We start from the raw sequence: 113823 nt of genomic DNA, 5'->3' as shown, positions 1-113823 counted from the left end.
GCAGCCGCATCGCCAGCTTCTGGTTCACGACGTTGTCCTCTGCCAGCAGGATGCGCAGCGGGTGGCGCTCGGCCAGGTTGCGCGTCGCCACCGGCTCGGCACGCTGGCGGCGCGGGCTGGGCAGCACGCCGGCCGCCACCGCCGCGCGCAGCGTGAAGCCGAAGCGCGAGCCGCGGCCGGGGCCCTCGCTCTCGGCCCACATGCGCCCACCCATCAGCTCGGCCATGCGCCGGCTGATGGCCAGGCCCAGGCCGGTGCCGCCGTATTTGCGCGAGGTGCTCGCGTCGGCCTGGCTGAAGCTCTGGAACAGCCGCGCCAGGCCCTGCGGGGTCAGCCCGATGCCGGTGTCGCGCACCAGGAAGCGCAGCTCCACGCCGCCTTCGGCCGATGTCACCGGCGTGGCGTCCACCTCGACGGTGATGCTGCCGGCCTCGGTGAACTTGACCGCGTTGGACAGCAGGTTCAGCAGGATCTGGCGCAGCTTGGTCACGTCGCCGACAACACCGGGCGGCACGCCGGGCGCGAGGTCCACGGCCAGGGCCAGGCCTTTCTCGCGGGCGCGCGGCGCGATCAAGTCGATGGCCGCATCCACGCAATCGCGCAGCGCGAACGGCGCGCTCTCCACGTCCATGCGGCCGGCCTCGATCTTCGAGAAGTCGAGGATGTCGTTGATGATGGTCAGCAGCGATTCGCCGGCCTCGCGGATGGTGGCCGCGTGGTCGCGCTGCTCGTCGCTGAGGGGCGAGTCCATCAGCAGGCCGCTCATGCCGATGACGGCGTTCATCGGCGTGCGGATCTCGTGGCTCATCGTCGCCAGGAAGGCGCTTTTGGCCGCGTTGGCCTGCTCGGCCGCGGCCTTGGCGGCCTGGGCTTCGCCGAACAGGCGCGAGTTCTCCATCGCCACCGAGGCCGCCAGGCTCAAGCCCACGAGGAAATCCAGCTCGCTGCTGCGAAACGCCTGGCCGCCCAGGCGCCAGACGGTCAGCGCACCCAGCACGCGCGGCCCGGCGTGCAGCGGCGCCACCATCATGCGTTCGTCGGGATCCTCGTCGGTGCCCTCCATCCGCATCGCGCGCGGGTCGTCGCGCGTGGCGTTGATGACGCCGGGCTCGCCCTTGGCGATCAGCGAGCCGATGATGCCCTCGCCGGCCGTGATGACGGCGTCGCGCAGCGGTTCCTCGTAGATGCCGATGGCGACGATGGCGCGGTAGCGCCGCGCTGCGCCCCCGCCCTCCTCTTCCTCGGGCACGAAGACGGCGCTGTTGTCGGCGTCCAGCAGCTCCTTGGCGTGCACGGCGATGCGGTTCATGACCGTCGGCAGGTCCAGCGTTGCCGAGATCTCACGGCCCACCTCGGCCAGGGCCGCGCTCTCCCGCGTGCGGCGCTGGATCTCGTCGAACAGGCGGGCGTTCTCCAGCGCCACGCCGACGCTGGCACCCACCGTGCTGAGGAAGCGCACGTCGGCCTCGCTGAAGGCGTCCTCGCGCTCGTAGTTCTCCACGAGGATGGCGCCCAGCACCTGGTCGCTGCCGATGATGGGCACGTTGGCGAAGCACAGCGCCTGGTCGGTGCCCGGCACGGCGAGCAGGCCGGCCGCGGCGATCTCGGCCAGGTTGCGGCAGACCAGCGGCTGGCGCGTGCGGCGCATCTGCTCGAAGGGCCCGTCCGGCGCCGGGCGCTCGGGCGGCAGCTGGATGGGCACGCCGTGTTCCAGCTCGTAGAGGTAGTGGTTGAGGCCCGTGACCGGGTCGAACCAGCGGATGCCGATGTCCTGGGTCTTGAGCAGCTCGCAGAGCCGGTCCCCCACGCGCTGGATGATGGCCTCGAAGCTGAGCTCCGGCGAGATGCTCTGCTGCAGGTTGTTCAGCATGGCCAGTTCACCGACGCGGCGCTCCACCTGGGCCTTGCTGGCCAGCAGCTCGGCCGTGCGCTCGGCAACACGCTGCTCCAGGCCCTCGCGCAGCCGCAGGTTGGCCAGCGCGACGGCGGCCTGCGCGGCCAGCATGACGAGCAGGTCGCGGTCGGCCTCGCGGAAGCGTCCGAAGGCGCCGTCCAGGTCGGCGTAGAGATAGCCCACCAGCTCGCGCTCGGCGATCAGCGGTGCGATCAGGCAGGAGCGCTGCTGCACGGCGGGCACGCCTTCGGGGCCGATGCGCAGGCTCGCCGCACGGCTGCCGCGCGCCTCTTCCAGCCAGGGCGTGATGGCGGCCAACAGGGCCGTCTCGCCACCGGCCTCGCCCTGGGGCAGCAGATGGCTGGCGACGTGGCGCAGGTTGCCGCCGTACTCCAGCACCAGCAGCACGCGCTCGGCCCCGCTGATCTCGGCCGACTCGTCGACGAGAAACTCGTGCAGCTCGGCCCCGGTGGCCAGCTCGGCCAGGCGCAGGCCGACGTCGACCTGGCGGGCGAAGCGTTCATCCAGATGCGCGGCGCCGTTGAGATGGCGCGGCCGGCCGCCCTCGGCCAGCCAGGCCTGCACGACGGCGCGCGCCACCGGGCGCTTGCTCAGCGAGTTGCGCTTCAGCCCCTCGTCGGACAGCCCCGCCAGCCGCAGGCACAGGAAGCGATATGCCCGCGCCAGCGCCACGCTGGCATCGCGATTGCGGCCCGCCGCGCGCAGCGCCTGGCAGCGCCGCCACCACAGCCCCGGCAGGTCCAGGTTCTCCAGCGGCGCCAGGCCCTGGGCCGCATGCAGGCGCGCAGCTGCGCCACTGGCCTCCAGCGCCGCCGGCAGCCGGCCGGCGCCCAGCTCGGCCCAGGCGATGAGGCCCAGGTCGGCCATGCGCTGGGCGGCCGAAGGTGAATGTTCGAGGGCCTGGCGGAACAGCGCCGCCGCCGCCGCTGCATCGCCCCCGGCCATGGCCAGCTCGCCGCGCAGCCGTGCGATCTCCGAGCGAAAGCCCGGGTTCTGGCGCGTCAGGCCCAAGGCGTCCGCCTCGTCGGCGTACCGGCATGCGCCGGCCAGCGCGCCGCCCTCCAGGTCCAGGCGGGCCAGCGCCGTCAGCGTGTAGGGCAGCAGGGCCGTGGCACCCGTGCGGCGCCAGATCGCCAAGGCCGCCAGGTAGTGGCGGCGCGCGCGCCGGTTCAGGCCCAGCGTGACGTAGAGGTTGCCGATGTTGTGGATGGCCGTGCCCTGGCGCTCGGCATAGCCGGCGGCGGCATAGGCCGCGAGCGCCAGCTTGCACAGGCGCAGGCAGTCGGCGAGGTCGGGGTTGTTGAAGGTCTGCGCGTTGTAGGCATTGCCCTGGCCGAGCAGGTCGCCACTGGCCAGCGCCAGGGCCAGCGCGCCCTCGGACGCCGCGCGCGCCTCGGCAACAAAGCCCAGCATGCCCAGCAACAGCGATTCGACGTAGCCGCAGCGCCCCTGGGGCACCGTCTTGCCGGCGGCAGCGAACAGCGCGGCCGCTTCGTGCACGCGGCCCAGCGCCATCTCGGGATCACGCTGGCAGCGGCACTGGGCCTCGGCCAGCAGGGCCAGCGCGTAGGCGCGGCTCAGTGGCTCGGCGCCGGTCTCTGCCAGTGCGGCCTCGGCGGTGGCGATGGCCGCCAGCAGCTCGCCGCGGCGCATCTGCACCAGGCCCAGCGCAAGGCGGGCGCGCAGCTGCCAGTCGGGCTCGCTCTCGGCCAGTGTGCCCAGCGCCTGGGCGGCTTCGGCCGCGGCGGCCAGGTCGCCGAGCGCGATGAAGCTCTCGGCCCGCAACTCCAGCACGCGGCCGTCGAAACACCAGCCCGCACTCGCGTCGATCAGGCGCTGATGCTGACCCGACCAGGCCAGATCGGCCAAATCCTCCAACACGACGGCATCAAGGCGCAGGGACATCGCGGGCGGAAGCGAAGCTGGGGCGCCGGCAGTCTAGGCCCTATTGACACCGTGGCAATGGGCCCTGCCCTAGCCTGCCTGGGGCAGGGTCAACCTCATGACCGTCCCCAAAGGGCCGGTGCGCAACAGTTCGGCGCTGCCGCCGTGCATGTCCATCACGCGGCGCACGATGTACAGGCCCAGGCCGTGGGCCGACTCCGTACCGCCGCTGCCGCGCGCACCGCGTGTGAACAGGCGCGGCAGCAGCTCGCGCGGGATGCCAGGGCCGGCGTCGGCCACCTCCAGCTGCAGGGCGGGCGGTTCGTCGAAGTCGATCACGTGCAGGGTCACGGGGCTGACCCCGGGCGCGTACTTCAGCGCGTTGGACAGCAGGTTGCGCAGCGCCAGGCGCATCAGGCTCATGTCCATCAACGCCGTGCGCGTGGCCGTGTGGCGGTGCACGACGACGCGGTCGCGCTGATCGCGGGGAAGGTCGGCGATGGTCACGGCGATCAGCGTGTCGATGTCCGCGTCCTCGCGTGCGATGCGGCCGCCGCCCGCCAGCAGGCTGGCCGCGGCCAGCGTGTTGTCCACGCCGGCCAGCACCTGGCCGAGCACGGCCTGGGCGCGCGTCAGCCGTTCCTGGGCCTGGCGCTCGCCGCGGCCGGCCAGGCTGGCGGCGGCGCTCTGCAGCGCGGCGCTGGCGTTGTTCAGCGGCTGGCGCACCTCGTGGGCCAGCACGTCCAGCATCTCGGAGCGCTCGTGCAGCAGCTGGTCCAGCTCCTGCACGTGGCGCTCGGTCTGGCGGCGCATGCGCTGCTCGTGAGCCAGCTCGGCGCGGCGCTGCAGGTCTTCGGTGATGTCGTCCACCAGGGCCAGCGCGCGCAGCGGCCGGCCCTCGGCGGTGTATTCGGCCACGGCCGAGACCAGCACGTCGCGCAGCCGGCCATCAGCGCAGATGAGTTGCACCGGGCAGTCGCCGACATGGCCGTCGCGCCACATCGCCGGGCGATAGACCTCGCGCACCTGCTGGCTGGACTCGGGCGTCATGAAGTCGTCCAGCGCCCGGCCGACGACCTGCTGGCGCTTGTAGCCCAGGTGCGCCAGCCAGCGGTCGGACACGCTGAGTACACGGCCGGCCGCATCGACCGAATGCATCAGCGCCGGCGTCGACTCGTACAGCGCGCGCAGGCGCTGGCGGTTGTGCTCCAGCTCGACGGCCGCGCGGTGATGCTCGGTGACGTCCTGGAAGGCGCCCACCAGCCGCACCGGCACGCCGTCCTGCCAGTCAACCTGGCCCTGGGACAGCACCCAGATCTCGCGGCCCTTGGCCGTCACCAGCGGCAGTTCCAGGCTCCAGGGCTCGCCATGCTGCATGCCCCGCTGCACGGCGGCCTGGATGACGGGCCGCGCCTCGGGCTTGTAGTAGCCGATCGCCTCCTCCAGCGAGGGAACGTAGCCGGGCTCGCGGTCGTGGATGCGGCAGGTCTGGTCGCTCCAGATGATCTCCTCGGTCTGCAGGTCCAGGCTCCAGCCGCCGATGCCGGCAACGCGGCCGGTGCGGTCCAGCAGCGCCTTGCTGTCGCGCAGCTCACGCTCGGCGCTGATGCGGTCGGTCACGTCCTCGACGATGCCGACAAACCCGCGCAGCTCGCCGTCCGGCGCCAGCAAGGGCGTGGCACGCGCCCAGACTTGGCGCAGGCTGCCGCTGCCCTGCCCTCCACGGCGGACCCGGTAGCGCATCTCGAAGGGCTGGCGCCGCTCGACGCAGCGCCGCCAGTGGTCCAGCACCGAGGCGCTGTCCTGGGGTGCCAGCGTGGCGGCCCAGCCCTCGCCCAGGCCGGCCTGGGCCGTGAGGCCGCAAAAGCGCTGCCAGTTCGCGTTCGTGTAGATGAAATGACCTGCCGCGTCGGTGCGGAAGATGCCCAGCGGCGCTGTATCGGCCAGCACGCCGAAGGGCTGCTCGGCGTCCGCCGCGTCAACGCGGTTGAGCGCCCGTTCACGCATCATCAACGCCTCGGCGGCGGCATCGGCCAGGCGGGTCAGCGCCTCGCGCTGGGCCTCGCTCAGCTCGCGCGGCCGGAAGTCGACGACGCACAGCGTGCCCGGGTGGCTGCCGTCGTCCAGGCGGATGGGCACGCCGGCGTAGAAGCGCAGCGGCGGGCTGGCCAGCACGTCGGGGTGGTCGACGAAGCGCGCGTCCAGGCGCGCGTCGCGCACCTCGAACAGGCCGTCGGCCAGCAGCGTGTGGGCGCAGAAGGTCAGCGCACGCGGCGTTTCGCTGCGGCCGAAGCCGACGGCGGCCTTGAACCACTGCCGGTGCTCATCCAGCAGGCCGAGCAGGGCCACCGGCGTGCCGCAGATCTGCGCGGCCAGGGCGGCCAGGTGGTCGAACAGCGGCTCGGGCTCGCTGTCCATGACGGCCAGCGCCGCCAGGCGGGCGAGGCGGCGGTCTTCGTCGGGCGGCGGGGGTGGAATCACCATGGCTGACAGCTTAGGGCCTGTTAACCCTAGGGCGTGTCCGGGCGGATGCGGCAAGATGCCGGCATGCACGAGAACGACGTCGACGCGCTGATCACCCGCGTCAATGCCGGCGAGGCCGGCGCCCAGGACGCGCTGTTCGCGACCGCCTACCCGGCGCTGCGCGAGCTGGCCAGCGCACGCCTGCGCGACGGTGGCGGCCATGCGGGCGGCCTGCACACCACCCAGCTCGTGCACGAGAGCTATCTGCGCCTGGCGAACAGCGCCCGCCTGCGGCCCGAGAGCCGGCGCGAGTTCTTCGCCTACGCGGCCCGCGTGATGCGCGAGTTCATCGTCGACACGCTGCGCCGTCCGCGCGCCGGCGACGCGCTGACGCTGGACACGGCCGTCGAGATCGCCCTGCCGTCCGATGCCGACGACGTGCTGCGCCTGCACGAGGCCCTGGCCGCGCTGCAGGCCGCCGAGCCGCGCCTGGCCCAGGTGGTGGAGATGCGCTACTTCGGCGGCTACACCGAGACCGAGATCGGCGAGGTGCTGGGCCTGACCGAACGCACCGTGCGGCGCGATTGGGACAAGGCCCGCCTGCTGCTGCTGGCCCTTCTGCGGTGAGCATGAGGCCCCCACGCTCGCTGCGCGCTCTGTCCCCCGAGGGGGCGTGTCAACGCCTTCGGGCGGCCGGGCGGCATTGACATGGCCAGCCTCACCGCCGCCGACCTCGCCGCCCTCAGCCCGCTGCTGGACGAGGCGCTGGCCCTGCCGGTGGGCGAGCGCGAGGCCTGGCTAGCCCGGCTGGACAACCCGCGCTGGCGCGAGGAGTTGGCCCGCATGCTGGCCGACCAGGCGGGCCTGGCCGACAGCGGCGCCTTCACGACCCTGCCGCACCTGGCCGATGCCGCGCCCGCCGCGCCGGGCGAGTTGATCGGCCCCTGGCGCCTCATGGAGGAGGTCGGCCGCGGCGGCATGGGCAGCGTCTGGCGCGCCGAGCGGGCCGACGGCGTCTACGAACGCGAGGTGGCGCTGAAGCTGCCGCGCCGCTCGCGCCGCGCCCACGCTGAGGACAGGACGCTGGCCGAACGCCTGGCCGCCGAGCTGCGCATCGTCGCGCGGCTGGAGCACCCCCACATCGCCCGCCTCTACGACGCCGGCATCGACGCCCAGGGCCGCCCTTATCTGGCCATGGAGTACGTGGCCGGACTGCCCATCCACCAGCACGTGAAGCACCGGCAGCTGGACGTGACCGCCACGCTGGCCCTACTGGCCCAGGTGGCGCGCGCCGTGGCGCATGCGCACGCTTGCGGCGTCATCCACCGCGACCTCAAGCCCGGCAACGTCCTCGTCGCCGCCGACGGCACGCCGCGGCTGCTGGATTTCGGCGTGGCGACGCTGCGCGCCGGGCCGGGTGCAACCCCGGCCTCGGGCGGCCTGACGCCGGCGCATGCGGCGCCCGAGCAGCTGGCCGGCGCCCCGGCCAGCGAGGCCGGCGACGTCTATTCCCTGGGCGTGCTGGCCTACGAGCTGCTGAGCGGCGAGCTGCCCGGCGCCAGCCCGCCACCGCCCAGCCAGCGCTGCGCCAACCCCGCACGCAGCCGCGCGCTGCGAGGCGGGCTGGATGCACTGGTGCTGCGCGCGCTGTCACCCGACCCCGCCCGCCGCCCGGCTAGTGCCGCCGCCTTCGCCACCGCACTGGAGGCTGAAGGCCAGCGCCTGGGCCCGGCCGGGCGCCGCCACCGCCGCGCCGTGACCGCCGCGGCCGGGGTGCTGGTGGCCCTGAGCCTGGGCGCGGGCGTTGCCGTCGTGGAGGCCCAGCGCGCTGCCGCCGCCAACGACCGTGAGCTGGCCGCACGTGCCTTCGTCGCGGAGGTCTTCAAGCTGCAGGCGCCGGCCTCGGCCTCGGGTTCGGATGCCAGGCAGACACCGGCCGAGCTGCTGGCGCGCAGCACTGCCCTCATCGAACCGCGCTTCGAGCCGGCCGCGCGGGCCGAGATGTACGCCGGCCTCAGCCATCTGCTGGCCGACATGGGCGCGCCGCGCCTGGCCGCCGACGTCGGCACACGCCGCCTCGCCGCACTGCACGACGCCAAGGCCGGCACGGCCGAGCACGCCAACGCCTGGCGCCAGCAGGCCGCCGCCCAGCTCGACGCCCGCGACCCCGAGGCTGCCGAAGCCAGCGCCCGGCAGGCCCTGGCGCTGCAGCCCGGCGATGCAGACGCCGAACTGCTGCTGGTGCGCAGCCTGGTCGCCCGCCATCGCTTTGCCGGCGCCGCGCCGCTTCTCACCGCCCTGGAAGCCCGCCTGCCCGCCAGCGGCCTGGCCACCGCCTGGGCGCAGTCGCTGCGCGGCCGCCTGCTGCTGGCGGAGAACCGCCGCGACGAGGCGCTGCCGCGGCTGCAGCGCGCCGCCTCCACCGCGCTGGCCGCGGCGGGACCGAACTCGCTGGACCTCGTTGCGCTGCGCCTGGCGGCGGCCGACGCACTGCTGGGCGCGGGCCAGTCGCGCGAACTGCAGGCGCAGCTCGACGGGGCGCTGGCCACGCTGGATCGCCTGGGCGGCGCCCACGCCGTGCGCGCCGCGCTCATCGCCGCGCGCATGGCCACGGCCCGCTACACCGGCTATTTCCAGATCAATGCCGACGAGGCGCTGGCCACCATCCGCGCCAGCCGCGCCCGGTTGGCAGCGCGCGGCGAGGCGCTGCCGGACGAGATCGCCGCGCCGCTGGATCTGTACGAGGCCAGCGTGCTGGCCCGCAGCGGCGACATCGGACTCGCCCTACCGCTGATCCAACGCAGCCGCGCCGCGCTGGAGGCCGACGCGCGCACGCCGCCCGAGCGCCTGCGCCTGGGCCACACGCTGGGCGAGATCTACGAGGCGCTGGGCCGGCATGCCGACGCCGACCGCTACTACCGCATCGCGCTGCAGGCCCGCATCGACGGTGGCTACGCCAGGCATCCCTTGACAGCCTTCCAGTACATGTCGGCGGCGACGAACCTGTCCGCCGGCGGCCGTACCGCTGAGGCGCTGGCCCTGCTGGCCCAGGCGCCGGACTTCCCCGCCGTGCGCGGCGAGGGCACGCCCAACCCGCTGCGCTACGCCCAGATGGTGCAGGCCGCCCGTGCCCGCGTGCTGCTGGATGCCGGCCGTGCGGCCGACGCCATCGCGGCGCTGCCTGCGGCGCTGCTGACGCCGGCCGCCGACGACCGCGTCAGCCTCTACGACACCCAGCTTGCGCTGGCCCTGCGCGGCGAGGCCCGCTGCGCGCTGCGCCAGAGCGCGGCCGGCCTGGCCGACCTGCAGGCCAGCCTGGCCCTGGCCGCGCGCACCCGCGACGACCCGCTGGACACCGACCTGGCGCGCCTGCACGCGCTGACCGGCGCCTGTGCACTGGCCCAGGGCGACAAGCCCCAAGCGCGGCTCGAAGCCGAGCTGGCACACCGCAGCTTCGCCGCCCGGCCCTGGGCCGCCGACTACCGCCAGGCGCCGCTGCGCCGGTTGGACATCGCGCTGGCTTCGCGCTGAACCGCATTGCGGCCGTCGCCCGCGGGGCGTAGCGTCGCCTCTTTGCGTCCAGGGAGAACCACATGTTCAAACTCAACGGATGGCTGCTGGCGTTGCTGATCGCGCCCGTGCATGCCGATGTCGTCAGCGACTGGGCCGAGGCCACGCCCAAGGTGCTGCTCAAGTCGCCACGCGCACAGGCGCCGCACGCAACGCTGCTGACCGACCTGGCGATGTTCAACGCGCTGAACGCGATCACGCCGCGCTACCAGGCCTATGGCACACCGCCGGAGCCCGTGCCCGATGCCTCGCCTGATGCCGCCGTCGCTTCCGCCGCGCGGGTCGTGCTGGGCAGCGTTCAGGGTGCGGACCAGGCGCTGATCGACAAGACCTACGAGGCCTCGCTGAAGGCGGCCACTGATCCAGCCGCACGCGCCAAGGGCGTGGCGCTGGGCCGGCGCGTTGCACTGGCGCTGCTGGCCGCGCGGGCCGACGACGCCTTCGCACGTGTCGAACCGCCCAAGGTGGAGCCGGCACCGGGCATCCATGTGCTGACGCCCGAGTACAAGCAGGAGTCGGGCATCGGCCTCTCCCGCATGAAGCCCTTCGGCATCAAGGGCGTGGCCGCGTACGACCCCGGCCCGCCGCCGGCCGTGGGCAGCGCCGTCGCGCTGCGCGACCTGGCCGAGGTGAAGGCCGTGGGCGGGCGCGTCAGCACGCAGCGCACGGGCGAGCAGTCGGTCATCGCGCTGTTCTGGAACTCCGGCGAGGGTGAGGATGCCGTGGCGATGCTGAAGACCCTGGCCGAGGCGCAGAAGGCCACGCCGCTGGAGTTCGCCCGCATGCTGGCGCTGATGGACATGGCCGACCTGGACTCGCGCATCGTCTACGTCGGGCTGAAGACCAAGTACCGCCACTGGCGGCCTTACAACGCGCTGCGTGGCGCCTTCGCCGATGCCAAGCTGCGCGATGCGGCCTGGGAGCCGCTGATCCACACGCCGCCCAACAGCGACTACCCGTCGGGAGGCGCCGTGGGCGGCGGCAATCTGCAGACGCTGATGGCGGCCTTCCGCGGCGACAGCAAGGCGCCGCTGGTGTGGGTCAACACCGCGCTGTCGATGACACGCAGTTGGGCCACGCCCGAGGCCATGGGCCAGGAACTGGCCAACTCACGCGTGTGGAGCGGCGTGCACTTCCGCAACTCGATCGACGTCGGCTACCGCCTCGGCCAGAAGGTGGCCGAAGAGGTGCTGGCGACGCAGTTGCGGCCGCTACCTTAGGGCGCTGCGCGACCCAGGTTGCGCACCCAGAAGGCTTCGTACTTGCGGTGCCAGCCGGCGGGCTTGACCACGCCACCCATGGCATGCACGCCGTCCGGGTCGAGGAAGAGCTCGACCAGCGACTCCTTGCCTGAGTCCAGCAGCTCGCGGTAGACGTTGACGGTGTCCTGGTAGAGCACGTTCGGGTCCTGCATGCCGTGCACCAGCATCAGCGGCTTCTTCAGGCCCTTGGCCAGCGGCAGCAGCGAGTACTTGCGCAGCACGGGCTTGGTGCGGTCGGTGGCCTTGCCGATGGTGCGGCCGCTGTACCAGCTGTTGTAGTTCTCCCATTCCGTCGGGCCAGCGCCGGCAATGCCGGCGGCGAACACATCGGGGTGGGTGTACATCGTGTACTGGGTCTGGAAGCCGCCGAAGCTCCAGCCGTTCAGGCCGACGCGGCTCGCGTCCACGCCGAACTGCGCAGGCAGCAGCTTGGCCAGGTCTTCCAGGTCCTCGGCCTGGGGCTCGCCGGCGCGCTCCCAGTTGGCGTCGGAGAACTTGCGGCCGTAGTTGCTGTGGCCGCGCGGGTCCACGGCGACGGTCACGTAGCCGTACTTGGCGGCCATGTACTGGCCGAACAGGTAGGCGGTGTTCTGGAAGCTGTCGACCTCGACGATGTGGCGGTCGTTCAGCGGGCCGCCGTAGACGTAGACGATGGCCGGGCGCTTGTCGCTCGCCTTCCAGCCGGCGGGCTTGAAAGCATAGGCCTCGATGCGGTCGCCGTGGCGGTTGGTGAAGTTGAAGCGCTCGGGCTGCAGCAGCTTGAGATCGGCCCAGGCCTTGTCGCTGCTGTCGGTCAGCGTGCGCGGCGCTGCTTTGCCATCGGTGGCCAGCAGCTTGAGCTCCGGGCGCTGGGCCCAGTTGCCGGCGTTGGCCGCCACCCAGCGGCCGTCTTCGGACGACGCCGCTGCGCGATGGAACTCGCCCGCCGCACCCACGGCCTGCATCGCGCCGCTGGCCAGGTCGACACGCAGCACATTCATCGCCGCCGTGTCGCCCTGGTTGGCCAGCACGAACATGGCCTTGCTGTCGGCCGTGAAACCGACGACCTGGTGGGCCTCGAACTCGCCCTTCACCAGCGGGCGCAGCGCCTTGGTGGCCACGTCGATGGCATGGGGCTGACGCCAGCCGGCTTCGTCCAGCGTCAGCACCAACGTCTTGCCGTCGGGCGTGAAGCGGGGCTTCAGCACGTTGACGACTTCGTGGCCGACGTCGCCGCGGCGCTCCAGCACCATCTCGGGCTTGGCACTCTCGTTGGCTGCACCCAGGTAGACCCGCAGCAGCTCCTTGTCGCGCTCCCAGGTCGTGAAGGCGTATCGGCTGCCGTCGCGTGCCCAGGCCACGTCGCTCATCTCGAACCAGACGTCACCGCCCGCGTTGGTGAACACCGGCTCGGCCTGCTTGCGCGGCGCGGCATCGCCAGCCGGCACCTGGCGGATGTAGAGGGCCAGCGGCTTCTCGTTGCGCTTGTCGTCGGACACCTCGCGGTTGACCTTCTTGGCCGTGGCCCAGCGCTCGCTGTAATTCATGATCTCGACCTGCTTGGGCGGCGGGGCCGGCTTGTCGTCGGCCGTCTTCAGCGGCGCCCTGGCCAGCAGCGACATCCAGCGGCCGTCCTCGCTGATGGCGGTCTGGTCGATGCGGTACTTCTTCTGCTCGTCGTCCGGGTGGATGAGCTCGCGGTTGACGATCTGCACGCCGGGCTGCTTGAAGCTGGCGCGCAGCACGCGGGTCTCGTCCATGAAGACGAAGCCGGCGTCGTCGGCCGTGTAGTCCACGATGCGCAGCTCACGCTGGGTCGCCACCAGTGGCGTGGGTGCCTTGTCGTCAGCGCGCCAGCGATAGAGCCCGCCGCGGTACTGCAAGATCAGCTCGTCGGCCTTGTGCGCCCAGACGAACTGGGCCGTGCCAGGGTAGAGGTCGGTGGGCTTGAGCTTGTCGCGGGCGAGCTTCTTCTTCAGCTCGTCGCGGAGTTCCCAGAGGTCCTTTTCCTTGTCGTCCTTCTTGTCCGGCGACGAGGCGGCGGACGCGGGCGCGGCTGCAACGGGCACCGGCTTGCCGGCACGCTTGGCGGCCAGTGCGGCGGCGGCCTGCTTCTCGGCATCGGCGTCGGCCTTGTCGGCGGCCTTCTGCGCGTCATCCTTGGCCTTCTTCTCGGCCAGTTCCTTCTTCAGCGTGGCGATCGCGGCGGCTTCCCACTGCGACAGGTCGACCTTGTCGCCGCGCAGGTAGGCCTGCTGCGCGACCTCCCGGGCCTGGCGCTCGGCGTACTCGTCCTGGCGCTGCTTGAGCTTCTTGTCGAAGCGCTCCATGTCCTCGGGCGCCTCGAAGGCGGCCATCAGCTGGGGCGAGGTGATGCGCTGGGTCTTGCCCGTCTTGGTGTCATGCACCCAAAGGTCGGTGCCGGGCTCGCCGAAGGGGCTCCACAGGTAGGCCAGGTAGCGGCCGCTGCGGCTGAACGCGGCGTCCTTGGCGTTCTCGCCGCGGTAGGGCTCGGCGCGGAAGATCTGTTCGAGATTCGGAACAGGCTTGGCAGCGACGGTCTGCGCCTGCAAGGGCACTGCCGCCGACATGGCCAGGGCAAGGGCCAGGCTGCCGAGGGCAGCGAAGGTCACGGGCTTCAAGGGGGTCTCCTGAACTTGCCCCCTAGGGTTAGGGGCCGCGCATTCTAGAAAGCCCCGGCGCCCGCCCCATTCGTCACGGCCTCAAAGCCAATGCGCCAACGCGGCGCCCAGGCCGGTTACGCCGCTGGACGCGCCGATCAGCAGGACGTCGCGCCGCTCGTTGCGCAGGCGCCAGGCATGCCAGGCAGACCAGCCGAGCACAGTGGCGAGAAGGGCGAGACAACCAGTCAGGGGTTCCATGATGCGTATGGGTTGGAGTGAAAGAAAGGGAGATCAGCGCAGCACTGCGACGGGCGGCGGCAACGAGGAGCGCTGGGACTTGCGCCACAGCGCAATCGCCACGTGCACCACCAGGCCGATGCCCAGCAGCAGCAAGGCGCCAAAGGCCCACACCACCCATGCCAGCACGGTGACGCCGCCGGACAGCGACGGCAGCCAGCCCGAGAGCGACTGCAACTGCGGCGTCAGCGTTTCAACTGCGGAGACCAACCACTCCGCCACCGGTACGGGCAGCCACGCGGTCAGCGACTCGGGCAGGCTCCAGTCACCGGTGCCCAGCGTGCCGGCGTGGGACAGCATGGCAACCAGCAACGCATGTGCTGCCGTGACGAGCCCGGACCACAGGGCCAACAGCAGCAACACCAGCACCCATCCCACAACGAACACCATGGCACGACCCTCGGTCAAAGAACCGCTGGAGTGTGTTCGTGCTGCTCGCGATGAGGAAGATGCTCAGCCCTCAGCCAAGCTTCTGCAAAACCGAAGTGAACGCGGCTCAAGCCACCCGAGAAAGCACCGGCTTCAGCGCCACGCCGGTATGGCTGCCGCTGGCCACCACCTGCTCCGGCGTGCCTTCGATGACCAGCCGGCCACCCGCATCGCCGCCCTCCGGCCCCAGGTCAAGCACCCAGTCCGCTTCGGCGATGACGTCCAGGTCATGCTCGATGACGACGACCGAGTGCCCACCCGACACCAGGCGATGCAACACGCGGATCAGCTTCTCGACGTCTGCCATGTGCAGGCCCACGGTCGGCTCGTCCAGCACGTAGAGCGTGTGCGGCGCCTTCTGGCCGCGGCGCGTAACGTCGTCACGCACCTTGACCAGCTCCGACACCAGCTTGATCCGCTGCGCCTCACCGCCCGACAGCGTGGGTGACGGCTGCCCCAGCGTCAGGTAGCCCAGGCCCACGTCCTTCAGCAACTGCAGCGGATGCGAAATCGACGGCATGGCCGCGAAGAACTCGACCGCCTCGTCCACTTCCATCGCCAGCACGTCGCCAATGCTCTTGCCGCGCCAGCTGACACCCAGCGTCTCGGGGTTGAAGCGCTGGCCGTGGCATTGGTCGCAGGGCACCTTCACATCGGGCAGGAAGCTCATCTCGATGGTCTTCATGCCCTGGCCTTCGCAGCCGGGGCAGCGGCCCGCGCCGGTGTTGAAGCTGAAGCGGGCCGGCGCATAGCCGCGCGCCTTGGACTCCAGCGTCTCGGCAAAGAGCTTGCGGATGGCATCCCAGAAGCCGATGTAGGTGGCCGGGCAGGAGCGCGGCGTCTTGCCGATGGGGGTCTGGTCGACCTCCAGCACACGGTCGACCTGTTCGTGGCCTTCGATGCCGTCGCAGCCCGTCCACTTGGCCGGCGCCTTGCGCAGCGGCACGACGACGGCCATGTTGGCCAGCAGCACGTCGCGAGCGAGCGTCGACTTGCCGGAGCCGGACACGCCTGTCACCGCCACCAACCGGTGCAACGGCACGTCGACCGTCACGGCCTTGAGGTTGTGCAGAGATGCGTTCAGCACGGTCAGCTTGGGCGCGTCGGGCTCGACCGGCCGGCGGGCCTGCAGCGGGTGGATCAGCGGGTGGGCCAGCATGCGGCCCGTCGTCGATTCAGGCTGCAGGGCCAGCTCGGCCGCCGTGCCCTGCGCAACGACACGGCCACCGCGTTTGCCGGCGCCGGGGCCGATGTCGATGATGTGGTCGGCGCGGCGGATGGTGTCCTCGTCGTGCTCGACGACCACCAGCGTGTTGCCCTTGTCGCCCAGCGTCGCCAGCGCCTTCAGCAGGATCTGGTTGTCGCGCGGGTGCAGGCCGATGGTGGGCTCGTCCAGCACGTAGCAGACGCCCTGCAGGTTGCTGCCGAGCTGCGCCGCCAGGCGGATGCGCTGGGCCTCGCCGCCCGACAACGTGGGCGCCGCGCGGTCCAGCGTCAGGTAGCCCAGGCCGACCTCCTGCAGGAACTCCAGGCGGCCGAGGATTTCGCTGACGACGTCGCGGGCGATGTCGGCGTCGCGGCCGTGCAGCGCCAGGCCTTTCACCCAGCCATGCGCCTCGCCCACGCTCCAGGCGGCCACGTCGCCAATGCCCTTGTGCTCGAACTCGACCGAGCGCGCCGTCGGGTTCAGCCGCGTGCCATGGCAATCGGGGCAGACGGCATCGGTCAGGCCTTCGACCTCGACTTCTTCCGAAGGGAAGCTCTGCTCGCGGCCGCGGTTGTCGTCGCTCTGCACGCTGTCGTCGAGCTCCTTGCGCTGCTCGCGCGTCAGCGCCAGGCCCGTGCCCACGCAGCCCTTGCACCAGCCGTGCTTGGAGTTGTACGAGAACAGGCGCGGGTCCAGCTCGGGGTAGCTGGTGCCACAGACGGGGCAGGCCCGCTTGGTGGAGAACACCTTGACCGTGCCGACGCCGGCGCCGGTCGCGCCCTCTTCCACGCTGAGGCCGTCCAGCGGCGCCAGCAGGTGCAGCACGCCCTTGCCCACGTCCAGCGCCTTGGCCAGCAGCTCGCGCAGCTCGGCTTCGCGTTCGGGGGCGATGACGAGATCGCCGACGGGCAGCTCCAGCGTGTGCTCCTTGAAGCGGTCGATGCGCGGCCAGGGCGACGTGGGCAGGAACTCGCCATCCACGCGCAGATGCGTGTGGCCGCGGCCCTTGGCCCATTTGGCGAGGTCGGTGTAGACGCCCTTGCGATTCACCACCAGCGGCGCAAGCAGCCCCACGTGCTGGCCGCGGTAGTCGCGCATCAGCTGCGCGGCGATGGACTCGACGCTCTGCGGCCGCACGGGCGCGCCGTCGTTGATGCAGTGCTGCACGCCCAGCTTCACGTAGAGCAGGCGCAGGAAATGCCAGACCTCGGTCGTCGTCGCGACCGTGCTCTTGCGGCCGCCGCGGCTCAGGCGCTGCTCGATGGCGACCGTGGGCGGGATGCCCCACACGGCATCCACCTCGGGCCGGCCGGCCGGTTGCACGATGGAGCGTGCGTAGGCGTTCAGCGATTCGAGGTAGCGGCGCTGGCCTTCGTTGAAGAGGATGTCGAAGGCCAGCGTGGATTTGCCCGAGCCGCTGACGCCGGTGACGACGTTGAACTTGCCGCGCGGGATGTCGACGCTCAGGCCCTTGAGGTTGTGCTCGCGGGCGTTGACGATCTTGATGGCCTCGTCGGTCTGGCGGCGTGCACGCACGATGGACTGCAGCGGCCGGCCTTCCTCGATCGCCATGGCCGGGCGGTCCATGTGCAGCGCGTAGTCGCGCAGCGCGGCGGCGGTGTGCGAGGTCGCGTGATGGGTCACCGCCTCGGGCGTGCCAACGCAGACGACCTCGCCACCCGCCTCGCCGCCTTCGGGGCCGAGGTCGATGAGCCAGTCGGCCGCGCGGATGACGTCGAGGTTGTGCTCGATGACGATCAGCGAGTGGCCGGCGCTCAACAGCTTGCGCAGCGCCCGCATCAGCTTGGCGATGTCGTCGAAGTGCAGGCCGGTCGTCGGCTCGTCGAACAGGAACAGCGTGCCCTTCTTGGCGACGCCGAAACGCGGCGCCGCGGCCGCCTCGGCCAGGAAGCCAGCGAGCTTGAGGCGCTGCGCCTCGCCGCCCGACAGCGTGGGCACCGGTTGGCCCAGGCGCACGTATTCCAGGCCCACGTCAACGATGGGCTGCAGCTTGGCAATGACGGCGCGGTGCTCGCTGAACAGGTTCACCGCCTCGGCGACGGTCAGCTCCAGCACGTCGGACACGCTCAGGTCGCGGTCCTTCAGCGCCAGCTTCACGTCCAGCATTTCGGCGCGGAAGCGCTTGCCGTCGCAGTCCGGGCAGCGCAGGTAGACGTCGCTGAGGAACTGCATCTCCACGTGCTCGAAGCCCGAACCGCCGCAGGTCGGGCAGCGGCCGTCGCCGGCGTTGAAGCTGAACATGCCGGCCGTGTAGCTGCGCTCGACGGCCAGCGGCGCGACGGCGAACAGCTTGCGGATCTCATCGAAAGCGCCCACGTAGCTGGCCGGGTTGGAGCGCGCCGTCTTGCCGATGGGCGACTGGTCGACGAACACCGCGTCGGCGAGGAAGTCTCCGCCCAGCAGTCGCTCGTGGGCGCCGGGCGTCTCGGTCGCCTTGCCGAACTGGCGGGCCAGCGCGGGGTAGAGCACGTCCTGCATCAGCGTGCTCTTGCCCGAGCCCGACACGCCGGTCACGACGACGAGACGTTGCAGCGGGAATTCGACCGACACATCCCTCAGGTTGTGCTCGCGCACGCCTTCGAGGATGAGCTTGGGCGTGGACTCGTCCACCAGCCGCTTCAGCCCCATGCCGACATGCTTGCGCCCGCCCAGGTAGGCGCCGGTCAGCGTGTCCGCGGCACGGATGTTGTCGGGCGTGCCGTCGTAGACGATCTCGCCACCGCGCTCGCCGGGGCCGGGGCCCATGTCGATGAGGCGGTCGGCCGCCAGCATGACGGCGGGGTCATGCTCCACGACGACCAGCGTGTTGCCCGCGTCGCGCAGCCGCTGCATGGCCTGCACGATGCGGCCCATGTCTCGCGGGTGCAGGCCGATGCTGGGCTCGTCCAGCACGAACAAGGTGTTGACCAGCGAGGTTCCCAGCGCCGTCGTCAGGTTGATGCGCTGCACCTCGCCGCCGGAGAGGGTGCGGCTCTGGCGGTCCAGCGTCAGATAGCCCAGGCCCACGTCGCAGAGGTAGCGGCTGCGGTGGCGGATTTCGTCCAGCAGCAGCTTCAGCGCTTCGTCCAGCATGGTGCTGGGCAGTTGCAGGCCGTCGACGAAATCGCGCAGGCGCTGGATGGGCAGTTGCATCAGGTCGTGCAGGCTCAGGCCCGGCAGCGCTTCGAGCTGCTCACGGCTCCAGTCCACCCCCACCGGCAGGAAGCGCTGCGCCGCCGGCAGCGCCGCATCGGCCAGCGGCTTGGCGCCGACGCGCCACAGCAAAGCCTCCGTCTTCAGCCGTGCACCCCGGCAGCTGGGGCATTCGGTGTAGCTGCGGTACTTGGACAAGAGCACGCGGATGTGCATCTTGTAGGCCTTGCTCTCCAGGTATTCAAAGAAGCGCTTGACCCCGTACCACTGCTTGTTCCAGTTGCCGTTCCAGTTCGGCGTGCCATTGATGACCCACTCCCGGTGGGCGGCAGACAAGTCCTTCCACGGCGTGTCACGCGGGATGCCGGCTTCGCCGGCGTACTTCAGCAGGTCGTCCTGGCAGTCCTTCCACGCGGGCGTCTGCATCGGCTTGATGGCACCGTTGCGCAGCGTCTTGCGGTCGTCGGGGATGACGAGGCCGAGATCCACGCCGATGACGCGGCCGAAGCCGCGGCAGCTATCGCAGGCGCCGAAGGCGGAATTGAAGGAAAACAGTGCCGGCTGCGGGTCAGCGTAGCGGAGGTCGCTGTCCGGGCAATGCAGGCCGGTGGAGAAGCGCCACAAAACGGCGCCTTCGTCGCCGACGTAGACGCTGAGCCGCCCCGCCCCCCGCTTGAGCGACAGCTCGATGGCCTCCATCGCGCGCTGCTTGTCCGCACCCTGGATGCGGAAACGGTCGGCGACGACGTCCAACACTTTTTTACCGTCCACCTCGCGCTCGGCCTGCACGCGGGTGAAGCCACTGGCCGACAACCACTGCTCGACCTGCTCGGCGCTCGTGTTCGCGGGCAGCTCGATGGGAAAAGTCAGCACCATCCTGGGGTCTTGCGCCGCTTCGGCGCGCACCATCAGCTCCGCATAAATGCTCTGCGCCGTGTCATGCCTGACCGGCTGCGCCGTCTTGCGGTCAAAAAGCTCGGCCGCCCGGGCGTAAAGCAGCTTCAGGTGGTCGTTCAGCTCCGTCATGGTGCCTACCGTGGAGCGGCTGGTGCGCACCGGGTTGGTCTGGTCGATGGCGATGGCCGGCGGCACGCCGTCCACCTTGTCGACGGCTGGGCGGTCCATGCGGTCCAGGAACTGCCGGGCGTAGGCCGAGAAGGTCTCCACGTAGCGGCGCTGGCCCTCGGCGTAGAGGGTGTCGAACACCAGGCTGGACTTGCCCGAGCCGCTGGGGCCGGTCACGACGGTCAACTCCGCGGTGCGCAGATCGAGATCGAGGTTCTTGAGGTTGTGCTGCCGAGCGCCTCGGATGCGGATCAGACCGTCGGACATGGGTGGGGAGGTGCCAAAACGACAAAGGCGAGCAGTGTAGGGAGACAGGTTGACGAAAACTGTCAGCACGCGCGAACGACAAGCGGTCGATTCAGGCGACATGAGCGGCCAAGCCTCACCGTATTTGTGGGGCATCGGGTTGCGCAGCGGCACCTGCTGAGGCAACAATGGCTTGCGCCCCTTTCGGGGCCAACATAAAAACAAACTGAACAAGGACACGGGGATGGACAAGTCGAGGTTGCCCGAACCAGGATTAGCGCTGGTTCCGTTCTGGCTGAACGCCGCCACCGATGGGGCGCGCGGCGGCGCGCCTCAGCTTGGCGGCGACGAAGCCTCCACGAGTCGACGCCTGGCCCAGGTCCTGCTCGTCGAGGACAACCACATCAATCAGGTCGTCGCGCTGGAGTTCCTGGCGCTGATGGGCGTTCAGGCCAGGCTCGCCAGGAACGGCATCGAAGCCCTGTCCGCCTGCGCGGAAGCCGCTCCGGACCTCGTGCTGATGGACATCCAGATGCCCGGCATGGACGGCCTGGAATGCGCCCGCCGCCTGCGCGCCCAGCAGCGCGATGGCAGCCTGCCCGCCTTCCCCATCCTTGCCCTGACCGCGCACGCGCTGGACGCCGACGTGGCCGCCAGCCTGGAGGCCGGCATGGACGAGCACCTGACCAAGCCGCTGGACTTCGTCGCGCTGCGCACCCGGCTGCAGCGCTGGCTCAAGCTGCCCGAGCCGAACTGACCCACCGGGTCAGGCGCCGCTGAAGGCGTGGCCCAGGCGGTCCGTCAGCGGCTTGAGCCACCAGCCCAGCAGCGAGCGCTCGCCCAGGCTCACCATCACATCCACCGGCAGGCCGGCGCGCAGTTCCACGCCGTGCAGCCGCGCACGCTCGCCGTCGGCCAAGGCCACGCGCACGCGCAGGTAGCCGGCACCGCTGCGGCCGTCCTCCAGCTTGTCGGCACTGACAGTCAGCACGCGGCCCCGCAGCGTCGGCGTCTGCGTGCGGTCCAGGCTGGTGAAGACGAGGTCGGCCGGCTGGCCGGCGTGCAGCTTCTCGCCCGCCACCAGCGGGAAACGGCTGTCGACGACCAGCTCGTCGTCGCTGGGCACCAGCTCCATCAGCGTCTGCCCACCCTGCACGATGCCACCCACCGTGTGCACCGCCAGGCCGACGACGACGCCGTCCACCGGCGCGACGAGGCGGCTCTGGGTGATCTGCTGGGCCAGCGTCGCAACGCGCGCGGCGAGTTGGGCGCCCTGGCGCTCGGCGTCGAGCAGCTCGGCCTGCCAATCGCGCTTCAGCTCCACGCCGCGCAGCGACTGCGTCGCATCCGCCTCGCGGGCGGCCTCGCGCAGGCGGGCCAGCTCGGCCGTGCCACGCGCCTCATCCTGCTGGGCGGCGTGCAGCTGGCGCTGGGCGTCGGCCAGCTTGAGTCGCGGGTAATAGCCCTGGCGGGCCAGGTCTTCGAGCTGGGCCGTCTGCTGCTGGACGATGGCACGCTGGGCGCGCTGCTCGGTCAGGCCCGCCTGCTGGCCCTCGGCCTCGCGGGCCAGCTGGGCACGGCGCGCAGCCAACTGGGTGCTGCCGTCGCGCTGGCCCTGGGCCAGGCTGCGGAACAGCGCGGCCTGCGTGTCGAGCAGCGTGGCGCCGTCGACCATGGCCGCCGCGTCGCGCTTCAACCCGGCCGAGAAGGCCAGCGCGCCCTGCCCTTGAAGCAAAGCCGTCAGGCGCTCGCGCGAGGCGGCCAGCAGCAGGGCCTGGCGGCGCGCGGCGGCCTGCTCCGCCTCGGCGGCGGTGCTGTCCAGCTCGACCAGCAACTGGCCGGCGCGCACACGGTCACCCTCGGCCACATGCAGGGCGCGCACGGCCGCGCCGAAGGCGGGCTGCACCACCTTGCGCTGGCTGGCCGCAGCGAGCGAGCCCTGGCCCGGCAGGGCCTGGTCCACCGGCGCCCAGGCCGCTGCGGCCAGGAAGCCGCCGAAGCCCAGCACCAGCAGCGCGAGGCCACGTCGAACGAGGGGGCGGAGATCGTCTTGGAGGTCTTGCATGATGTGCTTCCGGTTCAGGCGCTGCGCAGCGCGGGGCGGGGTTCGACAGCGGCGATGCGGCCGCCGCGCAGCAACAGCACGCGGTCGGCCACGGCCAACAGCGCGTTGCGGTGGGTGATGACGACGGCCGAGCGGCCGGCCTGCTTGTGCGCCTGCAGCGCGGCGCGCAGGGCCTGCTCGCCGGGTTCGTCGAGATGGGCGTTGGGTTCGTCCAGCACCAGCACGGCCGGGTCGCCGTACAACGCACGGGCCAGGCCCACACGCTGGCGCTGGCCGCCGGACAGCTGCAAGCCCTGCGGGCCCAGGCGGGTCTGGTAGCCCTGGGGCAGGCGCAGCACCAGCTCGTGCACGCCGGCGGCCTGGGCGGCGCGCACGACGGCGGCGCGGCCGGCCTCGTCGCCTTCCAGCGCGGCCAGGCGGGCGATGTTCTCGGCCACCGTGCCGTCGAAGAACTGCACGTCCTGCGGCAGCACGCCGATGGCGGCAGCGCGCTGGGCGGCCGGCCATTGCGGCAGCGTGGCGCCGTCCAGCCGCACGCAGCCGCGGCCGGGCTGCAGGCCGCCACACAGCAGCCGCGCCAGCGTCGACTTGCCGGCGCCACTCGGGCCGACGACAGCCACCACCTCGCCAGGCGCCACCTCGAAGTCCAGGCCCGCCAGCAGCTCGGCCTCGCCGTCCAGGCTCAGGCCCAGGCCTTCGACGCGCAGGGCGCCGCGCGGCGCGGGCAGTTCGATGGGCTCGGCCTCGGCCGGGCGGGCCAGCAACTCGCGCAGGCGCGGCCAGCTCTCGCGCAGCGCGGCCAGGCTGCGACCCTGCTGGATCAGGCCTTCCCAGGGCTGCAACGCGCGGCCCAGCAACAGGCTGGACGCCATCATCATTCCCGGGCTGATGCGCTGCTCCAGCACCAGCCAGGCGCCCAGGCCCAGGGCCAGCGACTGGGTGGCGAGGCGTGCCAGGCGCTGCAGCGCGCCGATGCGGCCCACCTCGGCCGCTGCGGCCAGTTGCTGGCCCGAGGCGCGGCCGTGCAGCACACCCCAGCGGGCGGCCAGGGACTGCTGCAGGCCCAGGGCGCGCACGGTCTCGCCCTGGCGGGCCACCTCGTGCAGGGCTTGCTGGGCCTGGGCGGCGTCCAGCTGGGCCTGCTGCAGCGGCGCACGCAGCCGGCGCTCCTGCCACAGCGCCAGGCCCACCAGCAGCGCGATGGACAGGGCCACGAAGGCTCCCAACCAAACGTCCACGATGGCCGCGACGAGCACGAAGACCAAGCCCAGCGGCAGGTCGAACAGCAGCGCCGGCAGTGGGCCGGCAACGGCCTGGCGCAGCGTGGCCAGGTCGGCCGCCAGCAGCTGCGGCGGCTGGCCGGTGGTGGGCTGCACGGCGGCCGCGAAGACGTGGGGCGCGATCAGCGCATCGGCCCGCGCCGCCAGCCGCGCGCAGACGGCCGAGCGCACCGCCTCCAGCGCCACCAGCAGGCCGTAGAGCCCGAGGGTGAGGCCGGTCAGCACCAGCAGCGTGGTCTCGTTGCGGCTGGACAGCACGCGGTCGTACACCTGCAGCATGTAGACCGTGGGCACCAGCAGCAGTGCCGTGATGGCCAGGCTGAAGAGACCGAAGGCCAGCGCATGGCGCTTGAGCAGCCGGGGCAGGTCGAGGGCGGAGGGGGTGGGGTTCATGGCGCGGCGAAAGGCTGAAATGACAATGGCCCGCAGTCTTGCGGGCCACCGTTTCAGCCCGGCTTCGCGCCGGGTTTCATTTGTTGTCAGGACGCGAGCGTTACAGGCCGAAGTCGCTGATCGACAGCGAGTAATGGCTGTTGCCGGTCAGCAGCACGTTCAGGTCAAGCTGGCCGTCACCGTTGGCGTCCACGTGCACCCAGGTCTCGTAGCTGCCGCTGCCCTGGTAGGGCGCCTTCTCAACGTAGAAGCTGCCCTGGCCGCCGCCAACGAAGCTGCCGTTGAAGGAGAACGCGAGCTGCTGGTCGCCGGCCAGCGCGGCGTTGCCGTCGATGGCGGAGAAGTCGATCTTGTCCTCGCCCTTGACGAAGTCGCGGACGGTCTGCACCTCGCCGACCACGGCCTGGCGGAAGACGAAGACGTCCTTGCCGGTGCCGCCGTACAGCGAATTGCTGCCGGTGCCGCCGTCCAGGCGGTCGTTGCCTTCCTCGCCGTACAACACGTCGTCGCCGGCCTTGCCGAACAGCTGGTCGTTGCCGACGTCGCCCACCATGAAGTTGTTGCCGTCGTTGCCAACGCCGATGCAGTTGGCGCTGGTCTCGAACCTCAGCACCTCGACGTTGCTGGTCAGGGTGTAGTTGTCCAGCAGGCTGGTGACGGTGTCGAAGCCCTCGCCGGCGTTCTCCACGACGGTGTCCCAGAGGCTGTCGACCACATAGCCGTCGTTGCCGGCACCGCCGCTCATGGTGTCGGCGCCCGTGCCGCCGTTCAGGCAGTCGTCCTGGCTGCCGCCCACCAGCTTGTCGTTGCCGGCATCGCCAAAGAGGGTGTTCTTCTGGCTGGCGCCACCGAAGATCTGGTTGTCGCCCGCGTTGCCATTGCCCTTGAAGGTACTGCCGCTGCCGATGAAGCGCAGGTCCTCCACGTTGGCGGCCAGCGTCGTCGTCGCGTCACGGGTCCAGACCACGTCGACGCCGCCGCCGGCCGCCTCGACGACGGTGTCCAGTTGGTCGTCGTTCAGCACATAGAGGTCGTTGCCAGCGCCGCCGATCAGCGTGTTGGCGCCGCTGCCGCCGTCCAGCCAGTCGTTGCCGTTGCCGCCGTCCAGCGTGTCGGCGCCGCCCAGGCCGTAGAGGGTGTCGTTGCCGTCGTTGCCGTACAGCGTGTCGTTCAGCTCCCAGCCGGTGATGCGGTTGTCGCCGGTGTTGCCGCGGCCGATGAAGCTGCTGGCACCCACGATCTGGCCGTTGACGACGCTGACGTAGAAGTCCAGGTTCTCGATGTTCTGCTGCAGGTAGAGGTCGGCGATGTTGCTGCGCACGCTGTCGTTGCCCTCGTTGGCGTTCTCCGTGATGAAGTCAAAGTCGCTGTCCATGACGTAGACGTCGTCGCCCGTGCCGCCGAACAGCTCGTCGAGGCCGTCGCCGCCGTCGATGTAGTCGTTGCCGCCGAAGCCGTACAGGGCGTCGCCGCCGTTGGCGCCGATGATCTTGTTGTCCAGCTCGTTGCCGTAGCCGATGAAGTTCTTGGCGTAGGGCGCGGTGTTCTCGAAGTACAGGTTCTCGACGTTCTGGTCCAGCGCCCAGTTCAGCGTCGCGGTGACGCTGTCCGTGCCCTCGCCGGCGTATTCGATGGTGCGGTCGCTGGCGTTCTCGACACGGTAGAAGTCATTGCCGGTGCCGCCGAACATGATGTCCACGCCGGCCTTGCCGTCGAGCTGGTCGTTGCCGGCGCCGCCGTAAAGGAAGTCGTTGCCGGCCGAGCCGCTGATGCGGTTGTTCAGCGCATTGCCGGTGAAGGTCACCGGCACGTTGGCCAGCGCCGGGTCGGCAATCAGGTTCTCGACGTTGGCGCCCAGCGTATAGCTGGCCAGGCGGCTCATGACGGTGTCGTTGCCCTGGCCCGCGTACTCGGTGACCACGTCACCCGCGTCCCAGACCATGAACAAGTCGTCACCCGTGCCGCCCAGCATGAAGTCGCTGCCCACGCCGCCAGACAGCACGTCGTTGCCGGCGTCGCCCTGCAGCCAGTCGCTGCCCGCGCCGCCAAAGAGGTGGTCGTTGCCGTCGCCACCGTAGAGGGTGTCCATGCCGGCGCCGCCGTCGATGTAGTCGTCACCGGCGCCGCCGTTGACCTTGTCGTCGCCGGCCTCGGCAAAGATGGCGTCGGCCTGCGCCGTGCCGAAGACCTCGTCGATGGAATCGCTGAGGTCGAAGGTAGTCATCGAACGCGCGGCCGTCACCGGCTGGCCGTCCACCGCGCTGGTGAACATGACCGTTTCGATCGTGGAGGAAAGGATGCCTTCATCGAGGAAACCGATGACGGGCTTGAGGGACTTTTGCATGACGTGCTCCTTGAGATGTGTTGGGTCGCCCCGGCTTGGGGGCTGACGTTTCACAGTCTCGAAAGCGCACGTATCAGCGCCGCTTCAAAAGCGGCGCTGCCCGGTTTCATTGGTTTCCGGCGGCAGGCACGTAGACATAGCCGACGTTGCGCACGGTCTTGATGACCTCCGGCTTGTCGGGGTTGCGCTCCACCTTGCGGCGCAGCCGCATGACGCGCAGGTCGATGCTGCGGTCGAACACGTCCCAGCCGCGGTTGTGGGCCTGCTCCATGATCTGGTCGCGGTTCAGCGGCCGGTTGGGGTGGCGGGCAAACAGGGCCAGCAGGTCGAACTCGGCGGCCGTGATGTCGATCTCGGCGCCGTCGGTGCCGAACAGCTTGCGCTGGGCCATGTCCAGCTCGCAAAGGCCGAAGGCGACGCGTTCGGGGTCGGGCTCGACAGGCGCCGGCGCGGCCGTGACCTGCAGGCGGCGCAGCACGGCGCGCACGCGGGCCAGCAGCTCGCGCAGCTCGAAGGGCTTGGCGATGTAGTCGTCCGCGCCCACTTCCAGGCCGACGATGCGGTCGATGGCCTCGCCGGCCGTCGTCAGCATCAGCACGGCCAGGCGCGGGTGGGCCTCGCGCAGCGCGCGGGCCAGGGACAGGCCGTTCTCGCCGGGCATGTTGATGTCGAGCACGGCCACGTCGGGCACGCGCTCGGCCACCTGGGCACGGGCAGCGGCGGCGTCCTCGGCCTGCATGACGTCGAAACCGTTGCGGCCGAAGTACTCGGCCAGCAGGGCACGCAGTTCGGGCTCGTCGTCGACGAGCATCACGGTGGGCTTGGTGTCTGGCATGGCGACGAATGATAGGCAGGCCGGCGTTGTTTCAGGGGTTGGCCGCGCGGGGCTGAAACAAACGCAACACAGAGGCCACGCCGTGAAGCGGTACTGAAACGGTGGCCGCCGACAGTACGTTCACCGACAAGGAGCAACCCCATGAACTACCGCAGCGACAACCCCGACACCGACTGGCCCGACACCATGTTCGTCACCTACCGCAGCGAGGCTTTCGCCGAAGACCTTGAGGGCCTTGACGACACCGCCCCGCCCGCCGCTGGCTGGCGCCCCCTGGAGATGCTGTTCGCGGCGCTGCCGCTGCTGTGCGTCTTCGCCCCCGTCGCCGACGCCTGGCGTCAACTCTGAAAGGCCCCCGCCATGACCCCGCAACAGATCGACCTGATCCGCAGCAGCTTCCAGCCGCTCAAGCCCCTGGCCGCCACGGTGGCCGAGGCCTTCTACGCCCAGCTCTTTGCCCGCGACCCGGCGCTGCGCGCGCTCTTCCGCGGCGGTGACATGGGCGAACAGGGCGCCCGGTTGATGCAGATGATGAGCGCCGCCATCGACCTGCTGGACCGCCCGGCCTCGCTGCGCCCCGTGCTGCTCAAGCTCGGCCAGCGCCACACCGGCTACGGCGTCGCCGAGGCCCACTACGCCAGCGTCGGCGCCGCACTGCTGGACACCCTGGCCGCCGGCCTGGGCGACGGCTTCACGGCCGAGGTGCGCGAGGCCTGGACGACGATGTACGGCCATGTCGCGCAGACCATGCAGGAAGGTGCCGCCACGCCCGCCGAGTCCATGGCCGCGTGAGCGTCTTTATCATCGGCCGCGCCAAAGGGAGGGCTCTGGAGAGCTCTGGAGAGCGCAGCGATGACCGATGACTTCCTGTTTCACCCCGCACCGGATGCCGGCGTCGGCGAGCTCAGCGGCGTGCTCAAGGCCACGCTGCCGCTGCTCGGCCAGCTGCTGGCGGCCGTGCCGGCCCGCGTCGTCGTCATCGACGTGAACGAGCGCCTCGTCTGGGCCAACCACGAGTTCTTCAAGTTCACCGGCCTGCACCCCAAGCAGGTGCTGACCCAGCCCATCGGCCGCATCCTGGGCGACATCGCCTACGCGGCCTACACGGCGGTGCGCCAGCGCCTGTCCACCGGCGAGACCGTCGCCTGGGAGGGCTGGACCCAGCTGGCCGGCGTCGGCCGGCGCTACATGCGCGAGCACCTGGTGCCGGTGGACTGCCGCGACGGCGTGCCCCAGGCCACCATCGCCATCAGCCTGGACCTGACCGAGCTCAAGCTGCGCGACGCCGAGCTGTCGGCCAAGGTTGACGAGCTGCAGGCAAGCGAGGCGCTGAAGTCCTCCATCTTCGACCACGCGATGGTGGCGCTGGTGTCCACGGACGAGACCGGCCGCATCGTCGAGTTCAACCCGGCGGCCGCGGCCATGTTCGGCCTGGCACGCGACGAGGCCGTGGGCCGCCTGGTGTCCGAGGTCATGATCCCGCCACGGCTGCGCGCCGCGCATGACGCCGGCATGGCCCGCGTCACGGCCGGCGGCGAGCGGCGCGTGATGGGCCAGCGCGTCGAGATGCCCGCCCTGCGCGCCGACGGCAGCGAGTTTCCGGTGGAGATGGTGCTGTGGCGCACCGACGTGGGCGGCCAGGCCTTCTACACGGCCTCGCTGTTCGACCTGTCCGAGCGCCAGACGGCGCAGAGCGAGATCGAGCGCCAGCGCGAGGCCCTGCGCCAGAGCGAGAAGCTGACGGCCATGGGCAGCCTGCTGGCGGGTGTGGCCCACGAGCTGAACAACCCGCTGTCCATCGTCATGGGCCGCGCGGCCCTGCTGGCCGAGAAGATGAGCGGCGACCCGCGTGCCACCGACGCCCAGCGCATCCACGAGGCCGCCGAGCGCTGCGGCCGCATCGTGCGCACCTTCTTGAACATGGCGCGCAGCCGGCCGGCCAACCGCAGCGAGGTGGCGCTGAACGACCTCGCCACGGCCGCCGTCGACATGCTGGGCTATGTGCTGCGCAGCCACGGCATCGCCGTCACGCTGGACCTGCTGCCGGGCCTGCCGCCCGTCAAGGCCGATGCCGACCAGGTCGGCCAGATCGTGCTCAACCTCATCGTCAATGCCCAGCAGGCCCTGGGAGCGCGCGACCATGGCCGCCGCCTCACCGTATCCACCGGCGTCGCCCCCATGACCGACGGCGACCGGCGCCGCACGCCGCGCGTCTGGATGCGCGTGCGCGACAACGGCTCCGGCATCGCGCCCGAGCTGCGCGAGCGCATCTTTGAGCCCTTCTTCACGACCAAGAGCGAAGGCGTGGGCACAGGCCTGGGCCTGGCCGTGTCGCGCTCCATCGCACGCGACCACGGCGGCGAACTCACGCTGCAGGACGACGGCAGCGGCGCCTGCTTCTGCCTGCAGCTGCCCGTCAGCGGCGAACCCGAAGTGAGCGAGACCGAGCCCGCACCCCTGCCCGAGACCGACGAGTGCAGCGCCCGGCTGCTCATCGTCGACGACGAGGCCGAGATCGCCGAGCTCATCGGCGAGATGCTGTCCGGCGCCGGCTACGAGGTCATGACGGCCGAGTCCGGCGCGGTTGCGCTGGCCATGCTGGCCGAGGCGCGCTTCGACGCCATCGTCAGCGACCTGCACATGCCCGACATCGACGGTGCCCAGCTCTGGCGCGAGGTCAAGGCACGCCACCCGGCGCTGGCCCGGCGCATGCTCTTCGTCACCGGCGACACGCTGTCGCCCATCGCCCGCCAGTTCCTGCAGGAGGCGCGCTGCGACAGCCTCAACAAGCCCTTTTCCAAGCCAGAACTGCTAGCCCGCATCACCGCGCTTCTACAGCCCTGAAGACACCGTTCAGCCGCCCATAATCGCCGGCACAAACTGACGGAGACAAGCCGATGAAGCGACGCACCCTGCTGCCTGCGCTGTTGAGCCCGTGGCTCGCAAAGGCCCAAGGCAACAAGCCCTACACCTGGATCGTGCCCTTCCCCGCCGGCGGCGGCACCGATGCCTTCGCCCGGCCGCTGACGGCCCTGCTGACCAAGCAGATGGGCCGTCAGGTCCTCATCGACAACAAGGGCGGCGCCGGCGGCACCGTGGGCGCCACCATCGCGGCCAAGCTGGCGCCGGACGGCAGCAACTTCTTCATGGGTGCGGTTCACCACACCATCGCGCCGTCCATGTACCCCAAGCTGGACTACCGGCTGGAGGACGACTTCATCCCCGTCGCGCTGCTGGCCAGCGTGCCCCAGGTCATCGTCGTGCACCCGGGCCAGGTGCCGGTGACCGACCTCAAGGGCCTGCTCGCCACCGTGCGCGCCAAGCCCGGCAAGCTCAACTACGGCTCGGCCGGCAACGGCACCTCCCACCACCTGGCCGGCGAGCTCTTCAAGCTGCAGACCAAGACCTTCATCACACACATCCCCTACCGCGGCGCCGGCCCGGCCCTGCAGGACCTGATCGCCGGCCAGGTGGACCTGATGTTCGACGGCCTGGGCTCCTCGGCCACCCACATCAAGAGCGGGCGCATCAGGGCGCTGGCCGTGGCCGGCAAGCAGCGCGCCGTCGGCTTCCCCGATGTGCCGACCGCGGCGGAAGCCGGCGTGCCGGGCTACGAGGTGTCGACCTGGTACGGCCTGTGGGCGCCCAAGGGCACGTCCAAGGAAGCCATCGCCGTGATGCAGGCCGAACTGCGCAAGGCCTATGCGACGGACGACATCCGCAACATCTGGCACGGCCTGGGCGCCGAGACGCCCAACCTCTACGGCGACGCCTTTGGTCAGTTCGTCAGCGCGGAGATCAAGCGCTGGGCGGAGGTGGTGAAGCGCTCTGGGGCCAAGCTGGACTGACGCCAAGATGAATCTGTACTCGGCTTTGCGCGCCGGCTTCCCGGCCGACCTGGGCACCACCGCCATCGACGCCGATGGCGCCCTCTATTCCTGGCGCGACCTGGAGCGCGGCAGCGCGATGCTGGCCAACTGGCTGGGCCAGCTCGCCCTGCCCGCCGGCAGCCGCGTCGCCGTGCACACGGACAAGAGCGTCGAGGGTCTGCTGCTGTATCTGGCCGTGCTGCGCGCCGGCCTCGTCTACCTGCCGCTGAACCCGGCCTACCAGGCCAGCGAGCTGGAGCATTTCATCCAGGACGCGGCGCCGGGCGTCGTCGTCTGCGCAGGCAAGAACTTCGGCTGGGTCAGCAAGCTGGCCTTCCAGCGCGGCGTGCGCTGGGTGTTCACGCTGAACGACGACCGCAGCGGCACGCTGCTGGACCGCGCCGTGCAGATGAGCGACGTGCACGAACCCGTGCCGCGCGAGGCGGGCGATCTCGCCGCCATCCTGTACACCAGCGGCACGACCGGGCGCAGCAAGGGCGCCATGCTCAGCCACGGCAATCTGCTGTCCAACGCCGAGACGTTGAAAATTCATTGGGACTGGCAGCCGAACGACGTGCTGCTGCACGCCCTGCCCATCTTCCACGTGCACGGCCTTTTCGTCGCCTCGCACGGCGCCCTGCTGAACGGCAGCAAGATGCTGTGGTTCAACAAGTTCGACGCCGCCGCGGTGGCGCGCCGCCTGCCCGAGGCCACCGTCTTCATGGGCGTGCCCACGCTCTACGTGCGGCTGCTGCAGGAAAAGCACCTGGACACCCGCCACATCCGCCTCTTCATCAGCGGCTCCGCGCCGCTGCTCATCGAGACCTGGCGCGACTGGCAGGCCCGCACCGGCCACCTGATCCTGGAGCGCTACGGCATGAGCGAGACGCTGATGCTGACCTCCAACCCCTGCAAGCCGCAGGATGGTGAACGCATCGGCGGCACCGTCGGCCCGGCCCTGCCCGGCGTGGGGCTGCGCATCGTCGATGACGCGGGCCAGCCCTGCGCGGTGGACGAGATCGGCCACGTGCAGGTGCGCGGGCCGAATGTGTTCAGCGGCTACTGGCAGATGCCGGAGAAGACGGCCGAGGAGTTCACGGCGGACGGCTGGTTCAAGACCGGTGACGTCGGCCGCGTGGATGCGGGCGGCTACCTGACGCTGATCGGCCGCAGCAAGGACCTCATCATCAGCGGCGGCTTCAACGTCTACCCTGCGGAGATCGAGGGCTTCCTGAACGAGTTGCCGGGCGTCGGCGAGTCGGCCGTCATCGGCGTGCCGCACCCGGACTTCGGCGAGGCCGTGGTCGCCGTCGTCACGCCACGTGGCGCCGACCTGCCGGACGCCGAAGCGCTGATCAAGGCGCTGAAGGCCCGCATCGCCGGCTTCAAGGTGCCCAAGCGCGTCATCGTCGCGGCGGAGCTGCCGCGCAATGCGATGGGCAAGGTGCAGAAGAAGCTGCTGCGCGAGCAGCAGGCCGGCCTGTTCACCCGTTGATTGGCGCCGGCGCCGACTGCCGAAAAACGTTCGCCGGCGACGCCTCGCGGCGCACAATGAACCGCAACCCCAGCCGCCGATGAGCGCCGCAATCCCGACCGCTGAACCGCCGCCCGAAGCCGAGCCCCTGCGCCTGGCGCGCCGCCGCCGCGGGCGCGAGCGCGCCTTGCTGCTGGCACCGGCGCTGGCTTTCGGCTCCGTCATCCTGACGATCTGGGCCCTGGTGGGTTGGTATGTCGTCGAGCAGCCGCGCGAGCTGCTGGCCCGGCAGCGCGAGGAACTCGCCTCCGGCGTGCGCGCCGTTGCGATGCAGACCGAGCCCGTGCTGCGCCAGGCGGAAAGCGCGCTGCGCGGCGTCGACCTCTGGGTGCTGAACCGGCGCGACGACCGGGCGCGAGACGACGCCGCGCTGGCCCAGTTCGCCGACACCGTGCGCAGCGGCTCTCGCAAGCTCGTCGACATCGTCCTCGTGTCGTCCAGCGGCAAGGTGCGCCGCCTGCAGTCGGCGCCCGGCGACGACGACGCCAGCATCGCCGGCACGGCCGCCTTCGACCAGTTCGCCGGCATCGTGCCCGAGGGCTTCGCCGTCGGCCTGCCGCTGCGCCTAGGTGGCCCAAACGACGACGGCCGGCTGCACCTGCCGATGCTGATGCGGCTGTCGCGGCCGCTCGACGACTACACCCTCGCCGTGGCCCTGGTCGACATGCAGCGGCTGCAGGATGCGCAGGGCCTGTTCGTGCCCATACCGCCGGCTTCCCTCGTCATGCTGCGCGGCGACGGCCTGGCCCTGTCGCGCCGGCCGGAGGCGCCGGGCTTCGTCGGCCGCAACCTCTTCGAGCAGTTCCCGGCCGCGCGCCGCGAGCTCAGCGATGCCGAGGGCTTCTTTGCCAGCAGCGGCGCGGCGAGCGACGGTCGCCCGCGCATCGGGGCCTTCGTCACGCTGCCCGACTTCAACGTCAAACTGATGCTGTCGGGCACCGAGGAGGCGGCCCTCGTCTCCCACTGGCGGCAGCGCACGCTGGTGCTGGTGTTGGCGGGCGCCGTCACGCTGGGCCTGATCCTGCTGGCCCGCTGGCTCCACCTGCTGCAGCGCGCCGCGCGGCTGCGCGAGGCCACGCTGCAGGCCACCAGCAACGCGATGCCGCTTGGCCTGTTCCGCACCGACGAGACCGGCCGCATCGTCTACGTCAACGACAGCTATCTGCGCGTGCATGGCCTCAGGCGCGAAGACATCGAGTGGGGCTGGACCACTCTCGTGCAGCCCGAGCAGCGCGACATGCTGATCCAGCGCTGGAAGCACCAGATGGCCCATGGCGAGCCCATCGACATGGTGCGCAAGATGAAGCGCGGCGACGACGGCCGCATTCGCTGGATCTCCGTGCGCACGGCGCCGCTGTTCTTCGACGGCAAGGTCGCCGGCCAGGCCGGCACCGTCGAGGACGTGACCGAGCGCGGCGAGCAGGAGAAGGCCCGACAGACGCTGACGGCCATCTTCGACATGACGCCCGACTTCGTCTGCCAGGCCAGCGAGCAGGGCCAGGTGACCTACCTGAACCCCGCGGCCAGGGTGCGGTTGGGCATGGCGGCGGATGCGCCGCTGGACGACTCCCATATCGCCGACTACTTCTCGGCCGAGCAGCTGGACCTCTACGAGAAGCTGGTGCTGCCCGAGGCCATGCGCGAGGGCCACTGGCGCGGCCGCATCGGCCTGGAGCTTGGCCGCACGCGGGTGCCGATGGACTGCCTCGTCATCATGCACCGCGACGTACGCGGCCGCATCGAGACCGTCTCGGTCATCCTGCGCGACATGTCCGAGCAACTGCGCGCCCAGCGCGAGCGCGAGCGCAGCGAAGCCATGCTGCTGGCCGTCGCCCACACGGCGCGCGCGCAGTTCCTTGTCGGCGACACCGAGGCGCGGGTCATCTTCTTCAACGCGGCTTTTGAGGAGCAACGCCGTGTCGAACTCAAGGACTGGGTCGGCCGGCCGCTGGCCGAGCTGTTCGGAACGCAGGACTACGCTGTGCGCGCGCCGCTGATCGCCAGCGCGCTGGCCGGCGACACGCAGCGCCTGGACATTGCCGACGGCAGCGAACGCGACAGCCGCAGCTTCGACGTGCAGTACGCGCCGCTGCGCGTGCAGAGCGGCAAGATCGAAGGCCTGATCGCCATCGAAGTGGACGTGACCGAGGCGCGCCGCGAGGAGGCGCGCTTGCGGCTGGCCTCGCAGACCGACGCACTGACCCAGTTGCTCAACCGCGCCGGCTTCGAGGAGGGCGCGCGCGGCGTGCTGGCCGCACCGCCGGGCCAGCGTCTGGGCCTGCTCTACCTCGACCTGGACCGGTTCAAGCCCGTCAACGACCTGCACGGCCACCCGACCGGTGACGCGCTGCTGAAGGCGGTTGCCCTGCGCCTGCGCCACGCGCTGCGCCCGGCCGACCTGGTGGCGCGCCTGGGTGGCGACGAGTTCGCCGTGCTGCTGCCGCACGTGCACGAGCCGAGCGACGCCGCGACCGTGTCGAACAAGCTGCTGCACGTGCTCAGCACGCCGTATCACATCGGCGAGCTGGAGCTGGAGATCGGCGTCAGCATCGGCTATTGCGTCGCGACGGCGGGCGCCGTGGAACTGGAGGCGCTGGTGGCCAGCGCCGACGCCAGCCTCTACGAAGCCAAGCGCGCCGGCCGCGGCTGCTGGCGCGGTGGTGTGATCTAGGCCGCCACGCCGTTCTTGATCTGGCTGAGCGCCAGCTGCAGCACGCGCGCGTCGCTGCTGGCGCGGTGGCGGGTCAGGCGCTGGCGTTGGCGCACGGTGTCGACGACACCTCGCCAGCGCGGGGCCTCGGCCTCGCTGAGCAACAGGCGCAGATCGTCCAGGCGAAAGTTCTGCCGCAGGCCCGCGGCGTCGTACAGGCGCGCCAGCCAGGGGTAGTCCTGGCCCCAGCCGTCGCAGTAGACGGTCTGGCCCGCGAGGCGGGCATTGAGCTGCTCGGCCATCCAGCGCACCGACCGGCCGTGGCGGCGCAGCAGCTCGCGGCTGATGCCGTGCAGGGCTTCGGCGCCCTCGTCCCAGTGCAGCCATTCGGGCTCCGGAACGACCAAGCCGCAGAACAGCGCGCCCTCGGCGGTGCAGAAGCCGACTTCGATGGGATAGCTGCCGCGGCCGAAGCCCGAGGCCTCGATGTCGAGAATGGCCGGCAGTTGCATGCGCCGAGTATCAAACGGCTGGACGCAAAAGTTACACAGGGTTGTCGATCACCTGCTCGCTCTCGAACAGCTGCAGCGCCGCGCGGCCGACCTGGCGGGTGTCCCACCAGGCGTAGGCGCCGACGCCGGCAGCGCCGACCAGCGGCACCCAGCGCGACAGCACCCGGCTCGCCGCTTTCTTGCCCAGGTGCATGCCGATGGCCTCGGCCACGCGCTGCAGCAGGACCTGGGCGGCCGGGCGCACGATGAAGCGTTCGCCGACGCGCACCGACAGGTCGCGCAGCGCCTGCGCGGCCGTGTGGCGGAACAGGCACCACAGCATCTGCGTGGGGCCCAGCTCGGCGCTGCGGCCGTAGAGCGCCGCGATATCGGCCACGAGCTGGCGCTGGATCTGCCAGACGGCCAGCATCTCCGGCGCGATGGTGGCCCAGCCCAGCGGCCCGGGCGGCAGGGCCAGCGTGCCGGCCGCCAGGGCCGCCTTGGTGGCTGCGCTCTCGATGGCCCGCGCCGCGGCATCGGCCGGGCGCGGGCTGGGCACGCAACCAGCCTCGGGGGGCTCCGTCACCAGGGCCAGCACCCTGTCGCTCAAACTCACATCGCTTCCCATCTCCGTACTCCGTGTGCCTTCGCTGCGTCATTAGTGCACAAACGCGCCTTGCGCTGAGTCAACAGAATGGCACAGACTCGCACACAGCGCATGCCCTGAGAGCCACGATGCGCAACCTGTCGCGTGACCGACGCGTTACGCCGCATCAACCCAAGGGAGCCTCACGGATGAACCTCCTCACCAACCTCCGCATCGGCCGGCGCCTCGGCTTCGCCTTCGCGATCTCCATCGCCTTCACCGTGCTGATGGCCGCCTATGCGCGCACGGCACTGATCCGGGTCAATGACGAACTGGAGATGATGGTCAACGACCGCATCGTCAAGGTCCAGCAGATCGAGCAGATCAAGGACAACGTCAACCTGACGGCGCAATCTGTGCGCAACGTGCTGCTGCTGCCCAACGCGGAGGCCAAGCGCAAGGAGCTGGCTGTCGTCGACACCGTGGCCAAGGCGAACGCAGAGGTGTTCGAGAAACTCGATGCCAGCATCAAGTCCGAGCGCGGCCGCCAGCTGATGGCAGCGGCCCTGCAGGAGCGCACCCGGTTCGTTGCCTCGGTGCGCAAGGTCATCGACCTGGGCGTGAAGGACGAGACGGAAGCGGCGCGCGACCTGTTGCTCGGCGAGACCCAGAACCTGCAGGTCCAGTACTTCAAGGCGCTGGAGACGCTGATCGACTTCCAGAAGGAGCTGATGCACCAGGCTGCCAAGACAGCCGACGACACGGTGGACTTCGCGGCCATTGCCGTCGTGGTGGCCGCTGTGGCCGCCGTGGCCATCGGCGCCGCGATGGCGCTGCTGATCACCCGGTCGGTGGTGACGCCGATCCAGCAGGCCGTCAGCGCCGCCGAGACGGTGGCCGGCGGCGACCTCCGCCTGCGCCTGAACATCGACCGCAAGGACGAAGCCGGCCAACTGCTCGGCGCGCTGCAGCGCATGAACGATTCGCTGGTGGGCATCGTGCGCTCGGTGCGTGGCAATGCCGACAGCGTGGCCACCGCCAGCGGCCAGATCGCCCAGGGCAACGCAGACCTCAGCCAGCGCACCGAGGAACAGGCCAGCAACCTGCAGCAGACAGCGGCGTCGATGGAAGAGCTGAGCGCCACCGTCAAGCACAACACCGACACCGCCCGCCAAGCCGCCCAACTGGCCGACAGCGCCGCCCGCGTCGCCGAGACCGGCGGCCAGGTCATGGGCCAGGTCGTCGACACGATGGCGCAGATCACCACCAGCTCCAAGAAGATCGGCGACATCATCGGCACCATTGACGGCATCGCCTTCCAGACCAACATCCTGGCGCTGAACGCCGCTGTGGAAGCAGCCCGCGCCGGCGAGCAGGGCCGCGGCTTCGCCGTCGTGGCCGGCGAGGTGCGCCTGCTGGCCCAGCGCAGCGCCGAGGCGGCGCGCGAGATCAAGACGCTGATCGGCGCCAGCGTCGAGCGCGTGGAGGCCGGCAACGGGCTGGTCGGCGAGGCCGGCCGCACGATGGGCGAGGTGGTGGGCCAGGTCAGGCGCGTGGCCGACATGATCAACGAGATCAGCGCCGCCAGCGGCGAGCAGAGCAAGGGCATCGGCCAGGTCGGCGATGCCGTCAACCAGCTCGACCAGGTCACGCAGCAGAACGCCGCCCTCGTCGAGGAAAGCGCAGCGGCGGCCGAGAGCCTGAGCGCCCAGGCCAAGCAACTGGCCGAGACGGTCGCGTCCTTCAAGCTGGACGCGGTGGCGGCCGAGCCAAAGCCGGCTAAGCCGACGAAAGCCGCCGCGCCCAAGTCCAAGCCCGCCACCGTTGCCAAGGCGCCAGCCAAGCCCCGGCTCGCACCGGCCGTGGCGCGCGTTGCACCCGCGGCGCCTGCCGCCGCCGCGGACGACGAGTGGGCGTCCTTCTAGGGCCTGTTATTGAGCGAACATGGGGCCTCCAAACCCAGGAGCCCCAACGATGCAGACCGTTCCCTGGCGCGGCGTCTTCCCCGCCGTCACGACCAAGTTCCATGCCGACGAAAGCCTCGACTTCACAGGCACGGCACGCCACATCGATTTCCAGATCCGCAACGGCATCCACGGCGTCGTCTGCTGCGGCTCGCTGGGCGAGGCCAGCACCCTCGCGCTGGACGAGAAGCTCGCCGTCGCGCGCTGCGCACTCGATGCAGCCAACGGCCGCGTACCGGTGCTGGCCACCGTGTCCGAAACCAGCACGCGCGAGGCGCTGCGCTTCATCGAGGGCGCCAACGCGCTCGGCGTGGCGGGCTACATGGTCATGCCCTCGGTCATCTACGTGGCCGACGCACGCGAGGCCATGGCCAACGTGCGCACCTACGCCAGCGCGGCCCAGCGGCCGCTGATGGTCTACAACAACCCGGTGGCCTACCGGGTGGACCTGAAGCCCGAGCACTTCGCCGAACTGGCTGACTGCGAGCACATCGCGGCCATCAAGGAAAGCAGCGGCGACGTGACCCGCATCACCGACCTGCGCAACCTGCTGGGCGACCGCTACCAGCTCTTCATGGGCGTGGACGACCTGGCCTTCGAGGGCCTGGCCCTGGGCTGCGACGGGCTGCTGGCCGGCGTGGGCTGCGCCTTCCCGCGCGAGACGGTGGCGCTGTTCAACCTGATGCAGGAAGGCCGCTGGGACGAGGCGCGCGCCATCTACCGCTGGATGACGCCGCTGCTGCACCTGGGCGTGTCGACCAAGCTGGTGCAGAACCTCAAGCTCATCGACCTGTTGGTGGGCGTGGGCACCGAGCACATGCGCCGCCCGCGGCTGCCCGTCATCGGCGCGGAGCGGGAACACATCGAAGCCCTGGTAGCCAAGGCCCTGGCGACGCGGCCGGCGCATTGCCAATCGCAGCCATGACGCAGCGCATCCAGATCATCGACTCGCACACCGGCGGCGAGCCGACACGCGTCGTCATCGCCGGTTTCCCCGACCTGGGCTCCGGCACGATGGCCGAGAAGCGCGAGCGGCTGGCCCGCGAGCACGACCGCTACCGCCGCGCCACGCTGCTGGAGCCGCGCGGCAGCGAGGTCCTCGTCGGCGCCCTGCTCTGCCCGCCGCAGGACCCGGCCCACACGGCCGGCGTCATCTTCTTCAACAATGCCGGCTATCTGGGCATGTGCGGCCACGGCACCATCGGCCTGATCGCGACGCTGGCCCACCTGGGCCGCATCACACCGGGCGAGCATGTCGTCGAGACGCCGGTCGGCAATGTGCTGGCAACGCTGCACCAGGACGGCCGGGTCAGCGTGCGCAACGTGCCGGCCTACCGGCTGGCCACCGGCGTCACGGTCGAACTGCCCACCGGCCAGACGGTGACCGGCGACATCGCCTGGGGCGGCAACTGGTTCTTCCTGTGCGCCGACCACGCCCAGCCCGTCGCACCCGCCCACGTGGCCGCGCTGACCGACTACGCCGCGATGCTGGGCCAGGCGCTGCACGAGCAAGGCCACCGCGGCGCGGACGGCGCCGTCATCGACCACATCGAACTGTTCGCCGACGTCGACCCGGCCCTGGCCGACTCGCGCAGCTTCGTGCTCTGCCCCGGCCGCCAGTACGACCGTTCGCCCTGTGGCACGGGCACCAGCGCCAAGCTGGCCTGCCTGGCCGCGGCGGGCAAGCTGGCCGCCGGCGAAGTCTGGCGCCAGGCCAGCGTCATCGGCAGCGTCTTCGAGGGCTGGTACGAGCGCGACGGCGCCAGCATCGTGCCCACCATCCGTGGGCAAGCCTTCATGACCGCCGAGGCGACCCTGCTGATCGAGCCAGATGACCCTTTCGGCTGGGGACTTCCGGCCTGATTCACCTGCGCTATCGCGGGGATTGAAATTTGGGGCTGCAACGCGGCGGCCGCAGCGGCAAACTGGCAGCGTTGCTGGAAGGAGTCGCTGCGCATGCCGTCGGAGCAAGCCACCCTGTCCCGGCCCGAAGGGCCCAAGCCGCAATCAGCGCCGCAGCCACCGCCCGTGCTGCGCGAACTGCTCGCTCGCGCCGACGTGCAGATCAACGGCACGCGGCCCTGGGACATGCGGGTCAACGACGCACGCACCTACCGCCGCATCCTGTCGCAATGGTCGCTGGGTGCCGGTGAGGCCTATGTCGACGGCGACTGGGACTGCGAGCGCCTGGACATGATGTTCGAGCGCCTCATCCGCGCCAATCTCGACCGCACCGCCCCCGCCAGCGCCAGGCTTAGGCTGCTGCTGGAAAGCCTGCGCCAGCGCCTGTTCAACCTGCAGAGCGAGGCCCGCGCCCGCCAGGTGGGCGAGCACCACTACGACGCCGGCAACGACGTCTTCGAGGCCATGCTGGACTCGCGCATGATCTATTCCTGCGCCTACTGGGCCCATGCCGAGGACCTGGAGCAGGCCCAGGCGGACAAGCTGGCGATGATCTGCCGCAAGCTCGAGCTGAAAGCCGGTGAGACGCTGCTGGACATCGGCTGCGGCTGGGGCGGGCTGGCGCGCCATGCGGCCGAGCACCATGGCGTGCGCGTCACCGGCATCACCGTCAGCAAGGAGCAACTGGCCCTGGCCCAGGCGCGCTGCGAAGGCCTGCCCGTCACGCTGCTGCTGCAGGACTACCGGTCGCTGCAGGGTCGCTTCGACAAGATCGTGTCGGTCGGCATGTTCGAGCACGTGGGGCAGAAGAACTACGGCGCCTACTTCGACACCGCCCGCCGCCTGCTCGCGCCCGACGGCCTCTTCCTGCTGCACAGCATCGGCGTGGACCGGCGAACGCCGCACACCGACCCCTGGATCGAGCGCTACATCTTCCCCAACGGCAAGCTGCCCTCGCCCGTCGAACTGGCCGGCGCCGTCGAAGGCCGCTTCATCGTCGAGGACTGGCACAACTTCGGCCCCGACTACGACCGCACGCTGATGAGCTGGGCCGAACGCTTCGAGGCCGCCTGGCCGCGCCTGGCGGCCCGCTACGACGAGGGCTTCCGGCGCATGTTCCGCTACTACCTGCTGAGCTGCGCCGGCTTCTTCCGCTCGCGCCAGGGCCAGCTCTGGCAACTGGTGCTGAGCCGGCCGGAGCGGCGCGGCGCCTATCGTTCCTTCCGGCCTTAGAGCGCGACGGTGCGACCCACGAACAGGATGGGACCGGTGGGTTTGCTGATGGGCGAACCGGCCTCGGGCTCCAGCGTGATCTCGAACAGCTGCTGCGCGCCCACGGCGGGCAGGCGTGACACCGGCATTTCCACCGTCTGGCCAGCACGCACCAGGCCCAGCGAGGTGGGGCCCGCCGCACCTTGCGCCTTGGTCCAGAACTGCAGCGCCCGGCCGGGCGGCACGGGCGGCGTGTCGCCCACCGGCACGAGGCGCAGCGCGCCGCCCGCCTGCACTTCAACCACCCAGCCGGCCACATGGCGCTCGTCCGGGCTCTCCAGCAGCGCCACGTAGCGAGCGCCGTCCGCTGCCGGCAGCGGCGCGAGCAGCCGCAGCGCCAGCAGCAGCGACGCGGCCGCGCCGACCGCGCTGAGGCCTTGCCAGAAGCGCAGGCCTTGCCACCACGGTGGGCGGGCCTCGGCGACTTTGCGCGGTGGCAGGCGGCTGTCCAGCGTGCGCGACAGGCGCGTCCAGACCGAGCCCGTCGGTTCGGCGGCAGGCGCCTGGGCGCTGAGCGAAAGCAGGCTGTCCTGCCAGGCGTACACGTCGGCGCGCAACGCAGCGTCGTCCGGCAGCGCGGCATCCACGGAGGCGTGGTCGTCGGCGCTCAGGGTGCCCAGCACATACTCGCCGGCAGCCGCGTCACGCTCGAGGGGGTCGCGCAGGTCGATCACGCCAGGCACTCCTTGAGGCTCGCCAAGCTGCGCTTGATCCACGACTTGACCGTGCCCAGCGGCGTGTTCAGCCGCGCGGCGATCTGCTCGTGCGTGTAGCCATCGACGAAAGCGTGCACCACGCAGGCGCGGCGCGGTGCGTCCAGCCGCTGCAGGCAGCGCTCCAGACTGTCGGCGTCGAGCCCGCGGCCGTCGTCCACGGGCTCGTCGCGCTGCTGCGCGTCGGACAAGGCGGTCAGCTCCGTCACGTCCATTACCTGCAGGCGGCCGGGCTCGCGCACGGCTTTCAGTGCCGCGTGGCGCACCACGGTGTAGATCCAGCCGCGCGCCGAGCCCAGCGCGGGCTGGAAGCTGGCCGCGTGCTCCCAGACCTGCACGAAAGCGTCGTGCAACACGTCCTCGGCGCGCTCGCGGTCGCGCACGATGCGCAGCGCCACGCCCAGCAGCCAACGTGCCTCGCGTTCGTACAGCGCGCGCAGCGCAAAGCGCTCGCCACGCGCGCAGGCCAGCAGCGCGGCTTCATAGTCGAACGTCGATGGCGTGGTGGGCAAGGGCGGCTGGGGTGGGGTCAAGTCCGTGTGGACTCTACCCGGCGTCGAGCGACCCGCTTTGCGGGCCGAGCGCCGGGCCGCTCCCAAGCCGGCCCGTCTTGGGCGATGTGCTTGCCGGTCGATCCGGCGAGCATCGCCGTCCCCTCGGGGGACCGGCCAAGGTACTCCTTGGACGAGGGGCCTCATGTCATCAGGCTGCTTTCCAGAAGATGTAGTCGGCCTGGTACTTGACCACTTCCTTGCGGCCCATGGCGGCCGCGTCGCAGGGCAGCGCCGGCGCCACGCCGCCCTGAGTAGCCACGCGCTGCACGTAGGTCACGTCCAGCATCGCGCCGGGGCCGGAAGCCGGGTTGGCCTTGACGAGCTGCAGCGGGATGCTGCCCTGCATGGCCGGCGCCACGGCCACCTGCGTGCCGGTGATGCGCGAGCCGTCGTTGGACGCCCAGGTGGCTGGCGGGCCGAAGTACGTGCCCTGCTTGGCGCCGGCACGGCTGTTCAGGTCGGCCTTGGGACCGACGAACACCCACTCGAACACACCCGCGGCGTTGGCCTTGGCGCGGCACTCGTAGGTGATCTCACCCACGCCGACCGTTTCCATCGCCACCCGGTGGCCGGCCGGCACCTTGACGGCGTCCGGCAGGGCGGCCTGGCTGAACACGGGTGCGGGCGGCGCCATGTTGGCGCAGGCGGCCAGGCCGAGCACGGTCGCGAGGATCAGGGCGGTCGGGGCAATCTTGTGCATGTTGAATCTCCAGAAGGGGGTGGAACACGGGATGTGGCCGCAGCTCACCCTCTCACTAGCCACCAGCCGGGCCTTTGGATGCAGGGCCTCAAAAAAATATTCCAGCGCCCTGCCTGGGGCTTTCCTGGTGGCCGCGGCGCCGGGTTGCGCGCAGCATGGCCCCTGCCCCCAAAGACCCAAAAGCCCCAAAAGCCCCAAAAGCCCCAAAAGCCTCCCAGGAGCCGCCATGCCCCGCATCCGTCTGTTGCTGCCCGCTCTCGCCCTGGCGGGCACAGCCGTGCTGGCCGAGGCGCCGCCGGCCAAGGTCGCGACCTGCCAAGCCTGCCATGGCGCCGCAGGCGTCAGCATCGCGCCGGACATTCCCAACCTCGCCGGCCAGAAAGCGACGTACCTGGCCCGCCAGCTGGAGGCCTTCAAGGCCGGCACGCGCAAGAACGACCTGATGGCCGCCATGGCCGCGCAGTTGACGCCCGACGACATCAAGGCGCTGTCCGCCTACTGGAGCAGCCTGCCGCCCGCGCCAGCCGATGCCACCGCCACGGCGCCGCACGCCGCCACCGTGTCGGCCATGACGCTGCCCAAGGACTTCCCGCAGGCCTTCGTCGAATACAAGCGTGAGCAGGACGAGGCCAACAAGACGCTGACCATCCGCTACGCCAACCGCGCCGCCGTCGATGCGGCGCGCGCCGGCAAGCCCATGCCCGAAGGCTCCGTCCTGCTGTCGGTGAACTACACGCCGCAGATCGGTGCCGACAGCCGCTGGACGCCCGGTGCCGTCAAGACCTACGTCGGCATGGAGACCCGTGCCGGCTGGGGCGAGGCCATCCCGCCGCTGCTGCGCAATGGCAACTGGAACTACGGCGTCTGGGGCGCGGACGGCACGCCGCGCCTGGCCCTGCAGCAGCCGCGCTGCCTGGCCTGCCACCAGCCCAAGGCGGCGGACAGCTATCTGTTCACGCTGGCAGCCCTGAAGGGCGCGGCGCCTTAGTCGTCCCCGCGGCCGATGTAGGCGCGGATGGCGGCGATGCGCCCGTCCGCGTCGAAGTCGAACACGTCGACGACGTAGATCGTGTCGCGGTCGTTGATGACGATCTTCAGCTCGGCAGCCGCGCCACCGGATCTCTCGTAGGCGGCCAGCACGTCGATGGCCAGGCTCTCCACCGACTCGAAGTTCTTGCGCGTCTCGGCCAGGGCCGCCGCCTTGCCGACGACGCGGATCTTCCAGTCGCGCAGCGTGATCGCGTCGGCGAACAGGGCCTCCACGGCGGCGAGGTCGCGGGCGGCGTAGGCGGCCAGGTAGGCGTGTACGAGATCGAGTCGGGCTGTCATCACCAGGTGTCCACGAAGCGGTGGTTGTCCAGAGGCCGGATGATCGCCGAGGCCAGGCCGCGGGCCAGCCAGGCGCGCGTGTCGGCGGGGTCGATGACCGCGTCGATCTCCAGCGTGGCGGCCAGGTTGACGGCCTCGCCGTTGGCGTACTGCTGCGCAACCAGGCGCTTGAACAGCGCCTCGCGCTCCGCGCCTTCCGGCAGCGCCTCCAGCTCCTTGCGGTAACCCAGCCGCACAGCGCCTTCCAGCCCCATCGCGCCGAACTCGCCGGTGGGCCAGGCGATGGTGAACACCGGCCGGTGCAGGCCACCCGCCGCCAGCGCCATCGCGCCCAAGCCGTAGCTCTTGCGCAGCACGACGGCGAAGAAGGGCACGCGCAGCGCGCCGGCCGTGACGAAGAGGCGGCTCACGTGCCGCACCTGCGCCTGCGTCTCCGCGTCGGGCCCGACCATGAAGCCCGGCGTGTCGATGAGGCTGACCAGCGGCAGGCCATGCGCATTGCACAGTTGCATGAAGCGGGCGGCCTTGTCGGCCGCGTCGGCGTCGATGGCGCCACCGAGGTGCAGCGGGTTGCTGGCCAGCACGCCCACCGGCCGGCCCTCGAGGCGGGCCAGCGCCGTGTGGATGCCGGCGCCAAAGCCGGTGCGCAGGAAAAGCGTGCTGCCTTCGTCGAACAGGGCCGGCAGCGCGGCCCGGCTGTCGTAGACGCGCAGGCGGTTCTCGGGCACGACCTCGCGCAGCCGACGCGCGGCGGGCGCCGTCCAGGCGCTGAGCCGTCCCTGGAAGAAGGACAGGTAGTGGCGCGCTGCCGCGACCGCTGCGGCCTCGTCGTCCACCAGCGCGTCGATGACGCCATTCGCGTGCTGCACGGTCGACGGGCCGATCTGCTCGGGCTTGAAGACGCCCAGCCCACCGCCCTCCACCATCGCCGGGCCGCCCATGCCGATGTTGCTGGCGCGGGTGGCGATGATGACGTCGCTGCAGCCCAGCAGCGCCGCGTTGCCGGCAAAGCAGCGCCCGGCCGCGATGCCGACGACGGGCACGCGGCCCGACAGCGCCGCATAGCTTGCGAAGGTCGGCACATGCAGGCCGGCGACGACGGGCATGTCGGTGTCGCCCGGCCGCCCACCGCCGCCTTCGGCGAACAGCACGACGGGCAGTTGCTGCTCGGCCGCGATGCCCAGCATGCGGTCGGTCTTGGCGTGGTTGCGCGCGCCCTGCGTGCCAGCCAGCACGGTCGCGTCATAGGCCATGACGACCGTGCGCGACTTCTCCTCGCCGAAGTCGCGGCCGTTGACGGCGCCAATGCCGGTCACGATGCCGTCGGCCGGCGTGTTGGCGATCAGGTCTTCCGGCGTGCGGCGGCGCGACTGGGCGGCCACGGCCAGCGCGCCGTACTCGATGAAGCTGCCCTCATCGCACAGCTCGGCGATGTTCTCGCGCGCCGTGCGCAAGCCCTGGGCGTAGCGCTTGGCGATGGCGTCGGGGCGGGCGGTATCGAGGGTGAAGGCGGTGCGATCGACCAGGCGCTGCAGGTCCGGGCGGATGCGATCGGGGTCTTGCGCTGTCGCCTCGGCAGCCACGGCGCTCTCGGCCTCCACCGGCTCCAGCGTCAGCAGCAACTGCCACGCGTCGACGAACTGCCCCGGCTCGACGGCCAGCGCGATGACCCTGCCGGCATGAGGCGCGGCGAGCACATGCTCCATCTTCATCGCCTCAACGACCGCCAGCTCGGCGCCCGCTGCCACGCGGTCGCCAACGGCGACGCTGAACTGCAGCAGGCGGCCCTGCATGGCGGCGCGAACCTGCTGCGGGTCGGCGGCGATCTCGCCCGCATCAGGCGCCAGCTCGGCGAGGTGCTGCTCCAGCCAACCGGTGTGCAGCCCGGTGCCGCCCAGCTCGGGCCGCTGGGCCAGCGTGCGCAGCAGGCCCAGATTGGTTGCCAGGCCCTCGATGCGGCATTCGGCCAGCGCCCGCTGCGAGCGCCTGAGCACGCCCGCAAAGCGCGGGCTGGGCGATGACACGACGAGCTTGGCGAGCAGGCTGTCGTAGCGAGGCGATGGCGTGCTGCCGGCAGCGGCGTGCGTGTCCACCCGCACGCCGGGGCCTCGGGCCAGGTCGAAGTGGTCCAGCCGCCCGCCGGATTCGGCATTGATGCGCCACTGGATGGCAAAGCCCTGCGGCTGGGGCGGCTCGGCCAGGCCCAGCTCGGCCAAGCGCCAGCCGGCGGCCACCTGGATCTGCAGTTGCACGAGGTCGAGGCCTGTGACGGCCTCGGTGACGGTGTGCTCGACCTGCAGGCGGGCGTTGGTCTCGATGAAGACGAACTCGCCGCCGGCCAAGTCAACGAGGAACTCGAAGGTGCCGAGGCCGAGGTAGCCCACCGCGCGAGCCATGCGCAGCGCGGCGTCGGTCAGCTGCGCGCGCAGCTCATCGTTCAGCACGGGGCTGGGCGCGATCTCGACGAGCTTCTGGAAGCGCCGCTGCAGCGTGCAGTCACGTTCCCCAAGGGCCACCACGTCATGGCCATCGCCGAGCAACTGCACCTCGATGTGGCGGGCACCGCGCATCAGCCGCTCGACATAGACGCCCTCGACGCCGAACGCCGCGCGTGCCTCGGAGCGGCAGCGCTCGAAGGCGGCGGGCAGCTCGTCCGCCGCCAGCACCGCGCGCATGCCGCGGCCACCGCCGCCGCCAAGGGCCTTCAGCATGACGCCCTGCCCACCTTGGGCTGCAAGGAAGGCCTGCGCCTCGGCCAGCGTCACCTCGCCCGCACTGCCTGCGAGCACGGGCACGCCGCACTGCTGCGCGAGCGTGCGCGCACGGGCCTTGTCGCCAAACAGCGCGAGCTGGTCCGGCGTGGCACCGATGAAGACGAGGCCGGCTGCGGCGCAGGCCTGCGCGAAGTCGGCGCGCTCACTCAAGAAACCGTAGCCGGGGTGGACGGCGTCGCAGCCGGTGCGGCGCGCGACGGCCACGAGGCCGGCGATGTCCAGGTAGGCCGCCGGCCCGGCGGCGGGCAGCGCCACGACCTCGTCCGCCAGCACCGCGCCATCGTCGGCCGCATGGACGGCAACGCTGGCGAAGCCCAGGTCAGACAAGGCCCGCACCACGCGCAGCGCGACCTCCCCGCGGTTGGCGACGAGAACTTTTCTGAAGAGTGAGGCGTCGGTCATGGGCAAGCGAGGGGAAGGCGCTGGGATGCTAGTCGCCGGGCTGACCGTGCACTGTCCGCGGGATGACACCCAGGCGAAACCTCGCTTCGCGCCCGGACAATCCGCGCCCCATGAGCCGACTCCAACAACTCCAGGCACGCATTCCCGAAGGGTCTGCGGTGCTGTTCCTGATCCAGGTCTTCGCGACACTGGGCTTCGCCGTCCTGCAGTTCACGCTGACGCTGTACACGACGCGCCACCACGGCTTCACCAGCGAGCAGGCCGCGCTGATCACCGGCGTGTTCGGCGCCTTCAACTATGGGCTGCATCTGTTCGGCGGCTATCTGGGCGGGCGTTTCCTGAGCAACCGCAACCTGTTCGTGGGCGGCATGCTGTTGCAGGTGCTGGGCTGCGGCACGGTCGCGGGCGGCAGCCTGGAAGGCCTGTACTGGGGCATGGCCCTGTTCCTGACCGGCTGCGGCCTGAACGTGACCTGCGTGAACATGATGCTGACGCAGCGCTTCAAGCCCGAGGACAACCGCCGCGAGGCCGCCTTCCTGTGGAACTACGCCGGCATGAACGTCGGCTTCTTCATCGGCTTCACGGTGTCGGGCGTGTTCCAGCTCAGCGAGGACTACTCGTCGCTGTTCTGGTTCGCGACCCTGGGCAACGCCGCGGCAATAGTCGTGGCGCTGATCTTCTGGCGCACGCTGGCCGATCGCAGCACGCCCCTGGCCCAGCGCCGCGGTATCGATTTCTGGGGCCGCTTCGCCATCGGCTGCGCCGTGCTGGTGGGCCTGGTGCCCGTGCTGGTGTGGCTGCTCAAGAAGCCCGGCGACACCTCCATCGGCATGAAGGCCTTCTGCGCCGTCGTCGCGGTCGTCCTGATCGTCATGACGCTGCGCCATCCGGTGCGGGCCGAGAAGCAGCGCATGCAGGCCTATCTGGTGCTGACGGCGGGCTCGCTGGTGTTCTGGTCGCTCTATCAGATGGCACCCAACGGCCTGCAGCTCTATGCCGTGGGCAATGTGCTGATGAACGTCTGGGGCGTGCCCGTGGCGCCGCAGTGGGTGCAGAACATCAACGCCTTCTCCATCGCCATCGGCGGGCCGCTGCTGGCCTGGCTGTTCGCCCGCTGGCGCGAGCGTGGCTGGCCGGTGGACATCCCGATGCAGTTTTCCGCCTCGCTGGTGCTGATGGGCCTGGGTTTCCTCGTGCTGCCCGTCGGCATCCACTTTGCCGACGGCTCGGGCAAGTCAGACTTCTTCTGGCTCTTCCTCAGCTATGTGCTGCAGTCGGTCGGTGAACTGCTGATCTCACCCATCGGCTACGCCATGATCGGTCGCCTGGCGCCCAAGCAATACCAGGGCGTGATGATGGGCAGCTGGATGCTGGTGACGGGCCTGGCCTCGCTGTTTGCCGGCGACTTCTCGGGCGTGGTGTCGCAGCCGGTGGACGGCTCGCCGCTGACGACGAATGCAGCCTATGCGACGCTGTTCACGCAGCTGGCCGTCGGCAGCCTGATCACGGGCGCGGTGCTGTTCGCGCTGCGGCCGTGGCTCAGGAAGCTGATCGACGGCGAGCGCGCCTGAGTCACTCCGGGTAGGCCTTGGTCAAGGCTTCGAGTTGTTTGGCTGTCACGGCCATCATGAAGCCGTGGCGCAGCGTGGCGGGCATCTCGAAGCGGTTCCACTCCTTGACGCCCGAGTTGCCCCAGACCTCGATCCAGGGCCCTTCCAGCCGTGGCGCCATCGAAAGGCCGTAGCTGGTGCCGGCGTACTGCTCGTAGTACAGCAGCCAGTCCGCCCCGTTGGGGGCGCGGATCAGCGTGGGGGCCTCGCGGAAAGCCGGGCTCAGCGAGGGCCCGGGCTCCGGGTAGGGCCCGAGCAGGTTGGCGCCGCAGCTCATGCGCACCGTCTTGCCGGTCGTCCAGTTGTACGACGGGAAGCGCTCGTCCTTCACCACCGCACAGTAGCCACCGGCCGGGTTGTCAACGAGGAAGACGTCGATGGTCGCCATGTCCCAGTCGAACAGCCGCTTGGGCGGGCCGACGAATTCGCGCAAGTCCCTGGACGTGACGTACATCGTTCGCTGGCTGGCCCAGTAGCGCTCGGGGTCGTCGGGCGAGCCGGGCACGTTGGGCGTGTGCCACATCAGCACGAAGCGGCTGCTCGCCTTGTCGAAGAACAGCTTGGGCGCACCGATGCGCTGCAGCGGATGCGGCTGGCCGACAAAGGTGGCGAGGTCGGGCTTGTAGGTGCCGAACTTCGTCCACTTCACCAGGTCGTCCGAGACCCAGAAGCGGATCTCTTCGTCCTCGTCGCTCTTGTTGCCGACAAGGTAGTAGCGGCCGTCCCCGCCCTGCACGATGAAGGGATGGCCGTGGTAGTCCTCGTTGACGGCCTTGCCCTTGTTCAGGCGCTTCCAATGCAGGCCATCGGTGCTGACGGCGTAGTGCAGCACGCCGTAGCGGGCGTTCGTCATGTGGGCGAACAGGTAGCCGCCGGGTGCCACGTCGGCGGCACGGGCCGCAAGGCCCGTGACGGCGAGCAGCAAACCTGCAAGCAGGGTTTGCAACTTCATCATGGATGTCTCCTCAAGGGGCCAACAGTTGCCAGCGCTGGCAATCGCCGCCCAGCCATTCCCACTGCGCCACATCGGCGCCGTTGGCCGTCGAGCAACCGGCAACGTCCAGCACGCGGCCACTGTTCTTGTTGGCGATGCGCACGTAGCCGGCACCGACGTTCTCGATGCCCCAGCGCTGGGCCGGCGCGTTGTTGCCGGTCCACTGGCGCACATCGGCGCCCATGCGCAGCGAGGCGTCCGCCACGTCCATCTTCAAGCCGCTGTTGACCGAGGTGAACTCGTAGAAGCCGTCGGCCGTCTGCGTAACCGTCCAGCGCTGGCAGTTGGCGCCGCTGTAGGGCCACTGCTGGATGTTGCCGCCGGCGGCGGTGGAGCAGGCGTTCACATCCAGCGCCTGGCTGCTGTGCTTGGCGATGACCTTGTAGTTGCCGCCCGCCACCGAGTTGGGGCTGACGCGCTCGAAGCGCCAGCGCTGGCAGTCGCCGCCCAGCCAGGTCCACTGCTGCACGACGGCGCCGGTGGCGGTGGAGCAGGCGTTGACGTCCAGCACGAGGTTGCTGTTCTGGTTGATGACGCGGTAGTAACCGTCGCCCACGGGCTCGATGCGCCACTGCTGGCAGGTGGCGCCGTTAGCCGTGTACTGCTGCACCTTGCCGCCGGCGGCGGTGGAGCAGGCGTTCACGTCCAGCGCCTGGCCGGTGTGCTGGGCGGTGATCGTGTAGATGCCGTTGGCCGTGTTGGCCACGCGCCAGCGCTGGCAGTCGCCGCCTATCCAGGTGTATTGCTGCGTGCCCGTGCCGGGCGTCGTGGCGCAGCCGGGGATCTCCAGCACCTGGCCGCTGTTCTTGGATACCAGGCGGTAGACGCCATCGGCCACCGGGTTGTTCAGCGGCGCGCTGGCGAACTGCATGCGGCAGCCCATGCCGGCCAGCTGCAGCACGCGGCTGTTGTCGGCCGAGGCCAGCAACTGCGTGCTGTAGTTGGTGCAGGCATCGCCACCGGTGCCCACGGGCGTGGCCAGCGGCGTGGCGGCCTCGGTCCAGGTGCCCGTGCCGCCGGCGGTGTTGAACATGTAGACGCGGCCGTTGGCATCCTCGTTCACCGCGTTCGTGCCATTGCGGCGCAGCAATTGCCCGATCAGCAGCAGGCGGCCTTGCGAGCTGCCATCGTTCAGCCACGTGATGGTGGGCGTGTGGCTGAAGTGGTTGCCCGCCGTGGACTCGACGCGCGTGCCCATATTGCTGGCCGTGCCCCAGTTGCTGCCGTTGGTGGAGGTGCGGATGTAGACATCGCACGAGCGCGAACCGCAGATCTCGTAGCTCATCGCATACGTGCCGTTGGGCAGCTTGCGCACGATGGGCATGCCGGGCCGCAGGTCGCCGCCGTCGCTGATCCCGACGTCGACGACATCTGCGCCCCAGGTCAACCCGCCATCGGTGGAGACCTTGTGGGCGATCAGCTGGTTGAAACCGCCAGACTTGTACTCCTCGCTGGAATAGAACATCAGCAGCCGGCCCGCGCTGTCGATGGCGAACTCGGGCTCCCAGATGCCGGTGTTGCCGACGGCAGGCACCGACAGCTGCGTCCACGTGCGGCCCACGTCGGTGCTGCGATAAAGACGGATGGTGTGCGTGGTGCCGTTGCGGCCGGTGGTGGCCCAGAACAGCGTGCCGGCCGCGGTGGAGCCCAGCGTCTGCGGCACCTCCCACAGCCCGCTGCAGCAATGCCAGGTCTCGGGCACGGTGATGCTGCCGACCTGGGCCCAGGTGGCGCCCTGGTTGGTGCTCTCGTAGATCAGCGACTGGCTGCCGCCCAGGTCGTGGGAAGCGATCAACCGGCCGTTGGCGCCGCCGCTGGCGGCGAGGCGGATCAGCCGTGGGTAGAAGCTGTCCTGCGTGGTGTTCAGCACCGTCTCCGCCGCACGGGCCGAGGTACCGAACAGCGCACACAGCGCCATCATCAAAGCAAGTAGCACTCTCATGCCTGTCTCCTATGGATTGGAAGAAGGCGGCTCTGGCGGCCGCTCTGGGTCGATGCCCCCAGAAATTCAGCGGCCGAACTCGATCAGCGCGCGGTTGGCTTTCTTCACTCGGTCGAAATCGAGCTTCTTCACTTGCCGGTCGTAGGTGAAGAAGCCGTTGAGTTCCTCCTCCACGTCGGTCGTCTCGGTGTAGACCGCGGCGCTCAAGCCCTGCGTCGCGGCGAACTCGCGCAGCCGCGCGGCCTGCTCCACGTAGACCTTGGTGACGGCTTCCTTGCTCTCGTAGAGCAGGTAGCAGCACTTGGAATCGGGCCGGTACATATGGCCGGGCGTGCGCAGGCTGTTGCCGCCGTACTCGCCCAGCACGGCAATGCGGCCGGGCTGCCAGTTCACCCAAGCTGGGCCGGGGTAGTCATGCATGTCGATGACGTCGCCACCACCCTGGTCGTGCGGCTCGAAGTTGATGCCGGAGTGGGTGTTGACGAGCCGCGTCGCGTCCAGCGCCTTGAACACGTCAGACATGCGGCGGTGGTCGAAGTCGCCCCAGCTCTCGTTGAAGATGACCCAGGAGACGATGGACGGCACGCTCTTCAGCTGGTCGACGATCTCGCGCATCTGGCCTTCGGTACGCGCGCGCACGGCCAGGTCCTTCTCGGCGTCCCAGGCCTGGGGCATGTCCTGCCACACCAGCAGGCCCAGCTTGTCGGCCCAGTAGAACCAGCGCGCCGACTCCACCTTGATGTGCTTGCGGACCATGTTGAAGCCCAGGTCCTTGGTGGCCTGCAGGTCGAACTTCAGCGCCGCATCGGTCGGCGCGGTGTAGAGGCCATCAGGCCAGAAGCCCTGGTCCAGCGGGCCGAACTGGAAGACGAACTTGCCGTTCAGCAGCGGGCGCGGCACGCCGGCCACGTTGCCGATGGCGATGCTGCGCATGCCGAAGTAACTGTCGACCTGGTCGACGACCTTGTCGTTGCGGCGCAGCGTGACCTTGAGGTCGTAGAGGAAGGGATCGTCCGGCGACCACAGGCGCGGCTTGGGTACAGGGATGTTCAGCTCGATGCCGGGGCGGCCGGTGGCGCGCCCGACCAGCTTGCCGTCGCGGTAGGCCACGGCCTCGACTTCCGAGTCGGCGTCCGCACGCACGATGAGCTGCAGCTGCTGCTTGGCCACGTTCGGCGTCAGGTCCAGCCGCGCGACGTGCGCGGCGCCGACGGGCTCCAGCCACACCGTCTGCCAGATGCCAGAGCTGGGCGTGTAGAAGATGCCGCCCGGCTTGAGCGACTGCTTGCCCAGCATGCCGTCGCCGGTGCTGGGGTCGAAGGCCGAGACGACGAGCTCGTTGCGGCCGGCTTTCAGCTGGTCGGTGATGTCGAAGCTGAAGGACGCGTAGCCGCCGTCATGGAAGCCGACACGCGTGCCGTTCACGTAGACATTGGCCACGCGGTCCACGGCGCCGAAGTTGATGCGCACGCGCTGGCCCGCCCAGCCGGCCGGGATCTCGAAGCTGCGGCGATACCAGAGGTTGACCTCGCCCAGCCGCTCGATGCCCGACAAACGCGACTCCACCGGATAGGGCACGCGCACCTGCTCTACCTTGGCCGGGAAGGCCGGCGCGGTGGACGGCACATGGCGGGCATCGGGCGCGCCCCTGCCGCCCCAGTAGTCCCAGCTGCCGTTGAGGTTGAGCCACTCCTTGCGCACGAGCTGGGGGCGCGGGTACTCGGGCAGCGGCACGGCGGCCTTCTCGGCCTCTGCCGTCCACGGCGTGGTCAGGCGCAGGCCGGGTACGAAGGGCTTGTCGGCCTCCTGCGCGTGGGCGGCCATGCCAGCCAGCGCCAGGACGAGAGAGGAAATCAGCAGTCTCATGAAGGACCTCGTTGAACGAATCAGGAAGTGGCGCGACGGCGCCCGCTCAGCAGCACCAGCAGGCGCTGCAATCCGCAGAACAAACCCAGCAGCGCGCCGATGACGATGCGCGTCCACCAGGAACTCAAGCTGCCGTCGAACAGGATCAGCGTCTGGATCAGCCCCAGCATCAGCACGCCGGTCAGCGCACCCAGCACATGGCCCGTGCCGCCGCTGAGCAGCGCGCCGCCGATGACGACGGCGGCAATCGCGTCCAGCTCCAGGCCCTGCGCATGCAGGCCGTAGCCGGACAGCGTGTAGACGCCGAACAGCACGCCGCCCAATGCGGCACAGAAGCCGCTGACGGCGTAGACGGCTATGCGCGTGGCCGCGACGGGCAGGCCCATCAGGCGCGCGGAACTCTCCTGCCCGCCCAAGGCATAGACCGCACGGCCGAAGCCGGTGGAGCGCGCGGCCCATGCCGCCATGGCCAGCACGGCCAGCGCACAGACCGCGCCGGGCGTGATCTCGCCTAGCGGCCCCAGCGACCAGCGGGCCTGCGACCAGGCGGCCAGCGTCTCGTTGCTGATGGGGATGGAATCGACGCTGAGCAGATAGCAAAGCCCGCGCGCCAGGAACAGCCCGGCCAGCGTGACGATGAAGGCCGGCACGGCGAAGGCATGGATGACCCAGCCCATCAGCGCGCCAAAGGCCGCGCCGCCGATCAGCAGCAGCGGGATCAGCAGCGCGGGCGACAGATGCGCGCGCTCGATGCCCCAGGCCAGTAGCATCGTCGTCAACGCAACGACCGAGCCCACCGACAGGTCGATGCCGCCGGACAGGATGACAAAGCTCATGCCCACCGCCACGACGAGCAGGAAGGCGTTGTCGATCAGCAGGTTCAACAGCACCTGGCCGGACAGCAGGCCCGGGTAGGCCGCGGCGCCGCCGAGGGTGGCGACGACGAGCAGCAGCAGCGAGGCCCAGCTCGGCAGGTCTTGGGCGCTGAGTCTCATCGGCGCCTCCAGACCGAGGACTGGCTGATGGACACGGCGAACACCACGGCTGCCTTGACCACCAGCGTGACCTCGGGCGCGATGCCGAGGGCGTAGATGCTGGTCGTCAGCGTCTGGATGATGAGGGCGCCCAGCACGCTGCCGCGCAGGCTGAAGCGGCCGCCCAGCAGCGAGGTGCCGCCCAGCGTCACCGCGAGGATGGCGTCCAGCTCCAGCATCAGGCCGGCGTTGTTGGCGTCGGCGCTCTTGATGTTGGCGCTGATCATCAAACCGGCAATGCCGGCGCACAGGCCGCAGGCGATGTAGACGGCCAGCAGCAGCCCGGCGGCATGCACGCCGGCTAGCCGCGCGGCAGCGGGGTTGGCACCGGCCGCTTGAAGGAAGAGCCCCAACGCCGTGCGGTGCTTGAGCAGGCCCAGCAGCGCGGCCAACGCAAAGGCCAGCCAGGGCGCGAACGGCAGGCCGAGCAGGAAGCCATTGCCGAGAAAGGCGTAGGCCGGGTTGTCGATGGTGAGGATCTGGCCGTCGGTGATGAGCTGGGCGACACCACGGCCGGCCGTCATCAGGATCAGCGTCGCGATGATGGGCTGGATGCCACCGGCGACGACGAGCAAGCCGTTGAACAGGCCGCACAGCGCGGCGGCACCCAGGCCACCCGCGAGGGCCAGCGCCAGGCCATGACCGGGCAGCAAGGCAGCGGCGACGGCGGCGGTGATCGCGACGACGGCACCCACTGAGATGTCGATACCGCGCACCGCGATGACCAGCGTCATGCCCATGGCCACGACCATCAAGGGAGCTGCGCGGTTGACGATGTCGATCAACGGGCCGAAGGCGTGGCTGTCCTGCCAGCGAATGGCGACGAAGCCGGGGTTCAGCGCGGCGTTCAGCACCCAAAGGGCCAACAGCACGAAACCGGCGTGTTTCACCGAAGCATTCATGCAGCCGCCCCCGCCATCACGCGTAGCAGCCGCTCTTCGCTCAAGCCGCGTGCGTCCAGTTCCGCCACCTGGCGGCGCTCGCGCATCACGACGATCCGATGACTGGCGCGCAGCACCTCGGGCAGCTCGGACGAGATGAACACCAGCGCCATGCCCTGGCGGCACAGCGACAACACCTGCTCCATCAGGTCCTGCTTGGCGGCGATGTCGATGCCGCGCGTAGGCTCGTCGAGGATGAGCAGGCGCGGCTCGGTGGCCAGCCAGCGGGCGAGGATGGCCTTCTGCTGGTTGCCGCCGGAGAGCAGGCCGATGGGTGTCTCGGCATCGGCCGTCTTGATGCCCAGCTGCGTGATGAAGCGCTGCGCCAGCTCGCGCTGCGCGGCGCGCGGCAGCATGCGGAAGACACCGCGTCTAGCCTGCAGTGCCAGCACGACGTTCTCGCGCACGCTGAGTTCGGCCACGATGCCGTCGACCTTGCGTTCCTCGGGGCAGAAGGCGAAACCGGCGCGGATGGCGTCACGTGGGGTGTGCAGGGCTAGCGCGCGGCCATCGACCTGCAGCGTGCCAGCGTCGGCGCGGTCGGCGCCGAACAGCAGCCGCGCGGCCTCGGTGCGGCCCGCACCGAGCAGGCCGGCCAGGCCCAGCACCTCGCCCGGCGCGACGGCGAGGCTCAGGCCTTCGACGGCATTGCGGCGGCTCAAGTCCTTGGCCTGCAACAGCGGCTGGCCCGCCGGCGCTGCATCGTCCCGCGTCGCCGTCGTCGCCGACAGCTCGCGACCGATCATCAGCTGCACCAGCTTCATGCGCGGCAGTTCGGCCGAATACTCGCCGACGAGCTCGCCGTTGCGCAGCACCGTGAAACGGTCGGCCACGGCGTAGGCCTGGTCGAGGAAATGGGTGACGAGCAGGATGGCCACGCCTTCGCCGCGCAACTTGCGCAGCAGCGCGAGCAGGCGCGCGGTCTCGGCCTCGTCGAGGCTGGAGGTGGGTTCGTCGAGGATCAACACCCTCGCCTGCTGATGCAGCGCACGGGCGATGGCCACCATCTGCTGCAACGCAACCGGCAGCTCGCCCAACGCGCGGCGCACGTCAAGGTCCAGGCCCAGCCTTGAGAGCGCACCCTCGGCTTCGCGATGGGTCTGCTTCCAGTCAATGCCCCACCAACGGCGCGGCAGCCGGCCAGCCAGCAGGTTCTCAGCCACCGACAGGTTGGGGCACAGTTGCACCTCCTGGTGCACGACGGCGATGCCGGCGCGCTGGGCCTGCAGCGGCGTGCGCGCATCGAAGGGCTGGCCATCGAGCTGGATGCTGCCGCCGTCGCGCGCCTGCACGCCGGCCAGTATCTTGATCAGCGTGGACTTGCCCGCGCCGTTCTGGCCCATCAGCACCTGCACCTCGCCGGCACGCAGCGTCAGCCCGGCATTCAACAGCGCTGGCACGCCGTTGAAGGCCTTGGCGACGGCTTGCGCGTGCAGGACTGCTTCAGCCATCAATACTTGCGCTTGGGCAGCTCGCGGGCGGCGACGTCGGAGGTGAACACGCCCTCCTCCGTCACCATGCGGCGCGGCAGCGTCTTGCCGGCCTTGAGGTCGCGCACGGCCTGCATCAGCTGCGGGCCAAGCAAGGGGCTGCACTCGACGGTCACGTTGAGCTTGCCGGCCACCATGGCCTGGAAGGCACCCTTCACGCCGTCGATGGAGATGACGAGGATGTCCTGGCCCGGCTTGAGGCCGGCCTCCTCGATGGCCTGGATGGCGCCCAGGGCCATGTCGTCGTTGTGGGCGTAGAGGACGTTGATCTTCTTGCCGCCCTCGGCCTTCAGGAAGGCTTCCATGACCTCCTTGCCTTTGGCGCGGCTGAAGTCGGCCGTCTGCGAGCGCACGATCTTCAGGCGGGGCTCCGCCTTGATGATCTCCTCGAAGCCCTTCTTGCGGTCCAGCGCGGGCGCGGCGCCCACGGTGCCTTGCAGCTCAACGATACGCACTTCGTCCTTGCCGCCCTTGGATTTGTCCAGCAGCCAGCGGCCGGCGCGGCGGCCTTCCTCGACGAAGTCCGAGCCCATGAAGGCCACCCACAGGCTCTCGTCGGCCTCCTTCACGAGGCGGTCCGTCAGGATGACCGGAATGCCCGCGGCCTTGGCCTCGCGCAGCACGGTGCCCCAGCCGGTCTCGACGACGGGCGACAGCGCGATGACGTCGACCTTCTGCGCGATGAAGGCCCGCAGCGCCTTGATCTGGTTCTCCTGCTTCTGCTGCGCGTCGGCGAACTTCAGCTCGATGCCGGCGTCCTTGGCCGCTTGCTTGATGGAGGCCGAGTTGGCGGTGCGCCATTCGGACTCGGCACCGATCTGCGAGAAGCCGAGGATCAGCTTCTTGTCGGCCGCCCAGGCGGGCAGGCCAGCAGCGGCCAGGAGGGCAAGCGCGTGACGTCTTTGCATGGCGATTTCGAAGAAAAAGGCCGCCCCGACACGCGCTCAAACAAGCGCGTGCACGAGGCCGGCGTGAAGGCGGCGCCGAACCTTGCGCCGCACGGAGTCAATCTTTCGGGCCGAGCGCTGGGCCGCTCCCGAGCCGGCCCGCTTGGGCGATGTGCATGCCGGTCAATCCGGCATGCATCGCCGTCCCCTCGGGGGACCGGCTGGACTTGCCGCGTTCAGCAGGCAAGGCCGGACGAGGGGCCAACAGTCCTACAACTTGAAGTTGAAGCTCACGCCATAGAACTTGTCGTCCGACCGGATGTCGTGCGGGAAGCTCTCGTTCTGGAAGTAGCTGTAGTACTTCGAACCCGTCAGGTTGTTGGCGTTGACGTTCATGCTGAGGTGCTCGTTGAACTGGTAGCCCAGCGAGAGATCCAGCCGGCCGTAGGCCTTGACGCGGTTGTAGCTCGGCGGCACGCCGGGGTCGCAGGCGGCAACGGCCATGCCGTTCTCGTTCGGCGGCGCCAGCAGGCAACCGAACTGGCCTTCGTTGAACTTGCTGCGCCAGGTGTAGGTCAGGCGGCTGGTGAAGCCGTACTTCTCGTACAGCAGGCCGGCGTTGTAGCTGTGCTTGGAGACACCCAGCAGCGGCTTGCCGAACAGCGGGTCGCTGGCGGTGTCGACCTTGCTGTCGGCCATGGTGTAGTTGCCGAACACGCCGACGCCGCTCAACGGGCCGGGCAGCATGTCCAGGAAGTACTGGCCGCTCAGCTCCAGGCCCTTCAGCGTGGACTTGCCGAGGTTGCGCGGGCGGTTGATGTCGTAAACGATGCCGCCGATGGTCTCGGGGTAGGAGGCGCGCACGACGCGGTCCTTCAGCACGCGGTGGTAGACGGCGGCCTGCAGGTAGCTGCCCTTGCCGAGGTACTGTTCGATGGACAGGTCGTAGGCGGTGCTGGTCTGGTCCTTCAGGTCGGGGTTGCCGCCGCTGCCGCTCGGGCGGATGTTGAGGTTGCTCGGCACCGTGTAGTTCAGCGTCGGGTTCAGGTCACCCAGGCCCGGGCGAGCCATCGTGACGCCGGCCGTAGCGCGAACGATGAGGTTAGGCATCACCTCCAGCTTGGCGCTGGCGTTGGGCAGGAAATGGTTGGTGGTGGACGTGGCGGTCTGCGGTGTGACGACGCCGTTGATGCGACCAGCGCCGGAGATGGTGCGCTCGGAGCGCACGAAGCGGCCGCCGAAGACGCCGTCCAGGCGCATGCCGGCCACCTGCGTCTCGTAGTGCGGCTGCACGTAGAGGGCGTAGGTCTTTTCCTTGGAGTCGTAGTTGTTGACCGGGCTGTAGGCCGGGTCGCCGGGCTGGCTGCCGTAGAGCACGCGCAGCACGTCGGTGTTGTTGCGCAGGTAGTCGGCGTTGGGCGTCATCCACGGCTGGCAGCCGTTGATCTGCGGGATGCAGTTGGGCGCCTGAACCAGGAAGTCGGCCGGCAGCACGGTGGCCGAGCTGACCTGCGTGACGCGGTTGCCGCCGGGCGAGCCGGGGCCGCCGGCTTCGTTGGCGCGCCAGGTGGAGCTGCGGTCGGTGGCACGGCCGCCGAAGTCGACCGAAGTGATGAAGCCTTCGAGGTCGTAGCTGCCCTTCAGCGAGACGGCTTCCTGGCGGCTCTTGGCATTGTTGATGTCCTGGAACAGCGAGTTGGCGAAGCGGAAATCGGTCTTGCTGCCCAGCGGGTTGCCGGTCATGTTGGTGGTGCCGTTGCCACCGTCGTTGACGACGATGTCGACCGCGCTGATCTGCTTGCCGATGTCGACAATGATGTTGCGGTTGCGGTTGTCGGACCTCATGTGCGAGAGGTCCAGGTTCAGCGACAGTGGGCCCGAGTTGTACTTCCAGCCGCCGGCCAGCACGCTCTGGTCCGTCATGCCGACCTTGGCCTGCGTGCTGGTCAGGCCGGGCACGTTGTTGAAGGTGGCCGACACGCCGTTGCACAGGCTCTGCACGCCCAGCGAAGAGTTGCCAAGGAAACCGGCGCCGTCCACGTGCGCCTTGAAGCAGTCGGTGCTGGCCTTGGCGTTGGTGATGTTCTGCGCCGCGAAGATGTCCGAGAAGATGAAGTAGGTGGCGAACTCGGCGCGGTAGCCGGCGTAGAGCGCGTCGGCGTAGAACTCGTTTTCCTTGTTGGGGCGCCATTGCACGGAGGCGTTGGCCTGCGGGCGCTGATAGTTGCCGGTGTCGGTCAGGCCGCCCACGCAGGTGGGCAGCACGATGCCGGCCGCACCCGCCGGGCCGTTGCTGCCGGAGCGCGGGTCGCAGTTGAAGGAAATGGGGCGGTTGAACTTGTGGTCGGCGTAGGAGACGTCGATCAGCGCGCCGATCTCGCCGGCACCGGTGGATTCGCGGTAGGAGCCGAGCACGCCGAGCTTGGTGCTGGGCTTGGTGGTGAACTCGCCCACATTCGCGCGGCCGTTGACGACCAGCGTCAGACCCTTGCGGAACTCCATCGGCTTGCGCAGCTTCAGGTCGATGGCACCCGCCACGCCGCCTTCGACGAGGTTGGCGCCGGCCGACTTGTAGACGTCGGCGCGCGAGATGGCTTCGGCGGGCAGATCCTGGAAGGCGAAGCCACGGCCCACGCCGGTGAACATCTCGCGGCCGTCCACGGTGGTGACGATGTCGCCGATGCCGCGGATCAGCGGGTTGACGATTTCGTTGTTGAAGTTGACGACGGTCTGGATGCCGGGCACGCGCTGCAGCGCTTCGGCCACCGTGTTGTCGGGGAACTTGCCGATGTCGTCGGCGACGATGGACTCGACGACCTGGTCGGCATCGCGCTTGGACTGCACGGCCGCGTTGCGGCTGGCGCGCTGGCCGAGGATGACGACCTGGTCGAGCTTGCTGGCTTCAGGCGCCGGCTTGGCGGCCTCCTGGGCAACAGCCTGCTGGCCGGTGAGTGCCAGCGTCAGCATGGCGGCCGCCGAGATCGGCGAGAGAGTGAATCGCTTCATTGTTTTGTCTCCTGAGGCTTGGGCGGCGCTGCGTATGGCGCCGCCTTGGGCCGGTTTTGAACGAAATCTTGGCGCCGGTTGGCGCGGTCCCCTCGGGTCTGTAGAGCGGCGCATTGCCGATGCCGCCTCAACCCTCGATCATTACAAACAACTTTTCTTGCAACATTGGGCGCAACAAGGCGCCCGAGTGGCGCTTTGCATCACCACCACCGCCGAGACAGTGACTCGACGGGTCGTCTTTCAGAATCCGATCATCCCAATGGCCATCGGGGCGCCGCTGGTTTTGCACCCTCACAGCCTGCGCTTGAGGGCCTATTTCGATCATTGAATTGATTATTCACCAATTTACTTGTTATAAAACTATCGCAAACCATGAGGCCACCACACATCACTGCGCCAGGAAGCGCGACTCGCGCTCCAGCAGGCGGTTGATGCGCTGCTGGCCCTTGGCCAGCGTGGCTTCCAGGGGCTCGCCAGAGACGACGATGGCCGAGACCGTTTCACCCAGCAGGCCCATGACGCGCGCCTGTCGCGCGACCGTCGTCGGCAGGCCGCCACCGACCTGGGCGACAGGCCCGAGGGCGGCGCGCATGGGCAAGGCCTTGAAGGCCGGGCTGTCGACAGCCGACTGCCGGGCCGGCAATTGGCCGGTGCGAGCCCAGGCCAGGCTCTCGTCGTGGAGAAAGCGCAGGAAGCTGTAGGCCGCCTCGCGCTCGGCCGCGGTCTGGCGCGGGTTGCGCAGCATGACCCAGACGTGGCTGTCGGCCCAGGTGGCGGGCTTGGCGTAGAGCTGGGGCTCGGGCAGGGCCTCGTAGGCATGGCTCAGCGGGTTGCCCGCATGCGCGGCGCGATCGTTGAGCTGGCCGAGCAGCCAGGTGCCGTTGAGCATCACGCCACCGGCGCCCGCCATGAAGGCCTGCAGCGCGGCGCTGTAGTCCATGTGGCGGGTGGACAGGCCTTCGGTGTAGAGGGTGCGCATCAGCGTGACGGCGGCCGTCACTTCGGGCGTGTCGAGGGCGATGGCGCGGTCCGTCTTGGGGAAGAGGCTGGCGCCCTGCTGGTTGACGAAGCCGAGCACGCAGCGCGCGAAGAAGCTGGGGTCGTTCAGCGTCAGCCACACGAAGTAGGGCTTGCCGGTGGTGCGCTTGAAGGCGCGCGCCTGGTCCAGCAGCTCCTGCGGTGACGTGGGCAGCTTGGCGTGGCCTTGTGCGTCGACGAGGCCGGCCTGCTTCATCAGCCCGAGGTTGATGTGCCACAGCATGGCGTGGCTGTCGTAGGGCAACGCCAGCACATGGCCGTTCAGCGTGACGCCATGGCGGGCATGGGGCGTGAAGTCGGCGGCGTTCAGTGCGCCGTCCAGCGGCTGCAGCAGGTCGCGCTTGGCGAAATCGCCCAGCACCGAGCTGTGCATGATGGCGATGGTGGGCAGGTCGCCACCGACGATGCGCGCACCCAGCTGCGGGTAGTACGCCGAGTGCTCCACCACCTGCGTGTTGACGTGGACACGGCCCGACTGCTGTGCGTTGAACTTGTTGGTCAGCACGGTGATGATCCCGCACTCGCTGCTGACCTGGGCCGGGTCGATGACGTGGCCGAACTCTGCGTCGCAGCTGCCGAAGAAGCGTGCCAGCGTGATCTCGACGGGCGCGGCGGCAGCGGCGCCTGTGAGCAGCGCGGCGGCGAAGGCCAGGAGCGTGCGCTTCATGGCTTGCCCCCCGCCACAGCGGCCACGATGTGGCGCTGGAAGAAGGCGTACAGCACCAGCACCGGCAGCGCTGCGAACACGGCCTGGGCCATCAGGAAGCCCAGCCCTTCCGACTGCGCGAAGTTGGTCTGAGTGGCGGCGAGGCCCAGGGTCAGCGTGTACATCTGGGGCTGAGTGGCGGAGATCAGCGGCCACAGGTAGTCGTTCCACGCGGCCAGGAAGCTGAAGATGCCCAAGGTGGCCTGCGCCGGCAGCGTCAGCGGCAGGATGACGCGCCAGAAGATGGTCCAGCGCGAGGCGTTGTCCATCAGCGCGGCCTCCTCCAGCTCGCGCGGGATGGCCTTGAAGAACTGCGTCATCAGGAACACGCCGAAGGGTGCGGCCAGGCGCGGCAGGATCAGCCCGGCATAGCTGTTGTGCAGGCCGAGTTCCGCAAAGAAGCGGTGCAGCGGGATGACGACGGCCGGCTCCGGCACGGCCAGGCCGGCCAGCACCAGCGCGAAGACGACGCGCTTGCCGCGAAACTCACAGCGCGCGAAGCCGTAGCCGGCCAACGACGACAGCAGCAGCACCAGCAGCGTCTGCACGCCGGCCACCACGCAGCTGTTCAGCACCCAGCGGAACACGGCCGGGTTGGCGAGGATGTCGGCGTAGTTGCGCAGCGTGAAGGGCGTGGAGAGGATGGCGTCGGTGCGCTCCATCAGCACGGCGTTGGACTTCAGCGAGAGCACGAACACCCAGGCCAGCGGCAGCATCCACAGCAGCGCCAGCGCGATGGCGCCCGCCATCAGCAGGCGGTCGAAGAGGCCGGTCTTCATGCGGCGTCCTCGCGCTTTTCCGCCCAGCGCTGCACGGACACGCCCAGCACCAGCAGCACGAACAGCAGCTGCGCGGCAGCGGCCGAGTAGCCCAGCGCCCATTGGTCGAACAGCGCCTCGTAGATGAACATCACCATCGTCCGCGTGCTGTTGTTGGGCCCGCCGTTGGTCAGCAGCTGCGCCTGGCCGAACACCTGCAACTGGCCCAGCAGCTGCACGATGGCGACGAGGATCAGCGTGCGGCGCAGCGCCGGCAGCGTGATGAAGCGGAAGGAGCGCCAGCGGCTGGCGTTGTCCAGCGCGGCAGCTTCGTAGAGGTCCTTGGGCACCTGCTGCAGCGCGGCGAGGATGAGCGTCATCGGCAGGCCGATGCCCCACCACAGCGTGACGAGCGCAATGAAGGACAGCGCCAGGCGCTCGTCGCTCAGCGGCGCGAGGTCGGGCAGGCCGAGCGACTGCAAACCCTGGCTCAACAGCCCGCGGTCCGGCAGCAGCACCAGGCGCCAGATCAGCGTCACCACCGTCACCGACAACACGTTGGACGCGAAGAAGGTGCCGCGCAGCCAGGCGCCCAGCTTGCCGGGCCGGTTCAGCACCAATGCGAGCGCCAGGCCCAGGCCGACGAAGGCCGGCGTGCACAGCGACGCGAACAGCACCGAGTTGGCGGCGCAGCGCAGGAAGATTTCGTCCTTGAGCAGGTCCAGGAAATTCGCGATGCCGACGAACTGGCCGCGGCCGGTCAGCAGGTCCACCGCGTGGAAGGACAGCCAGAAGCCCTCCAGCACCGGTGCCGCGAGCAGGCCCAGGTAGCAGAGCAGGAAGGGCGCGACAAAGGCCCAGCCCACCCAGGCGGGGCCAGCTATGGCCGAGCGATTGAACGTGGCTGCGCTCATGCGGCAGCGGCCTCGGCATGATGGGCGACACCGCCCGCGTCGAAGACGTGCAGTTGATCCAGGTCGGGCTGCAGGCGCACGGCGTCACCCAGCGCCAGCGCGCGCTGCACGGGCACCTCGGCGACAACGACCGTGCCATTGCCGAGCCCCACGTGGGCCAGGCTGCGTTCGCCCAGCCGCTCGATCAGCTCGACGCTGCCAGACACCACGCCGTCGTCGGTCAGCTTCAAGCCCTCGGGCCGCACGCCGATGCACAGCTCGCGTGACTCCACGCCCGCCCTCACCTGCGTGCGCAGCACCGCGCCGCCCGCCAGCCGCACGGCGACAAAGCCTTGCTCGTCGGTCACGCGCTCGGCGGGAAGAAAGTTCATCGCCGGGCTACCGACGAAGCCGGCAACGAACTTCGTGCGCGGCCTTTGATAGATCTCCATCGGCTGCCCGACCTGCTCGATGCGCCCGCCGTTCATGACGACGATGCGATCGGCCAGCGTCATGGCCTCGACCTGGTCGTGCGTGACGAACACCATCGTCGAGCCCAGGCGCTTGTGCAGGCGCGCCAGCTCGATGCGCGTGCGGTTGCGCAGCTTGGCGTCGAGGTTGGACAGCGGCTCGTCGAACAGGAAGGCCTTGGGCTCCTTCACCACCGCGCGGCCGATGGCCACGCGCTGGCGCTGGCCGCCGGAGAGCTGGCCGGGCTTGCGCTGCAGTAGCGTGTCCAGCTCCAGCATCTGCGCCGCAGCGGTGACGCGCTGGTTCACTTCGGCATCGGCTAGGCCGACATTGCGCAGGCCGAAGGCCATGTTGTCGAACACGCTCATGTGCGGATAGAGCGCGTACTGCTGGAACACCATCGCGAGACCGCGCCTGCCCGGGGGCAGCTGGGTCACGTCAGTGCCACCCAGCACGATGCGCCCGCCCGACACGCTCTCCAGCCCCGCCAGCATGCGCAGCAACGTGGACTTGCCGCAGCCCGACGGGCCGAGCAGCACGATGAACTCGCCGGCTTCGATCCTCAGCGAGAAGTCGGGAATGATTTCGACGGTGCCAAAGCGTTTGGCGACACCGGCGAATTCGATGCTTGCGGTCAAGGATTTGTCTCCTGCTGGGCGTCGTCTAGCGTGACGCCTCTGCTTGTCTCAAGGGTTCAGCGCGGGCGGGTTCCATATTGCCGCAGCAGTTCGGCTTCACGCTGTCGGTAAGGCGTGCCGTCGGTGTGCAGCACGTCGTGGAACCAGACCAGCGGCGGGTGGATGGTGTAGGGGCGTTGCCAGGAGTCCCAGGGCATCTTGGTCTGGCTCTTGCCGTCGACAAAACCCCAGTTGATCATGCCGATGTCCTCGCGCGCCGCGATGGGCAGCGCGATGTCGAAGGTGGAGCCCAGGCTGCGCGCCATGTACTCGGTGCAGATCAGCGGGCGGCCGTAGCTCTGCAGCTGCTTGATGCGCATCTCGAACTTCTCGGGCCAGTTGTAGTCGTGAAAGCTCACGACGTCGGAGCATTCCAGCTGGGCCTTCTGCACGGCGTTCAGCTCGGGCGAATCCGGCGCCCAGTTGTCGCCCAGCCAGAGGCCGCTGGTCAGCGGCTGGATGGGCGCTTGAGCACGCGCCCAGTCGAAGGCCTGCGGGATGAGTTCGGCCACCAGCGCGATCTTGTTCTTGGCCTCGCGCGGCAGGTAGTAGCCCATGCCGCCGCCCTGGTTGTCGGGCTCGTTCCAGATGTCCCAGTAGGTGATGCGCTTGTCCTGGCCGAAGGTCTTGACGATGTCTTCGACGTAGGCACGCAGCGCGGGCCAGGTGGCGCGGTCGCCAAGCTGCGCCGCCGACGGGCTTTGCACCCAGCCAGAGTTGTGCACGCCGGGGATGGGCTCGCGCTGGGGACCGAGCTTGGGCTCGGGGTCCCAGCAGGAGTCGAACAGCACGAACATCGTCAGGATGCCGTGGCGCTCGGCGATGTCGAGGTATTGGGCGATGCGCTTCTTGAAGCCAGCAGCGTCCTGCGCCCACAGCAGGTCGTGCAGGAACACGCGCATGGTGTTCATGCCCAAGCCTGCGGCCCAGCTCAACTCCAGGTCGATGCGCTCCGGATCGAAGGTCTCGGCCTGCCACATGGCCAGTTGGTTGATGGCGGAGGCCGGCACGAAGTTGGCGCCCAGGGCCCAGGGCTGGGCCTTGAACCAGGTGTGCGCCTGCTCGGGCGTCCAGCGGGCGGGGGAGGTGGTCGGGTTGCTCATGGTCTGTGAGGGGTCAGGCCGCGCGGGCCGGGGTGAAGCGGTAGGTCAGGCTGTGGCGGTAGGTCTCGCCGGGGCGCAGCACGGCACCGGGTTGAGGCCACTCGGGGTGATGGGGGCTGTCCGGCAGGGCCTGGGGCTCCAGCGCCAGGCCGGCATGGGCGGCGTAGGGGCGGCCATGGCGGTCCGGCGTGCGGGGCAGGAACTCGCCGGCGTAGAACTGCAGGCCGGGGGCGGTGCTGTGCAGCGCGAGGCTGAGTTGGCGGTCGCCGGACTGCAGCGTGGCCTCGGCGCCCAGCCAGCAGTGGTCATGGCCCACGGGCTGGGCGCCGGTGGCGTGCAGTGCGTCCAGGGCTTCGCCGATTCGGCGCGGCTCGCGGAAGTCGAAGGGGGTGCCGCTCACGTCGGCCTGCTCGCCGGTCGGGATCAGGTCCGGCCGCACGGGCAGGTAGCGGCTGGCAGCCATCTGCAGCCGGTGGTTGGCAATGCTGCCGCCGCCGTCGAGGTTGAAGTAGGCGTGGCTGCTGAGGTTGCACAGCGTCGGCGCGGTGGTGGTGGCTTCGAGCGTGATGCTGACGGTCAGCGGCGGCTCGACGCGGTAGATGGCGCGCACGCTCAGCTCGCCCGGGAAGCCCTGGTCGCCATCGGGCGAGCGCAGCGCGAGTTCAAGGCGGTCCGCCGTGTGGCTGACCACCTCCCACAGCTTGCGATGGAATCCGCCGGCGCCGCCATGGAGCTGATGTTCGCCCTCGTTGGGCTGCAGCGCAAAGTGCTGGCCGTCCAGCTCGAAGGACGCACCGGCGATGCGGTTGGCGTAGCGGCCGATGATGGCGCCGAGGTAGCCGGGTTGGGTCAGGTAGTCGGCCGGCGTTTGATAGCCCAGCAGCACCTCGCGCTCGGCGCCGTCGACGGGCACGAGGCAGGACGCCCAGGCCGCGCCGGCATTCGTCACGGCGATGCGCAGGCCGTCGCTGGATTGCAGCGTGAACACGTCAGGCGCTGTCATGCCAACACTCCCGCACCGCCCGAAGCGGCGCAGACATGGACTTCGGCCTCGCGATCATCCGGTGACCGGTAACCCTTGGCCACCGCGGCGCGGATCTCGTCGACCATGCCCACCGGCGCCAACGCGATGACGCAGCCGCCAAAGCCACCGCCCGTCATGCGCGCCCCACCGGCGTCGCCGATGACGTCCTGCACCAGCGCCGCCAGCGCGTCGATGGCCGGCACCGTGATCTCGAAGTCGTCGCGCATGGACCAGTGCGACTCGCGCATCAGGCGGCCGATCTCGCGCAGATCGCCCCGCGCCAGCGCCGCCGCCATCAACTCGCACCGCTGGCTGTCGCTGACGATGTGCCGCGCACGCCGCCGCACCAACGGGTCCAGCGAGCCACCCAGCCGCGACCACAGCGAGTCGTCCACGTCGCGCAGTGCCTTCACGCCCAGGCCCACGGCCGCCGCTTCGCACTGCTGGCGGCGCAGGTTGTATTCACTGTCCACCAGCCCGCGCTGGATCTTGGAGTCGATGACCAGCACGGCCGTTCCCACCGGCAGCGGGATGGGCTTCACATCCAGGCTGCGGCAGTCCAGCAGCAAGGCGTGGCCACTCACGCCCAGCGCGGACGACATCTGATCCAGCACGCCGCACTGGCAGCCGGCAAACACGTTCTCTGCTCGCTGCCCCGCCAGGGCCATCGCCTTGGGCGCCAGTTGCCAGCCGTTCAACGCCGACAACGCCTGCCCGACGGCCAGCTCCAGCGACGCCGACGAACTCAGCCCGGCGCCCTGCGGCACGTTGCCGGCAATCGCCAGCTGGGCGCCGCCAACCTGCAGTCCCTGCTGCCTCAGCACGGCCACCATGCCCTGCACATAACGCAGCCACTGCGGGCTGCTGCTCACGTCCGCCGCGTCGCCGACACGAAAGCGCCCGAGAGCTTCGCCCTGGTCGCAGGCCAGCACCTCGACGACATCGTCATCGCGCGGCGCAGCAGCCACGACCGTATCGCGGTCGATGGCGCAGGGCATGGCGAAGCCCTCGTTGTAGTCGGTGTGCTCGCCGATCAGGTTGACGCGGGCCGGTGCACGGGCCAGACGTTGCGGCTGGATGCCGAAGGCGCGCAGGAATCCCTGCGCCGCGCGTTCACGCGGCGTTGTTTGAAGTGGAGCCGTCATGCCGCCCTCGGTCGCCGGTAGTGCTGGGTGTCGCTGGCGTCGCGCAGGCGCTGCGCGGCGGCTTCGGGCGTCAGGTCGCGCTGGGCCTCGCCCAGCATCTCGAAGCCGACCATGAACTTGCGCACCGTGGCCGAGCGCAGCAGCGGCGGGTAGAAGTGCGCGTGCAGCTGCCAGTGGCGCAGGCCGGCGTCATCGGCCCGCCCTGCCTCGTGCGGCGCGCCGTGCCAGCCCATCGAGTAAGGGAAGGAGCAGCCGAACAGGTTGTCGTAGCGCGTCGTGAGGCGCCGCACCGCCACGGCCAGGTCGTCGGCCTGCACGGCCGTCAGCGCGTCCAGGCGCAGCGTGTGGGCCTTCGGGACAAGTAGCGTCTCGAAGGGCCAGGCCGCCCAATAGGGCACGACGGCCAGCCAGTGCTCGGTGTCGACGACGACGCGCTCACCCGCCGCCAGCTCGGCGCGGGCGTACTGCACGAGCAAGGGCTCGCCCTGCGCGGCGAAGTGCTCGCGCTGGTGGCGGTCTTCGAGGTCGGCCTCGTCGGGCCATTGGTCCAGGCCCCAGATCTGGCCGTGCGGGTGCGGGTTGGAGCAGCCCATGGCCGCGCCCTTGTTCTCGAACACCTGCACCCAGCGGTGGCGCAGGCCCATGTCGGCGGACTGTTCCATCCACGCCTGCACGACACCACGCAGCGCGACCGGGCCCAGCTCGGGCAGGGTCTTGCCGTGGTCGGGCGAGAAGCAGAGCACGCGGCATTCGCCGGCAACGGGCGAGGCCTGCAGCAGCGCGTCGGCGGTGGCGGCCGGCGCGCCAGAGGTGGGCTGCAAGGCCGCGAAGTCGTTCGTGAAGACGAAGGTGCCGCGGTAGTCGGGGTTGCGCTGGCCGTTGGCGCGCACGTTGCCTGCGCAGAGGTAGCAGGTGGTGTCGTGCGCGGACAGCGGGGCGTCGTCGACCGCCTCCTGCGCACCCTGCCAGGGGCGCTGCGTGCGGTGCGGCGAGACCAGCACATGCCGACCCGTCAGGGGGTTGCGGCGGCGGTGCACGTGCTCGCTGGGGTCTGGGGAACTCATGCTTTGCATTATCGCCATTTTATTTGTTATTAACGATCAGTCATTACCCTAATCATCGCCACGCCTCCCAGGGAAAGCGCCGCTGCGCCCGTCAAAGACGGCCGCATAAACTCGCAACTTCTTTGGGTCCAAAGGTGGGAGTGGGGCAATGGAGGTCGCAGGCAGCCGAATCTTGATGGTGGAGGGAGACGCCGCGCTGGCCGTGGCCAAGGCGCTGGCCTCGGACACCCGCCAGGCCATGCTGGGCATGCTGACCAACCAGGTGCTGAACGTGTCGGAGCTGGCGTCCGCCATGAACCTGCCGCACTCCACCGTTAGCTTCAACATCAACCAGCTGCAGGCCGTGGGCCTGGTGTCGGTGGAAGTGGAGCCCGGCACGCGCGGCCAGCAAAAGCTCTGCTCCAAGCGCTACGACGAGGTGCGGCTGCGGCTGCCGGGCGCGGCCGTGGAGAGCAAGCCCAATGTCATGTCGATCAGCATGCCCATCGGCAGCTACCGGCACGTGGAGGCCAAGCCGACCTGCGGCCTGGTCAGCGAAACCAAGATCATCGGCATGCTGGACGAGCCGCGCTCCTTCTTCGAGCCCGAGCACGTCTACGCGCAGCTGCTGTGGTTCGGCGGCGATGGCTACGTGGAGTACGCCTTCCCGAACAACCTGCCCTACGGCGCGGTGCCCTCGCACCTGGAGCTGTCGATGGAGATCTGCTCCGAGGCGCCGCAGTTCAACGAGGACTGGCCGTCGGACATCACGCTGTGGATCAACGACCTCGAGATCGGCACCTGGACCAGCCCCGGCGACTACGGCGGCAAGGCCTCGCTGCTGATGCCGCCCTGGTGGCAGACCGACCGCACCACCCACGGCCTGCTGAAGCAGTGGAGCGTCGGCCCCAAGGGCTCGATGATCGACGGCGTGGCGCTGAGTGATGTGCAGATCGAGCAGCTGACGTTGCCGCAGACCAACCACATCAAGGTGCGCCTGGGCATCAAGGAAGACGCCCGCAACCGCGGCGGCATGAACCTGTTCGGCCGCAAGTTCGGCAACTACCCGCAAGACATCGTCATGCGGGTCACCTTCGACTTCCCGCGCGGTACCGCCCCGGGCGGAGCCTGAAGCGCCCACTTCAGTCGTAGCCGTTCGGGTTCTGCGACTGCCAGCGCCAGCTGTCTTCACACATCCGCTGCAGGCCGAGTTCGGCTTGCCAGCCGAGTTGCGACTCGGCACGCGCCGGGTCGGCCCAGCTCTGGGCCACGTCGCCACCGCGCCTGGGCACGAACTCGTGCGCCAGCGTGCGGCCACAGGCGGCCTCGTAGGCGCGCAGCACTTCCAGCACCGAGTTGCCCCGGCCCGTGCCGAGGTTGAAGACATGCCAGCCCGGCCGGCCGTGCACATGGCCCAGCGCCGCGAGGTGGCCGGCAGCCAGGTCCTGCACGTGGATGTAGTCGCGCACGCCGGTACCGTCCACCGTCGGGTAGTCACTGCCAAACACCTGCAGCGCCTGGCGCCGGCCCACGGCGACCTGGGCAATGAAGGGCATCAGGTTGTTGGGGGTGCCCTGCGGGTCTTCGCCCAGCAAGCCGCTGGGGTGGGCACCCACCGGGTTGAAGTAGCGCAGCGCGCACAGCGACCACGCCAGGTCCGCCGCGGCCAGGTCAGCCAGCATCTCCTCGACCATCAGCTTGCTGCGGCCGTAGGGGTTGGTGGTGCCGGTGGGCGCGTCCTCGCGCAGCGGCATGGTCTCGGCCAGGCCGTAGACGGTGGCCGAGCTGCTGAACACCAGCGTGCGCACGCCGCAGTCGCGCATCGCGGCCAGCAGGCTCAAGGAGCCCTGCACGTTGTTGTCGAAGTACTCCAGCGGCTTGTAAACGGACTCGCCCACCGCCTTCAGCCCCGCAAAGTGCATGACGGCCTCGATGCGGTGCTCGGCCAGCAGCCGGCGCAGCAGCGCGCCGTCGCGCACGTCGCCCTGCTGAAACGCTGGCTCACGCCCGGCCAGTTGGGCGATGCGCCCCAGCACCGCCGGCTTGGCGTTGCTGAAGTTGTCCAGCACCAGCACCTCGTGGCCCGCCTGCAGCAGTTGCAGCGTGGTGATGCTGCCGATGTAGCCGGCGCCGCCGGTCACGAGCACTCGCATGTCGTCTCCAAATTCTTGTTGCGGCCATTATTAACCGATTTACTTGTTATAAACAAGAAAGCCGATTAGCATCGCGCCGCCTCGGGGCCGACAGGCCACCCAGGCGAGGAGACAACACCGATGAACAACGACGACAAGCCCTGCTTGCCGCTGCGCCGCCGGGGCCTGCTGGGCCTGGCGGCGGCTGCGGGCCTGGGCCTGCCTGGAGCCGCGATGACAGCGCCGCAAGACGCCACCTTCACCAACCCCGCGCTGCCCGGCGTCGAGGCCGGCGACCCCTGGGTCGTCTGGCACGCCGGCCGCTACTACCTCACCGCCACCTTCGACCCCGAGGGCGGCCTGTGGGTCTACAGCTCGGACAAGCTCAGCGACTGGCGCAACGCCGAGCGTCGCAAGGTCTGGACGCCTGAGCCTGGCGGCCCACGCAGCAAGATGATCTGGGCGCCCGAGCTGCATCAGCTCGACGGCCGCTGGTACCTCTACTTCACGGCCGCCGACGGTGTTGACGCCAACCACCGCCACTACGTGCTGGAGGCCGAGCACCCGATGGGGCCGTTCGTCGACCGCGGGCGCGTGCATGCCGAGCATGAGCGCTATGCCATCGACGGCTCCGTGCTGCGTTTGAAGGACGGCCGCCTCTACTGGATGTACGCGGACGACGGCCTGTGGATCGCGCCCATGGCCGGCCCGACACGCGCTGTCGGCCCCGGCGTGCGCATCGTGCGCGGTGAGCACGACTGGGAGCGTGGCTGGCACAAGGTGGATGGCCGCTGGCAGCCGCAGCGCGACAACTACTGGATCGAGGCCCCACAGGCCCTGCAACGCAACGGCCGCGACTTCGTCGTCTACTCCGCCGGCCACACCGCCGCCGTCTACTACCTCGGCCTGCTGGAGCTGACGGGCAAGGACCCGCTCGACCCCAAGAGCTGGACGAAATCGCCGAAGCCGCTTTTCGGCCCGACGGACAAGGTTTTCGCCCCCGGCCACAACAGCTTCACCCGCTCGCCCGACGGCCGCGAGGACTGGCTGGTCTATCACGCCAAGGACCAGGACGCCGGCGACGCCAGCGGCCGCACGATGCGCATCCAACGCTTCGGCTGGACGGCAGACGGCCGCCCCGAGTTCGGCCCTGCAATCGCCAGCGGCGTGCCCCAGCGCAAGCCGTCCGGCGAAGCCTGATCGCCTAGCCCCTCCTCTCCTTCATTCACACGCCCGCCGCAGCGCCCGCTGCGCAGCGGCGGGGCGACCTCATCCCTCGTTTTCTGGAGCGCAACACAATGACCCTCCTCATGAAGCTCTGGCAAAAGCTCGCCATCACCTCCACGCTGCTGCCGGCACTGCTGCTCGCCGGCGCCTGCGCCAGCTGCGGCGGAGGCGGTGGCGGCTCTTCGCCCGCGCCAACGCCCGAGACGCCGGCACCGCCCCCACCCACCCGCACCGGCACGCTGCTCAGCGAAGCCTCGGTGTTCTACCCGCGCCTCATCCGCCTGGCCCACCAGGCCGACGCGAGCCTGAACGGCGCCGTCATCGCCAGCGCCATCGGCTTCGAAGGCAGCCAGGGCCAGGGCCGCATCTTCATCAGCCGCGACGACGGCGCCAGCTTCGCGCCGCAGGGCGCCGTCAGCGACGCCACCTGGCCCAAGGGCCTGTGCTGCGGCTCGGTCTTCGAGCTGCCCGCCGCCGTCGGCGTGCTGCCGGCCGGCACGCTGGTGTGGTCCGCCTCCATCGGCCAGGACACCCAGGGCCAGCCGATGAAGCACCCCATCTACCGCAGCACCGATGCGGGCAAGACCTGGGCCTCGCTGAACGCCAACTGCGGCGTCGGCCGCAAGCCGCGCGGCGGCGACGGCACCGGCATCTGGGAGCCCGAGTTCCAGATGGCCAAGGACGGCCAGCTCGTCTGCATGTACTCCGACGAGACCGACGACGGCGCCTCGCAGGTGCTCAAGATCATGAGCACGGCCGACGGCATCAACTGGACCGCACCGCGCCTGCTCGTCGCCGCCGTGAAATCCAGCGACCGCCCCGGCATGGCCGTCACCAGCAAGCTCGGCGATGGCAGCTATCTGCTGAGCTACGAGTTCTGCAGCACGGCCGGCCTGGACTGCCGCGCCTACCTGAAGCGCTCTGTCGACGGCCTAGACTGGGGCTCGGCCAGCGACAAGGGTTTCGAGCCCAAGACGGCCGACGGCAGCTGGTTCCGCCATGCGCCCACGCACGTCTGGCTGCCGGCGCAAAAGCGCATCGCGCTGGTCGGGCAGATCCTGAACAACGGTGCAGGCGCGGTCGATGCAACCGGCAACGGCGGCACCATCTTCATCAGCAGCACCGCCGACGGCAGCGGCTCCTGGGCAACGATGGCCGCGCCCGTCAAGCCGCTCACGCCACCCACCGCCACCAACTGGTGCCAGAACTACTCCTCGCCGCTGCTGCCCAGCGCCGATGGCAAGCAGTTGCTGATGCTGGCGAGCGACTTCGAGACGATCAACGGCGCGCAGGTCTGCCGCACGCGTTTCGGCCGAGGCAACCTGCCGTCCTGAACCGCGGGCGCCGGCTCGCGTCGGCGCCGGTCACATGCGCAACACGCGCCAGCGGGGTAGGCTGCGTGCATGGCCCCCACATCCCGCGGATGGCATGCAGCACCCCTCGCACACCGTCGTTGGGAGCGCCGCCAGGTACTGGCCGCGCTCGCTGCCTGGGTTGCCACCGCGGCGGCAGCGCAGAGCGGGCCGCTGCCCGATGGGCCACGGCGCGTCGTCTTCCTCGCGCAGGACTTCCGCAACGGCGGCATCACCGCCGTCTATCGTGGCTTCGAGCAGGCCTGCCAGGAACTGGGCTGGACGCTGAGCATCGTCAACGGCGCGGGTGACCGGGAAACGATCAGGCGGCTCTTCGACCAGGCGCTGCGCACCGACACGGATGCGATCGTGCTGGGCGGCTTTGACGAAGCCGAGATCGCCGACCGGCTGGCTGCATCCACGGGGCCTGCTCCCGTGCTGGTCGGCTGGCATGCATCGTCGCGCCACGGGCCCAAGTCCAGCCTGTTCGCCAACGTCAGCACCGATCCCGCCACGGTCGCGGACATGGCCGCGGCCTTCGTGACCCAGGCCCCCGGGCTACACGCCGGCGTTGTCATCTTCAACGACAGCCGTTTCGACATCGCCAACATCAAGACGCTGCGCATGCGCGAGGCCTTGTCGCGCTGCGCGCGCTGCGAACTGCTGGCCATCGAGGACATCCCAATTTCGAACGCCGGGAAGGACGTGCCGGCGGCGCTGGAGAAGCTGCACCGCCGCTTCGGCACGCGCTGGACCCATGTGCTGGCAATCAACGACGTCTACATGGACTCCATGCATTTCCCGCTGCTGGCCCTGGGGCGCCGCGACATCGTCAGCATTGCCGCCGGCGACGGCTCGCGCACGGCCATGAGCCGCATTCGCTCCGGTCGATCTCAGCAGCTCGCCACCATCGCGGAGCCGACAGGCCTGCAGGGCTGGCAACTGGCCGACGAGCTGAGGCGGGCCTTCACCAAGCAGCCGCCGAGCGGCCGCGTCGCCCGCCCGATTGCCGTCACCACGGAGTTGCTGCGCCAGCTCGGGCCGCAGGACATCAACGACGAGCTGCCCTACCGGGCCGAGTATCGGCAGCAGTGGTTTGGCAGCGCCGCCAGCAGCAGCAAGCCGCGGTAGCCGCCGCTCGCCTCAGCCGCACTGCCCCACGTAGCCACACGCGGTGCAGAAATCGCAGCCATCCTTGTGGATCATGGTCGCGTTGCCGCACTCCGGGCAGGGCTTGCCGGCCTGGACCTGCAGCGTGCCGGCCGCCGCCGCGAGCTTGGGCGCTGGCGTCTGCAGCAAGCCCATGTCGGTCAGCGGCTGGCCGGTCTCGTCGAGGATGCCCAGCATCGCGTAGCGGTGGATGACGAGACGGGCCACGTAGGCCACGGTCGACGGCCAGATCTGCTGGCGGCGTTCACCGCTCAATGACGGCACCGGCGCCATGAAGTGGCCCAGCGGCTCGCCCACGTTGAGCAGCTTGCGCAGCTTCATCGCGATCCAGCCCGGGTCCATGACGCGCATGTCCAGCGACAGCAGGCGCGCCAGGCCGTCCAGCGCCTTGGGGTAGTTGCCGGAGAAGCCCATCGCGCAGGGGCGCATGACGGAGCCACCGTCGGGCGTGGGCAGCACCACTTCCTTCAACGTCAGCGTGAACTGCTCGTTGGTGGCCGGGTTGTCCACGTCCACCGCCCAGGCCAGCGTGCCGGACACGCCGGTGCGCGGCTCGTTGCGGCTGAACATGGCGTCCACCACCGGCGTGGGGCCGCCTTCGCCGAGCGCGCCGAGCTGCTCGCAGCGCCAGCGGATGACGGCCGCCGTTGCCGCGACGACGCCGGGGAAGAGGCGCTTCTCGCCGCCGGGCGGCATGGGCATCTCGAAGGCGCGCTCCTCGGCCACGGTGGCGAGTGCGTCGAGCTTGAGGCGCAGCCAGGCCGCGTCGTTGGTGCGCAGGTCGGTGGAAAGCGTCTTGGCCAGGGCCGACAGGCCGCGCGGCTGCTCGGCACCGTTGACCCAGACCTCGAACGGCAGGTTGCGGCCGAACAGGCCGCCGTCCGGACCGTCCAGCGGCAGCTCGCCGATGAAGAGCGCGAAGTCGCCGTGCGGGTGCTGGATCAGGTAGCTCCAGGCGGGGTTGCCGCCGGGCATGTCGGGCCGGCTGGGCCAGCGCAGCGACGCGACGACCGCGTTGGGCAGGCGCTCGACCTTGAGGCGCTGGTTGGCGCCGCCCACGTCGGCCCCTGAATCTGCACGCAGGGGCTCAGGCTGCTTGACCTCCGGGGTGACGCTGAGAACCGAGCCCAGCACGCTGTTGGGCCGGTAGGTGGCCAGGCCTTTCAGCTTGGACTGCCAGGCCTGGACGTAAAGGTCCTGGAAGTCCTCGTAGGGGTAGTCGGCCGGCACGTTGACCGTCTTGCTGATCGACGTGTCGATGTAGGGCGCCACGGCCGCCACCATCGAGGCGTGGTCGGACGCGCTCAATTCAAGCGCGGTGACGAAGGCGTCGCTCAGCGGCGCATCGGTGCCGAACAGGTGGCGGTACAGCCGCCAGGCGTGGTCCTCGACCTGGTATTCCTTGAAGCCACCGCCTTCGGTCTGCGGCAGGCGTTTCTTGCGCGTGTAGGCCCAGGAGAACGCCGGCTCGATGCCGTTGCTCGCGTTGTCGGCAAAGGCCAGGCTGATGGTGCCGGTGGGCGCGATGGACAGCAGGTGCGAGTTGCGCAGGCCCTGGGCGCGGATCTTGTCCTTCAGCCCTTGCGGCAGGCGCGACGCGAAGCTGCCGCCGGAGAGATACAGGTCCGCATTGAAGAGCGGGAAGCTGCCGCGCTCGGCGGCGATGTCGCTGGATGCCGAGTAAGCCGCGTCGCGCATGACCTCGCTGATGTGGCTGGCCATGTCGCGCGCTTCCTGCGTGTCGTAGCGCAGGTTCAGCATGACGAGGGCGTCGCCCAGGCCCGTGAACCCGAGGCCCACGCGACGCTTGTTGCTGGCCTCCTGCGCCTGCGCGGGCAGCGGCCAGGGCGTCACGTCGAGCACGTTGTCCAGCATTCGCGTGGCGGTGGCCACCACCTCCGCAAAACCGGCCTCGTCGAACACCGGTTTGGCGCTGAACGGGTCGCGCACGAAGCGGGTCAGATCGATGGAACCGAGGCAGCAGCAGCCGTAGGGCGGAAGTGGCTGCTCGGCGCAAGGATTCGTTGCCGCGATCGTCTCGCAGTAGTGCAGGTTGTTGTCGGCGTTGATGCGGTCCAGGAACAGCACGCCGGGCTCGGCGTGGTCGTAGGTGGAGCGCATGACCTGGTCCCACAGCTCGCGGGCGCGCACCTTGCGGTAGACCCACTGCCCGTCGCCGCGCTGGTAGGCGCCGGCTTCGATCTGCTCGGCGCTGGGCTGGGCCTTGTGCGCCAGCTCCACCGTGCCGTCGGCTTGCACGGCCTCCATGAAGGCGTCGGTCACGCCGACGGAGATGTTGAAGTTGCGCAGGTCGCCCTGGTCCTTGGCGTGGATGAAGGCTTCGATGTCGGGGTGGTCGCAGCGCAGCACGCCCATCTGTGCGCCACGGCGGCTGCCGGCGCTCTCCACCGTCTCGCAGCTGCGGTCGAACACGCGCATGTAGCTGATGGGGCCCGACGCATGGCTGCGCGTGGAGCCCACCCAGGCGCCGGCCGGGCGGATGCGGCTGAAGTCGTAGCCCACGCCGCCGCCACGGCGCATCGTTTCGGCGGCTTCGGTCAGCGCGGTGTAGATGCCGGGCACACCGTCCTCGGCCGTGGCGATGGAGTCGCCCACGGGCTGCACAAAGCAGTTGATGAGGGTGGCCGACAGCTCGGTGCCGGCAGCGGACATGATGCGGCCGGCGGGCACGAAGCCGCGTTTTTGCGCGTCGAGGAAGGCGGCCTCCCAGCGGGCGCGGTCGGCAGGCTTCTCGGCGGCACCGAGGGCGCGGGCGACGCGCTCGCGCAACTCGTCGGGCGTCTGCTCGCCACCCTTGGCGTATTTCTCGATGAGGACTTCGGCGGAGATGTCCTGCACGGGCAGGTCGATGATGCTGCTCACATTAGGCCTTGCATACTGGATGAAAAAACAGTCTACGCCGCACGGACGCAGGCCGTCTTGAATTTTTCCGATGGACTCAGACAAGAGGTGCGCAGCCTGCCAGCCGCCGCGCGAGCCGACCTTGACGGCCCTCAGATTCGGGCCAATCAGGTGCCAGTCAGAAGGGATTGATGCTCTTCTCGCGGCGGTAATGGATGTAGCCCACGCTCGCGCCGGCACGCAGGCCCACGCCCAGGCGGATGGGCGCCAGCGTGATGCCGTTGCGGCGCTGGTAATTGATGCCGGCGCCGCCGACGTAGTAGAGGCTGCCGTCAACGCCCGGGAAACGCTGGTAGATGGCCGAGGCCTTGGGAAGGTGGTAGATCAGCGTAAAGACCTTGGAGGCATTGCCGCCCAGGTCGAAGCCGATGGAGGGGCCTGCCCAGTAGACCTTGGACCCGCCGCCGCCCTTCATCATCAGTTCGCCGTCGCCATAGCGCAGGCCGACGGTGATGGCCGCTGAGGCCTCCTCGCCCTTGATGTAGGCATTGGGCCGGCCCTGCTCCTTGAACGCCTTCTCGATGACCTTGGCCAGGCCCTCGGTGGTCTGCCCGAAGAAATCGGTTGCAGCCTTGACGATGGAGTCCTCGTCATAGGTGGCGTCCTTGTCGTCGGCTGCCATGGCGGGCAGGGCCGAGGCCGCGGCAAGGGCGGCAAGGTGTTGCAGATGCTGGCGGCGGTCGATCATCGAAGGGCTCCTGGGACATTCCTTGAGCGGGCCAGCATAAACAAAGCAGCGTGAAGTTTGGCCGCCCGTTGCCGCCGCACACAACCTAGACTGGAAGGCAATGTCCAACCCCGACCTGCAGCGGCTGTCGGCCGCCCTTGAATATGTCGACCTCGCCGCCGGGCTTTACCTGGCGGGCGGCGCCGACCAGGCCGCGCGCCTGCTGGCGGCTGCGGCCGAGCAGCAGCTGGGCGACCTTGTGCAACTGATCGACGCCCCCAGCGCCACGATGGACACGCGCGAGCTGCTGGCCCGCATCGCGCGGGCGCACCGGCCGGCCGTCGTCGCACCGCGCCAGGCGCCCGACCGCGACTGGAACGGGGAGCCCGTGGCGACCGATGCCACGCGCGAGGAGATCGTGGCCTATCTGCGCGCCGCCTGGTTCATGCTGGAAGCCATGGGCCTGGCCTCGCTCGCGCCCGAGCGGCTGCAGCAGGCCGTGGAGAACAGCACGGTGCTCGGCAGCGGTGCCGCGCTCGAGCCTTTCGTCTAGGATCGGTCGGCCCATCGCCGCCCACTGCCCACGTTCACCCGATCAGGGGAGCCCATCATCAGCACCGAACGCCGCCAATTCGCCCGCGTCGCCTTCGCTTCCGGCGCCGAGCTGATCACGACCCAGGAGCGCCTGCACTGCCAGGTGCTGGACATCTCGCTCAAGGGCGTGCTGCTGCAGCTGCCCAGCGGCCACACGCCCCCCGCCGGCATGCCCTGCCTCGTCAAGCTGCCCCTCGGGGCGGGCGCCGCCGACGACATCATCATCGCGATGGCCGGCGAGCTGGCCCATATCGAGGGCGCCCATGCCGGCGTGCTCTGCCGCAGCATCGACATCGAGTCCATCACCCATCTGCGCCGCCTCATCGAGATCAACCTCGGCGACCCGGCGGCCTCGGAGCGCGAACTCAAGGCGCTGATCGCCGCGGCCAGCCTCGGCTGAGTCCGGTTGTCTAGCCGGCCATATCCGGCTTGGAGCCGGATATGGCCGGTTTCGTCGCATCTGGCCCCGCCCAGCGGCGGCCCGCAGAGAATGGCCCGCATGGAGGACCTCAGCCCGCTGCAAGCCTTTCGCCGTGTCTGCAATCTGCGCATGCTGGCCGGTGTCTACTATTTCTGCCTGCTGCACGCCATCTCGCGTTCGCTGTCCTGGTTCGGCGAAAGCGAGAACAGCTTCCGCGACGCCCTCTTCGACCTGATCCGCTTCAGCCGCCAGTCGCTGCTGACCGGCGTGTCCCTGCTGCTGATGGTGGCGCTGGTGGAAGCCCTGCTGGCCGGCCGGCGCTGGAAGCTGCCAACCGCGCTGACCGTGCAGGCCCTGGCCGTCGGCTTCGGTGCCGCTCTGGGCACCTTCCTGCGCTACGCCGTCGCGTCGCTGGACGACCCCGGCATGAAGGTCAAGCCCGGCTGGGCGGTCTCGACCATCGCCATCTGGACGCTGCTGGGCGGCATGGCCTACGCCCTGCTGCGCGTCAGCCGCGCGCAGCGTGAAGGCCGCGACCAGCTGGCCCAGCTGTTCCGCGAGCGCGAATCGCTCAAGACGCAGCAGACCGAGGCCCAACTGTCGGCGCTGAATGCGCAGATCGAGCCGCATTTCCTCTTCAACACGCTGGCCAACGTCAAGCGCCTGTACGAGACCCGGCCGGAGAAGGGCCGCGACATGCTGGTGGCCCTCATCGCCTACCTGCGCGCCGCCCTGCCCGGCATGCGCCGGCATGAGTCCACGCTGGCCGAGGAGCTGGAGCTGGTGCGCCACTACCTCGCCATCCTGCAGATGCGCATGGGCGAGCGCCTGTCCTTCGACATCAGCGCGCCGCCCGAGCTGCTGTCGGCACGCCTGCCCACCCTCGTGCTGCCGACGCTGGTTGAGAACGCCATCAAGCACGGCCTCTCGCCGCTGCCCGAGGGCGGGCACATCCAGATCCGCGCCGGCCACGCAGCCGATGGCGGGCTGACCGTCGAGGTGGCCGACAACGGCCAGGGCTTCGGCACCGCCAGCGGCGGCGCCGGCGTGGGCCTGGCCAACACGCGGGCCCGGCTCGCGGGCCGCTTTGGCGATGCGGCCACGCTGGAGCTGGAGGCCGCCCAGCCGCGCGGCGTCGTTGCCCGCGTGCACCTGCCGGTGGAGGCGCTGACGTGATCCGCCATCTGCTCGCGTCCTGGCGCTCGCTGCGCCCCAACGAGGCACTGGCCTTCGTCAGCGCGGCCCTGCTCTTCGGCGCCATCGACCTGACCTCGCTGCTGGAGCTGCGCGTGGGCGACCAGTTGCCCCAGGTGCTGGCGCGCCACCTCATCGTGCCCCTCGTCAGCTGCGTCGTGCTGCTGCTGTGCTGGCTGCCCGCGGCGCGCAGCAGCCCCGTGCATCCGGCGCGCCGCCAGCGCCTCATCGCCGCCACGCTGCTGGGCTCGATGCTGACCATCGCCGTCGTCTACCCGCTGGCCGACGCCCTGCCCTGGCCGTCGCTGTGCGACATCTACGCCAAGGTCCATGGCAAGCCCAAGTGCATGGTGTTCCGCACCACGGCCGTCATCGGCGACACGTTGTGGGTCTTCATGCCGGCGCTGATGATCGTCGGTGTGCTGGAGTTCCGCACGCTGCGCCGCCGCCAGGACCAGGCCGCCCAGGACCTGCTGCGCGAACACAGCCAGCTGCGCCGCCATGCACTGGGTGCGCGCCTCGCGGCCCTGCAGGCCCAGGTCGACCCCGGGTTGCTGTTCGACGCCCTCGTCTCGGTCGAGCAGGCCTATGACCGCCAGGACCCGACCGCCAGCGCCCGGCTGGAGCGGCTCATCCGCCACCTGCGCGTGGCGCTGCCCCGGCTGCGCCTGGAGGGGGCAACGCTGGGCGGCGAGGCCGAGCTGATCGCCAGCTACCTCGACCTGCTGCGCGACCTCAACGGCGACCCGCCCGCCTTCGACTGCGAACTCGGCTCACGCGGCGCGACACCGCTGCCGCCGATGCTGCTGCTGCCGCTGGTGCAGCGCGCGGTACGCCTGGGCCACCCCAGCCGCTGCTGGCTCAGCGTCGAGCACAGCATCACGCTCGCCTTCGACCAGGAAGGCCTGTGCAGCGACGACGCCGACCTCGCCTCGCTGCGCGAGCGCCTGGCCGTGCTGGAGGCGAAACTCATCTGCCGCAGCGGCCATGGCCGCACCGAATTCATCCTGGACCTACCCGCATGAGCCTCTTTGCCCCGACCGCGGTCGTTGCCGAAGACGAAGCCGCGCTGCGCGGCGAACTCGTCGAGCAGCTCGGCAAGCTCTGGCCCGAACTCAGCATCGTCGGCGAAGCGGCCGACGGCCTGGAGGCGCTGCGCCTGCTGGACCGGCACCAGCCCGACATCCTCTTCCTCGACATCGAGATGCCGGGCGCCACCGGCATCGACGTGGCTCGCCAGGTCAACGGCCGCGCCCACGTGGTGTTCGTGACGGCCTACGACCAGTACGCCATCGCCGCCTTCGACCAAGGCGCTGTTGACTACCTGCTCAAGCCGCTGGCCGGCGCGCGCCTGTTCACGGCCATCTCGCGGCTGAAGGCGCGGCTGGGCCAGGCACCGGCCCCACTGGGGAATGTGCTGGATGAACTGGGTGCCCGACCCGCGGCCACGCCCTCTGCTGTGCGCGCCCCGCTGCGCTGGATCAACGCGTCCGTGGGCCAGACGTTGCGCCTCATCACCGTCGATGAGGTCATGTTCTTCCAGAGCGACAACAAGTACACGCGGCTGGGGCTGAAGGACGGCGAGGCGCTGATTCGCAAGCCGCTCAAGGAGCTCATCGACGAGCTCGACCCGCAGCAGTTCTGGCAGATCCATCGCTCCACGCTGGTGAACGTGAACTCGATTGCCAGCGTCAGCCGCGACTTCCGGGGGCGGATGCAGATCAAGCTCAAGCACGGCAGCGAGATGCTGTTGGTGGCGGAGAGTTGTGCGCATCTGTTTCGGCAGATGTGAGGGTGGTTGGGCGGTAGGTCGCTTTTGCGGTCGTCCTAACGACTCGGTGCCGAGTTGCCGGGAGTCCCGCCCGGCGGCACGGCCTCGAGTCGTTAGGACAACCCCAAAAGCAACGCATGATCCACCCATGCAATCCGCGCACACTCTTCGCGGCGCCAGCCGCCTCGCCGTCGATGCCACTACCGGCGTCACCAATCTCGTCGAGGCCATGCATGCCGAGATCTCTCGGCTGCCGCTGACAAAGAAGAGAGACCGCACCTCCGGCATCACGGGCCTCGTCTACCGCAGCGTGCGCGGCGTCACCAAGCTCGTCGGCGGCGGCCTGGACATGGCGCTGGGCGCGCTGACGCCACTGCTAGGCGAAGCAACACCCGAGCGCACCAACGCCGCGCTGGCCGCCTTGAACGGCGTGTTGGGCGACTACCTCGAAGACACCGCCAACCCGCTGGCCACGTCCATGAGCTTGCATCCGCTGGTGGATGGCGCCACGGGCCCGCCGCTGGTGATGCTGCACGGCCTGTGCATGAACGAAGCACAGTGGCGGCGTGACGGCGCCGACTTCCCCACCGCACTCGCGTCGCTGGGCTACCAGCCGCTCGGCCTGCGCTACAACACCGGCCGCCCGATCTGGCGCAACGGCGCCGAACTGGCCAAGCTGCTGGACGACGTACCCGGCCCGATCACGCTGCTGGGCCACAGCATGGGCGGCCTGGTCGCGCGCAGCGCCATCGCGCAGGCCGGGCGGCGGCGCTGGCTCAAGCGCCTGCAATGCCTGGTGACGCTGGGCACGCCCCACCAGGGCGCGCCGCTGGAGCGCGGCGGCCAGCAGCTGCAGCAACTGCTGGCCGTCAGCGCCTATTCGCGCCCGCTGGCGCTGCTGGCCGCGCGGCGCAGCGCCGGCATCCGCGACCTGCGCCATGCCAGCCTGCTCGAAGCCGATGCCGGCAAGGCCAGCCAGCTGCCTCTGCCCGATGGCGTGGCCTGCTACGCCGTAGCCGCCACCACCTCCAAGAAGGCCAGCGGCTCGCCCGCCCGCTGGCTGGGCGACGGCCTCGTGCCGGTCGCCAGCGCACTCGGCCAGCACCGCTCGCCGGCCCGCCGCCTGGCCTTCACCGACACCGCCCTGTTCACCGGCCTGGGCCACCTCGCCCTGCAGACCGATGCCGCCGTGCTGAAGCAACTGCAAGACTGGTTGACCCCATGCGATTGATGCCCCGACTACTGATGAGCCTCGTGCTGCCGATGGCCTTGACCGCATCCGCCCAGACGCTGACCTTCCTGCAGGTTCTCGACCGGCCCGACCGGCCGCAGCCCGACCACCGCCTGGCTTACGGCGACGCGCCGCAGCAGTTCGGTGAGCTGTGGCTGCCCAAGGGTCAAGGCCCGCATCCGGTGGCGCTGATGATCCACGGCGGCTGCTGGCAGGCCAGCCTGCCCGGGCCCGAGCTGCTGGCCTTCCAGGCCGATGCGCTGCGCGCCGCTGGCTTGGCCGTGTGGAGCATCAGCTACCGCCGCGTGGGCCATGCCGGTGGCGGCTATCCCGGCACCTTCGATGACGTGGCGCGCGGCACCGACCGGCTGCGCCAGCTCGCCCAGCGCTACCCGCTGGACCTGAAGCGCCTCGTCGCCACCGGCCACTCGGCTGGCGGCCACCTGGCGCTGTGGGCCGCCGCACGGCCGCGCATCGCCGCCGGCAGCCAGTTGAAGTCCGACACACCGCTGCCCATCCCCGCCGTCGTCGCCGTGGCCGGCATCCCCGACCTGGCCTACGCCTCGCGCACCAAGCTCTGTGGCACCTCGGTGGACCAGCTGCTGGGCAGCGCGCCGACGGCCACGCTGCTGCAGGACACCTCGCCGCTGGCCCTGTTGCCGCTGCGCCTGCCGCAGACGTTGATGCAAGGCGCGCAGGACCGCATCGTGCCGGTCGCCGCCAGCGAAGATTACCGCGCACGCGCCGCCACGTTGGGCGACACGGTGGAGGCGGTCACGCTGGATGATGCAGGCCACTTTGAACTCATCGCCCCGTGGACACCGGCCGGCCGCCAAGTGGTGGAGCGCATCGTGCGCGCGGTGCGCTGACTCCGCCCCGGCCATACCAGTTGGGCCAGGCCCACAATGCCGCTCGCTGGCCAGCTTCCATACCCTCGCCATGACGCTTTCCCCGATCAAGCCTCCGCCCCTCCCCCGGCCCGCGGCCCTGCTCGACCTGACGCCCGACTGGCTGCAATGGCTGGCCGAGAACCGCCTCTGGGACTGCGCGCCCGCCTTCATGCTCGACACCATGGTGGCCGCCGGCCAGGACCTGGAGCGCAGCGCGGCCGCCATCTCCCAGATCGACGGCGACCCGGTGTTCGTCGCCGCGCGCCGCCACCAGCAGATGCTGCGCAAGCTGGAGTCGGTCTGCGCCAACCTGCAGCAGGTCTGGCAGCAGGCGCCGGGCTATGCGGTCGTCGAGAAGCGCCGCGGCGTTGGCCGTGAGGAGTTCCTGGAGCGCTACGTGCGCGGCTGCCGGCCCGTGGTGTTGACGGACGTGGCCGAGGACTGGCCGGCGATGGGGCGCTGGTCGCCCGCCGACCTGCGCGAACGCTTCGGCCAGCTTGAAGTGGACGTGCAGGTGGGCCGCAACACCGACGCGCTGTTCGAGCAGAACAAGGAAAAGCTGCGCCAGCGCATGAAAGTGGCCGAGTTCGTCGACCTCGTCGTGAGCGGTGGCGCGACCAACGACCACTACCTGACGGCCAACGACGAGATGCTGCGCCGGCCGGAGTTCATGCCGCTGCTGGCCGACATCGGCCGCATGCCGCCGATTTGCGACCCGGCGCTGCTGCACACCGCGGCGTCCTTCTGGTTCGGCCCGGCGGGCACGCGCACGCCGCTGCACCACGACACGCTGATGCTCTTCCACACCCAGGTCGTCGGCCGCAAGCGCTGGCGCTTCGTGTCGCCGCTGCAGACGCCGCTGCTCTACAACCGCATGGGCGTCTACAGCCCCATCGACCTGGACGCCCCCGACTACGCCCGCTACCCGCGGCTGCGCGAGGCCGTCGTGCTGGAAACGGTGCTGGAGCCCGGCGACACCCTCTTCCTGCCGCTGGGCTGGTGGCACCAGGTGTCATCGCTGGAGATGAGCATGTCGTTCTCGTACACCAACTTCGACGCGGGCGTACCCAACGAGTTCAGCTATGTGAACCCCAGCATCGGCAACTGGTAGCGCCGGGATGCCGCCTGCCGCGTGGCAGACGCGCTACGCTTGCCGGCAGATGCAGACAACCACCTCGACGAACGCGGCCAGCATCGCCACGGGACTGACGACCTGCGGGCTGCTGCTCGCGCTGGCTGCGCCACCGGCTTCTGCCGACACCTGCCCGGCCCAGTTGCGCGTGGGCGTCATCGACTACGAGCTGCGTCCGCTGCTGATGGCCATTGAGCGCAGCGCCGCGCCCCAAGGCCTGCTGATCGACTGGGTGCGCTCTGCCGCCACGCGCGGCGGCTGCTCACCCATGCTCAGCTTCGAGCGCATGCCGATACGGCGCGGCCGGGTCGAACTGGAGCGCGGCAGCATCGACATCTGGGCCGTCTCGCTGCCCGATTCGCAGTTGGTCGAGCTGTCGACGCTGCCGGTGGTGCGCGGCGCACCCGACCCGCAGCTGGGCTTCTACCGCTCCACCTATTCGCTCTATGTGCTGTCTGGCGAGTCACGCGTCAGCTGGGACGGCAACCGCCTGAGCGGGCCAGGCGAGTTCAGCGTCGGCATCGCGCCAATCCAAGCGCTGGCCGACCTGAGCCATGACAAGGGCTGGACGGTAGACCGCGCGGTGGACACGCCCAGCGCCTTGGCCAAGTTGCTGTCGGGCCGGCACCTGGCGGCCATCCTGCCCGACCCGGCCATCGCGGCCCAGCCGCCCCAACTGACGCAGAAGCTGCGCCGCCTGACGCCGCCGGTGCTGACCTCCTGGTACCACTCGCCCGCCAGCAAAGCCTTTGCAGCCCGCTATCCCGACTTCATGCGCGGCTACTGGCTGGAGCTGTGCCGCCTCGGGCGCGCCGAGCAGCGCGAGACCCAGCCCTGCCGGGAATCCTGAGTCCCGCTGTCACCCAGGCGCCGCGCAGCGCCTGCCGGTCGTCCCACAATCGGCCGCAAACCACGGAGACAAGCCATGCCCGATAGCCACTACCGCATCTGCCCGCTGTGTGAGGCCTGCTGCGGGCTGGAAGTGAAGACCGAAGGCGCCAAGGTCATCAGCATCCGCGGCGCGGACAACGACGTCTTCAGCCACGGCTACCTCTGCCCCAAGGGCGTCAGCCTGAAGGGCCTGCACGAAGACCCCGACCGCTTGCGCACGCCGCTGATCAAGCGCGACGGCAAGTTCGTCGAGGCGAGCTGGGATGAGGCCTTTGCCGAGATCGAGAAACGCCTGCTGCCGATCTGGCGCGACAAGGGGCCGGACTCGGTGGCGTTGACCATCGGCAACCCAGCCGCGCACAAGGTGAGCCTTTTGGCCTACACGCCGCGCCTGGTGCGGGCGCTCGGCACACGCAATGCCTTCAGTGCGTCGACGCTGGACCAGATGCCCAAGCAGCTCAGCGCCGGCTTGATGTTTGGCCACTGGCTGAGCATCCCCCTGCCCGACATCGAGCGCTGCGACTACCTGCTCATCCTGGGCGGCAACCCGATGATCAGCAACGGCAGCCTGTGGACGGTGCCCGACTACCGCGGCAAGGCCAAGGCCATGCGGGCGCGCGGCGGGCGCATCGTCGTGGTGGACCCGCGCCGCAGCGAGACGGCAGCGGCGGCCGACGAACACCTGGCCATCCGCCCGGGTGGCGATGCGCTGCTGCTGGCCGGCATTGCGCACACGTTGTTCGACGAAGGCCTGGTCAAGCTGGGCCGGCTGGAACAACACATCAACGGCCTGGCCGAAGCCCGTGCCGCCGTGCAGCCCTTCGCGCCCGAGGTGACGGCCGCCGGCTGCGGCATCCCGGCCGACACGCAACGCCGCATCGCCCGCGAGATCGCCAGCGCGCCGCGTGCCGCCGTCTACGGCCGCATCGGTACCTGCACGACGCGCTTCGGCACGGTCAACTCCTGGCTGGTCGACCTCATCAACGTGCTGACCGGCAACCTCGACCGCGAAGGTGGCGCGATGTTCGCCAAGGCCGCCGCCTTCGCGCCCAACACGCAAGGCAAGCCGGGCAGTGGCAAGGGCATCACCACCGGCCGGCGCAAGAGCCGCGTGTCCGGTGCGCCGGAGGTCTTCGGCGAGCTGCCAATCACGGTCATGGCCGAGGAAATGGAAACCGCGGGCGAGGGCCAGATCAAGGCCCTCATCAGCATCGCCAGCAACCCGGTGCTGTCGGCCCCCGGCGGCCCGCGCATCGCCCAGGCGTTGGAAGGCCTGGACTTCATGCTGAGCCTGGACATCTACGTCAACGAGACCAGCCGCCACGCCGACGTCATCCTGCCGGGCCTGTCGCCGCTGGAAGACCTGCACTTCGACGTCGCCTTCCCGCAGTTGAGCCACCGCAACCACGCGCGCTTCTCGGGCCCGGTGTTCGACGCTCCAGCCGGCACGCCGCAGGAGTGGCAGACCATCCTGCGCCTGTGCGCCCTGCTGGAAGGCCGTGGCCTGAATGTGGACGTGGCGCAGCTCGACGACGAGGCCATAGAGGCCGACGTGAAACGCTTTGCCGGCGACCAGACACCCGCCGTGCTGGCCGCGCTGCAACCCTGGCGCGGCCCCGAACGCCTCATCGATCTGCAACTGCGCGTCGGCCCCTATGGCGACCAGTTCGGCCGCAAGCCCGATGGCATCAACCTGGCCAAGGTCAGGGCCGCAAGCACCGTTGAAGGTGGCGGCATCGACCTCGGCGCGCTCACGCCGCGCATCCCCGAGGTGCTGCGCACGCCCAGCGGCAAGATCGAGCTCGCGCCGCCTTCGGTGCTGGCCGACCTGGCCCTGGTGAAGGCCGAGCCCGCACCCGAGTTCAGCCTCATCGGCCGCCGCGACACGCGCTCGGGCAACAGCTGGATGCACAACCTGCCCGTGCTCGCCAAAGGGCCGGAGCGCTGCACGCTGCTGGTCAACCCGAGCGATGCAGATCGGCTGGGCCTGGCCGAATTCGCCAAGGTCAAGAGCGCCGTCGGCGAACTGATCGCCCGCGTCGAACGCAGCGCCGACATGAGCCCCGGCGTCGTCAGCCTGCCGCATGGCTGGGGGCACGACCTGGACGGCGTGCAACTCGCCGTGGCGCGCGAACGGCCGGGCGTCAACATGAACGCGCTGCTGGACGACGCGGCGCGCGACCCGCTGAGCGGCAACGCCGTGCTGAGCGGAGTGGCGGTGGAGATCGCGCCGGCTTGAACTTGTGTCTTGCGTGACACAAAGCAACGACACGGCAGATACGCACGAAACCCAGACTCGCGGCATCGAAAGCTCACGCCGCGCACCGAGGCAGAGTTCACGGGCAGCCCCTGGCCACCCGTGCACGCCAACACCTCGGCGCCTAGACTGAACCTGTTTTACCAACCCTGAGGGCAAACCCGTCGAAAGGCGGGGACGCAAAGCCACCGGCCTACCGCGCTTGCAGCACGCAAGCGCCATGGCAGCGGGGCCGCCAAGACCCAAGGTCTTGATCGGCGTGGCCCTCTGTTTCTCTTCTTCTGCACGAGAACCGGCCATGCGCAGTACCCGCCACCTCTCCTGGACCCTCAGCCTCCTCACCGCCGCGGCCCTGACCGCCTGTGGGGGCGGCAGCGACAGCCCGACCGTCCAGGCCAGCGCGGCACCCTCGGCCATCTCACTGAACGTCGATCTGGAGGATGGCGCCGCAGCGGCCTCCGTTGCCCAGCCCAGCTTCCACACCGCCGCCGTCGACCTGGACGAGCCCGACAACGGCGCGGCGCCGCACCGCGCGATGGCCCTCTCGGGCGTCGCCACCAAGGGCCTGACGCGCGAGCGCCTGGACGACGCCCAGCGCCCCCATGCCCTCGCCTCGGGCGCCGGTGAAGCCGCCCCCATGGCCACGTCCACCGCCGTCACGGTCTACACGCCGGCCCAGATCCGCGCCGCCTACGGCCTGCCGGCCCTGCCTGCCAGCACCGCGGGCCTCACCGCCGCCCAGGCCGCCCAGCTCGGCGCCGGCCAGACCATCTACATCGTCAACGCCAAGCACGACCCCAACATCGCCGCCGAGCTGGCCGCCTTCAACGCCAAGTTCGGCCTGCCTACCTGCACCTCGCGCACGCTGGCCGCCAACGCCAGCCTGCCGCTGGCCACGGCGTCCAAGACCGCCTGCGAACTGGTCGTCGCCTACAGCACCACCGCCGGTGCATTGACCGCTACCGCGCCCGCCTACGACAGCGGCTGGGCCACCGAGATCGCGTTGGACGTGCAGTGGGCCCATGCCACCGCGCCGCTGGCCCGACTCGTCCTCATCGAGGCGCCGGATGCCGGCGTGGGCAGCCTGTCCAAGGCCGTCGCGCTGGCCAACAAGATGGGTGCCGGCGTCGTGTCCATGAGCTTTGGCGCGGCCGAGGGCAGCTGGACGACGAGCTACGACAGCGCCTTCTCCGCCACCGGCATGAGCTACCTCGCCGCCACCGGCGACGACGGCGCGGCCGTGTCCTGGCCCTCGGTGTCCACGCGTGTCGTGGCCGTCGGCGGCACGACGCTGACCTACACCGGCAGCGGCGCCCGCAGCGAGACGACCTGGACCGGCACCGGCGGCGGCACCAGCGCCTATGTGGCCCTGCCCAGCTACCAGAGCGGCACCATCGGCGGCTATGCCAAGCGCGCCGTCGCCGACGTGGCCTTCAATGCCGACCCCAACTCCGGCCAATACGTGGCCCTGATCAGCCCGGGCACGACGACGACGCGCTGGGTCAGCGCCGGCGGCACGAGCCTGGCCACACCGCAGTGGGCCGGCCTGCTCGCCGTGGCCAACGCGATGCGCGTGGCCTCGGCCAAGACCGTGCTCGGCCAGCCGCATGCAGCCCTGTATCAGCAGATCGGCGCCGTGCCGACCCAATACGCCGTCGCCTTCAAGGATGTGGCCAGCGGCAGCAACGGCACGTGCACAACTTGTGCAGCCAAGACCGGCTACGACACACCCACCGGCTGGGGCACGCCTAACGCCAGTGCGCTACTGACCAGCCTGAGCGGTGCCAGCGTCACCAGCAGCAGCAGCAGCACGACGACAACAACCACCAGCACCGCCCCGACGCTGACCACCGCCAGCCTCGCCGGCACCGCCGGCAAGGCCTTCACCGGCACCATCGGCTACAGCGCACCGGGCGCAACCTCGCTGTCCATCTCCATCAGCGGCGCACCCAGCGGCATGAGCTTCTCGGCCAGCAGCGGCGGCATCGCCGTGAGCTGGGCCAGCCCTGTGGCAAGCAGCAGCACCCTCGTCATCACGCTGAAGGACAACCTCGGCCAGACAACGACGGGCAACGTGACGGTGAAGATCAACGCCTCCTGAGCATCAGTGGGCTCAGCCCGAGGCCGCCGGCCCGGGCTTGTACAGGCCGGGCTGCGCGCCAACGGGCAGTGCGAGGGGAGCGAGCAGCAGCGCAGCGATGCTGCCTGCGGCGTGGTTTTTCTTGAGCATTCGAAGACTCTCCTCTGAGGGAAAAGTCCGAGCGCACGGTTTGGCGCAGTGCTCGTCAAGAAAATCAAGCGTTGATCGGCCGGTGCACTCCGCGAGCGCGCACCGGCTTTGCCTAACTTGGCTGCTCAACGCATCCGGTCGGTCTCCAGCGCGATGCGCTCCACCGAGCCGTCGCCATTGCGGAACAGGCGCAGGCGACGCAGGCCGTCGGGGCTGACGAGCAGCTCGGCGTTCTCGGCGCGCCAGGTTTCCAACGGGCTCTCGTCGACGCTGACGCCCAGGCGGCGCACGCCGACATGGACCTTCAGCGTGCGGCCGTCGTCCAGCAGGTATTCGCCTTGGGCGCCGCGCAGCATGGCGCGATCCGCAGCGGCGGGCACGGTGGGTTCCTGGGCACTCGCGGGCGCGGTGAGCGTCATGGTTGCGAGCAGAGCGGCCGACAGGGTGAGGGGTCGCAGATTAGTCCAGGTCTTCATGGTGAGGTACTCCTTAGGTTCCCCGAGGCCAGTCGCCTCGGCACTGTCTCTTTCGCAAACCCCATGCCAGGTTGGGAGCGCAAACAAATACACGGTTTGACCCCGTTTCTATAAGGGTTCGCCCCAGGCTTGGGCTCGCGCGCCCCGCTTCGCGACACCGTGCATCGCGATGGCGCGGGGCTTGACCCTCACGCAACGTCAGGCTTCATCATCCGGCCCGTCGTCAAGAAACAAGAGCCCCGGACATGGACTACACGGTGGGAGAGCTGGCCAAACGCGCCGGCTTGACGGTGCGAACCCTGCATCACTACGAAGAACTCGGTCTGCTGCGCCCCTCGGGCCGCAGCGAGGCCGGCTACCGCCGCTACGGCGAGGCCGACGTGCTGCGCCTGCACCGCGTGCTGGCCCTGCGCGACGCGGGCCTGTCGCTGAAGGCCATCGCGCCGCTGCTGGACGGCGAGGCGCCGCGCCCGCTGGCCGAGGTGCTGCAGAGCCAGATCGAACAGATCGAGGCCCAGCTGCTGGCCCAGGAGACGTTGCTGCAGACGCTGCGCAACGCGGCCAAGCGGCTCGAACTGCACGGCGACGGCGGCGATGCGCTGCAGGTGCTGCTTGACGCGATGCAGATCCGCCGCGTGCACGAGCGCTGGTTCAGCCCCGAGCAGATGCGCGCGCTGCGCCAGCGCTGGGAAGCCATGCCCGAGACCGAGCGCGACGCCGTCGAGCTGGAATGGCCGCAGCTGATCCAGGAGGCCCGCGCCGCGATGGACGCCGGCCGCGACCCCGCCGCACCCGAGGTGCAGGCCCTGGTGCGCCGCTGGCTGGTGCTGCAGAAGCAGTTCCTCGAAGTGGCGCCCGGCATGAAGGACACGATGCAGCGGATGTACGCCGCCGAGCCCGAGCTGGCCCGCCAGTCCGGCGTGACGCCCGAGCTGATCGCCTACCTGCGCCGCTCGAAAGAGACGCTGCCCGCCGAGGAGAAATGATGAGCGACCCACGCCGCGAACTGTTTCGCAATGCCAACTTCCGCTGGTTGATCGGCGGCGGCCTGCTGTCCATGCTGGGCGACCAGTTCACGCTGCTGGCCCTGCCCTGGCTCGTCATGAGCTTGAGCCGTGATCCGCTGGTGCTGGGCACCGTGCTGGCCCTGGGCAGCCTGCCGCGCGCCGTCTTCATCCTCATCGGCGGCGCGCTGGTGGACCGCCACTCGCCCAAGGCCGTGCTGCTGTTGACCAAGTGGATCAACTTTGCGCTGCTGGGCCTGCTGGCCGTGCTGACGGCCACGGGGGCCATCACGCTGCCCGGCGTGTATGCGCTGACGCTGGCCATCGGCCTGGCGACGGCCTTCAGCTATCCCGCCGGCAGCGCCATCCTGCCGCAGACCGTGCCGGCCACGCTGATCCAGCCGGCCAACGGCGTGCTGATGGGCGCACGCCAGCTCGTGCTGCTGCTCGGGCCGGTGCTGGCCGGCCTGCTGGTCAGCGCGGGCAGCGAGCCGGCGCTGAGCGGCCACGGCCTGGCGCTGGCCTTCGGCTTCGACGCGCTCAGCTTCGCCGTGTCGGCCTGGACGCTGTCGCGCGTGCAGGCGGCGCCGGCCGAGGCCAAGGCGCCGCAGCCCGTCTTCGCGGCCATCGCCGAGTCGCTGAAGAGCTGCTGGCAGGACCGCGAGCTGCGCGCGCTGTTCCTGTACTTCGCGGCCATCGCCTTCTTCGTCGGCGGGCCCCTCCAGGTCGCGCTGCCCGTGCTGGCCGCCGAGCGCCTGCCCGGCGGCGCCGCGGCGCTGGGCATGATGCTGGCCGTGCACGGCCTGGGTGCGCTGGCGGGCATGGCGGTGTCGGGGCTGAAGCCGCACTGGCGCTTGAGCACCCTGGGCGGCACGGTGCTGCTGATCGACAGCATCGCCGGCGGCGTCTTCCTCGCCTTCGGCCATGTGCACGCGGCCTGGCAGGGGGCGCTGCTGCTGTTGCCGCTGGGCGCCTTGGGCGGCTTCGTGCAGGTGGCCGTCTACAGCTGGCTGCAGCGCCGCATCCCGCCAGCCATGCTGGGGCGGTCGATGGCGCTCTTCATGTTCATCGTCATGGGCCTGGCCCCGCTGGCCTCGGCAGCCGCGGGTGCGGCACTCCGGGTGCTGGACGTGACACAGCTGTTCACGGCGGCGGCCATGTGCCTGCTGGCGGTGGTGGCCATGGGGGCAGTGTTCACGCCGATTCGGCGGATTGCGTATCTGGAGGCTGAGGCGGCCTGAGACCCGATGGATCGTGCCTGGCGCCGGATGGCGGCTGCTATTTGGCGTCGAGCAGCGCCGCCAACCCGCCTTGCTGTAACTCCAGCAAGGCGCGCGAAGTCATCGCCGCGCCTGTGCCTGCGCCTGGCGGGTTGACCACAGCGGCTGAATTGCCAGCTCCGCCGCGGTGACGTCGTCGGCCGTCACGGCGTATTCGTTGCTGCTGCGCTCGACGAAATACGCCGAGCGATAGCGCTGCAAGAGCGCCCCGAGTGCCTTGCGGGCCTGGTTCGGAGGGCCATTGAAGGTGAGTGTCAGTGTGGTCATGGTCGGGGTTTCCGGCTAGAAGCCGAATGGTCAATTCCCATCGGTCTTCTTTGAACGCCGCAGTGCCGTCACGGTTGACCGGCCAGATTGATACAGCTTGTGAACCGAGCGCCAATCTGCGCGCCGCAGCCTGCCGCGCTACAGGCTCAAGGCCTTGTAGACCAACAGCGAAGCGTGCGCATCGTTGGCGGCGTACTGCAGCTGCTGCGGCGTGAGCGTGGGGTTGGCCCAGTTGGAGGTGGTCGCCTTCTTGGACTTGGTGAACCGCTGGCCAAGCACGACGGCCACCGAAACCTTGAGGCCTACGGCGTCCTTGAAGCCCAGCCGCCGCACCAGGTGGGACAGGTCAATCGACTGCCCCAGGCGCAGGCCCAGCTTGCGATGGATCTGCGGCCGGTCCGAGGCCAGGCCGAAACCCACCTTCACCACTTCGTCCGATTCGATCATGGCCTGCAAGAAGGCATGCACGCCCGGCGTGGCGGTCTGCACGATGAAGGCATGCGTCGCGGTGGCGAACTGGATCACCTCGGGACCGGTCTGAGGTGCACCGGCGACGAAGACGGGCTTGCTCTCGGTATCGAATCCCACGTGGCCCGACTCACGCAGCGCGTGCTCGGCGAACTCGAGCTGGGCTGCGGTCTTGAGCAGGTGGATGCAGTGGGCCGGCAGCGCCGGGTAGGGCGGCAATGCCGCGATCTGCTCACTCGTGGGCCGCACGAGCGGCGGGGGTCTTTGCATGGACGCAGTATGCAGCGGTGAATCCCGCAGCCCGGCTACCGCCCTGCCACCAGCGTTGCCACCTCGGCGGCAGACCTCACACCCAGCTTGGCGAACACCCGGGCGCGGTGCACCTCCACCGTCCGCACCGACACGTTGAGTTCGTCGGCGATGACCTTGTTGAGCTTGCCCGCCGCTACCCGGGTCATGACCTCGTGCTCGCGCTCGGTCAAGCTGGCCAGTCGCGCGCTGCGTTCTGCCGCCTGGGCGCCTTCGGCCTGCATGGCGGCATCCACGGCCAGGGCCTGTTCGATGCGGTCGGCCAGTGCGTTGTCGCTGTAGGGCTTCTCCAGGAAGTCGAAGGCGCCCTTCTTCAGCGCCTCGACGACCATGGGGATGTCGCCGTGGCCGGTCAGGAAGAGCACGGGGTTCTTCAGCCGGCGCGTGAGCAGTTCGTCGTGCAGGCGTGTGCCGCTCATGGGCTCCATGCGAACGTCGAGCAGGAAGACGCCCTTGGGCTGGCCCTCGCGGTCGAGCATCTCCAGCAGCGCCGGGCCGCCGTCGAAGGTGCGCACGGTGAGGCCGCGCGAGCGCAGCAGGAAAGCGAGCGCGTCGCGCACACCGGCGTCGTCGTCGACCAGATGGACGGTGCCTTTATCCATGGACGCTCTCCGGGCTTGTTTCGCGGCTCAAGGGCAGGCTGAAGGAGAACAGCGCGCCGCCGTTCGCCGCCTCGCTGGCGTCGAGCACGCCCTGGTGGGCTTCGACGATGGAGCGGCAGATGGCCAGGCCCATGCCCATGCCGTCGGCCTTGGTGGAGTAGAACGGCGCACAGAGCTGCTCGACGCGGCGGCCTTGCAGGCCGGGGCCGTTGTCCTGCACGTCCACGCGCACGAAGTCGCCCGCCACGCGGCTGCTGACGGCGATGCGGCGCCCCGCCTCGCGGGCCTGCAGCGCGTCTGCGGCATTGCGCACCAGGTTGATGACCACCTGCTCGATGAGGACTGCGTCGGCCAGCACCGCCGGCACGCCGGGGGCAAGCGTCACGTCCAGCGCAACGCCACGGCGCTGGCAGTCGCGCTTGAGCAGCTCGACGGCATCGGCGATGACTTCGTGCAGGTCGCAGGGTTCATGGCGGGGCTCGCGCCGGGTCAGGAACTCGCGGATGCGCGCGACGATGCGGCCGGCATGCGCCGCCTGCTGGCCCAGGCGCTGCAACGCGCCGAGCACGAGTTCATCCTGCACGCCCAGCTTGGCCAGTGAATTGGTGACGCCGGCACCGTAGCTGGCGATGGCCGTGAGCGGCTGGTTCAGCTCGTGGGCCAGCGTGGAGGCCACCTCGCCGAGCATGGTCAGGCGGGCGTTGTGGGCCAGGGTTTCGCCCTGGCGGCGCTCGCGGTCTTCGAGACGCTTGCGCTCAGTGATGTCGATGATGCTGCCCATCCAGCCGATCTGGCGGCCGCCGGCATCCACCAAGGGCGACTCGAAGACCATCACGTCCACCATGCGGCCGCTGCTGTGCTGCCAGCGCGCCTCGAAGCCCTCGCGCGGCGCGTGGCCGGCGAGGTTGCGGCGATTGCGCTCGGTCAGTTCGTCCAGTGCGTCAGGCGGCCAGTAGGGCATGGGCGGCAGCAGGCCGATGAGCTGTTCGGCGCTCAGGCCCACCATGTCGCAGAAGGTGCGGTTCACGAACAGCAGGCGGCCGTCAAAGTCGCGCGCGCGCAGCGCCACCAGCGCCGAGTCCTCCATCGCGCGGCGCCAGGCGGCCTCGGTGCGGCCGGCCACCTCGGCGCGCTGCACCTGGCGCATCTGCCGGCGCAGCAGCCAGCTCGCCACGGCGATCAACGGCAGGAAGCCGGCCACCAGCACCCAGGCCAGCGGGCGCACGCCGTCCACGGCAGGGTCGCGCACGGTCAGCTCGAGCGCGGCGTCGGTCAGCGTCGCCTGCGTCAGCGGGCTGGCGCGCAGCGGGCCGGTCAGTGCCACGCGGTAGCTCGGCCGCGGCGCCTGGGCTGCGCGCAGCGGCGACTCGGTGCTGGAGGCGATGACCTGGTCGGCGCTGTCGACGAGCTGCACATCGTATTTGCGCGCCAGCCACCAGGGCACGCCGCGCTTGAGCAGCAGGGCCGGCGGGTAGCGCACGACGAGCGTGCCTTCGGTGCCGACGGGGGCGGTGAGATGCAGGGACAGGCCGTCCTCCAGCCGCCCGACGTCACCGCGGCCCGACACCTCGGCCATCACGCGGTTGCGTGCGTCCAGCCAGGTGACCGACTGCCACAGCCGCCGCAGGCCCGCGTTGACTTCGGCCTGGCCGGCCAGTGCCGCCTCGCCCGGCGCCTCGCCGACGAGGGCCTGGGCAAGCTGGCGCAGATGGCCCTGCTCGTCGGCAATGCGGTCGCGCAGCTGGGCCTCGGTGCTGAGGGCGTCGGAGATCATCGTCTGGCGCTGCTGCTCCTGCTCCTCGGCCTCGTTGGCGCGCACCCACGCCAGCACGCCGAGCACGAAGATCAGCGACAAGGCCAGCGGGGCCAGCCACAGGCTTCGGGTCAGCAACTCGCGCAGGTTCATGGCACGCAGTCTAAGAACAGGCGAGGTGATACGAAATGTGGAACTCCACAACTATCTGCACCGCACGGCGATCGGAAGAATGCCGCCCATACCCACTATTCCAAGATAGGAGACCCACCATGACCCTGCGCCGTCTCGTACTTTCTTCAGTTTTGGCTGCGCTGGCCCTGCCTTTCGGCACCGCCATCGCCCAAGCCCCGATCGTCATCAAGTTCAGCCACGTCGTGGCCCCCGACACGCCCAAGGGCAAGGGCGCCCAGCGCTTCAAGGAAATCGCCGAGGCCAAGACGGGCGGCAAGGTCAAGATCGAGCTGTACCCCAACAGCCAGCTCTACAAGGACAAGGAAGAGATGGAGGCGCTGCAGCTGGGCTCCGTCCAGATGCTGGCGCCTTCGCTGGCCAAGTTCGGCCCGCTGGGCGTGAAAGAGTTCGAGGTCTTCGACCTGCCCTATCTGTTCAAGGACACCGACGCCTTCCGCGCCGTCACCGAAGGCCAGCTGGGCGCTGACCTGTTCAAGAAGCTGGAGCCCAAGGGCATCAAGGGCCTGGCCTACTGGGACAACGGCTTCCACATCATGAGCGCCAACAAGCCGCTGCACAACGTGGCGGACTTCAAGGGCATGAAGATGCGCATCCAGTCCAGCAAGGTGCTGGACGCGCAGATGCGCGCACTCGGCGCCATCCCGCAGGTGATGGCCTTCAGCGAGCTGTACCAGGCGCTGCAGACCGGCGTCGTGGACGGCACCGAGGGTGTGCCGAGCAACTTCTACACGCAGAAGATCTTCGAAGTGCAGAAGCACATGACGCTGTCCAACCACGGCCACCTGGCCTACGCGGTCATCGTCAACCGCAAGTTCTGGGAAGGCCTGCCCGCCGACATCCGCAGCCAGCTGGAAGCGGCGATCAAGGAATCGACCACCTACGCCAACGCCATCGCCAGCACCGAGAACGGCCGCGCACTGGAAGGCATCAAGGCCAGCGGCCGCGTGAACATCTACATGCCCACGCCGGCCGAGATGAACGAGTGGAAGAAGGCGCTGATGCCGGTCCACAAGGAGATGGAGTCGCGCGTCGGCAAGGCCACCATCGAGGCCGCCTACAAGGCCGCGGCCTTCGTCGCACCCAAGTAATCCCCTCCCCGCGCTTCGCCATGCCAGGGCCGCACCGGCCCTCGGCAGGCGCAGCCGTTTCCGTGACCGGAGCAAACCCATGTTGAATAAAGCGCTCAACCATCTGGAGGAGTGGCTCATCTCCTTCCTGATGGCTGCGGCAACGCTGGTGATCTTTGTCGCCGTCGTGCACCGCTATCTGGCCGGCCTGCCCTATATCCAGGACTTCGCCCTCAAGATCCACATGAGCTGGGCCCAGGAGCTCTGCATCATCCTGTTCGTGTGGATGTGCAAGTTCGGCGCGGCTTACGGCGTACGCACCGGCATCCACGTCGGCGTGGACGTCGTCATCAACCGCATGACGCCCACCAACCGCGGCCGCTTCGTCATCTTCGGCCTGCTGGCCGGCGCCTTGTTCACCGGCGCCATCGCCGTGATGGGCGGCACCTTCGTGTGGGACAACGGCGCCCACCACGCCTTCCTGGACCTCATCGGCCAGCCACGCGACGACGTGTACGAAGGCCCGACGACGCCGGACCTGGAGTGGCCGACCTGGATCGTCTACTCCGCCATCCCGCTGGGCTCGGCACTGATGTGCTACCGCTTCCTGCAGGTCTGCTGGGGATTCTGGAAGACCGGCGAACTGCCCACCCATGACCACGCCCACGTCGAAGGCGTGGACGAACAGACGCCCCTCGACGTGAAGGAGGCCAAGCAATGAACGCCCTCATCATCTTCAGCCTGCTGCTTGCGCTGATGCTGACCGGCATGCCGATCAGCATCTCGCTGGGCCTCACCGTGATGGCCTTCATCGTCACGATGACGCAGGTGCCCATCGAGTCGGTGGCGCTCAAGCTGTTCACCGGCATCGAGAAGTGGGAGATCATGGCCGTCCCCTTCTTCATCCTGGCCGGCAACTTCCTGACCCACGGGGGCGTTGCGCGGCGGATGATCAATTTCGCCACCAGCCTGGTCGGCCACTTCCACGGTGGCCTGGCGCTGGCGTCCATCCTGGCCTGCTCGATGTTCGCGCTGGTGTGCGGCTCGTCGGTCGCCACCGTCGTGGCCATCGGCTCCATCGTGCTGCCCGCCATGGTGGCCCACGGCTACCCGATGCGCTTCGGCGCCGGCGTCATCATCACCGCCGGCTCGCTCGGCATCCTGATGCTGCCGTCGATCCCGAAGGTCATCTACGCGATCTCGACAAACACCTCCATCGGCGCGCTGTTCGTTGCCGGCCTGCTGCCCGGCATCGTGCTGGCGCTGATGCTGGCCGCCGTCACCTGGTACATCGCCCGCAAGAACAACTACCCGCGCATGGTGCGGTCCGGCTGGGGCGAGCGCTTCACGGCTTTCCGCAAGAGCTTCTGGGGCCTGCTGCTCGTCGTCATCATCGTCGGCGGCATCTGGTCGGGCGCTTTCACGGCGACCGAAGCGGCGGCGATGGCGGCGGTGTACTCGTTCTTCGTGGCCATCTTTGTCTACAAGGACCTCAAGCTGCGCGACGTGCCCAAGGTGCTGAAGGACTCGGCCAACATGTCCGCGATGCTGCTGTACATCATCACGAACGCGGTGCTGTTCTCCTTCGTGCTGACCAACGAGAACCTGCCGCACCAGCTGGCCGACTGGCTGCTGTCGATGGACCTGGGGCAGAACGGCTTCCTGTTCGTCGTCAACCTCGTGCTGCTGGGTGCCGGCAACTTCATGGACCCGTCTTCGATCATCCTGATCATGGCGCCCATCTTCTTCCCGGCCGCCATGCAGCTGGGCGTGAACCCGGTGCACTTCGGCATCCTGATCGACGTGAACATGGAAGTGGGCCTGTGCCACCCGCCGGTGGGCCTGAACCTCTACGTGGCCTCGGGCATCTCCAAGCTGGGCATCACGGAGCTGACCAAGGCCGTCATGCCCTGGCTGCTGACGATGATCGTCTTCCTTGTCATCGTGACCTACTGGCCATGGCTGACGCTGGTGGTGCCGCGAATGATGGGCATGTTGTGAGCCTGAGCCCCTCGCCCGATCTCGCCTCGCTGAACGCGAGCGCGCCCGGTCGGTCCCCCGGGGGGACGGCGATGCTCGCGGCATCGAGCCGCGAGCACATCGCCAACGCGGGCCGGCTAGGGAGCGGCCCGGCGCTCGGCCCGAACACGGACAAGGCTACGAAATGAGCCCCCTTCTCTTCGCGCTGGCCCTGATGGCGATGCTGCTGCTCGTCTACATGGGCCGCTACAGCGGGCGGGTGCGCTCGGAAGAGACGCGCTTCATCGCCGCGCCGCCCGAGGCCGTCTACGCTGGCGTGGCCGACCTCGGGCGCTGGCAGGCCTGGAACCCCTGGCTGGAACACGCGCGCGAGGCGCGCGCCGAGGTCGACGGTGTCGCGCTGGCCTGGGATGTGCCCCAGGTCGGCCGTGGCAGCGTGCGCCAGACGGCGCAGACCCCGTCGCGCGCGCTGCGCCAGCAGCTGGAATTCGCGCTGCCCTTCGCCTACCGGGGCCGCTCGGACTGGCGCTTCGAGCCGGCACCCGGCGGCACGCGCGTGACCTGGCGCTTCAAGGGCCGCGTCGCCTTCACCCTGCGCGCCTTTGCCGCCACCGTGCAAGGCGCGACGGCGCTGGACCTGCGCTTCGGCCTGGACCGCCTTGCCGCCACCCTGGAGGCCGCGCCGCCGGCCTACGCGCTGGAGTACGTGGGCGTGCAGGAGCAGCCCGCCCGCGTCTACGCCCAGACGCACCACCGCGGCCCGCTGGACAAGCTGGCCGCCGAGCTGCCGCCGCGGATCAAAGAAGTGCGCCAACGGCTCGCCAGCGGCCAAGTAGCGCAGAGCGTCGCCGTCATCCACTATCTGAAGACCCAGCTCAAGCTGCGCATCGTCGACTGCCGTGTCGGTGTCGAGCTGCCCCACGACGCTGCCGTGCCGGACGGACTGACGTTGCACACGCAATCTGCACACCAGGCCTACGTGCTGCGCTTCGACGGCCCGCCGGAGGCGCTGGAGCTGGCCTGGTACCAGGCCATGCAGCGCCTGCGCGTCGAGCAGCGCCAACCCCATCCTCAGCTGCCGCCGCATGCCCGATACCTGACCGAGCCGGCCGCCGGCCAGCGCGGCATCGTCGAGCTTTGCCTGCCCTTGAAGCACTAGGAAGCGCCGGGCGGGCCGAACGCGAGAGCGCGCGCCCGGCCGAGGGATGCAGCGCGAGGCGCAAAGCACAGCCATAGCTTGACTATGGCGAGCATTTGCAACGCAGCGATGCGCCCTCGGCCGGGATGCGCGCGCCGTGGGCTGCCCGTTCGACGCTTCCCACGGCACGCTATTTGCACTGGCCTGGGGCATGAACACGTCCCAGCCGCTTTCCCTTCCCGGCCTGCGCGTGCTGCTGGCCGACGCCGGCCAGCGCCGCAGCCCCGTCATCCGCCTGGAGCTGATCCGGCTGCGCTGCCAGCTCGTCGACGTCATCGACCTCGTCGCCCAGCCCGATGCCTTGCCCGCCGCACTGGAGCGCCTGGCGCCCGAGCTGCTGCTGATCGACTGCGAGCAGCCCACGCCCGCGCTGCTGGCCCAGCTCGGCACCTCCCTGCAGCACCAGCCCCGGCCGGTGCTGCTTTTCGCGGAGCAGATGACGGCCGAGCAGATGCGCGCTGCGCTGAATGCCGGCATCAGCACACTGCAGCTCGCCGGCCTGCCACCGCAGCGCCTGGGCGCCCTGCTGCAGCTGGCCCTGGCCCGCTTCGAGCACGACCAGACGCTGCAGCGTGACCTGCGCCAGACGCAGACCCAGCTGGCCGAGCGCAAGCTCGTCGAGCGCGCGCGCGGCATCCTGATGCGCGAGCAGGGGCTGGACGAAGAGGCCGCCTTCCAGCGCCTGCGCCAGCTCGCGATGGACGGCGGCCAGACCCTGGCCTCGGTCGCCATGCGCCTGATTGATGCAGACCAGCTGCTGCGCACGCGCTAGTCCCGTCCTGGGGCGCGACGCACCAACAAGCACTTTGAATCCACGCACCGGCTCGGCGCAAACCGCCCGCCGCCGCGCCAGCCGTGCGCCAAGCACGTGCAAACCGGGCCTGAGGGCCCCTCGCCAAAGCTGGCACGCAATCTGCTGAAAAGGGACTGAGGCCTGCAATGGCGCAGGCCTCTTGGGCCGGCCGGCTGTTGAATCGGCCGGCACTTCAGGACAACGGCGTCCGACCTCCCCTATTCCCTGCCCGCTCGGTCGCGGCGGCGGAGCAGCACGGTCGCGACGTCGTTTCGCTTTGCATCTCAGGAGCCCGTGATGACCGCCAGCGACAACTCGAACGCCACGCCCCACCTGCAGCGCCGCAGCCTGCTTGCCGCAGCTGCCGCCTTGCCCACCCTCGGTTTGCCCGGTGGCGCCTGGGCCCAGGGCTCGGACAAGCCTGAAAAGGAAGAGGTCCGCATCGGCTTCATCCCGCTGACCGACTGCGCCAGCGTCGTCATGGCCTCCGTGCTGGGCTTCGACAAGAAGTACGGCATCAAGATCATTCCCACCAAGGAAGCGTCCTGGGCCGGCGTGCGCGACAAGCTCGTCAACGGCGAGCTCGACATGGCCCATGTGCTCTACGGCCTGATCTACGGCGTGCACCTCGGCGTGGCCGGCCCCAAGAAAGACATGGCCGTGCTGATGACGCTGAACCGCAACGGCCAGGCCATCACGCTGTCCAAGAAGCTGGCCGACGCCGGCGCGGTGGACGGCGCCTCGCTCGCCAAGGTCATGGCCAAGGACAAGCGCGAATACACCTTCGCGCAGACCTTCCCGACCGGCACCCACGCGATGTGGCTGTACTACTGGATGGCCGCCCACGGCGTGCATCCGTTGAAGGACGCCAAGGTCATCACCGTGCCGCCGCCGCAGATGGTGGCCAACATGCGCGTGGGCAACATGGACGGCTACTGCGTCGGCGAGCCCTGGGGCCACCGCGCCATCATCGACGGCATCGGCATCACCGCCACCACCACGCAGGACATCTGGCCCGAGCATCCCGAGAAGGTGCTGGGCACCACCGGCGACTTCGTCAAGAAGTACCCCAACACCGCACGCGCCGTCATCATGGCCGTGCTGGAGGCCAGCCGCTGGATCGATGCCGGCCTGCTCAACAAGAACAAGATGGCCGAGACGATTGCCGACAAGGCCTACGTCAACACCAGCGTCGACGCCATCAACCAGCGCATCCTCGGCCGTTACCAGAACGGCCTGGGCAAGACCTGGGACGACCCGCGCCACATGAAGTTCTTCGATGACGGCGCGGTCAACTTCCCCTACCTGTCCGACGGCATGTGGTTCCTGACCCAGCACAAGCGCTGGGGCCTGCTCAAGGACCACCCCGACTACCTCGGCACCGCCAAGGCCATCAACCAGACCAAGCTCTACGCCGAGGCCGCCAGCGCGCTCAAGATCAGCGTGCCCAAGGACCCGATGCGCAGCTCCAAGCTGCTCGACGGGGTGTTGTGGGATGGAAAAGACCCCGCCAAGTACGCCGACAGTTTCAAGGTAAAGGGTTGAGCATCATGGTTTCTGCCGTCTTCCACTCCCCCGGCGACTCCACCGTCGCCGCCACCACCGCGCCGGTCACGGTCAGCCGCCCGGCCTCGACCCAGGACAGCGCGCCCGCCGAAGCCCCCAAGGCCAAGCCCAAGCGCGACAGCATCGACTGGCGCGCCCTGGTGATGCGCGTGCTGCCACCCGTGCTCGGCATGGCCGTGCTCATCGGCCTGTGGGGCATCGCCACGATGAAGGGCGGCAGCTTCCCCACCCCGGCCGCCACCTTCGATGCCGCCGTGCAGCTGTTCTCCGACCCGTTCTATCGCAAGGGCCCGAACGACCAGGGCATCGGCTGGAACATCCTGAACTCGCTGTCGCGCGTGGGCATGGGCTTCGGCCTGGCGGCGCTGGTGGGCATCCCGCTCGGCTTCATCATCGGCCGCTTCGAGTTCGCCAACCGCATGGTGTCGCCGCTGATCGCGCTGCTGAAACCCGTGTCGCCGCTGGCCTGGCTGCCCATCGGGCTGCTGGTGTTCAAGAGCGCCAACCCTGCCGCGATCTGGACCATCTTCATCTGCTCGATCTGGCCGATGGTGGTCAACACGGCGGTCGGCGTGCAGCGCGTGCCGGTGGACTATCTCAACGTCGCCCGCGTGCTCAAGCTCAGCGAGTGGAAGGTCATCACGCGCATCCTGCTGCCCGCGGTGCTGCCCTATGTGCTGACCGGCGTGCGCCTGTCGGTGGGCACGGCCTGGCTCGTCATCGTCGCGGCCGAGATGCTGACCGGCGGCGTGGGCATCGGCTTCTGGGTCTGGGACGAGTGGAACAACCTCAACGTCGCCCACATCATCATCGCCATCTTCGTCATTGGCACCGTCGGGCTGCTGCTCGAATGGGCGCTGATCTCCCTTGCCAAGCACTTCACCTTCGAGGACTGATGCCATGAAGCCGTTCATTCAGGTTCAAGACGCCGAGATGGTCTTCAGCACCCGCAAGGGGCGCTTCCACGCGCTGCAGAACGTCAGCCTCGACGTGCAGCGCGGCGAGTTCATCACGCTGATCGGCCACTCGGGCTGCGGCAAGTCCACGCTGCTCAACCTCATCGCCGGCCTGCTGGCGCCGACCTCCGGCGCGCTGATCTGCGACGGCCGCGAGATCGCCGCGCCCGGCCCCGAGCGCGCCGTCGTCTTCCAGAACCACTCGCTGCTGCCCTGGCTCTCCTGCCTGGACAACGTGCTGCTGGCGGTCGAATCCGTCTTCGGCGGCAAGGAAAGCCCCGCCCAGCTCAAGGTGCGCGCCCGCGCCGCGCTGGAGCTGGTGGGCATGAGCCATGCGCTGCACAAGCGCCCGCACGAAATCTCGGGCGGCATGAAGCAGCGCGTGGGCATCGCCCGGGCCCTGGCCATGGAGCCCAAGGTGCTGCTGATGGATGAGCCCTTCGGCGCACTCGACGCGCTCACCCGCGCCAAGCTGCAGGACGAACTGCTGAAGATCGTGGCGCGCACGCAAAGCACGGTCATCATGGTCACGCATGACGTGGACGAGGCCGTGCTGCTGAGCGACCGCATCGTCATGATGACCAACGGCCCCGCCGCGACCATCGGCGAGATCCTGGACGTCGGCATCCCCCGCCCGCGCGTACGCGTCGAGCTGGCTGAGGATGCACGCTACGTGGCGGCGCGCAAGGAGGTCATCGACTTTCTCTACACGCGCCACGCCCACGTCGAGCAGGCGGCGTGAAGTGAAGCCCCTCGCCCAAGGAGTACCTTGGGCGATCCCCCGAGGGGACGGCGATGCTTGCGGCATCAAGCCGCAAGCACATCGCCCGCGGGCCGGCTTGGGAGCGGCCCGGCGCTCGGCCCACAGGCGGGACGCCATTCCTCCTCAAGGCTTCTTCGCCACGCCGAGCGCATCGGTGCTGTTGCGCGCATCACCATCCTCGCCCTGGGCGCCCTCGATCTGGATCTGTATGGCCATCTCGTCGCCCACCAGGTCCAGGTAGGCGTCCAGGCCGAAGTCCGAGCGCTTGATCACGGTGCTGGCCGAGAAGCCCACCGACATCTTCTCGCTGACCTGGTTGCGGCCCAGCTTGTTGAAGCGCAGCTGCAGCACGATCGGCCGCGTCACGCCGGCCAGCGTCAGCTCGCCGTGCAGCCGGCCCTGCATGCCCTGCTCCCGTTCCAGGCGCTCCAGCCGGGTGCTGCGAAAGCCGATGCTGCCCGCGCCCATGAACAGCTTGGCCCAGGACGAGTCGCCGCGCACCTGGTTGTTCCACTGCGCGTCACCGAGGTCGATGGATGCGATGGGCATGGACACCGCAACGGTCGAGCGCGACCAGTCCTCGGGGTCGAAGACGAAACTGCCCGGCACCAGGCGCACCGTGCCGAACAGGCTGATGAAGCCCTGGTGCTCCAGGCTGAAACTCACACGCGACAGCTTGCTGACGATGCTGTAGCTGGCCGGCGCGGCACTCGCGGCGCTGGCAGCCAGCGCCAGCACGGCGGCCAGCAGGGGGTAACGGGGAACGGACATCGGGCTTCCTTGCACGGGTTGAAAGGGTGGCCCGTTGTAGCCAGCCGCGCCCCGGCCGGCCTGAATCCGCTCTGAATTCTTCTGAATCGCCCTGATTTCGTGCCGAGAATGCCGCCGGCACCCCGATATGGACTCCCGCAGCCTCACGGCCTCCCCCTTCTTGCTGCTCGACTGGCGCATCGACCCGGCGCGCGGCCTGCTCACGCCCCGCGCTGGCGGCGAGCCGCTGCGCCTGGACGCGCGCGCCTTCCAGCTGCTGCTGCACCTCGCCGCCCGGCCCGGCATCGTCATCAGCATCGACGAGTTGCTGGACGAGGTCTGGGCCGGCGTTGTCGTCAGCCCCGACTCGGTCTACCAGGCCATCGCCGGCCTGCGCCGCGCACTCGGCGACGACTCCAAGGAGCCGCGCTACATCGCCACCGTGCCGCGCCAGGGCTATCGCCTCGTCGCCGTGCCGCAGCCGGAAAACGCGGTGCTCGAACCTGCGGCACCGGCGCCCGCAAATGGATCGCGCCGCCGGCTGATCGGTACGGGCCTGGGCCTTGCTGCGGCCGCCGCCGGCCTCGCGCTGTGGCTGCGCCGCGAGCCGACGCCGGGTGCGCATGCCGTGGCTGTGCTGCCCTTCTCAGACCTCACCGACGCGATGGACCAGGAGCCCTTCGCCGACGGCATGACCGAGCAGATCATCGACACGCTGAGCCGCCGCCCCGGTTGGCAGGTGCCGGCGCTGTCGCGCGTGATGTTCTACAAGGGCAAGGAGGTGCCGATGGCGCAGCTGGCCCGTGATCTCGGCGTGCATCACGTGCTGGAAGGCAGCGTGCGCCGTTCGGGCGACACGCTGCGTGTCAGCGCCCGCCTCGTCAGCGCGGCCGACGGCTATGTCGTCTGGTCCGACTCCTTCGACCGCCCCGGTGCCGACCGCCTCGCCGTCCAGGCAGACGTGGCCGCCGCCATCGGCCAGGCCCTGGGCCGGACGCTCAAGGGCTGACCATTTCGAAGTAGCACTCGAAGGACGCATCCACCGCGGCGCGCCCACCGCCGATGATGTTCAGGCCCCAGGTGAAACCGTAGACATCGTCGAACGGCACGCCCCGCAACCGCGCCTGCGTCTCGCGCACCAGCGCCGGCCGCGCCGGCACATGGTTGGGCACGCTGTACATGAAGCTCACATGCCGGCGGTCCTGGGCCACGTGCAGCGCGTCGCCGGCCAGCAGCAGCGAACGCTCGCCGCCCTGCCAATGCAGCACCGTGCTGCCAGGGAAGTGGCCGGGGCAGCGCAGCAGCGTCGCGCCGCGGCCCAGGTCCAGCGTGTCGCCGCGCCAGAACTCCAGCCAGCGCGAGCTGCGGCTGACCCATTGCCGGTCGTTCTCGTGGATGAAGATGGGCACGCCGCCCAGCGCCTCGCTCCAGCGCACCATGGCCGAATAGAAATGCGGGTGCGAGATGGCGATGCGCTCCACGCCGCCGCGCCGCTTCAACTCGGCAATGGCCTCGTCCGTCACCAGCGCCGTGCTCTCCCACAGCAAGCCGGCCTCGGGGAGGTGCAGCGCGCGCTGCGGGATCGCAAAGGCCGGCGCGATGCCGATGCCGAACAGCGCGTGGTCTATCTCCAGCCGGTTGCGATGGGTGGTGGCCAGTTCCTCATGCGTCGTCCAGGCCTGGCCTTGCCAGCCGACGTACTGGCGCTCGTCGCTGCAGATGGGGCAGAGCAGCGGCGGCTGCGGGCTGGCTTCGTGCTCGCTGCCGCAGGTGCGGCACATGAAGTGGGGCATGGCGGTCTTTCGTGATTCGAGGCGGCCAGCTTAGGAAAGCCTGCCTCGCCATCACAGAGCCAAGCTCAGCGATTCAAAGGGTGCCAAGCGCCTTGGCCAGGCGCCTCACCGCCTCAGGGATGCGCGCCGCCGTGATGCTGCCGTAGCCCAGCACCAGCCCCTGCACGCCGCCGCCTTCCCCCAGCCAATAGCGGCTCAGCGGCTCGACACCCACGCCCGCCGTCCAGGCGCGGCGCGTCAATTCGTCCGCATCCACGCCAGGCAGCTCGATTGCTAGATGCAGCCCCGCGATGGCCGGGAAGATGGCCATCCGATCACCCAGATGCCGTTTCAGCATCTGTTCCAGCACACGCCGCCGCTCGGCGTATTCGCCCCGCATGCGGCGCACATGCCGCAACAGATGGCCCTCCGTGATGAAGTCCGCCACGGCCGCCTGCATCAGCGCCGGTGCGCCGAAGCCTGCCGCATGCTTGGCCGCCACCAGCGCCTCACGCGCCCAGGCGGGGGCGACGACATAGCCCAGGCGCAGCGCCGGCAGCATGCTCTTGGACAAGGTGCCGACGTAGAACACGCGGCCGTCGCGGTCCAGCGTCTTCAGTGCATCCAGCGGCCGCGACGTGAAGCGGAACTCGCCGTCGTAGTCGTCCTCGATGACGACGGCCTGCCGCACGGCAGCCCAGTTCAGCAGGTCACGCCGGCGTGCCAGCGACATCGCCATGCCCAGCGGCGACTGATGCGAGGGCGTCACGCAGACGATGCGCGCGTCTTCGGCCAAGGCGCTGACGACCAGCCCCTCGGCGTCCAGCGGCACCGGCGCGAGCTTCGCTCCCGCGCCCAGCAGCGCCGCGCGCAGCGGCGGGTAGCCGGGGTTCTCGACGGCGGCCAGCGTCTGGCCCGGCGTGACCAGCACGCGCGCGATCAGGTCGAAGGCCTGCTGCGCCCCGGCGGTGATGACGACGTCATCCGCCGTGCAGGCCACCGCGCGGGATGACGACACATGGCCGGCAATTGCCTCTCGCAGCGCCTTCAGGCCCTGGGCCTCGGGGTAGCGTGCCGGCTCGTGCGTGGCAGCCTGCAGCGCGCGCGTCTGCAGGCGGCGCAGCACGTCGAAGGGGAAGCTCGCCGTGTCCGGCAAGCCGGTCTTGAATTGATAGGCTGGTGCCGGGCCGCTGGTGAGCGGCGCCGGCCAGCCGCCGCCTTCGCCACGCAGCCAGCGGCTGTCGGCCCAGGGCGCGACGCTGGCGCGGTCCGACACGGCGACCGCGGCCCGTGGCAGCTCGGCCACGAAGCTGCCGCCTGCGCCACGCGACTCCAGCCAGCCCTCGGACGCCAGCAGCTCATAGGCCGCCACCGCCGTGTTGCGCGACACGCCCACGCTGGCCGCCAGCTCGCGCGACGAAGGCAGGCGCAGCCCCGGCGCGAGGCGGCCGCTGGCAATCGCGTCGCGCAAGGCCGCATGCAGGCTGGCCAGACGCGAGCCGCGTTCGGCGAGCTGCAGATCGAGTTCCAGGCTTGGATCCATATTTGGCGGCTGACTTGGTCCATTCAGGGAGCCATTCGGCAGCGCACTCTATCCGGCCATCAACGCCTGCTGACAAGACGCTGCATCGCGTCGTGCAGACTCATCGTATGACCCAACTCAACGAACTATTGGTTGACTGGGGCCGCGGCTGGGCCTCATCTCGCGGCACCCCCGAGCCCAAGCCGTTGGGCGACGGCGCATGGCGCATCGAGGTCGGTCTGCCCGGCCATCGCGTGCGCGACCTGCTGCCGGCCTGGCCGGTCGAGCGCATCCATGCCTGGGCGGCCGGCATCACGCAGCCGGGCACCTGGATCAAGGCCTTGGTCGACCCGGCCGAGCTGCAGTTGCCCGCCGCCTGGCAATTGCACGACACCGAGTACCTGATGGCCACGCCGCTGCAGGACGAACCAGTACCCGCCCTGGCCGCCGGGTACCACGGCGAACTGGTCCAGCATGGCCATGCCATCGACTACCGCGTGCTGACGACCGCCGGCGAACTGGCGGCGCAAGCCCGCGTGGGCCTGGCGGGCCGGCACGCGATCTTCGACCAGGTCGTCACGACGCCAGCGCACCGGCGCCTCGGCCTGGGCCGGCACGCGATGGCCCGCCTCAGCCAGGCCGCACAGGCCCGCGGCGCCGAGGCCGGCCTGCTTGTAGCGACCGAAGACGGCCGCGCGCTCTACACATCCCTGGGCTGGCGCGTCGAATCGCCAATGACTGCCGCCAGCGTTGGCGAGCCCACCTAGAGCGACGCAACCGCGCTCCCGGCTTGGCTCCATGCTTTATGGCCGACTTGGCTCTTTTATGGAGCCATCCAGGCAGGCACTCTAGAGACCTGCTTCAAGGAGACATCGCATGAACACAATGACGACAACGCTCGACGGCCTACAGGCCCATGTCCAGCCCCATGTCACCGCCGCGCTGCAACGCGCCGGGCTGGACGCCTGGATTCCCGAGGGTGAGGGCAAGTGGTCGCTGCCGCTGCAGTTCTTGCCCGACGGCGGCGGCTGGGTAGAGCTGATGCGACTGGCGCCTGGCAGCCAGCTCACGCTGCACCGCCACCATGGCGAGGTGCACGGTCTCAACTTGCAAGGCCAGCGGCGCTTGGACGACGGTCGCATCATCGCCACGGGTGACTACGTCTACGAGCCCGAGGGCAACATCGACAGCTGGGCGGCGGTGGGCGACGAGGTGGTGGTGCTGCACGTCGTCGTGCGTGGCGACGTGGACTATGTCAGCGCCGACGGCACAGTGCGACAGCACATCACGACGGCCGACCGCATCGCCGACTACCGCGCGTTCTGCGCGGCTCGTGGCCTGATTCCTCGGTTGGCCCCGACCGCCTGAGCCGTCGACTCCACGAGCGCGTTACGTACACGGAGCCTAAAACACCACCTCGGCGCGCAGCCCGCCTTCAGGCCGGTTACTCAGCACCAGCACCGCGCCCTGCCGCCGCACGAGCTGCTGCGCGATATACAGACCCAGCCCCGTACCGCCGGTCTGGCGGTTGCGTGATCCTTCAACGCGGCGGAAGGGCTGGCGCACGCGCTCCAGCTCGGCCTCGGGGATGCCGGGGCCGTTGTCTTCCACCACCAGCCGCGTGACACCAGCCGACAGGTCGACGCTGACCTGGGCCGTGCCGGCATAGCGCAGCGCATTGCCCACGAGGTTGTCGACGACGCGGCGCAGGGCCACGGGGTCGGCGCTGATGACGGCGGGCGGGCCCTCGAAACTGACGGTCGCGCCGGTCTCGGCCAGATCGTCGACGGCCGACTGAGCCAACGCCGACAGGTCCACGCGCTGCAGCTCCATGACCGAAGCCGGGCGGAACACCTCGATGACGCTCTCCACGAGACGGTTCATCTCGCGCAGGTCGTCGATGCAACGCTCGCGCACCTTGGCCTCCACCTCGCCCGTCTCCAGCCGCAGCCGCATGCGGGTCAGCGGCGTGCGCAGGTCGTGGGAGATGGCGGCCATCATCAGGCCGCGTTCCTCGAACTGGCCACTCAGCTCGGCCGCCATGCGGTTGAACACGGCGGCAGCGTCGCGCACCTCGCGCGTGCCTTCAGCCTCGTTGAGTTCGGGCACCGGCCGCCCCTGGGCGAGGGCCGGCGTCAGCCCCTGCGCCGCGCTGACGAGGCGGCGCACGGGCTGGGCCAGCCAGCGCGAACCCCACCACGCCGCCAGCGCGATCAACACCAGGCGCACGCCATAGTCCACCAGGCTGGAACGCCAGGGCAGGTTGGGCGGCAGGGACGGGAAGGTGGGCATGCGCCCCGGCATGCCCACCGACATGCCGCCATTGGGTTCGCGGCGCGGCGGCGGGCCGGCATCGTCAAAGCCACCACGAGGCGGCGGCATCGGGCCTGCGCCGTCGGCATGCATGGGGGGCGGCCCGGGGCGATTGCCCATGCCAGGGCCGATGCCGGGGCCTTGAAGCGTCTGCGACACCAGGCTCCAGGCGGCCAGATGGCTCAGGGCCAGCGCGGCCCACATCAGCAGGAACAGCCGCAGCCCGAGCCGGTCCCAATTGCGCCACGACTTCAGCACGGGCTCACCTCGGCATCGAACAGATAGCCCTCCCCGCGCACGGTGCGAATCACCGCGGGCTCGCGCGCCGT

91 protein-coding genes and 1 riboswitch (2 of these 92 only partly in view) are annotated in these 113823 nt (G+C 69.7%); of the genes, 45 read left to right on the top strand and 46 right to left on the bottom strand.

What is annotated here, in order from left to right:
- Together AC07V5_RS09655 and AC07V5_RS09650 are read right to left on the bottom strand one after the other, a co-directional pair.
- Positions 1-3820, bottom strand: the 5' portion of a protein-coding gene (locus AC07V5_RS09655; RefSeq protein WP_495115432.1) for a GAF domain-containing protein. 320 nt of this gene lie to the left of the window's left edge; the window shows 3820 of its 4140 coding nt (coding positions 1-3820); it begins with the start codon at positions 3818-3820; the stop codon falls past the left edge of the window.
- 69 nt (positions 3821-3889) lie between these two features.
- A complete protein-coding gene (locus AC07V5_RS09650; RefSeq protein ID WP_495115431.1) occupies positions 3890-6283 on the bottom strand; it encodes a sensor histidine kinase in 2394 nt (797 codons plus the stop codon).
- A 63-nt stretch (positions 6284-6346) separates the two neighbouring features.
- Here AC07V5_RS09650 and AC07V5_RS09645 point away from each other — a divergent pair, with 63 nt between their 5' ends.
- The 3 genes from AC07V5_RS09645 (at position 6347) to AC07V5_RS09635 (ending at position 11052) form a co-directional block, all read left to right on the top strand.
- The gene (locus AC07V5_RS09645; RefSeq protein ID WP_495115430.1) at positions 6347-6889 is read left to right on the top strand and encodes an ECF-type sigma factor; all 543 of its coding nucleotides are present in this window, start codon (positions 6347-6349) and stop codon (positions 6887-6889) included.
- Between the two features lie 81 nt (positions 6890-6970).
- Positions 6971-9793: a serine/threonine-protein kinase gene (locus AC07V5_RS09640; RefSeq protein ID WP_495115429.1), complete on the top strand. Its 2823-nt coding sequence runs from the start codon at positions 6971-6973 to the stop codon at positions 9791-9793.
- Positions 9794-9855: 62 nt separating this feature from the next.
- A complete protein-coding gene (locus AC07V5_RS09635; protein ID WP_495115428.1) occupies positions 9856-11052 on the top strand; it encodes a vanadium-dependent haloperoxidase in 1197 nt (398 codons plus the stop codon).
- On the opposite strand, the gene AC07V5_RS09630 is transcribed toward AC07V5_RS09635, so the two are convergent.
- The 4 genes from AC07V5_RS09630 to uvrA all read right to left on the bottom strand — a co-directional run bounded on the left by AC07V5_RS09630 (position 11049) and on the right by uvrA (position 20115).
- The gene (locus AC07V5_RS09630; protein ID WP_495115671.1) at positions 11049-13706 is read right to left on the bottom strand and encodes a S9 family peptidase; all 2658 of its coding nucleotides are present in this window, start codon (positions 13704-13706) and stop codon (positions 11049-11051) included. The genes AC07V5_RS09635 and AC07V5_RS09630 overlap by 4 nt on opposite strands.
- 90 nt (positions 13707-13796) lie before the next feature.
- Entirely contained in the window at positions 13797-13955 is a 159-nt protein-coding gene (locus AC07V5_RS09625; protein WP_495115427.1) for a hypothetical protein, read from the bottom strand.
- Between the two features lie 33 nt (positions 13956-13988).
- The gene (locus tag AC07V5_RS09620) at positions 13989-14384 is read right to left on the bottom strand and encodes a hypothetical protein (RefSeq protein ID WP_495115426.1); all 396 of its coding nucleotides are present in this window, start codon (positions 14382-14384) and stop codon (positions 13989-13991) included.
- 106 nt (positions 14385-14490) lie between these two features.
- Positions 14491-20115, bottom strand: coding sequence for an excinuclease ABC subunit UvrA (gene uvrA, locus AC07V5_RS09615; RefSeq protein ID WP_495115425.1), 5625 nt, complete (start codon positions 20113-20115; stop codon positions 14491-14493).
- A gap of 223 nt (positions 20116-20338) precedes the next feature.
- Here uvrA and AC07V5_RS09610 point away from each other — a divergent pair, with 223 nt between their 5' ends.
- Positions 20339-20851 (top strand): response regulator, encoded by a 513-nt coding sequence (locus AC07V5_RS09610; protein WP_495115424.1) that lies wholly within the window; start codon positions 20339-20341, stop codon positions 20849-20851.
- 9 nt (positions 20852-20860) lie between these two features.
- Here the strand turns inward: AC07V5_RS09610 and AC07V5_RS09605 are convergent, their stop codons facing one another.
- From AC07V5_RS09605 to AC07V5_RS09590, 4 genes are all read right to left on the bottom strand, one after another.
- Positions 20861-22159: an HlyD family type I secretion periplasmic adaptor subunit gene (locus tag AC07V5_RS09605; RefSeq protein ID WP_495115423.1), complete on the bottom strand. Its 1299-nt coding sequence runs from the start codon at positions 22157-22159 to the stop codon at positions 20861-20863.
- A 14-nt stretch (positions 22160-22173) separates the two neighbouring features.
- Complete coding sequence (locus AC07V5_RS09600; protein WP_495115422.1) at positions 22174-23832, bottom strand: type I secretion system permease/ATPase; 1659 nt, start codon at positions 23830-23832, stop codon at positions 22174-22176.
- Between the two features lie 100 nt (positions 23833-23932).
- A complete protein-coding gene (locus AC07V5_RS09595; RefSeq protein ID WP_495115421.1) occupies positions 23933-26176 on the bottom strand; it encodes a calcium-binding protein in 2244 nt (747 codons plus the stop codon).
- 106 nt (positions 26177-26282) lie between these two features.
- The gene (locus AC07V5_RS09590; protein WP_495115420.1) at positions 26283-27011 is read right to left on the bottom strand and encodes a response regulator; all 729 of its coding nucleotides are present in this window, start codon (positions 27009-27011) and stop codon (positions 26283-26285) included.
- A 141-nt stretch (positions 27012-27152) separates the two neighbouring features.
- On the opposite strand from AC07V5_RS09590, the gene AC07V5_RS09585 reads away from it, so the two are divergent.
- The 6 genes from AC07V5_RS09585 (at position 27153) to AC07V5_RS09560 (ending at position 35085) form a co-directional block, all read left to right on the top strand.
- The gene (locus tag AC07V5_RS09585; RefSeq protein ID WP_495115419.1) at positions 27153-27359 is read left to right on the top strand and encodes a hypothetical protein; all 207 of its coding nucleotides are present in this window, start codon (positions 27153-27155) and stop codon (positions 27357-27359) included.
- A gap of 12 nt (positions 27360-27371) precedes the next feature.
- A complete protein-coding gene (locus AC07V5_RS09580) occupies positions 27372-27803 on the top strand; it encodes a globin family protein (protein WP_495115418.1) in 432 nt (143 codons plus the stop codon).
- Positions 27804-27863: 60 nt separating this feature from the next.
- Positions 27864-29855: a hybrid sensor histidine kinase/response regulator gene (locus tag AC07V5_RS09575; RefSeq protein WP_495115417.1), complete on the top strand. Its 1992-nt coding sequence runs from the start codon at positions 27864-27866 to the stop codon at positions 29853-29855.
- Positions 29856-29908: 53 nt separating this feature from the next.
- Positions 29909-30859, top strand: coding sequence for a Bug family tripartite tricarboxylate transporter substrate binding protein (locus AC07V5_RS09570; RefSeq protein ID WP_495115416.1), 951 nt, complete (start codon positions 29909-29911; stop codon positions 30857-30859).
- 7 nt (positions 30860-30866) lie between these two features.
- Positions 30867-32375: a malonate--CoA ligase gene (locus AC07V5_RS09565; protein WP_495115415.1), complete on the top strand. Its 1509-nt coding sequence runs from the start codon at positions 30867-30869 to the stop codon at positions 32373-32375.
- Between the two features lie 79 nt (positions 32376-32454).
- A complete protein-coding gene (locus AC07V5_RS09560) occupies positions 32455-35085 on the top strand; it encodes a diguanylate cyclase domain-containing protein (RefSeq protein WP_495115414.1) in 2631 nt (876 codons plus the stop codon).
- Here the strand turns inward: AC07V5_RS09560 and AC07V5_RS09555 are convergent.
- Together AC07V5_RS09555 and AC07V5_RS09550 are read right to left on the bottom strand one after the other, a co-directional pair.
- Positions 35082-35576 carry a hypothetical protein gene (locus AC07V5_RS09555; RefSeq protein ID WP_495115413.1) on the bottom strand — a complete coding sequence of 165 codons (495 nt, stop codon included), beginning with the start codon at positions 35574-35576 and terminating at the stop codon, positions 35082-35084. The two genes, AC07V5_RS09560 and AC07V5_RS09555, sit on opposite strands and share 4 nt — an antisense overlap.
- Positions 35577-35607: 31 nt before the next feature.
- Positions 35608-36171 (bottom strand): hypothetical protein, encoded by a 564-nt coding sequence (locus tag AC07V5_RS09550; RefSeq protein ID WP_495115412.1) that lies wholly within the window; start codon positions 36169-36171, stop codon positions 35608-35610.
- A 179-nt stretch (positions 36172-36350) separates the two neighbouring features.
- Here AC07V5_RS09550 and AC07V5_RS09545 point away from each other — a divergent pair, with 179 nt between their 5' ends.
- The 4 genes from AC07V5_RS09545 to cfa all read left to right on the top strand — a co-directional run bounded on the left by AC07V5_RS09545 (position 36351) and on the right by cfa (position 41240).
- Positions 36351-38066, top strand: coding sequence for a methyl-accepting chemotaxis protein (locus tag AC07V5_RS09545; protein WP_495115411.1), 1716 nt, complete (start codon positions 36351-36353; stop codon positions 38064-38066).
- A 49-nt stretch (positions 38067-38115) separates the two neighbouring features.
- Positions 38116-39030, top strand: a complete 915-nt coding sequence (locus AC07V5_RS09540; protein WP_495115410.1) for a dihydrodipicolinate synthase family protein — start codon at positions 38116-38118, stop codon at positions 39028-39030.
- Positions 39027-39968: a 4-hydroxyproline epimerase gene (locus AC07V5_RS09535; RefSeq protein ID WP_495115409.1), complete on the top strand. Its 942-nt coding sequence runs from the start codon at positions 39027-39029 to the stop codon at positions 39966-39968. The genes AC07V5_RS09540 and AC07V5_RS09535 overlap by 4 nt, the downstream gene beginning before the upstream one ends.
- A 93-nt stretch (positions 39969-40061) precedes the next feature.
- Positions 40062-41240, top strand: coding sequence for a cyclopropane fatty acyl phospholipid synthase (gene cfa, locus AC07V5_RS09530; RefSeq protein WP_495115408.1), 1179 nt, complete (start codon positions 40062-40064; stop codon positions 41238-41240).
- Here cfa and AC07V5_RS09525 read toward each other — a convergent pair.
- The 3 genes from AC07V5_RS09525 to AC07V5_RS09515 all read right to left on the bottom strand — a co-directional run bounded on the left by AC07V5_RS09525 (position 41237) and on the right by AC07V5_RS09515 (position 43246).
- On the bottom strand, positions 41237-41953 hold the full coding sequence (locus tag AC07V5_RS09525; protein WP_495115407.1) for an anti-sigma factor: 717 nt from the start codon (positions 41951-41953) through the stop codon (positions 41237-41239). The genes cfa and AC07V5_RS09525 overlap by 4 nt on opposite strands.
- A complete protein-coding gene (locus AC07V5_RS09520; RefSeq protein WP_495115406.1) occupies positions 41950-42504 on the bottom strand; it encodes a sigma-70 family RNA polymerase sigma factor in 555 nt (184 codons plus the stop codon). Before AC07V5_RS09520 ends, AC07V5_RS09525 begins: the two co-directional genes overlap by 4 nt.
- Before the next feature lie 190 nt (positions 42505-42694).
- Positions 42695-43246: a DUF3455 domain-containing protein gene (locus AC07V5_RS09515; protein ID WP_495115405.1), complete on the bottom strand. Its 552-nt coding sequence runs from the start codon at positions 43244-43246 to the stop codon at positions 42695-42697.
- Positions 43247-43472: 226 nt separating this feature from the next.
- On the opposite strand from AC07V5_RS09515, the gene AC07V5_RS09510 reads away from it, so the two are divergent.
- Positions 43473-44234 (top strand): cytochrome P460 family protein, encoded by a 762-nt coding sequence (locus tag AC07V5_RS09510; protein ID WP_495115404.1) that lies wholly within the window; start codon positions 43473-43475, stop codon positions 44232-44234.
- Here the strand turns inward: AC07V5_RS09510 and AC07V5_RS09505 are convergent.
- A complete protein-coding gene (locus AC07V5_RS09505; protein WP_495115403.1) occupies positions 44231-44575 on the bottom strand; it encodes a nuclear transport factor 2 family protein in 345 nt (114 codons plus the stop codon). The genes AC07V5_RS09510 and AC07V5_RS09505 overlap by 4 nt on opposite strands.
- The gene (locus AC07V5_RS09500) at positions 44575-47751 is read right to left on the bottom strand and encodes an acetyl-CoA carboxylase family protein (RefSeq protein WP_495115402.1); all 3177 of its coding nucleotides are present in this window, start codon (positions 47749-47751) and stop codon (positions 44575-44577) included. The genes AC07V5_RS09505 and AC07V5_RS09500 overlap by 1 nt, the downstream gene beginning before the upstream one ends.
- Before the next feature lie 110 nt (positions 47752-47861).
- Here AC07V5_RS09500 and AC07V5_RS09495 point away from each other — a divergent pair, with 110 nt between their 5' ends.
- Positions 47862-49322, top strand: a complete 1461-nt coding sequence (locus AC07V5_RS09495; protein ID WP_495115401.1) for a peptide MFS transporter — start codon at positions 47862-47864, stop codon at positions 49320-49322.
- A gap of 1 nt (position 49323) precedes the next feature.
- On the opposite strand, the gene AC07V5_RS09490 is transcribed toward AC07V5_RS09495, so the two are convergent.
- The 8 genes from AC07V5_RS09490 to AC07V5_RS09455 form a co-directional block, all read right to left on the bottom strand.
- Positions 49324-50316 carry a glycoside hydrolase family protein gene (locus AC07V5_RS09490; RefSeq protein ID WP_495115400.1) on the bottom strand — a complete coding sequence of 331 codons (993 nt, stop codon included), beginning with the start codon at positions 50314-50316 and terminating at the stop codon, positions 49324-49326.
- Between the two features lie 10 nt (positions 50317-50326).
- Entirely contained in the window at positions 50327-52297 is a 1971-nt protein-coding gene (locus tag AC07V5_RS09485) for an RICIN domain-containing protein (protein ID WP_495115399.1), read from the bottom strand.
- Positions 52298-52363: 66 nt separating this feature from the next.
- Complete coding sequence (locus AC07V5_RS09480; protein WP_495115398.1) at positions 52364-54163, bottom strand: sugar-binding domain-containing protein; 1800 nt, start codon at positions 54161-54163, stop codon at positions 52364-52366.
- 20 nt (positions 54164-54183) lie between these two features.
- Positions 54184-55158 carry a galactofuranose ABC transporter, permease protein YjfF gene (gene yjfF / locus AC07V5_RS09475; RefSeq protein WP_495115397.1) on the bottom strand — a complete coding sequence of 325 codons (975 nt, stop codon included), beginning with the start codon at positions 55156-55158 and terminating at the stop codon, positions 54184-54186.
- Entirely contained in the window at positions 55155-56099 is a 945-nt protein-coding gene (locus AC07V5_RS09470; protein ID WP_495115396.1) for an ABC transporter permease, read from the bottom strand. Before AC07V5_RS09470 ends, yjfF begins: the two co-directional genes overlap by 4 nt.
- Positions 56096-57589: a sugar ABC transporter ATP-binding protein gene (locus AC07V5_RS09465; RefSeq protein WP_495115395.1), complete on the bottom strand. Its 1494-nt coding sequence runs from the start codon at positions 57587-57589 to the stop codon at positions 56096-56098. Before AC07V5_RS09465 ends, AC07V5_RS09470 begins: the two co-directional genes overlap by 4 nt.
- The gene (locus AC07V5_RS09460) at positions 57589-58536 is read right to left on the bottom strand and encodes an ABC transporter substrate-binding protein (RefSeq protein ID WP_495115394.1); all 948 of its coding nucleotides are present in this window, start codon (positions 58534-58536) and stop codon (positions 57589-57591) included. Before AC07V5_RS09460 ends, AC07V5_RS09465 begins: the two co-directional genes overlap by 1 nt.
- A 249-nt stretch (positions 58537-58785) precedes the next feature.
- Positions 58786-61521 carry a TonB-dependent receptor gene (locus AC07V5_RS09455; RefSeq protein WP_495115393.1) on the bottom strand — a complete coding sequence of 912 codons (2736 nt, stop codon included), beginning with the start codon at positions 61519-61521 and terminating at the stop codon, positions 58786-58788.
- On the opposite strand from AC07V5_RS09455, the gene AC07V5_RS09450 reads away from it, so the two are divergent.
- Positions 61508-61849: a hypothetical protein gene (locus AC07V5_RS09450; RefSeq protein ID WP_495115392.1), complete on the top strand. Its 342-nt coding sequence runs from the start codon at positions 61508-61510 to the stop codon at positions 61847-61849. The genes AC07V5_RS09455 and AC07V5_RS09450 overlap by 14 nt on opposite strands.
- A gap of 60 nt (positions 61850-61909) precedes the next feature.
- Here AC07V5_RS09450 and AC07V5_RS09445 read toward each other — a convergent pair whose 3' ends face one another.
- From AC07V5_RS09445 to AC07V5_RS09410, 8 genes are read right to left on the bottom strand one after another with little or no spacing between them, the layout of a single operon-like run.
- Positions 61910-63226, bottom strand: coding sequence for an extracellular solute-binding protein (locus AC07V5_RS09445; RefSeq protein WP_495115391.1), 1317 nt, complete (start codon positions 63224-63226; stop codon positions 61910-61912).
- Positions 63223-64044, bottom strand: a complete 822-nt coding sequence (locus AC07V5_RS09440) for a carbohydrate ABC transporter permease (RefSeq protein WP_495115390.1) — start codon at positions 64042-64044, stop codon at positions 63223-63225. Before AC07V5_RS09440 ends, AC07V5_RS09445 begins: the two co-directional genes overlap by 4 nt.
- Positions 64041-64937: a carbohydrate ABC transporter permease gene (locus tag AC07V5_RS09435; RefSeq protein ID WP_495115389.1), complete on the bottom strand. Its 897-nt coding sequence runs from the start codon at positions 64935-64937 to the stop codon at positions 64041-64043. The genes AC07V5_RS09440 and AC07V5_RS09435 overlap by 4 nt, the downstream gene beginning before the upstream one ends.
- Positions 64934-66025 (bottom strand): ABC transporter ATP-binding protein, encoded by a 1092-nt coding sequence (locus AC07V5_RS09430; RefSeq protein ID WP_495115388.1) that lies wholly within the window; start codon positions 66023-66025, stop codon positions 64934-64936. Before AC07V5_RS09430 ends, AC07V5_RS09435 begins: the two co-directional genes overlap by 4 nt.
- Positions 66026-66081: 56 nt before the next feature.
- Positions 66082-67167, bottom strand: coding sequence for a glycoside hydrolase 5 family protein (locus tag AC07V5_RS09425; RefSeq protein WP_495115387.1), 1086 nt, complete (start codon positions 67165-67167; stop codon positions 66082-66084).
- 13 nt (positions 67168-67180) lie between these two features.
- Positions 67181-68170: an aldose epimerase family protein gene (locus AC07V5_RS09420; RefSeq protein ID WP_495115386.1), complete on the bottom strand. Its 990-nt coding sequence runs from the start codon at positions 68168-68170 to the stop codon at positions 67181-67183.
- Positions 68167-69336: a galactokinase gene (galK, locus tag AC07V5_RS09415; protein ID WP_495115385.1), complete on the bottom strand. Its 1170-nt coding sequence runs from the start codon at positions 69334-69336 to the stop codon at positions 68167-68169. The genes AC07V5_RS09420 and galK overlap by 4 nt, the downstream gene beginning before the upstream one ends.
- Entirely contained in the window at positions 69333-70400 is a 1068-nt protein-coding gene (locus tag AC07V5_RS09410) for a UDP-glucose--hexose-1-phosphate uridylyltransferase (RefSeq protein WP_495115384.1), read from the bottom strand. The genes galK and AC07V5_RS09410 overlap by 4 nt, the downstream gene beginning before the upstream one ends.
- Positions 70401-70575: 175 nt before the next feature.
- Here AC07V5_RS09410 and AC07V5_RS09405 point away from each other — a divergent pair, with 175 nt between their 5' ends.
- The gene (locus AC07V5_RS09405; RefSeq protein WP_495115383.1) at positions 70576-71511 is read left to right on the top strand and encodes an ArsR/SmtB family transcription factor; all 936 of its coding nucleotides are present in this window, start codon (positions 70576-70578) and stop codon (positions 71509-71511) included.
- Positions 71512-71521: 10 nt separating this feature from the next.
- Here the strand turns inward: AC07V5_RS09405 and galE are convergent, their stop codons facing one another.
- Positions 71522-72532, bottom strand: coding sequence for a UDP-glucose 4-epimerase GalE (gene galE / locus AC07V5_RS09400; protein ID WP_495115382.1), 1011 nt, complete (start codon positions 72530-72532; stop codon positions 71522-71524).
- 120 nt (positions 72533-72652) lie between these two features.
- Here galE and AC07V5_RS09395 point away from each other — a divergent pair, with 120 nt between their 5' ends.
- The 3 genes from AC07V5_RS09395 (at position 72653) to AC07V5_RS09385 (ending at position 76221) form a co-directional block, all read left to right on the top strand.
- Entirely contained in the window at positions 72653-73711 is a 1059-nt protein-coding gene (locus AC07V5_RS09395; RefSeq protein ID WP_495115381.1) for a glycoside hydrolase family 43 protein, read from the top strand.
- Positions 73712-73821: 110 nt separating this feature from the next.
- Positions 73822-75072: a sialidase family protein gene (locus tag AC07V5_RS09390; RefSeq protein WP_495115380.1), complete on the top strand. Its 1251-nt coding sequence runs from the start codon at positions 73822-73824 to the stop codon at positions 75070-75072.
- A 69-nt stretch (positions 75073-75141) separates the two neighbouring features.
- Positions 75142-76221, top strand: a complete 1080-nt coding sequence (locus AC07V5_RS09385; protein ID WP_495115379.1) for a substrate-binding domain-containing protein — start codon at positions 75142-75144, stop codon at positions 76219-76221.
- Between the two features lie 12 nt (positions 76222-76233).
- Here the strand turns inward: AC07V5_RS09385 and AC07V5_RS09380 are convergent, their stop codons facing one another.
- Both AC07V5_RS09380 and AC07V5_RS09375 read right to left on the bottom strand, forming a co-directional pair.
- Positions 76234-79143 (bottom strand): adenosylcobalamin-dependent ribonucleoside-diphosphate reductase, encoded by a 2910-nt coding sequence (locus tag AC07V5_RS09380; protein WP_495115378.1) that lies wholly within the window; start codon positions 79141-79143, stop codon positions 76234-76236.
- A gap of 157 nt (positions 79144-79300) precedes the next feature.
- Positions 79301-79870 carry a DUF1134 domain-containing protein gene (locus tag AC07V5_RS09375; protein ID WP_495115377.1) on the bottom strand — a complete coding sequence of 190 codons (570 nt, stop codon included), beginning with the start codon at positions 79868-79870 and terminating at the stop codon, positions 79301-79303.
- A 100-nt stretch (positions 79871-79970) separates the two neighbouring features.
- Between AC07V5_RS09375 and AC07V5_RS09370 the strand changes: the two genes are divergently transcribed.
- The 11 genes from AC07V5_RS09370 (at position 79971) to AC07V5_RS09320 (ending at position 92331) form a co-directional block, all read left to right on the top strand.
- Entirely contained in the window at positions 79971-80402 is a 432-nt protein-coding gene (locus tag AC07V5_RS09370; RefSeq protein WP_495115376.1) for a hypothetical protein, read from the top strand.
- A 24-nt stretch (positions 80403-80426) separates the two neighbouring features.
- Positions 80427-80843: a PilZ domain-containing protein gene (locus tag AC07V5_RS09365; RefSeq protein ID WP_495115670.1), complete on the top strand. Its 417-nt coding sequence runs from the start codon at positions 80427-80429 to the stop codon at positions 80841-80843.
- 99 nt (positions 80844-80942) lie between these two features.
- A complete protein-coding gene (locus tag AC07V5_RS09360; RefSeq protein ID WP_495115375.1) occupies positions 80943-82040 on the top strand; it encodes a sensor histidine kinase in 1098 nt (365 codons plus the stop codon).
- A complete protein-coding gene (locus AC07V5_RS09355; protein ID WP_495115374.1) occupies positions 82037-83083 on the top strand; it encodes a histidine kinase in 1047 nt (348 codons plus the stop codon). Before AC07V5_RS09360 ends, AC07V5_RS09355 begins: the two co-directional genes overlap by 4 nt.
- Positions 83080-83850: a LytR/AlgR family response regulator transcription factor gene (locus AC07V5_RS09350; RefSeq protein WP_495115373.1), complete on the top strand. Its 771-nt coding sequence runs from the start codon at positions 83080-83082 to the stop codon at positions 83848-83850. Before AC07V5_RS09355 ends, AC07V5_RS09350 begins: the two co-directional genes overlap by 4 nt.
- A gap of 127 nt (positions 83851-83977) precedes the next feature.
- On the top strand, positions 83978-85060 hold the full coding sequence (locus tag AC07V5_RS09345) for a lipase family alpha/beta hydrolase (protein ID WP_495115372.1): 1083 nt from the start codon (positions 83978-83980) through the stop codon (positions 85058-85060).
- Positions 85060-85929 carry an alpha/beta hydrolase gene (locus AC07V5_RS09340; RefSeq protein WP_495115371.1) on the top strand — a complete coding sequence of 290 codons (870 nt, stop codon included), beginning with the start codon at positions 85060-85062 and terminating at the stop codon, positions 85927-85929. Before AC07V5_RS09345 ends, AC07V5_RS09340 begins: the two co-directional genes overlap by 1 nt.
- Before the next feature lie 70 nt (positions 85930-85999).
- Positions 86000-87061: a cupin-like domain-containing protein gene (locus AC07V5_RS09335; RefSeq protein WP_495115370.1), complete on the top strand. Its 1062-nt coding sequence runs from the start codon at positions 86000-86002 to the stop codon at positions 87059-87061.
- Positions 87062-87110: 49 nt separating this feature from the next.
- Positions 87111-87932, top strand: coding sequence for a hypothetical protein (locus AC07V5_RS09330; RefSeq protein ID WP_495115369.1), 822 nt, complete (start codon positions 87111-87113; stop codon positions 87930-87932).
- Between the two features lie 75 nt (positions 87933-88007).
- Positions 88008-90212 carry a molybdopterin-dependent oxidoreductase gene (locus AC07V5_RS09325; RefSeq protein ID WP_495115368.1) on the top strand — a complete coding sequence of 735 codons (2205 nt, stop codon included), beginning with the start codon at positions 88008-88010 and terminating at the stop codon, positions 90210-90212.
- A gap of 162 nt (positions 90213-90374) precedes the next feature.
- Positions 90375-90470: riboswitch (cyclic di-GMP riboswitch) on the top strand.
- Between the two features lie 58 nt (positions 90471-90528).
- On the top strand, positions 90529-92331 hold the full coding sequence (locus tag AC07V5_RS09320) for a S53 family peptidase (RefSeq protein WP_495115367.1): 1803 nt from the start codon (positions 90529-90531) through the stop codon (positions 92329-92331).
- A 254-nt stretch (positions 92332-92585) separates the two neighbouring features.
- On the opposite strand, the gene AC07V5_RS09315 is transcribed toward AC07V5_RS09320, so the two are convergent.
- Positions 92586-92936, bottom strand: a complete 351-nt coding sequence (locus tag AC07V5_RS09315; RefSeq protein WP_495115366.1) for a hypothetical protein — start codon at positions 92934-92936, stop codon at positions 92586-92588.
- Between the two features lie 245 nt (positions 92937-93181).
- Between AC07V5_RS09315 and AC07V5_RS09310 the strand changes: the two genes are divergently transcribed.
- Positions 93182-93922, top strand: coding sequence for a MerR family transcriptional regulator (locus AC07V5_RS09310; protein ID WP_495115365.1), 741 nt, complete (start codon positions 93182-93184; stop codon positions 93920-93922).
- Entirely contained in the window at positions 93922-95181 is a 1260-nt protein-coding gene (locus tag AC07V5_RS09305; protein WP_495115364.1) for an MFS transporter, read from the top strand. The genes AC07V5_RS09310 and AC07V5_RS09305 overlap by 1 nt, the downstream gene beginning before the upstream one ends.
- A 99-nt stretch (positions 95182-95280) precedes the next feature.
- Here the strand turns inward: AC07V5_RS09305 and AC07V5_RS09300 are convergent, their stop codons facing one another.
- The 4 genes from AC07V5_RS09300 to AC07V5_RS09285 all read right to left on the bottom strand — a co-directional run bounded on the left by AC07V5_RS09300 (position 95281) and on the right by AC07V5_RS09285 (position 98772).
- On the bottom strand, positions 95281-95487 hold the full coding sequence (locus AC07V5_RS09300; RefSeq protein ID WP_495115363.1) for a hypothetical protein: 207 nt from the start codon (positions 95485-95487) through the stop codon (positions 95281-95283).
- Between the two features lie 138 nt (positions 95488-95625).
- Complete coding sequence (locus tag AC07V5_RS09295) at positions 95626-96225, bottom strand: 3'-5' exonuclease (RefSeq protein ID WP_495115362.1); 600 nt, start codon at positions 96223-96225, stop codon at positions 95626-95628.
- 35 nt (positions 96226-96260) lie between these two features.
- Positions 96261-96866 carry a response regulator transcription factor gene (locus tag AC07V5_RS09290; protein WP_495115361.1) on the bottom strand — a complete coding sequence of 202 codons (606 nt, stop codon included), beginning with the start codon at positions 96864-96866 and terminating at the stop codon, positions 96261-96263.
- Positions 96859-98772 carry a sensor histidine kinase gene (locus tag AC07V5_RS09285; protein ID WP_495115360.1) on the bottom strand — a complete coding sequence of 638 codons (1914 nt, stop codon included), beginning with the start codon at positions 98770-98772 and terminating at the stop codon, positions 96859-96861. Before AC07V5_RS09285 ends, AC07V5_RS09290 begins: the two co-directional genes overlap by 8 nt.
- A gap of 119 nt (positions 98773-98891) precedes the next feature.
- Here AC07V5_RS09285 and AC07V5_RS09280 point away from each other — a divergent pair, with 119 nt between their 5' ends.
- From AC07V5_RS09280 to AC07V5_RS09245, 8 genes are all read left to right on the top strand, one after another.
- Positions 98892-99902: a TRAP transporter substrate-binding protein gene (locus AC07V5_RS09280; protein WP_495115359.1), complete on the top strand. Its 1011-nt coding sequence runs from the start codon at positions 98892-98894 to the stop codon at positions 99900-99902.
- A gap of 79 nt (positions 99903-99981) precedes the next feature.
- On the top strand, positions 99982-100602 hold the full coding sequence (locus AC07V5_RS09275; RefSeq protein WP_495115358.1) for a TRAP transporter small permease: 621 nt from the start codon (positions 99982-99984) through the stop codon (positions 100600-100602).
- A complete protein-coding gene (locus AC07V5_RS09270; RefSeq protein WP_495115357.1) occupies positions 100599-101882 on the top strand; it encodes a TRAP transporter large permease in 1284 nt (427 codons plus the stop codon). Before AC07V5_RS09275 ends, AC07V5_RS09270 begins: the two co-directional genes overlap by 4 nt.
- Positions 101883-102045: 163 nt before the next feature.
- Positions 102046-103020 (top strand): SRPBCC family protein, encoded by a 975-nt coding sequence (locus tag AC07V5_RS09265; RefSeq protein ID WP_495115356.1) that lies wholly within the window; start codon positions 102046-102048, stop codon positions 103018-103020.
- Between the two features lie 190 nt (positions 103021-103210).
- Positions 103211-103831 carry an ANTAR domain-containing response regulator gene (locus tag AC07V5_RS09260; protein ID WP_495115355.1) on the top strand — a complete coding sequence of 207 codons (621 nt, stop codon included), beginning with the start codon at positions 103211-103213 and terminating at the stop codon, positions 103829-103831.
- A 318-nt stretch (positions 103832-104149) separates the two neighbouring features.
- Positions 104150-105397: a CmpA/NrtA family ABC transporter substrate-binding protein gene (locus AC07V5_RS09255; protein ID WP_495115354.1), complete on the top strand. Its 1248-nt coding sequence runs from the start codon at positions 104150-104152 to the stop codon at positions 105395-105397.
- Between the two features lie 5 nt (positions 105398-105402).
- Positions 105403-106314, top strand: a complete 912-nt coding sequence (gene ntrB, locus AC07V5_RS09250) for a nitrate ABC transporter permease (RefSeq protein WP_495115353.1) — start codon at positions 105403-105405, stop codon at positions 106312-106314.
- 4 nt (positions 106315-106318) lie between these two features.
- Positions 106319-107116, top strand: a complete 798-nt coding sequence (locus tag AC07V5_RS09245; protein ID WP_495115352.1) for an ABC transporter ATP-binding protein — start codon at positions 106319-106321, stop codon at positions 107114-107116.
- 144 nt (positions 107117-107260) lie between these two features.
- On the opposite strand, the gene AC07V5_RS09240 is transcribed toward AC07V5_RS09245, so the two are convergent.
- Positions 107261-107908, bottom strand: a complete 648-nt coding sequence (locus AC07V5_RS09240; protein ID WP_495115351.1) for a YceI family protein — start codon at positions 107906-107908, stop codon at positions 107261-107263.
- A gap of 127 nt (positions 107909-108035) precedes the next feature.
- On the opposite strand from AC07V5_RS09240, the gene AC07V5_RS09235 reads away from it, so the two are divergent.
- Positions 108036-108896: a winged helix-turn-helix domain-containing protein gene (locus AC07V5_RS09235; RefSeq protein ID WP_495115350.1), complete on the top strand. Its 861-nt coding sequence runs from the start codon at positions 108036-108038 to the stop codon at positions 108894-108896.
- Here the strand turns inward: AC07V5_RS09235 and AC07V5_RS09230 are convergent.
- Both AC07V5_RS09230 and pdxR read right to left on the bottom strand, forming a co-directional pair.
- Positions 108886-109680 (bottom strand): hypothetical protein, encoded by a 795-nt coding sequence (locus AC07V5_RS09230; protein ID WP_495115349.1) that lies wholly within the window; start codon positions 109678-109680, stop codon positions 108886-108888. The genes AC07V5_RS09235 and AC07V5_RS09230 overlap by 11 nt on opposite strands.
- A gap of 73 nt (positions 109681-109753) precedes the next feature.
- Positions 109754-111202 (bottom strand): MocR-like pyridoxine biosynthesis transcription factor PdxR, encoded by a 1449-nt coding sequence (gene pdxR / locus AC07V5_RS09225; protein ID WP_495115348.1) that lies wholly within the window; start codon positions 111200-111202, stop codon positions 109754-109756.
- Between the two features lie 107 nt (positions 111203-111309).
- Between pdxR and AC07V5_RS09220 the strand changes: the two genes are divergently transcribed.
- Positions 111310-111948, top strand: a complete 639-nt coding sequence (locus AC07V5_RS09220; protein ID WP_495115347.1) for a GNAT family N-acetyltransferase — start codon at positions 111310-111312, stop codon at positions 111946-111948.
- A 109-nt stretch (positions 111949-112057) separates the two neighbouring features.
- Positions 112058-112549 (top strand): cupin domain-containing protein, encoded by a 492-nt coding sequence (locus AC07V5_RS09215; RefSeq protein WP_495115346.1) that lies wholly within the window; start codon positions 112058-112060, stop codon positions 112547-112549.
- 36 nt (positions 112550-112585) lie between these two features.
- Here AC07V5_RS09215 and AC07V5_RS09210 read toward each other — a convergent pair whose 3' ends face one another.
- Both AC07V5_RS09210 and AC07V5_RS09205 read right to left on the bottom strand, forming a co-directional pair.
- Positions 112586-113752 carry an ATP-binding protein gene (locus tag AC07V5_RS09210; RefSeq protein ID WP_495115345.1) on the bottom strand — a complete coding sequence of 389 codons (1167 nt, stop codon included), beginning with the start codon at positions 113750-113752 and terminating at the stop codon, positions 112586-112588.
- A protein-coding gene (locus AC07V5_RS09205; protein ID WP_495115344.1) for a response regulator crosses the window boundary here: on the bottom strand, positions 113746-113823 show its 3' end. Its footprint extends 642 nt past the window's final position; 78 of the gene's 720 nt are visible here — the last part of the coding sequence; the start codon falls outside the window, past its right edge; the stop codon is at positions 113746-113748. Before AC07V5_RS09205 ends, AC07V5_RS09210 begins: the two co-directional genes overlap by 7 nt.

The sequence above is a fragment of the Roseateles sp. GW821-FHT02E12 genome (assembly GCF_059421665.1).
Note: the sequence above shows the minus strand (reverse complement) of the source record. Positions and strands in the feature narration are given on the sequence as shown.

Excerpts from the sequence above, each read along its gene's own strand:
- AC07V5_RS09650 (WP_495115431.1), bottom strand. The coding sequence starts at position 6,283 with ATGGTGATTCCACCCCCGCCGCCCGACGAAGACCGCCGCCTCGCCCGC.
- AC07V5_RS09645 (WP_495115430.1), top strand. The coding sequence starts at position 6,347 with ATGCACGAGAACGACGTCGACGCGCTGATCACCCGCGTCAATGCCGGC.
- AC07V5_RS09640 (WP_495115429.1), top strand. The coding sequence starts at position 6,971 with ATGGCCAGCCTCACCGCCGCCGACCTCGCCGCCCTCAGCCCGCTGCTG.
- AC07V5_RS09635 (WP_495115428.1), top strand. The coding sequence starts at position 9,856 with ATGTTCAAACTCAACGGATGGCTGCTGGCGTTGCTGATCGCGCCCGTG.
- AC07V5_RS09625 (WP_495115427.1), bottom strand. The coding sequence starts at position 13,955 with ATGGAACCCCTGACTGGTTGTCTCGCCCTTCTCGCCACTGTGCTCGGC.
- AC07V5_RS09620 (WP_495115426.1), bottom strand. The coding sequence starts at position 14,384 with ATGGTGTTCGTTGTGGGATGGGTGCTGGTGTTGCTGCTGTTGGCCCTG.
- uvrA (WP_495115425.1), bottom strand. The coding sequence starts at position 20,115 with ATGTCCGACGGTCTGATCCGCATCCGAGGCGCTCGGCAGCACAACCTC.
- AC07V5_RS09610 (WP_495115424.1), top strand. The coding sequence starts at position 20,339 with ATGGACAAGTCGAGGTTGCCCGAACCAGGATTAGCGCTGGTTCCGTTC.
- AC07V5_RS09605 (WP_495115423.1), bottom strand. The coding sequence starts at position 22,159 with ATGCAAGACCTCCAAGACGATCTCCGCCCCCTCGTTCGACGTGGCCTC.
- AC07V5_RS09600 (WP_495115422.1), bottom strand. The coding sequence starts at position 23,832 with ATGAACCCCACCCCCTCCGCCCTCGACCTGCCCCGGCTGCTCAAGCGC.
- AC07V5_RS09595 (WP_495115421.1), bottom strand. The coding sequence starts at position 26,176 with ATGCAAAAGTCCCTCAAGCCCGTCATCGGTTTCCTCGATGAAGGCATC.
- AC07V5_RS09590 (WP_495115420.1), bottom strand. The coding sequence starts at position 27,011 with ATGCCAGACACCAAGCCCACCGTGATGCTCGTCGACGACGAGCCCGAA.
- AC07V5_RS09585 (WP_495115419.1), top strand. The coding sequence starts at position 27,153 with ATGAACTACCGCAGCGACAACCCCGACACCGACTGGCCCGACACCATG.
- AC07V5_RS09580 (WP_495115418.1), top strand. The coding sequence starts at position 27,372 with ATGACCCCGCAACAGATCGACCTGATCCGCAGCAGCTTCCAGCCGCTC.
- AC07V5_RS09575 (WP_495115417.1), top strand. The coding sequence starts at position 27,864 with ATGACCGATGACTTCCTGTTTCACCCCGCACCGGATGCCGGCGTCGGC.
- AC07V5_RS09570 (WP_495115416.1), top strand. The coding sequence starts at position 29,909 with ATGAAGCGACGCACCCTGCTGCCTGCGCTGTTGAGCCCGTGGCTCGCA.
- AC07V5_RS09565 (WP_495115415.1), top strand. The coding sequence starts at position 30,867 with ATGAATCTGTACTCGGCTTTGCGCGCCGGCTTCCCGGCCGACCTGGGC.
- AC07V5_RS09560 (WP_495115414.1), top strand. The coding sequence starts at position 32,455 with ATGAGCGCCGCAATCCCGACCGCTGAACCGCCGCCCGAAGCCGAGCCC.
- AC07V5_RS09555 (WP_495115413.1), bottom strand. The coding sequence starts at position 35,576 with ATGCAACTGCCGGCCATTCTCGACATCGAGGCCTCGGGCTTCGGCCGC.
- AC07V5_RS09545 (WP_495115411.1), top strand. The coding sequence starts at position 36,351 with ATGAACCTCCTCACCAACCTCCGCATCGGCCGGCGCCTCGGCTTCGCC.
- AC07V5_RS09540 (WP_495115410.1), top strand. The coding sequence starts at position 38,116 with ATGCAGACCGTTCCCTGGCGCGGCGTCTTCCCCGCCGTCACGACCAAG.
- AC07V5_RS09535 (WP_495115409.1), top strand. The coding sequence starts at position 39,027 with ATGACGCAGCGCATCCAGATCATCGACTCGCACACCGGCGGCGAGCCG.
- cfa (WP_495115408.1), top strand. The coding sequence starts at position 40,062 with ATGCCGTCGGAGCAAGCCACCCTGTCCCGGCCCGAAGGGCCCAAGCCG.
- AC07V5_RS09515 (WP_495115405.1), bottom strand. The coding sequence starts at position 43,246 with ATGCACAAGATTGCCCCGACCGCCCTGATCCTCGCGACCGTGCTCGGC.
- AC07V5_RS09510 (WP_495115404.1), top strand. The coding sequence starts at position 43,473 with ATGCCCCGCATCCGTCTGTTGCTGCCCGCTCTCGCCCTGGCGGGCACA.
- AC07V5_RS09505 (WP_495115403.1), bottom strand. The coding sequence starts at position 44,575 with ATGACAGCCCGACTCGATCTCGTACACGCCTACCTGGCCGCCTACGCC.
- AC07V5_RS09500 (WP_495115402.1), bottom strand. The coding sequence starts at position 47,751 with ATGACCGACGCCTCACTCTTCAGAAAAGTTCTCGTCGCCAACCGCGGG.
- AC07V5_RS09495 (WP_495115401.1), top strand. The coding sequence starts at position 47,862 with ATGAGCCGACTCCAACAACTCCAGGCACGCATTCCCGAAGGGTCTGCG.
- AC07V5_RS09490 (WP_495115400.1), bottom strand. The coding sequence starts at position 50,316 with ATGATGAAGTTGCAAACCCTGCTTGCAGGTTTGCTGCTCGCCGTCACG.
- AC07V5_RS09485 (WP_495115399.1), bottom strand. The coding sequence starts at position 52,297 with ATGAGAGTGCTACTTGCTTTGATGATGGCGCTGTGTGCGCTGTTCGGT.
- AC07V5_RS09480 (WP_495115398.1), bottom strand. The coding sequence starts at position 54,163 with ATGAGACTGCTGATTTCCTCTCTCGTCCTGGCGCTGGCTGGCATGGCC.
- yjfF (WP_495115397.1), bottom strand. The coding sequence starts at position 55,158 with ATGAGACTCAGCGCCCAAGACCTGCCGAGCTGGGCCTCGCTGCTGCTG.
- AC07V5_RS09470 (WP_495115396.1), bottom strand. The coding sequence starts at position 56,099 with ATGAATGCTTCGGTGAAACACGCCGGTTTCGTGCTGTTGGCCCTTTGG.
- AC07V5_RS09465 (WP_495115395.1), bottom strand. The coding sequence starts at position 57,589 with ATGGCTGAAGCAGTCCTGCACGCGCAAGCCGTCGCCAAGGCCTTCAAC.
- AC07V5_RS09460 (WP_495115394.1), bottom strand. The coding sequence starts at position 58,536 with ATGCAAAGACGTCACGCGCTTGCCCTCCTGGCCGCTGCTGGCCTGCCC.
- AC07V5_RS09455 (WP_495115393.1), bottom strand. The coding sequence starts at position 61,521 with ATGAAGCGATTCACTCTCTCGCCGATCTCGGCGGCCGCCATGCTGACG.
- AC07V5_RS09445 (WP_495115391.1), bottom strand. The coding sequence starts at position 63,226 with ATGAAGCGCACGCTCCTGGCCTTCGCCGCCGCGCTGCTCACAGGCGCC.
- AC07V5_RS09440 (WP_495115390.1), bottom strand. The coding sequence starts at position 64,044 with ATGAAGACCGGCCTCTTCGACCGCCTGCTGATGGCGGGCGCCATCGCG.
- AC07V5_RS09435 (WP_495115389.1), bottom strand. The coding sequence starts at position 64,937 with ATGAGCGCAGCCACGTTCAATCGCTCGGCCATAGCTGGCCCCGCCTGG.
- AC07V5_RS09425 (WP_495115387.1), bottom strand. The coding sequence starts at position 67,167 with ATGAGCAACCCGACCACCTCCCCCGCCCGCTGGACGCCCGAGCAGGCG.
- AC07V5_RS09420 (WP_495115386.1), bottom strand. The coding sequence starts at position 68,170 with ATGACAGCGCCTGACGTGTTCACGCTGCAATCCAGCGACGGCCTGCGC.
- galK (WP_495115385.1), bottom strand. The coding sequence starts at position 69,336 with ATGACGGCTCCACTTCAAACAACGCCGCGTGAACGCGCGGCGCAGGGA.
- AC07V5_RS09410 (WP_495115384.1), bottom strand. The coding sequence starts at position 70,400 with ATGAGTTCCCCAGACCCCAGCGAGCACGTGCACCGCCGCCGCAACCCC.
- AC07V5_RS09405 (WP_495115383.1), top strand. The coding sequence starts at position 70,576 with ATGGTGGAGGGAGACGCCGCGCTGGCCGTGGCCAAGGCGCTGGCCTCG.
- galE (WP_495115382.1), bottom strand. The coding sequence starts at position 72,532 with ATGCGAGTGCTCGTGACCGGCGGCGCCGGCTACATCGGCAGCATCACC.
- AC07V5_RS09395 (WP_495115381.1), top strand. The coding sequence starts at position 72,653 with ATGAACAACGACGACAAGCCCTGCTTGCCGCTGCGCCGCCGGGGCCTG.
- AC07V5_RS09390 (WP_495115380.1), top strand. The coding sequence starts at position 73,822 with ATGAAGCTCTGGCAAAAGCTCGCCATCACCTCCACGCTGCTGCCGGCA.
- AC07V5_RS09385 (WP_495115379.1), top strand. The coding sequence starts at position 75,142 with ATGGCCCCCACATCCCGCGGATGGCATGCAGCACCCCTCGCACACCGT.
- AC07V5_RS09375 (WP_495115377.1), bottom strand. The coding sequence starts at position 79,870 with ATGATCGACCGCCGCCAGCATCTGCAACACCTTGCCGCCCTTGCCGCG.
- AC07V5_RS09370 (WP_495115376.1), top strand. The coding sequence starts at position 79,971 with ATGTCCAACCCCGACCTGCAGCGGCTGTCGGCCGCCCTTGAATATGTC.
- AC07V5_RS09360 (WP_495115375.1), top strand. The coding sequence starts at position 80,943 with ATGGAGGACCTCAGCCCGCTGCAAGCCTTTCGCCGTGTCTGCAATCTG.
- AC07V5_RS09350 (WP_495115373.1), top strand. The coding sequence starts at position 83,080 with ATGAGCCTCTTTGCCCCGACCGCGGTCGTTGCCGAAGACGAAGCCGCG.
- AC07V5_RS09345 (WP_495115372.1), top strand. The coding sequence starts at position 83,978 with ATGCAATCCGCGCACACTCTTCGCGGCGCCAGCCGCCTCGCCGTCGAT.
- AC07V5_RS09340 (WP_495115371.1), top strand. The coding sequence starts at position 85,060 with ATGCCCCGACTACTGATGAGCCTCGTGCTGCCGATGGCCTTGACCGCA.
- AC07V5_RS09335 (WP_495115370.1), top strand. The coding sequence starts at position 86,000 with ATGACGCTTTCCCCGATCAAGCCTCCGCCCCTCCCCCGGCCCGCGGCC.
- AC07V5_RS09330 (WP_495115369.1), top strand. The coding sequence starts at position 87,111 with ATGCAGACAACCACCTCGACGAACGCGGCCAGCATCGCCACGGGACTG.
- AC07V5_RS09325 (WP_495115368.1), top strand. The coding sequence starts at position 88,008 with ATGCCCGATAGCCACTACCGCATCTGCCCGCTGTGTGAGGCCTGCTGC.
- AC07V5_RS09320 (WP_495115367.1), top strand. The coding sequence starts at position 90,529 with ATGCGCAGTACCCGCCACCTCTCCTGGACCCTCAGCCTCCTCACCGCC.
- AC07V5_RS09315 (WP_495115366.1), bottom strand. The coding sequence starts at position 92,936 with ATGAAGACCTGGACTAATCTGCGACCCCTCACCCTGTCGGCCGCTCTG.
- AC07V5_RS09310 (WP_495115365.1), top strand. The coding sequence starts at position 93,182 with ATGGACTACACGGTGGGAGAGCTGGCCAAACGCGCCGGCTTGACGGTG.
- AC07V5_RS09305 (WP_495115364.1), top strand. The coding sequence starts at position 93,922 with ATGAGCGACCCACGCCGCGAACTGTTTCGCAATGCCAACTTCCGCTGG.
- AC07V5_RS09300 (WP_495115363.1), bottom strand. The coding sequence starts at position 95,487 with ATGACCACACTGACACTCACCTTCAATGGCCCTCCGAACCAGGCCCGC.
- AC07V5_RS09295 (WP_495115362.1), bottom strand. The coding sequence starts at position 96,225 with ATGCAAAGACCCCCGCCGCTCGTGCGGCCCACGAGTGAGCAGATCGCG.
- AC07V5_RS09290 (WP_495115361.1), bottom strand. The coding sequence starts at position 96,866 with ATGGATAAAGGCACCGTCCATCTGGTCGACGACGACGCCGGTGTGCGC.
- AC07V5_RS09285 (WP_495115360.1), bottom strand. The coding sequence starts at position 98,772 with ATGAACCTGCGCGAGTTGCTGACCCGAAGCCTGTGGCTGGCCCCGCTG.
- AC07V5_RS09280 (WP_495115359.1), top strand. The coding sequence starts at position 98,892 with ATGACCCTGCGCCGTCTCGTACTTTCTTCAGTTTTGGCTGCGCTGGCC.
- AC07V5_RS09275 (WP_495115358.1), top strand. The coding sequence starts at position 99,982 with ATGTTGAATAAAGCGCTCAACCATCTGGAGGAGTGGCTCATCTCCTTC.
- AC07V5_RS09270 (WP_495115357.1), top strand. The coding sequence starts at position 100,599 with ATGAACGCCCTCATCATCTTCAGCCTGCTGCTTGCGCTGATGCTGACC.
- AC07V5_RS09265 (WP_495115356.1), top strand. The coding sequence starts at position 102,046 with ATGAGCCCCCTTCTCTTCGCGCTGGCCCTGATGGCGATGCTGCTGCTC.
- AC07V5_RS09260 (WP_495115355.1), top strand. The coding sequence starts at position 103,211 with ATGAACACGTCCCAGCCGCTTTCCCTTCCCGGCCTGCGCGTGCTGCTG.
- AC07V5_RS09255 (WP_495115354.1), top strand. The coding sequence starts at position 104,150 with ATGACCGCCAGCGACAACTCGAACGCCACGCCCCACCTGCAGCGCCGC.
- ntrB (WP_495115353.1), top strand. The coding sequence starts at position 105,403 with ATGGTTTCTGCCGTCTTCCACTCCCCCGGCGACTCCACCGTCGCCGCC.
- AC07V5_RS09245 (WP_495115352.1), top strand. The coding sequence starts at position 106,319 with ATGAAGCCGTTCATTCAGGTTCAAGACGCCGAGATGGTCTTCAGCACC.
- AC07V5_RS09240 (WP_495115351.1), bottom strand. The coding sequence starts at position 107,908 with ATGTCCGTTCCCCGTTACCCCCTGCTGGCCGCCGTGCTGGCGCTGGCT.
- AC07V5_RS09235 (WP_495115350.1), top strand. The coding sequence starts at position 108,036 with ATGGACTCCCGCAGCCTCACGGCCTCCCCCTTCTTGCTGCTCGACTGG.
- AC07V5_RS09230 (WP_495115349.1), bottom strand. The coding sequence starts at position 109,680 with ATGCCCCACTTCATGTGCCGCACCTGCGGCAGCGAGCACGAAGCCAGC.
- pdxR (WP_495115348.1), bottom strand. The coding sequence starts at position 111,202 with ATGGATCCAAGCCTGGAACTCGATCTGCAGCTCGCCGAACGCGGCTCG.
- AC07V5_RS09220 (WP_495115347.1), top strand. The coding sequence starts at position 111,310 with ATGACCCAACTCAACGAACTATTGGTTGACTGGGGCCGCGGCTGGGCC.
- AC07V5_RS09215 (WP_495115346.1), top strand. The coding sequence starts at position 112,058 with ATGAACACAATGACGACAACGCTCGACGGCCTACAGGCCCATGTCCAG.